Annotated in this window: 114 protein-coding genes and 2 tRNA genes (1 of these 116 only partly in view); 68 read left to right on the top strand and 48 right to left on the bottom strand. The window is 61.3% G+C overall.

Features of this window, described 5'->3' with window-relative positions:
- The 5 genes from ctaD to QTL94_RS25415 all read left to right on the top strand — a co-directional run.
- Positions 1–619 carry the final stretch of a cytochrome c oxidase subunit I gene (gene ctaD, locus QTL94_RS25435; RefSeq protein ID WP_065689728.1) on the top strand. Its footprint begins 1,082 nt before the window's first position, so only the last 619 of its 1,701 coding nucleotides appear in the window; the start codon falls outside the window, past its left edge; it ends in the stop codon at positions 617–619.
- Between the two features lie 68 nt (positions 620–687).
- Positions 688–1,644, top strand: coding sequence for a heme o synthase (locus QTL94_RS25430; RefSeq protein WP_289803445.1), 957 nt, complete (start codon positions 688–690; stop codon positions 1,642–1,644).
- Positions 1,644–1,781 carry a cytochrome c oxidase system small membrane protein gene (locus tag QTL94_RS25425; protein ID WP_502944191.1) on the top strand — a complete coding sequence of 46 codons (138 nt, stop codon included), beginning with the start codon at positions 1,644–1,646 and terminating at the stop codon, positions 1,779–1,781. Before QTL94_RS25430 ends, QTL94_RS25425 begins: the two co-directional genes overlap by 1 nt.
- A gap of 1 nt (position 1,782) precedes the next feature.
- Positions 1,783–2,388, top strand: coding sequence for a cytochrome c oxidase assembly protein (locus tag QTL94_RS25420; protein WP_065689730.1), 606 nt, complete (start codon positions 1,783–1,785; stop codon positions 2,386–2,388).
- Between the two features lie 59 nt (positions 2,389–2,447).
- Positions 2,448–3,326 (top strand): cytochrome c oxidase subunit 3, encoded by an 879-nt coding sequence (locus tag QTL94_RS25415; RefSeq protein WP_289803444.1) that lies wholly within the window; start codon positions 2,448–2,450, stop codon positions 3,324–3,326.
- Positions 3,327–3,386: 60 nt separating this feature from the next.
- Here QTL94_RS25415 and QTL94_RS25410 read toward each other — a convergent pair whose 3' ends face one another.
- A complete protein-coding gene (locus QTL94_RS25410; RefSeq protein WP_289803443.1) occupies positions 3,387–4,028 on the bottom strand; it encodes a chloramphenicol phosphotransferase CPT family protein in 642 nt (213 codons plus the stop codon).
- A 130-nt stretch (positions 4,029–4,158) separates the two neighbouring features.
- On the opposite strand from QTL94_RS25410, the gene QTL94_RS25405 reads away from it, so the two are divergent.
- The 6 genes from QTL94_RS25405 (at position 4,159) to QTL94_RS25380 (ending at position 8,877) form a co-directional block, all read left to right on the top strand.
- Entirely contained in the window at positions 4,159–4,542 is a 384-nt protein-coding gene (locus QTL94_RS25405) for a DUF983 domain-containing protein (protein ID WP_289803442.1), read from the top strand.
- Positions 4,535–5,284: an SURF1 family protein gene (locus tag QTL94_RS25400; protein WP_289803441.1), complete on the top strand. Its 750-nt coding sequence runs from the start codon at positions 4,535–4,537 to the stop codon at positions 5,282–5,284. Before QTL94_RS25405 ends, QTL94_RS25400 begins: the two co-directional genes overlap by 8 nt.
- 62 nt (positions 5,285–5,346) lie before the next feature.
- Complete coding sequence (gene ispH, locus QTL94_RS25395; protein WP_289803440.1) at positions 5,347–6,348, top strand: 4-hydroxy-3-methylbut-2-enyl diphosphate reductase; 1,002 nt, start codon at positions 5,347–5,349, stop codon at positions 6,346–6,348.
- Positions 6,349–6,577: 229 nt separating this feature from the next.
- A complete protein-coding gene (locus QTL94_RS25390; protein WP_289803439.1) occupies positions 6,578–7,543 on the top strand; it encodes a homoserine kinase in 966 nt (321 codons plus the stop codon).
- Positions 7,540–7,980 carry a ribonuclease HI gene (rnhA, locus tag QTL94_RS25385; protein ID WP_065689735.1) on the top strand — a complete coding sequence of 147 codons (441 nt, stop codon included), beginning with the start codon at positions 7,540–7,542 and terminating at the stop codon, positions 7,978–7,980. Before QTL94_RS25390 ends, rnhA begins: the two co-directional genes overlap by 4 nt.
- Positions 7,981–8,073: 93 nt before the next feature.
- Complete coding sequence (locus QTL94_RS25380) at positions 8,074–8,877, top strand: endonuclease/exonuclease/phosphatase family protein (protein ID WP_289803438.1); 804 nt, start codon at positions 8,074–8,076, stop codon at positions 8,875–8,877.
- A 4-nt stretch (positions 8,878–8,881) separates the two neighbouring features.
- Here the strand turns inward: QTL94_RS25380 and QTL94_RS25375 are convergent, their stop codons facing one another.
- Positions 8,882–9,823 (bottom strand): AEC family transporter, encoded by a 942-nt coding sequence (locus QTL94_RS25375; protein WP_289803437.1) that lies wholly within the window; start codon positions 9,821–9,823, stop codon positions 8,882–8,884.
- Between the two features lie 96 nt (positions 9,824–9,919).
- Here QTL94_RS25375 and QTL94_RS25370 point away from each other — a divergent pair, with 96 nt between their 5' ends.
- Complete coding sequence (locus tag QTL94_RS25370) at positions 9,920–10,825, top strand: LysR family transcriptional regulator (RefSeq protein WP_289803436.1); 906 nt, start codon at positions 9,920–9,922, stop codon at positions 10,823–10,825.
- 90 nt (positions 10,826–10,915) lie between these two features.
- On the top strand, positions 10,916–11,275 hold the full coding sequence (locus QTL94_RS25365; protein WP_065689739.1) for an antibiotic biosynthesis monooxygenase family protein: 360 nt from the start codon (positions 10,916–10,918) through the stop codon (positions 11,273–11,275).
- Between the two features lie 158 nt (positions 11,276–11,433).
- Here the strand turns inward: QTL94_RS25365 and QTL94_RS25360 are convergent, their stop codons facing one another.
- Positions 11,434–11,754: an ATPase inhibitor subunit zeta gene (locus QTL94_RS25360; protein ID WP_289803435.1), complete on the bottom strand. Its 321-nt coding sequence runs from the start codon at positions 11,752–11,754 to the stop codon at positions 11,434–11,436.
- A 283-nt stretch (positions 11,755–12,037) separates the two neighbouring features.
- Here QTL94_RS25360 and QTL94_RS25355 point away from each other — a divergent pair, with 283 nt between their 5' ends.
- On the top strand, positions 12,038–12,589 hold the full coding sequence (locus tag QTL94_RS25355) for a phosphatase PAP2 family protein (protein WP_065689740.1): 552 nt from the start codon (positions 12,038–12,040) through the stop codon (positions 12,587–12,589).
- Positions 12,590–12,710: 121 nt separating this feature from the next.
- Here the strand turns inward: QTL94_RS25355 and fdhA are convergent, their stop codons facing one another.
- Complete coding sequence (gene fdhA / locus QTL94_RS25350; RefSeq protein ID WP_065690240.1) at positions 12,711–13,901, bottom strand: formaldehyde dehydrogenase, glutathione-independent; 1,191 nt, start codon at positions 13,899–13,901, stop codon at positions 12,711–12,713.
- A 244-nt stretch (positions 13,902–14,145) separates the two neighbouring features.
- Here fdhA and QTL94_RS25345 point away from each other — a divergent pair, with 244 nt between their 5' ends.
- Positions 14,146–14,454 carry a Dabb family protein gene (locus tag QTL94_RS25345; protein WP_065689741.1) on the top strand — a complete coding sequence of 103 codons (309 nt, stop codon included), beginning with the start codon at positions 14,146–14,148 and terminating at the stop codon, positions 14,452–14,454.
- Between the two features lie 13 nt (positions 14,455–14,467).
- Here the strand turns inward: QTL94_RS25345 and QTL94_RS25340 are convergent, their stop codons facing one another.
- The 6 genes from QTL94_RS25340 to QTL94_RS25315 all read right to left on the bottom strand — a co-directional run bounded on the left by QTL94_RS25340 (position 14,468) and on the right by QTL94_RS25315 (position 18,651).
- Positions 14,468–15,367, bottom strand: a complete 900-nt coding sequence (locus tag QTL94_RS25340; protein WP_289803434.1) for a metal ABC transporter solute-binding protein, Zn/Mn family — start codon at positions 15,365–15,367, stop codon at positions 14,468–14,470.
- A 16-nt stretch (positions 15,368–15,383) separates the two neighbouring features.
- Positions 15,384–16,256, bottom strand: a complete 873-nt coding sequence (locus tag QTL94_RS25335) for a metal ABC transporter permease (RefSeq protein WP_289803564.1) — start codon at positions 16,254–16,256, stop codon at positions 15,384–15,386.
- A complete protein-coding gene (locus QTL94_RS25330; RefSeq protein WP_289803433.1) occupies positions 16,256–16,996 on the bottom strand; it encodes a metal ABC transporter ATP-binding protein in 741 nt (246 codons plus the stop codon). Before QTL94_RS25330 ends, QTL94_RS25335 begins: the two co-directional genes overlap by 1 nt.
- Positions 16,993–17,121, bottom strand: coding sequence for a hypothetical protein (locus QTL94_RS25325; protein ID WP_289803432.1), 129 nt, complete (start codon positions 17,119–17,121; stop codon positions 16,993–16,995). The genes QTL94_RS25330 and QTL94_RS25325 overlap by 4 nt, the downstream gene beginning before the upstream one ends.
- Positions 17,122–17,256: 135 nt before the next feature.
- Positions 17,257–17,742, bottom strand: coding sequence for a peroxiredoxin (locus QTL94_RS25320; protein ID WP_289803431.1), 486 nt, complete (start codon positions 17,740–17,742; stop codon positions 17,257–17,259).
- Positions 17,743–17,811: 69 nt separating this feature from the next.
- Positions 17,812–18,651, bottom strand: a complete 840-nt coding sequence (locus tag QTL94_RS25315) for a protein-disulfide reductase DsbD domain-containing protein (protein ID WP_289803430.1) — start codon at positions 18,649–18,651, stop codon at positions 17,812–17,814.
- Positions 18,652–18,792: 141 nt separating this feature from the next.
- On the opposite strand from QTL94_RS25315, the gene QTL94_RS25310 reads away from it, so the two are divergent.
- The 3 genes from QTL94_RS25310 to QTL94_RS25300 all read left to right on the top strand — a co-directional run bounded on the left by QTL94_RS25310 (position 18,793) and on the right by QTL94_RS25300 (position 20,820).
- Positions 18,793–19,398, top strand: a complete 606-nt coding sequence (locus QTL94_RS25310; protein WP_065689746.1) for a YqgE/AlgH family protein — start codon at positions 18,793–18,795, stop codon at positions 19,396–19,398.
- A gap of 79 nt (positions 19,399–19,477) precedes the next feature.
- Positions 19,478–19,669, top strand: coding sequence for a CsbD family protein (locus tag QTL94_RS25305; RefSeq protein ID WP_289803429.1), 192 nt, complete (start codon positions 19,478–19,480; stop codon positions 19,667–19,669).
- A 71-nt stretch (positions 19,670–19,740) separates the two neighbouring features.
- Positions 19,741–20,820, top strand: coding sequence for a zinc-binding metallopeptidase family protein (locus QTL94_RS25300; RefSeq protein WP_289803428.1), 1,080 nt, complete (start codon positions 19,741–19,743; stop codon positions 20,818–20,820).
- 12 nt (positions 20,821–20,832) lie between these two features.
- Here QTL94_RS25300 and QTL94_RS25295 read toward each other — a convergent pair whose 3' ends face one another.
- The 4 genes from QTL94_RS25295 to thrC are packed head-to-tail and all read right to left on the bottom strand — an operon-like array spanning position 20,833 to position 27,111.
- Positions 20,833–23,745, bottom strand: a complete 2,913-nt coding sequence (locus tag QTL94_RS25295) for a sensor domain-containing phosphodiesterase (protein WP_289803427.1) — start codon at positions 23,743–23,745, stop codon at positions 20,833–20,835.
- Positions 23,746–23,755: 10 nt separating this feature from the next.
- Positions 23,756–24,355, bottom strand: coding sequence for a GNAT family N-acetyltransferase (locus QTL94_RS25290; RefSeq protein ID WP_065689750.1), 600 nt, complete (start codon positions 24,353–24,355; stop codon positions 23,756–23,758).
- A 29-nt stretch (positions 24,356–24,384) separates the two neighbouring features.
- Positions 24,385–25,683: a M16 family metallopeptidase gene (locus QTL94_RS25285; RefSeq protein WP_289803426.1), complete on the bottom strand. Its 1,299-nt coding sequence runs from the start codon at positions 25,681–25,683 to the stop codon at positions 24,385–24,387.
- Between the two features lie 27 nt (positions 25,684–25,710).
- Complete coding sequence (gene thrC / locus QTL94_RS25280) at positions 25,711–27,111, bottom strand: threonine synthase (RefSeq protein ID WP_289803563.1); 1,401 nt, start codon at positions 27,109–27,111, stop codon at positions 25,711–25,713.
- 232 nt (positions 27,112–27,343) lie between these two features.
- Between thrC and QTL94_RS25275 the strand changes: the two genes are divergently transcribed.
- Together QTL94_RS25275 and QTL94_RS25270 are read left to right on the top strand one after the other, a co-directional pair.
- Complete coding sequence (locus QTL94_RS25275) at positions 27,344–27,994, top strand: hypothetical protein (RefSeq protein WP_289803562.1); 651 nt, start codon at positions 27,344–27,346, stop codon at positions 27,992–27,994.
- Positions 27,995–28,058: 64 nt separating this feature from the next.
- Complete coding sequence (locus tag QTL94_RS25270) at positions 28,059–28,976, top strand: diacylglycerol/lipid kinase family protein (protein WP_289803425.1); 918 nt, start codon at positions 28,059–28,061, stop codon at positions 28,974–28,976.
- Here QTL94_RS25270 and QTL94_RS25265 read toward each other — a convergent pair whose 3' ends face one another.
- A complete protein-coding gene (locus tag QTL94_RS25265) occupies positions 28,977–29,666 on the bottom strand; it encodes an HAD family hydrolase (protein WP_289803424.1) in 690 nt (229 codons plus the stop codon). It lies immediately after the preceding gene.
- Between the two features lie 181 nt (positions 29,667–29,847).
- On the opposite strand from QTL94_RS25265, the gene QTL94_RS25260 reads away from it, so the two are divergent.
- The 3 genes from QTL94_RS25260 (at position 29,848) to QTL94_RS25250 (ending at position 31,725) form a co-directional block, all read left to right on the top strand.
- Positions 29,848–30,519 carry a GntR family transcriptional regulator gene (locus QTL94_RS25260; protein WP_289803423.1) on the top strand — a complete coding sequence of 224 codons (672 nt, stop codon included), beginning with the start codon at positions 29,848–29,850 and terminating at the stop codon, positions 30,517–30,519.
- 200 nt (positions 30,520–30,719) lie between these two features.
- Positions 30,720–31,298, top strand: coding sequence for a biotin transporter BioY (locus QTL94_RS25255; RefSeq protein ID WP_289803422.1), 579 nt, complete (start codon positions 30,720–30,722; stop codon positions 31,296–31,298).
- 1 nt (position 31,299) lies between these two features.
- Positions 31,300–31,725 (top strand): DUF1284 domain-containing protein, encoded by a 426-nt coding sequence (locus tag QTL94_RS25250; protein ID WP_289803421.1) that lies wholly within the window; start codon positions 31,300–31,302, stop codon positions 31,723–31,725.
- A 7-nt stretch (positions 31,726–31,732) separates the two neighbouring features.
- On the opposite strand, the gene QTL94_RS25245 is transcribed toward QTL94_RS25250, so the two are convergent.
- Both QTL94_RS25245 and QTL94_RS25240 read right to left on the bottom strand, forming a co-directional pair.
- On the bottom strand, positions 31,733–32,974 hold the full coding sequence (locus QTL94_RS25245; protein ID WP_289803420.1) for an SAM-dependent methyltransferase: 1,242 nt from the start codon (positions 32,972–32,974) through the stop codon (positions 31,733–31,735).
- Between the two features lie 218 nt (positions 32,975–33,192).
- Positions 33,193–33,879 (bottom strand): ArsR/SmtB family transcription factor, encoded by a 687-nt coding sequence (locus QTL94_RS25240; RefSeq protein ID WP_289803419.1) that lies wholly within the window; start codon positions 33,877–33,879, stop codon positions 33,193–33,195.
- Positions 33,880–33,968: 89 nt separating this feature from the next.
- Here QTL94_RS25240 and QTL94_RS25235 point away from each other — a divergent pair, with 89 nt between their 5' ends.
- The 5 genes from QTL94_RS25235 (at position 33,969) to QTL94_RS25215 (ending at position 37,150) form a co-directional block, all read left to right on the top strand.
- Entirely contained in the window at positions 33,969–34,298 is a 330-nt protein-coding gene (locus QTL94_RS25235; protein WP_113524270.1) for an NIPSNAP family protein, read from the top strand.
- A complete protein-coding gene (locus QTL94_RS25230; RefSeq protein WP_289803418.1) occupies positions 34,295–34,645 on the top strand; it encodes an antibiotic biosynthesis monooxygenase family protein in 351 nt (116 codons plus the stop codon). The genes QTL94_RS25235 and QTL94_RS25230 overlap by 4 nt, the downstream gene beginning before the upstream one ends.
- Positions 34,646–34,857: 212 nt before the next feature.
- On the top strand, positions 34,858–35,253 hold the full coding sequence (locus QTL94_RS25225) for a YybH family protein (RefSeq protein ID WP_289803417.1): 396 nt from the start codon (positions 34,858–34,860) through the stop codon (positions 35,251–35,253).
- A 175-nt stretch (positions 35,254–35,428) separates the two neighbouring features.
- Positions 35,429–36,559, top strand: coding sequence for a site-specific DNA-methyltransferase (locus QTL94_RS25220; RefSeq protein ID WP_113524267.1), 1,131 nt, complete (start codon positions 35,429–35,431; stop codon positions 36,557–36,559).
- A 177-nt stretch (positions 36,560–36,736) separates the two neighbouring features.
- Positions 36,737–37,150: a DUF6790 family protein gene (locus QTL94_RS25215; protein WP_289803416.1), complete on the top strand. Its 414-nt coding sequence runs from the start codon at positions 36,737–36,739 to the stop codon at positions 37,148–37,150.
- A 373-nt stretch (positions 37,151–37,523) separates the two neighbouring features.
- On the opposite strand, the gene QTL94_RS25210 is transcribed toward QTL94_RS25215, so the two are convergent.
- Genes QTL94_RS25210 through mutY form a run of 3 tightly spaced genes read right to left on the bottom strand, consistent with a single transcriptional unit; the run spans position 37,524 to position 39,595 of the window.
- A complete protein-coding gene (locus tag QTL94_RS25210) occupies positions 37,524–37,889 on the bottom strand; it encodes a nuclear transport factor 2 family protein (protein ID WP_289803415.1) in 366 nt (121 codons plus the stop codon).
- 2 nt (positions 37,890–37,891) lie between these two features.
- Entirely contained in the window at positions 37,892–38,500 is a 609-nt protein-coding gene (locus QTL94_RS25205; protein ID WP_289803414.1) for an HAD family hydrolase, read from the bottom strand.
- 3 nt (positions 38,501–38,503) lie between these two features.
- On the bottom strand, positions 38,504–39,595 hold the full coding sequence (gene mutY / locus QTL94_RS25200) for an A/G-specific adenine glycosylase (protein WP_289803561.1): 1,092 nt from the start codon (positions 39,593–39,595) through the stop codon (positions 38,504–38,506).
- Between the two features lie 97 nt (positions 39,596–39,692).
- Here mutY and QTL94_RS25195 point away from each other — a divergent pair, with 97 nt between their 5' ends.
- The 4 genes from QTL94_RS25195 (at position 39,693) to ppdK (ending at position 47,654) form a co-directional block, all read left to right on the top strand.
- Positions 39,693–40,181 carry a DUF721 domain-containing protein gene (locus tag QTL94_RS25195; protein WP_289803413.1) on the top strand — a complete coding sequence of 163 codons (489 nt, stop codon included), beginning with the start codon at positions 39,693–39,695 and terminating at the stop codon, positions 40,179–40,181.
- A 162-nt stretch (positions 40,182–40,343) separates the two neighbouring features.
- Positions 40,344–41,036, top strand: a complete 693-nt coding sequence (locus QTL94_RS25190) for a DsbA family protein (protein ID WP_065689771.1) — start codon at positions 40,344–40,346, stop codon at positions 41,034–41,036.
- 78 nt (positions 41,037–41,114) lie between these two features.
- Positions 41,115–44,576, top strand: a complete 3,462-nt coding sequence (locus QTL94_RS25185) for a chromosome segregation SMC family protein (protein WP_289803412.1) — start codon at positions 41,115–41,117, stop codon at positions 44,574–44,576.
- A gap of 411 nt (positions 44,577–44,987) precedes the next feature.
- Complete coding sequence (gene ppdK / locus QTL94_RS25180) at positions 44,988–47,654, top strand: pyruvate, phosphate dikinase (protein ID WP_289803411.1); 2,667 nt, start codon at positions 44,988–44,990, stop codon at positions 47,652–47,654.
- Here ppdK and QTL94_RS25175 read toward each other — a convergent pair.
- Positions 47,648–47,929, bottom strand: coding sequence for a hypothetical protein (locus tag QTL94_RS25175; protein WP_065689773.1), 282 nt, complete (start codon positions 47,927–47,929; stop codon positions 47,648–47,650). The two genes, ppdK and QTL94_RS25175, sit on opposite strands and share 7 nt — an antisense overlap.
- Positions 47,930–48,121: 192 nt before the next feature.
- Here QTL94_RS25175 and QTL94_RS25170 point away from each other — a divergent pair, with 192 nt between their 5' ends.
- Positions 48,122–48,367, top strand: a complete 246-nt coding sequence (locus QTL94_RS25170) for a hypothetical protein (protein WP_289803560.1) — start codon at positions 48,122–48,124, stop codon at positions 48,365–48,367.
- Between the two features lies 1 nt (position 48,368).
- On the opposite strand, the gene QTL94_RS25165 is transcribed toward QTL94_RS25170, so the two are convergent.
- On the bottom strand, positions 48,369–48,755 hold the full coding sequence (locus QTL94_RS25165; RefSeq protein WP_065689775.1) for a hypothetical protein: 387 nt from the start codon (positions 48,753–48,755) through the stop codon (positions 48,369–48,371).
- Between the two features lie 220 nt (positions 48,756–48,975).
- Between QTL94_RS25165 and QTL94_RS25160 the strand changes: the two genes are divergently transcribed.
- Complete coding sequence (locus QTL94_RS25160) at positions 48,976–49,881, top strand: DUF1499 domain-containing protein (protein WP_289803410.1); 906 nt, start codon at positions 48,976–48,978, stop codon at positions 49,879–49,881.
- Positions 49,882–49,896: 15 nt separating this feature from the next.
- Here the strand turns inward: QTL94_RS25160 and QTL94_RS25155 are convergent, their stop codons facing one another.
- The 3 genes from QTL94_RS25155 to QTL94_RS25145 are packed head-to-tail and all read right to left on the bottom strand — an operon-like array spanning position 49,897 to position 51,596.
- The gene (locus tag QTL94_RS25155; RefSeq protein WP_289803409.1) at positions 49,897–50,346 is read right to left on the bottom strand and encodes a thiol-disulfide oxidoreductase DCC family protein; all 450 of its coding nucleotides are present in this window, start codon (positions 50,344–50,346) and stop codon (positions 49,897–49,899) included.
- A gap of 3 nt (positions 50,347–50,349) precedes the next feature.
- Positions 50,350–51,267, bottom strand: a complete 918-nt coding sequence (locus tag QTL94_RS25150) for an MBL fold metallo-hydrolase (RefSeq protein ID WP_289803408.1) — start codon at positions 51,265–51,267, stop codon at positions 50,350–50,352.
- A gap of 32 nt (positions 51,268–51,299) precedes the next feature.
- Complete coding sequence (locus QTL94_RS25145; protein WP_289803407.1) at positions 51,300–51,596, bottom strand: cupin domain-containing protein; 297 nt, start codon at positions 51,594–51,596, stop codon at positions 51,300–51,302.
- Between the two features lie 159 nt (positions 51,597–51,755).
- Here QTL94_RS25145 and QTL94_RS25140 point away from each other — a divergent pair.
- A tRNA-Gln gene (locus tag QTL94_RS25140) sits at positions 51,756–51,830 on the top strand.
- 81 nt (positions 51,831–51,911) lie between these two features.
- Here the strand turns inward: QTL94_RS25140 and QTL94_RS25135 are convergent.
- Positions 51,912–53,252, bottom strand: coding sequence for a glycosyltransferase (locus QTL94_RS25135; protein ID WP_289803406.1), 1,341 nt, complete (start codon positions 53,250–53,252; stop codon positions 51,912–51,914).
- 255 nt (positions 53,253–53,507) lie between these two features.
- Positions 53,508–53,915, bottom strand: coding sequence for a hypothetical protein (locus QTL94_RS25130; protein ID WP_289803405.1), 408 nt, complete (start codon positions 53,913–53,915; stop codon positions 53,508–53,510).
- A gap of 268 nt (positions 53,916–54,183) precedes the next feature.
- Between QTL94_RS25130 and QTL94_RS25125 the strand changes: the two genes are divergently transcribed.
- Positions 54,184–54,260: transfer RNA gene (locus tag QTL94_RS25125), tRNA-Pro, on the top strand.
- A 171-nt stretch (positions 54,261–54,431) separates the two neighbouring features.
- Positions 54,432–54,617, top strand: a complete 186-nt coding sequence (locus QTL94_RS25120; protein WP_289803404.1) for a DUF3008 family protein — start codon at positions 54,432–54,434, stop codon at positions 54,615–54,617.
- 256 nt (positions 54,618–54,873) lie between these two features.
- On the opposite strand, the gene QTL94_RS25115 is transcribed toward QTL94_RS25120, so the two are convergent.
- Both QTL94_RS25115 and QTL94_RS25110 read right to left on the bottom strand, forming a co-directional pair.
- Positions 54,874–55,173 (bottom strand): hypothetical protein, encoded by a 300-nt coding sequence (locus QTL94_RS25115; protein WP_289803403.1) that lies wholly within the window; start codon positions 55,171–55,173, stop codon positions 54,874–54,876.
- Between the two features lie 222 nt (positions 55,174–55,395).
- Positions 55,396–56,073: an outer membrane protein gene (locus QTL94_RS25110; protein WP_289803402.1), complete on the bottom strand. Its 678-nt coding sequence runs from the start codon at positions 56,071–56,073 to the stop codon at positions 55,396–55,398.
- 487 nt (positions 56,074–56,560) lie between these two features.
- Between QTL94_RS25110 and QTL94_RS25105 the strand changes: the two genes are divergently transcribed.
- From QTL94_RS25105 to QTL94_RS25090, 4 genes are all read left to right on the top strand, one after another.
- Positions 56,561–57,133 (top strand): BA14K family protein, encoded by a 573-nt coding sequence (locus tag QTL94_RS25105; RefSeq protein ID WP_289803401.1) that lies wholly within the window; start codon positions 56,561–56,563, stop codon positions 57,131–57,133.
- Between the two features lie 172 nt (positions 57,134–57,305).
- Positions 57,306–58,124 carry a bifunctional allantoicase/(S)-ureidoglycine aminohydrolase gene (locus QTL94_RS25100; protein WP_289803400.1) on the top strand — a complete coding sequence of 273 codons (819 nt, stop codon included), beginning with the start codon at positions 57,306–57,308 and terminating at the stop codon, positions 58,122–58,124.
- 172 nt (positions 58,125–58,296) lie between these two features.
- Positions 58,297–59,160 (top strand): beta-1,6-N-acetylglucosaminyltransferase, encoded by an 864-nt coding sequence (locus QTL94_RS25095; protein WP_289803399.1) that lies wholly within the window; start codon positions 58,297–58,299, stop codon positions 59,158–59,160.
- 305 nt (positions 59,161–59,465) lie between these two features.
- Positions 59,466–61,304: an ABC transporter ATP-binding protein gene (locus QTL94_RS25090; protein ID WP_289803398.1), complete on the top strand. Its 1,839-nt coding sequence runs from the start codon at positions 59,466–59,468 to the stop codon at positions 61,302–61,304.
- A 46-nt stretch (positions 61,305–61,350) separates the two neighbouring features.
- Here QTL94_RS25090 and cysN read toward each other — a convergent pair whose 3' ends face one another.
- From cysN to QTL94_RS25075, 3 genes are all read right to left on the bottom strand, one after another.
- Positions 61,351–62,835: a sulfate adenylyltransferase subunit CysN gene (gene cysN / locus QTL94_RS25085; protein ID WP_289803397.1), complete on the bottom strand. Its 1,485-nt coding sequence runs from the start codon at positions 62,833–62,835 to the stop codon at positions 61,351–61,353.
- A 1-nt stretch (position 62,836) separates the two neighbouring features.
- Complete coding sequence (gene cysD, locus QTL94_RS25080; protein ID WP_113524245.1) at positions 62,837–63,790, bottom strand: sulfate adenylyltransferase subunit CysD; 954 nt, start codon at positions 63,788–63,790, stop codon at positions 62,837–62,839.
- A gap of 106 nt (positions 63,791–63,896) precedes the next feature.
- On the bottom strand, positions 63,897–64,640 hold the full coding sequence (locus QTL94_RS25075; RefSeq protein WP_289803396.1) for a phosphoadenylyl-sulfate reductase: 744 nt from the start codon (positions 64,638–64,640) through the stop codon (positions 63,897–63,899).
- A gap of 412 nt (positions 64,641–65,052) precedes the next feature.
- Here QTL94_RS25075 and QTL94_RS25070 point away from each other — a divergent pair, with 412 nt between their 5' ends.
- The 3 genes from QTL94_RS25070 to QTL94_RS25060 all read left to right on the top strand — a co-directional run bounded on the left by QTL94_RS25070 (position 65,053) and on the right by QTL94_RS25060 (position 66,170).
- Positions 65,053–65,499: an RrF2 family transcriptional regulator gene (locus QTL94_RS25070; protein ID WP_065689788.1), complete on the top strand. Its 447-nt coding sequence runs from the start codon at positions 65,053–65,055 to the stop codon at positions 65,497–65,499.
- 96 nt (positions 65,500–65,595) lie between these two features.
- The gene (locus tag QTL94_RS25065; protein WP_065689789.1) at positions 65,596–65,811 is read left to right on the top strand and encodes a ribbon-helix-helix domain-containing protein; all 216 of its coding nucleotides are present in this window, start codon (positions 65,596–65,598) and stop codon (positions 65,809–65,811) included.
- Entirely contained in the window at positions 65,805–66,170 is a 366-nt protein-coding gene (locus tag QTL94_RS25060) for a type II toxin-antitoxin system VapC family toxin (protein WP_065689790.1), read from the top strand. Before QTL94_RS25065 ends, QTL94_RS25060 begins: the two co-directional genes overlap by 7 nt.
- 1 nt (position 66,171) lies before the next feature.
- Here QTL94_RS25060 and QTL94_RS25055 read toward each other — a convergent pair whose 3' ends face one another.
- From QTL94_RS25055 to betI, 5 genes are all read right to left on the bottom strand, one after another.
- Entirely contained in the window at positions 66,172–67,533 is a 1,362-nt protein-coding gene (locus tag QTL94_RS25055; protein ID WP_289803395.1) for a chloride channel protein, read from the bottom strand.
- Positions 67,534–67,655: 122 nt separating this feature from the next.
- Positions 67,656–69,305 (bottom strand): choline dehydrogenase, encoded by a 1,650-nt coding sequence (gene betA / locus QTL94_RS25050; RefSeq protein WP_289803394.1) that lies wholly within the window; start codon positions 69,303–69,305, stop codon positions 67,656–67,658.
- 196 nt (positions 69,306–69,501) lie between these two features.
- Positions 69,502–69,729, bottom strand: a complete 228-nt coding sequence (locus QTL94_RS25045) for a hypothetical protein (RefSeq protein ID WP_289803393.1) — start codon at positions 69,727–69,729, stop codon at positions 69,502–69,504.
- An 11-nt stretch (positions 69,730–69,740) separates the two neighbouring features.
- Complete coding sequence (gene betB, locus QTL94_RS25040) at positions 69,741–71,210, bottom strand: betaine-aldehyde dehydrogenase (protein ID WP_289803392.1); 1,470 nt, start codon at positions 71,208–71,210, stop codon at positions 69,741–69,743.
- On the bottom strand, positions 71,207–71,806 hold the full coding sequence (gene betI, locus QTL94_RS25035; protein ID WP_065689794.1) for a transcriptional regulator BetI: 600 nt from the start codon (positions 71,804–71,806) through the stop codon (positions 71,207–71,209). Before betI ends, betB begins: the two co-directional genes overlap by 4 nt.
- 138 nt (positions 71,807–71,944) lie before the next feature.
- Between betI and QTL94_RS25030 the strand changes: the two genes are divergently transcribed.
- The 4 genes from QTL94_RS25030 (at position 71,945) to QTL94_RS25015 (ending at position 75,940) form a co-directional block, all read left to right on the top strand.
- The gene (locus QTL94_RS25030) at positions 71,945–72,493 is read left to right on the top strand and encodes an HdeD family acid-resistance protein (protein ID WP_065689795.1); all 549 of its coding nucleotides are present in this window, start codon (positions 71,945–71,947) and stop codon (positions 72,491–72,493) included.
- 188 nt (positions 72,494–72,681) lie between these two features.
- A complete protein-coding gene (locus QTL94_RS25025; RefSeq protein WP_065689796.1) occupies positions 72,682–72,915 on the top strand; it encodes a ribbon-helix-helix domain-containing protein in 234 nt (77 codons plus the stop codon).
- 148 nt (positions 72,916–73,063) lie between these two features.
- The gene (locus QTL94_RS25020) at positions 73,064–74,869 is read left to right on the top strand and encodes a GGDEF domain-containing protein (protein ID WP_289803391.1); all 1,806 of its coding nucleotides are present in this window, start codon (positions 73,064–73,066) and stop codon (positions 74,867–74,869) included.
- A 75-nt stretch (positions 74,870–74,944) separates the two neighbouring features.
- Entirely contained in the window at positions 74,945–75,940 is a 996-nt protein-coding gene (locus tag QTL94_RS25015) for an NAD(P)H-quinone oxidoreductase (protein WP_289803390.1), read from the top strand.
- Here QTL94_RS25015 and QTL94_RS25010 read toward each other — a convergent pair.
- On the bottom strand, positions 75,924–77,339 hold the full coding sequence (locus tag QTL94_RS25010; RefSeq protein ID WP_289803389.1) for an MFS transporter: 1,416 nt from the start codon (positions 77,337–77,339) through the stop codon (positions 75,924–75,926). The genes QTL94_RS25015 and QTL94_RS25010 overlap by 17 nt on opposite strands.
- A gap of 103 nt (positions 77,340–77,442) precedes the next feature.
- Between QTL94_RS25010 and QTL94_RS25005 the strand changes: the two genes are divergently transcribed.
- Positions 77,443–78,063, top strand: a complete 621-nt coding sequence (locus tag QTL94_RS25005) for a helix-turn-helix transcriptional regulator (RefSeq protein ID WP_289803388.1) — start codon at positions 77,443–77,445, stop codon at positions 78,061–78,063.
- Here QTL94_RS25005 and QTL94_RS25000 read toward each other — a convergent pair.
- Positions 78,060–79,274 carry an MFS transporter gene (locus QTL94_RS25000; protein ID WP_289803387.1) on the bottom strand — a complete coding sequence of 405 codons (1,215 nt, stop codon included), beginning with the start codon at positions 79,272–79,274 and terminating at the stop codon, positions 78,060–78,062. The two genes, QTL94_RS25005 and QTL94_RS25000, sit on opposite strands and share 4 nt — an antisense overlap.
- Positions 79,275–79,474: 200 nt before the next feature.
- Here QTL94_RS25000 and QTL94_RS24995 point away from each other — a divergent pair, with 200 nt between their 5' ends.
- Together QTL94_RS24995 and QTL94_RS24990 are read left to right on the top strand one after the other, a co-directional pair.
- Positions 79,475–80,482: an asparaginase gene (locus tag QTL94_RS24995; protein WP_289803386.1), complete on the top strand. Its 1,008-nt coding sequence runs from the start codon at positions 79,475–79,477 to the stop codon at positions 80,480–80,482.
- A 140-nt stretch (positions 80,483–80,622) separates the two neighbouring features.
- The gene (locus tag QTL94_RS24990; RefSeq protein ID WP_289803385.1) at positions 80,623–81,372 is read left to right on the top strand and encodes a hypothetical protein; all 750 of its coding nucleotides are present in this window, start codon (positions 80,623–80,625) and stop codon (positions 81,370–81,372) included.
- Here QTL94_RS24990 and QTL94_RS24985 read toward each other — a convergent pair.
- Positions 81,347–82,102 (bottom strand): DeoR/GlpR family DNA-binding transcription regulator, encoded by a 756-nt coding sequence (locus QTL94_RS24985; protein WP_289803384.1) that lies wholly within the window; start codon positions 82,100–82,102, stop codon positions 81,347–81,349. The genes QTL94_RS24990 and QTL94_RS24985 overlap by 26 nt on opposite strands.
- Positions 82,103–82,220: 118 nt before the next feature.
- Here QTL94_RS24985 and QTL94_RS24980 point away from each other — a divergent pair, with 118 nt between their 5' ends.
- Both QTL94_RS24980 and QTL94_RS24975 read left to right on the top strand, forming a co-directional pair.
- Positions 82,221–82,586, top strand: coding sequence for a DUF4406 domain-containing protein (locus QTL94_RS24980; protein WP_289803383.1), 366 nt, complete (start codon positions 82,221–82,223; stop codon positions 82,584–82,586).
- 88 nt (positions 82,587–82,674) lie between these two features.
- Complete coding sequence (locus tag QTL94_RS24975; RefSeq protein ID WP_289803382.1) at positions 82,675–83,295, top strand: glutathione S-transferase family protein; 621 nt, start codon at positions 82,675–82,677, stop codon at positions 83,293–83,295.
- On the opposite strand, the gene QTL94_RS24970 is transcribed toward QTL94_RS24975, so the two are convergent.
- Positions 83,292–83,657, bottom strand: a complete 366-nt coding sequence (locus QTL94_RS24970) for an MmcQ/YjbR family DNA-binding protein (RefSeq protein WP_065689806.1) — start codon at positions 83,655–83,657, stop codon at positions 83,292–83,294. The two genes, QTL94_RS24975 and QTL94_RS24970, sit on opposite strands and share 4 nt — an antisense overlap.
- 355 nt (positions 83,658–84,012) lie before the next feature.
- On the opposite strand from QTL94_RS24970, the gene QTL94_RS24965 reads away from it, so the two are divergent.
- The gene (locus QTL94_RS24965) at positions 84,013–84,909 is read left to right on the top strand and encodes a LysR substrate-binding domain-containing protein (protein ID WP_289803381.1); all 897 of its coding nucleotides are present in this window, start codon (positions 84,013–84,015) and stop codon (positions 84,907–84,909) included.
- Here the strand turns inward: QTL94_RS24965 and QTL94_RS24960 are convergent, their stop codons facing one another.
- Together QTL94_RS24960 and QTL94_RS24955 are read right to left on the bottom strand one after the other, a co-directional pair.
- Positions 84,910–85,569 carry a glutathione S-transferase family protein gene (locus tag QTL94_RS24960; RefSeq protein ID WP_065689808.1) on the bottom strand — a complete coding sequence of 220 codons (660 nt, stop codon included), beginning with the start codon at positions 85,567–85,569 and terminating at the stop codon, positions 84,910–84,912.
- Positions 85,570–85,704: 135 nt separating this feature from the next.
- Positions 85,705–87,081 carry a TIGR03808 family TAT-translocated repetitive protein gene (locus QTL94_RS24955; RefSeq protein WP_289803380.1) on the bottom strand — a complete coding sequence of 459 codons (1,377 nt, stop codon included), beginning with the start codon at positions 87,079–87,081 and terminating at the stop codon, positions 85,705–85,707.
- A 188-nt stretch (positions 87,082–87,269) separates the two neighbouring features.
- Between QTL94_RS24955 and QTL94_RS24950 the strand changes: the two genes are divergently transcribed.
- The 5 genes from QTL94_RS24950 to QTL94_RS24930 all read left to right on the top strand — a co-directional run bounded on the left by QTL94_RS24950 (position 87,270) and on the right by QTL94_RS24930 (position 93,064).
- Positions 87,270–88,280 carry a ligase-associated DNA damage response exonuclease gene (locus QTL94_RS24950; RefSeq protein WP_289803379.1) on the top strand — a complete coding sequence of 337 codons (1,011 nt, stop codon included), beginning with the start codon at positions 87,270–87,272 and terminating at the stop codon, positions 88,278–88,280.
- A 277-nt stretch (positions 88,281–88,557) separates the two neighbouring features.
- Positions 88,558–90,183, top strand: a complete 1,626-nt coding sequence (locus tag QTL94_RS24945; RefSeq protein WP_289803378.1) for a cisplatin damage response ATP-dependent DNA ligase — start codon at positions 88,558–88,560, stop codon at positions 90,181–90,183.
- A gap of 118 nt (positions 90,184–90,301) precedes the next feature.
- Positions 90,302–91,225, top strand: coding sequence for an alpha/beta hydrolase family protein (locus tag QTL94_RS24940; protein WP_289803377.1), 924 nt, complete (start codon positions 90,302–90,304; stop codon positions 91,223–91,225).
- A 106-nt stretch (positions 91,226–91,331) separates the two neighbouring features.
- Positions 91,332–92,168, top strand: coding sequence for a L,D-transpeptidase (locus tag QTL94_RS24935; protein ID WP_289803376.1), 837 nt, complete (start codon positions 91,332–91,334; stop codon positions 92,166–92,168).
- Positions 92,169–92,338: 170 nt separating this feature from the next.
- Entirely contained in the window at positions 92,339–93,064 is a 726-nt protein-coding gene (locus QTL94_RS24930; protein WP_065689812.1) for a L,D-transpeptidase, read from the top strand.
- Positions 93,065–93,106: 42 nt separating this feature from the next.
- Here the strand turns inward: QTL94_RS24930 and QTL94_RS24925 are convergent, their stop codons facing one another.
- Positions 93,107–93,817 (bottom strand): DUF1194 domain-containing protein, encoded by a 711-nt coding sequence (locus QTL94_RS24925; protein ID WP_289803375.1) that lies wholly within the window; start codon positions 93,815–93,817, stop codon positions 93,107–93,109.
- 114 nt (positions 93,818–93,931) lie between these two features.
- On the opposite strand from QTL94_RS24925, the gene QTL94_RS24920 reads away from it, so the two are divergent.
- Both QTL94_RS24920 and QTL94_RS24915 read left to right on the top strand, forming a co-directional pair.
- The gene (locus QTL94_RS24920; protein ID WP_289803374.1) at positions 93,932–95,854 is read left to right on the top strand and encodes a BTAD domain-containing putative transcriptional regulator; all 1,923 of its coding nucleotides are present in this window, start codon (positions 93,932–93,934) and stop codon (positions 95,852–95,854) included.
- Positions 95,855–95,883: 29 nt separating this feature from the next.
- Positions 95,884–96,810, top strand: coding sequence for a cation diffusion facilitator family transporter (locus QTL94_RS24915; RefSeq protein ID WP_289803373.1), 927 nt, complete (start codon positions 95,884–95,886; stop codon positions 96,808–96,810).
- Positions 96,811–96,864: 54 nt separating this feature from the next.
- Here QTL94_RS24915 and QTL94_RS24910 read toward each other — a convergent pair whose 3' ends face one another.
- The gene (locus tag QTL94_RS24910; RefSeq protein WP_354666077.1) at positions 96,865–97,080 is read right to left on the bottom strand and encodes a DUF1127 domain-containing protein; all 216 of its coding nucleotides are present in this window, start codon (positions 97,078–97,080) and stop codon (positions 96,865–96,867) included.
- Positions 97,081–97,174: 94 nt separating this feature from the next.
- Here QTL94_RS24910 and QTL94_RS24905 point away from each other — a divergent pair, with 94 nt between their 5' ends.
- Entirely contained in the window at positions 97,175–98,050 is an 876-nt protein-coding gene (locus tag QTL94_RS24905; protein ID WP_289803372.1) for a LysR family transcriptional regulator, read from the top strand.
- A gap of 26 nt (positions 98,051–98,076) precedes the next feature.
- Here the strand turns inward: QTL94_RS24905 and QTL94_RS24900 are convergent, their stop codons facing one another.
- On the bottom strand, positions 98,077–98,553 hold the full coding sequence (locus tag QTL94_RS24900) for a MarR family winged helix-turn-helix transcriptional regulator (RefSeq protein ID WP_289803371.1): 477 nt from the start codon (positions 98,551–98,553) through the stop codon (positions 98,077–98,079).
- A gap of 115 nt (positions 98,554–98,668) precedes the next feature.
- On the opposite strand from QTL94_RS24900, the gene QTL94_RS24895 reads away from it, so the two are divergent.
- The 3 genes from QTL94_RS24895 (at position 98,669) to QTL94_RS24885 (ending at position 100,294) form a co-directional block, all read left to right on the top strand.
- The gene (locus tag QTL94_RS24895) at positions 98,669–99,091 is read left to right on the top strand and encodes an organic hydroperoxide resistance protein (RefSeq protein WP_065689817.1); all 423 of its coding nucleotides are present in this window, start codon (positions 98,669–98,671) and stop codon (positions 99,089–99,091) included.
- Positions 99,092–99,195: 104 nt separating this feature from the next.
- Positions 99,196–99,579, top strand: coding sequence for an MbcA/ParS/Xre antitoxin family protein (locus QTL94_RS24890; RefSeq protein WP_113523291.1), 384 nt, complete (start codon positions 99,196–99,198; stop codon positions 99,577–99,579).
- Positions 99,539–100,294, top strand: a complete 756-nt coding sequence (locus QTL94_RS24885) for an RES family NAD+ phosphorylase (RefSeq protein WP_289803370.1) — start codon at positions 99,539–99,541, stop codon at positions 100,292–100,294. The genes QTL94_RS24890 and QTL94_RS24885 overlap by 41 nt, the downstream gene beginning before the upstream one ends.
- A gap of 39 nt (positions 100,295–100,333) precedes the next feature.
- Here QTL94_RS24885 and QTL94_RS24880 read toward each other — a convergent pair whose 3' ends face one another.
- Both QTL94_RS24880 and QTL94_RS24875 read right to left on the bottom strand, forming a co-directional pair.
- A complete protein-coding gene (locus tag QTL94_RS24880) occupies positions 100,334–100,969 on the bottom strand; it encodes a hypothetical protein (protein ID WP_289803369.1) in 636 nt (211 codons plus the stop codon).
- 306 nt (positions 100,970–101,275) lie between these two features.
- Positions 101,276–101,722 (bottom strand): MarR family winged helix-turn-helix transcriptional regulator, encoded by a 447-nt coding sequence (locus tag QTL94_RS24875; RefSeq protein WP_289803368.1) that lies wholly within the window; start codon positions 101,720–101,722, stop codon positions 101,276–101,278.
- A gap of 84 nt (positions 101,723–101,806) precedes the next feature.
- On the opposite strand from QTL94_RS24875, the gene QTL94_RS24870 reads away from it, so the two are divergent.
- From QTL94_RS24870 to QTL94_RS24860, 3 genes are all read left to right on the top strand, one after another.
- On the top strand, positions 101,807–102,535 hold the full coding sequence (locus QTL94_RS24870) for a DUF899 domain-containing protein (RefSeq protein ID WP_289803367.1): 729 nt from the start codon (positions 101,807–101,809) through the stop codon (positions 102,533–102,535).
- Between the two features lie 127 nt (positions 102,536–102,662).
- On the top strand, positions 102,663–103,442 hold the full coding sequence (locus QTL94_RS24865) for a VOC family protein (protein WP_289803366.1): 780 nt from the start codon (positions 102,663–102,665) through the stop codon (positions 103,440–103,442).
- 357 nt (positions 103,443–103,799) lie between these two features.
- A partial coding sequence (locus QTL94_RS24860) for a VCBS domain-containing protein (RefSeq protein WP_289803365.1) occupies positions 103,800–110,582 on the top strand: 6,783 nt, incomplete at its 3' end.

Raw genomic sequence — 110,582 nt, 5'->3', positions numbered from 1 at the left:
GATGGTCATCGCCGTTCCGACGGGCGTGAAGATCTTCTCCTGGATCGCGACAATGTGGGGTGGCTCGATCAGCTTCCGCACGCCGATGATCTGGGCGATTGGCTTCATCTTCCTGTTCACCGTTGGCGGCGTCACGGGCGTTCAGCTCGCAAACGCCGGCCTCGACCGCTCGCTGCATGACACCTACTACGTCGTGGCTCACTTCCACTACGTTCTGTCGCTCGGCGCCGTGTTCGCCATCTTCGCCGGCTGGTACTACTGGTTCCCGAAGATGACCGGCTACATGTACAACGAGTTCCTGGGCAAGCTGCATTTCTGGGTCATGTTCATCGGCGTCAACCTGGTGTTCTTCCCGCAGCACTTCCTCGGCCTCGCAGGCATGCCGCGTCGCTACATCGACTATCCGGATGCGTTTGCTGGCTGGAACTACGTTTCCTCCGTCGGCTCCTACATCTCGGCTTTCGGCGTGTTGATCTTCCTGGTTTGCGTTTTCGAAGCCTTGGCTAAGAAGCGCGTTGCAGGTGACAATCCCTGGGGCCAGGGCGCCACGACGCTCGAATGGCAGCTGTCTTCGCCGCCGCCATACCACCAGTGGGAGCAGCTCCCGCGCATCAAGTAAGATGCGAGAAATTGCGACCGCCGCATGTTAGAATGCGGCGGTCGCCTTCAAGTTTGCAGGACGAGATAATGACAGTAATCGGCAATCGCAAAGCTCTTGCGCACGACAGCGACTTACGCCTGTCGGAAGCAAGCGCGCGCGATTATTTCGAGCTTCTGAAGCCACGCGTGATGTCGCTTGTGGTCTTCACGGCATTTGCAGGCCTGGTGGTAGCACCCGGTCACATCAATCCGGTTATCGGCCTGATCGCTATTCTCTGCATCGCCGTCGGCGCCGGCGCCTCTGGTGCGCTCAACATGTGGTACGATGCCGACATCGACGCCATCATGACCCGCACGGCCAAGCGTCCGATCCCCGCTGGCCGCATCGCACCGGGCGAAGCGCTTGCCTTCGGCCTAGTTCTTTCCTGTTTCGCCGTCACGATCCTCGGGCTCGCCGTCAATTGGCTCGCAGCCTCGATCCTCGCTTTCACGATCTTCTTTTATGCCGTGATCTACACGATGTGGCTGAAGCGCTCGACGCCGCAGAACATCGTCATCGGCGGCGCTGCCGGCGCCTTTCCTCCGATGATCGGCTGGGCCTGCGTCACCGGTACCGTCACCATCGAAAGCATCGTCCTCTTCATGATCATCTTCCTCTGGACGCCGGCGCATTTCTGGGCGCTCGCGCTCTTCAAGATGGGTGACTACGAAGCGGTTGGCGTGCCCATGCTGCCGAACGTATCGGGCGAACGCACCACGAAGAACCAGATCGTCGTCTATGCTGTCCTGACAGCCATCTGCGGCGTGCTGCCGACCGTTCTCGGCTTTGCAAGCATCGGCTATGGCCTCGTCGCTGCCGCCCTTGGCGCCATCTTCATCTACTGTTCCACCGCCGTCTGGCGGATGCCGGATGGCGATGAGAAGATGGTGCCCGCGAAAAAGCTCTTTGCTTTCTCGATCTTCTACCTGTTCGCCATTTTCTCCGCGCTGATGTTCGACCGGCTGGCAGCCGTGTTGGTGTCGCACACGGGAGGTTTCCTTTGATCGATACTGTCAAGCTTACGGACGCGCAGCGCAAGTCGCGCCGCAACCGCAATGTCGCGTTGGGATTGGTGCTCGCCGGTCTCGTCGTGCTGTTCTATGCGATCACCATCGTGAAGTTTACGTCGGGGCACATGTAAGATGAGCGAGACGCAGCGCACTCCAGGAAAGCCGCGCAATAATGGCGCTGTCGTTTTCATGTGCCTGGCCTTCGTGGTCGGCATGGGTGCTGCGAGCTATGCCGCTGTTCCGCTCTATCGCATCTTCTGCCAGGTCACCGGCTATAACGGCACGACCCAGCGCGTCGAGCAGGCGTCCAACGTCGTGCTGGACCGCACGATGCGCGTCACCTTCGACGCCAATGTCGCGCCCGGCCTGGAGTGGGAATTCAAGCCGGTGGAGCGTGAGGTCAACCCGCGCATCGGCGAAACCATCCAGGTCAACTTCGTTGCGGTGAACAAGTCCGACAAGCCAGCCTATGGCCAGGCCGTCTTCAACGTGACGCCGGGCGAGGCGGGTGCCTATTTCAACAAGGTGCAGTGCTTCTGCTTCAACGAGACAGTGTTGAAGCCTGGGGAGAAGCTTGAAATGCCGGTCGTGTTCTACATCGACCCGGATATTACCAAGGCCGTTGAATCGAAGGACATTCATACGGTTACCTTGTCCTATACGTTCTATCCGAAAGAGGGTCCGAAGCCTGTTGCTTCGAACGAGGGTGGAACGGTGACGCTTGAAAAGAAACTTTGATTGAGGGTTCGTTTCCGGCTAAGCCGGGACGAAGAGGAAGAGATCCGGGGATAGCTTAGATGGCCGAAGCGCATCAGAAAAACCACGACTACCACATTATTGATCCAAGCCCGTGGCCGCTGCTGGCCTCGATCGGCGCCTTCATCATGGCGTTCGGCGGCGTGGGCCTCATGCGCTACGTCAACGGCGGTTCGCTGCACATCTTCGGCATCGAATGGGCCCATCCGTGGCTGTTCTTCATCGGTCTCGCACTGGTGCTCTACGTCATGTTCGGCTGGTGGTCGGATACCGTGAAGGAAGCACACGAGGGCGCGCATACCCGCGTTGTCTCGCTGCATCTGCGCTACGGCATGATCATGTTCATCGCTTCGGAAGTGATGTTCTTCGTTGCCTGGTTCTGGGCCTACTTCGATGCAAGCCTCTATCCGCATGAAGCCATCCAGGCATCGCGCCTTGCCTTCACCGGTGGTCAGTGGCCGCCGAAGGGCATCGAGGTTCTCGATCCTTGGCACCTGCCGATCTACAACACCGTGATCCTGCTCCTGTCGGGCACGACGGTCACCTGGGCGCACCATGCGCTGCTGCACAACGATCGCAAGGGCCTCATCCAGGGTCTGACCCTGACGGTTCTGCTCGGCCTTCTGTTCTCGAGCGTCCAGGCCTACGAATACGCGCACGCTCCGTTCGCGTTCAAGAACTCGATCTACGGCGCGACCTTCTTCATGGCGACCGGCTTCCATGGTTTCCACGTTCTGGTCGGTACGATCTTCCTGGTCGTCTGCCTGATCCGCGCGCTCCGCGGCGACTTCACGCCGAAGCAGCACTTCGGTTTCGAAGCGGCAGCCTGGTACTGGCACTTCGTTGACGTGGTCTGGCTGTTCCTGTTCTTCAGCATCTACGTCTGGGGCGGCTGGGGTGCGCCGCTGGCAGCGGGCTGACGAAAACAGCATCGAATTGAAAAGGCGGGTGCCACGGCACCCGCCTTTTTCTTTGCCTCGTTACCGGGCCTCGGCGATCCGCTCGAAGGCCGATGGCACGGGAATGCCGAGGTCGAGTTGATGTCGGATCGCCTCTGCGCATTCCGCCGGTGTCAGGACGGAGGTGTCGACCTCCAGATCGTAGATACCAGGGATATGCGCCTTCTCTTGCCAAAGCTGGACAGGCGCTGGAATGGCGCCGTTGCCGTCCGCTTTTACATAGAGGGCTTCGCGGCCGGGAACCACGATCTCGCGACGTTGCATGATGACCTCGATCGGACATTTCACACCGACGAAAAGCACCGGAAAACCTTCGAGCCGCCGCGCACAATCCACCAGAATCCCCAGCGGCTGCGAGTAGGCGTCATGATGGCCGAGATCGGCAACGACGTTGAGGCCGAGCCCCGCATGGATGGCGATCGACTCATAGAGCGCCGCATAGAGGAACGGCACAATTTCCTCGAGATCCGGACGCTCGCCTCCCGGCCGCAGCCCGATGCCCGGCAGGTAGCGTTCCGGCGTCATGCCGTTGTAGGTATCGACGCCGAGGTTCATCCACGGGCCTTCGAATTGCTCCTGGATCGCCTTGGCAATCGAGGATTTCCCGCTACGCGGTGCACCGTTCAGGATGATGATCTGTCCGGCCGAGCTGTCATTGGTCATCAGTTTTCTTCTTCTGTTTGGCGCGAATCAGTGAGGCGAAAGCGCGCAGGCATTTCCTTTCGTTCTGCGAATACTTTATGGGTGAGTTAAGGCGGGTTCCCGGTGAACCACAGCTGATTGGAAGGATAGCATGAACGAAGACGATGCGCATTTCCCACCGGTCGATCCCGTGAAAACTGGCATCAGGGGCTGCTGCCCGCGCTGCGGCCAGGGGAAGCTTTTCGACGGCCTGCTGTCGCTGAAGCCGCGCTGTGCGGCTTGTGGTCTGGATTTTGATTTCGCGGATGCTGGCGATGGCCCGGCGGTCTTCGTCATCCTGATCGTCGGCTTCATCGTCATCGGCTCGGTGCTCTGGCTGGAGGTGAACTATGCGCCGCCGATCTGGCTGCACATCCTTCTCTTCGCGCCGCTGACCATCATCCTGTCGTTGATCTCCCTGCGCTGGTGCAAGGGCATTCTCATCGCCATGCAATACCGCCACAATGCCCGCGAAGGACGCCTTTCCCGTGACTGACATTCAAAGCCCGGCGCCGCGCCGCAAGCTGCCGATCTTCACCGGCGCTGCGGTGCTGGTCGCATTCGCCATCCTGGTCTCGCTCGGCACCTGGCAGGTCGAGCGCCTGCAGTGGAAAGAAAAGCTGCTGGCCGATATTGCCGAGCGCCGTGCCGCTGCACCCGTCCCGCTGGACGCCATCGAGGCGATGGCGGCGAAAGGCGAAGATATCGAGTATCGCCAGATGATGGCGAGCGGCGTCTACGACAACAGTCGCGAACGCCACTTCTTTGCCACCTGGCGCGGCCAGACGGGCTACTACATCTACACGCCGCTGCAGCTCGCCGACGGGCGCTATCTGTTCGTGAACCGAGGCTTCGTTCCTTACGACAACAAGGAACCGGAGATGCGCATGCAGGGCCAGCTGACGGATCAGCAGACCGTCAACGGCCTCGCGCGGGCCAAGCTTCCAGGCAAGCCGTCCTGGGTGGTGCCTGACAACGACATCGCCAAGAACATCTTCTACTGGAAAGACCTCGACGTGATGGCGTCGAGCGTCGGCCTCGACACGGCGAGCGTCGTGCCCTTCTTCATCGATGCGGACGATACGCCCAATCCCAAGGGCCTGCCGATCGGCGGCGTGACCGAGATCGATCTTCCGAACAATCACCTGCAATATGCCTTCACCTGGTACGGGCTTGCCGCCACGCTGGTGGTGATCGTCGTGGTTGCGCGGTTCCGCAAGCAGGGGGCAGCGCAATAGTATCGCTTCAATTCTCGCCTATATTGGGTTAGAGAGCGCTATCTTCACACACCGGAACAGACATGAATATTGCGGCCAAACCTCCCTTGATGATCAGGCTTTGCGGGCCGCGCGGCTTCTGCGCCGGCGTCGACCGCGCCATCCAGATCGTCGTGCTGGCGTTGAAGTCCTATGGCGCACCGGTTTATGTCCGCCATGAGATCGTCCATAACCGCTATGTCGTGGAAGGTCTGGAAGCCAAGGGTGCCGTCTTCGTCGAGGAACTCAACGAGATCCCCGAAGAGCATCGCGCCCAGCCGGTTGTCTTCTCCGCTCATGGCGTGCCGAAGTCGGTTCCCGAAGACGCCAGCGCCCGCAATCTCTTCTATCTCGACGCCACATGCCCACTGGTCTCCAAGGTGCACAAGCAGGCGATGCGACACAACAAGCTCGGTCGCCACGTGGTCCTGATCGGCCACGCCGGCCATCCGGAGGTGATCGGCACGATGGGGCAGCTGCCGGAAGGCTCGGTTTCGCTGATCGAGACGATCGAGGATGCGGACGTCTATGTGCCTGCTGATCCCGACAATCTCGGCTATGTCACGCAGACCACGCTTTCGGTGGATGACACCGCCGGCGTCATCGCCCGTCTGCAGGAGCGTTTTCCCAATCTGACCGCGCCCTCTGCCGATTCGATCTGCTACGCCACGACCAACCGCCAGGAGGTCGTGAAGCAGGCCGCGCCCGGCTGCGATCTCTTCATCATCGTCGGGGCGCCGAATTCCTCGAATTCGAGACGTCTGGTCGAAGTGGCGCTCAGGGCAGGGGCGACGAAGTCGCTGCTCGTTCAGCGCGCTTCCGAATTGAACTGGGACGAGATCGGCCCGATCTCGACACTCGGCCTCTCTGCCGGTGCTTCGGCGCCGGAAGTGATTGTCAACGAGATCATCGAAGCTTTCCGCAGCCGCTTTGACGCGAAGGTGGAACTTGCTGAAACCGTTCAGGAAAACGAGCATTTCCTCGTCAACCGCGAACTGCGCAATATCGAACTGACAACGGCCGACATGGCATTCGTGAACGGCTGACGGCGGATGGCTGGCGGGCGTGGGGAATACCCCCTCTGTCCTGCCGGACATCTCCCCCACAAGGGGGGAGATAGCAAGCGGTGTACTTCTCGGTCCGTCGCGACCGTATTTGTTTGGGGAAGACGATGCTCCTATCCGTTCTCCCCCCTTGTGGGGGAGATGCCCGGCAGGGCAGAGGGGGTGTCATCTCCGCGCCTGTATTTTTTTGAACCCAGATTGAGAGCCCGCCTTGGCAGTCTACACCGATATTTCAGAAGACGATTTGAAGTGGTTCCTGACGGAGTACGAGACAGGCACGCTGCTGTCCTACAAGGGCATTGCCGAGGGCGTCGAGAACTCGAACTTCCTGCTGCATACCAGCAAGGACCCGTTGATCCTCACGCTTTACGAGAAGCGCGTCGAGAAGAACGATCTGCCCTTCTTCCTCGGGCTGATGCAGCATCTGGCCGCCGGCGGCCTGTCCTGCCCATTGCCGCTGCCGCGCAAGGACGGCGAATTGCTCGGCACCCTGTCGGGCCGCCCCGCCGCGCTGATCTCCTTCCTCGAAGGCATGTGGCTGCGCAAGCCTGAAGCCAAGCATTGCCGCGAGGTCGGCAAGGCGCTGGCACAAATGCACGTCGCCGGTGAAGGCTTCGAGCTCAAGCGGCCGAACGCGCTCTCCGTCGATGGTTGGAAGGTGCTCTGGGACAAGTCCGAAGCGCGCGCCGACGAGGTGGAAAAGGGCCTGCAGAACGAGGTCCGCACCGAGCTCGATTTCCTCGCCGCTCACTGGCCGAAGGATCTCCCCTCGGGCGTCATCCACGCCGACCTCTTCCCCGACAACGTCTTCTTCCTCGGCGACGACCTGTCTGGCCTGATCGATTTCTATTTTGCCTGCAACGACCTGCTGGCCTACGACGTCTCGATCATTCTGAACGCCTGGTGCTTCGAGAAGGATGGCGCCTACAACATCACCAAGGGCATGGCGATGCTTGAGGGGTACCAGAGCGTGCGCCCGCTGAGCGAAGCAGAACTTGCGGCGCTGCCGATCCTGGCGCGCGGCTCGGCGCTGCGGTTCTTCCTGACCCGGCTTTACGACTGGCTGACGACGCCGGAGGGCGCGATGGTCACCAAGAAGGATCCGCTCGAATATCTGCGCAAGCTGCGCTTCCACCGGCAGATAGAAAACGCTGCCGAATACGGGCTCTCCGCATGAAGCACGTCGATATTTACACTGACGGCGCCTGCTCCGGAAATCCCGGCCCCGGCGGCTGGGGCGCAGTGCTGCGCTATGGCGAGGTCGAGAAGGAACTCTGCGGCGGCGAGGCTGAAACCACCAACAACCGCATGGAGCTGCTTGCCGCCATTTCGGCGCTGACGGCACTGAAGAGCGCCTGTGAGGTCGACCTCCACACCGACAGCAAATACGTCATGGACGGCATCTCCAAGTGGATCTTCGGCTGGAAGAAGAACGGCTGGAAGACCGCCGACAAAAAGCCGGTGAAGAACGGCGAACTCTGGCAGGCGCTCGACGCCGCCAACCAGCGCCACAAGGTCACATGGCACTGGGTGAAGGGCCACGCCGGGCACCCGGAAAACGAGCGGGCCGACGAGCTTGCCCGCAAGGGCATGGAGCCGTTCAAGAAGCGGTAGAGCGGCGGCTCAACCCGCGTAAAAACAGCCACATGAGGCGCTTTCCTGCATCGATCCGGCAGGCGCTTGAATCAACGCTTGAGGAGAGCTGCGGTGCGTGTGATCTCGTTGAACGCCTGGGGCGGCAAGCTCCATGAGCCGCTGATCCGCTATCTTCGCGATGCCAATCCTGATGTTCTCTGCCTGCAGGAAGTGACCCGCTCGGTCGGCGTCGCCTCCGACTGGCTGGAGTATCGAGACGGCAGCCACATCCTGCCGCAGCGCGCCAATCTCTTCGACGAGATCAAGGCGATCCTTCCCGATCACGACGCCGTCTTCGCGCCGACGGCGCGCGGCACGCTCTTCGACGGTGAGACGCTGGTCTGGTCCGAATTCGGCCTCGCGACCTTCGTACTCAACCGCTATCCGGTCATCGGCCGCGCGATGGATTTTGTCCACGGCGATTTTTCCGCTGACGGCTACGGCGAGCATCCGCGCCCGCGCAATGCTGATTGCATCAGGCTCTTCGACTACGCCAGTAACAGGCCCATCACCATCGCTCAGCTGCACGGCCTGCGCGACCTCGCCGGCAAGGGCGACACACCGGCCCGCCACGCCCAGGCGCAGTCGCTGGTTTCGCTGATCCGTCGCCTTTGGCGCACCGGCGAACGGCTCGTCGTCTGCGGCGATCTCAACCTCCTGCCCGATAGCGCGACCTTCACGGCGCTGGCCGAACTCGGCCTCACCGATCTGGTCACCTCCCGAGGCCATACCGATACCCGGACCTCGCACTACACCAAGGAGGGCCGCTACGCCGACTACATGCTGGTGACGCCGGATGTTGATGTGGCGATCTTCGACCCGGTCGCACAGCCCGAGGTGTCCGATCACCGCGCGCTACTGTTGGAGATCGAATAGGGCATCACTGCCCGGCAATGGCGAGATAGGCAGAGATCGTCGCGATCGACAGCACCGTCGAGGCAAGCACGACGCGCCCCGTCAGGCTCGCTTCCCGGCCATAGAATTCCGCCAGCATGAAAGGCCCGGTGCCGGTCGGCAGCGCCGCAAGCAGGACGGCGGTGTGCACGGCAACCGGCGGCAGCTTGAGCAGCGGACCGGCGATGATCCAGGTCACGGCGGGTTGCGCGATCAACTTGAGCCCGACGAGGATGCCTGTCGTCGCCGCCCGTTCGGTGGCAGCCCCCGCCTTCGATCCGGCCAGGAACAGGCCGAGTGCGATCAGCGCGCAGGGCGACGCCGCACCACCGAGAAGCTTCAGGAAGGAATGCATCGGCGCCGGTAGCGGCACGCCGGAGAGCATGAACAGCGCGCCGATAACAGGCGCGATCAGCAACGGGTTCTTGGCCAGCGAGACGAAGGTCTTCGTCGCGATATCCCGCCGCCGCGTCTCCGATTGCAGGCCGCCTTCGATCAGCACGATCGCGACCGCGAAGAGCACGCAGACTGTCAGGATCGTCGAGATCAGCGTCGGCGCCATGCCGGAATCGCCGACCAGCGACAGCACCAGCGGAAAACCGACGAAGCCCGTGTTGGCATAGCTGGCATTGAGGCTGTCGATCGCCGCATCGGCCAGCTGCCGTCCCTTGGCCATCCGCCACCACAGCGTCGCACCGAAGATGATGGCGCAGCCCGACGTAAACGCCAGGATGAAGCCGGGCTGCCAGATCTGCCCAACCTTGGCATTGGCCATGATGTCAAAGAGCAGGGCAGGCAGCGCCAGATAGACCACCAGCCGGTTCACCTCCCGCGTCGCGTTCGGGCCGAGCGCGCCTGATTTCCGCGCAATCCATCCGGTCAGGATCAGGGCGAAGATCGGCAGGACGATCAGGAGATTGGTCAGCATGGGAGGCACTCGGATTGCAAAGACCATTGTCTACCGCCTGACATCAAGATAATCCAATGTCAGTTTGGTGGCTGATTGATGCTGTGGAGGTATTGAATGGATACGCGCCACATGCGCTATTTCGTGGCGCTCGCCGAGACGCTGCACTTCGGCCACGCCGCCGCGCGCATGAACATGAGCCAGCCGCCCTTCAGCCGCCAGATCGCCGCGATCGAGCGGACCCTCGGCGCCCGGCTGTTCGAACGCAACTCCCGCAACGTCGCGCTGACGGCGGCGGGCAAGCATTTCCTCGAAGAGTGCCGCGCGGTGCTCGCCCATTTCGACGCTGCCTGCCGCGACGTGCAGCTGGTGGCATCAGGTGCAAAGGGCGAACTGAAGCTCGGCTTCATGATGAACGCCGCCTACAGCGTCGTGCCGTCCCTGGTGCGAATGTACTCGGAGACACGGCCCGAAGTGCGCCTCGTGCTCGAGGAGCGCATACCGACCGATATCGAGGAAATGCTGATCGAAGGCCGCCTCGACGCTGCCGTCACCTTCGGCGGCAGTCCCGCGCCGCACCTGCGCACCGCGCTTCTCGCCCGCGATCGCCTGCGCCTGATCCTGCCGGATCATCATCCCCTGGCGCGGGTCGACCAGGCCGAGCCTAAGCATCTGGAAGGCGAACGACTGATCGCCGCGCCCGCAAGCGTCACGCCGACGCTGCGCGATGCCATCAGAAACTACTGCGTGGCCGCAGGCGTCGTCCCGCATTTCGCGCTCGAACCGCGCCTGCAGCACACCATCATCCGGCTTGTCGCCGAAGGCCTCGGCATCGCGCTGATCCCGCAATCACTGTGTACGGACCTTGCCGAGGGACTGGTGTCCAGACCAATCGCAAACGCCCCTGAATTCGACATCGTGCTCTGCGCCTCCGCTACCTCGAACAATCCGGCGGTTCCGCAGCTGTTCGAGGTCGCGAAGTCGCTCCATGGCTCTCTGACTCACCCGGATGGCCGCGACTAGGAGCAGGGGCTTCCTTTTCCGACCGGGAGCCCTCGTGGACATTCCCCAACGCCAATGGCAGTTTGAAAATGCACCATTGGAGAATTGGACATGATCATTCGCTCATGGCGGGCCGTTGCCGGGTCAGAGGCGGTCCTCGAAGCCTATGCACATCATCTGAAGACGACCACCTTCGTGGAGATGGCGGAGTTGCCGGGACATCTTGGTGCAACGCTCGCCCGCAAGGTGAAGGGCCACGACAATGAACTCGTCGTTGTCAGCCTCTGGGAAGACATGGAATCCGCGGCGCACTTCATCAAGGGTGAGTTCGATGACGCCGTCGTGAAGCCGAGCACGCAGAAACTGCTGAAGTCCTTCGATCTCAAGGTGGAGTTTTTTGAGACTCTGGTGTCGACAGGCGTGATCGCGGGACATGATTATCAGCCGTCGGCGGACAGCTTTATCGGCTGAGCGGAGAAGTGACGTGGCATCGACGCTCGGTCGCCTCGCGCCAATTGCTCGTCGTTGGGCCCCCACGGCGCCAGCTCGTTAGCGTCGGAAAACCACGGTGAGAATGGTCGAATAGGCGATGTTCTCCGCACATCATAGCAAGAGCCTCGTGCGCTGGCCTATTTCATCAGAGTACGGGCGATCTGCACGACGGCTACATCGCTGGCGTCCGCCCCTTTCGTCGGCTTCCCAGCCTGCAGCCAGGACGCAGTCATGACTTCCTGGACCTCTTCGTCGCACGGAGGGATGCCGGCTTCATGGAAGTCTCGACGGATCGTCGCCAGGATGTCGTTGCGGTCAACATCGAGTGCATCCCTTGCGAGCCCATCAGAATAGGCCTTTGCCTCTTCTCGACTGAATCCCATCTTGTCCGCGGCCCACATGCCGACCAGCTTATTGCGCCGGACCATTCTCATTGCATCTGTGCGCATCCCAGCCATCGAAATCTCCCGCATTGGCCTTGAAGTAGGTTAGCACAAATCTCAGGCGGGATTTCTGTCAATCGCTCTCGGACCAAACGTTTCGCTCGCGCCCATCCTGAGGGTTCACCAATTACACCGGCAGCCCACCGCCGGGCGATGCCGCCGCCCCCCAAACCGCTAGGCGCCTTGCCGCGTTGCGGTCAGCGCCTTTCGGTATGCCCTCTCATGCGAGAGGGAAGTTCAGGACCCTGTCAGAAAGCTCAGGCACACCGGCCGCTCGAAAGCAGCAATGAGGCCAATGATGTACGAGTTCGACGCGGCGGTAACCCACGCTATCAACGGTCTCTCGAACCGGAACCAGTTTGCCGACCTTGCGATGGTCTACGTTTCAATGATCGGGGTTCCGATCCTTGTCCTGCTTGTGGCCGTACAATGGTGGCGCCGGGACGATCGCAGCCATGTCAGACATGTGCTCGTTGCGTCCGGCCTGTCGTTTCTTCTCGGCCTTGCGATCAACCAACTCATACTGCTCGTCGTGCACAGGATCCGACCCTACGATGCGGGTGTCACGCATCTGCTGATTGCGCCCAGCGCCGATCCGTCCTTTCCCTCCGACCACGCGACGGCAGCATTCGCGATAGCCGCGGCCCTCCTGTTCCATGACATGCGCAAACTGGGAGCGGCGTTTTTCGTGGCGGCGCTTGTGGTTGCCGTATCCCGCGTCTTCATCGGCACGCATTATGTCGGGGACGTTGTCGGCGGCGCGCTGACGGGTTTTGCCGCAGCGGCTATCGTTCGGTTGATCTACCGCGAAGATACGGCGCTGGATCGAGCGGTGGTGAGGATTCTCTAGCGCCCGTCTTGCCAGGCTCCGGCGCCTCATCTGCAAAGTGCCCGATGGGCACTGTTTCTCCAGCGAAATTTGCTTGGCTGGAGGAGCGGCTGTGTGACAGCCGCTCCAAGCCCTAACGACTTCAAGCGGCCTTCGCGACATCCCCGTGCGGGTCGAGCACGAATTTCGTCGCCGCCCCGTGGTCGAAGCTCTCGTAGCCCTGCACGGCTTCTTCGAGCGGGATCACCTTGGCGTTGACGATGTCGGCGATCGGCAGGCGGTCGTGGAGGATCGCCTGCATCAGCTGTCTGTTGTACTTCAGCACCGGTGTCTGGCCGGTATGGAAGGATTGGGCCTTCGCCCAGCCGAGCCCGAAGCGCAGCGACAGGTTGCCGGTCTTGGCCGCACTGTCGACGGCGCCTGGGTCCTCGGTAACGTAGAGGCCGGGAATGCCGATCGAGCCCGCCGCACGGGTGATGTCCATCATCTGGTTCAAGACGATCGCCGGCTGCTCGCCGCCCGAATGGCCGCGTGCCTCGAAGCCGACGGCGTCGATCGCGCTGTCCACCTCGTTGCTGCCGGTCACCTGCGCGATCATGTCGCCCAGCCGGTCGCTCTTCGACAGATCGATCGGCTCGAAGCCGACCTTGGCGGCATGTGCCAGGCGATCCTTGTTGAAGTCGCCGATCATCACCACGGCGGCACCCAGGATACGGGCGGAAGCGGCCGCCGCAAGCCCGACCGGACCGGCGCCGGCGACATAAACCGTCGAGCCGACACCGACGCCCGCACGCACCGCGCCGTGGAAGCCGGTCGGCAGGATGTCTGAGAGCATCGTGAGGTCGCGGATCTTCTCCATCGCCCGGTCACGGTCCGGGAATTTCAGGAGGTTGAAGTCGGCATAGGGGATGGTGACGTAGCGGGCCTGGCCGCCAATCCAGCCACCCATGTCGACATAGCCATAGGCGCCGCCGGCGCGCGACGGGTTGACGGTCAGGCACACACCGGTGTCCTGTGACTTGCAGCAGCGGCAGCGACCGCAGGCGACGTTGAACGGCACCGAGACGATATCGCCGACCTCGAGCATCTCGACATCGATGCCCTTTTCGATGATCTGGCCGGTGATCTCGTGGCCGAGAACCAGCCCCGGCATCGCCGTGGTACGGCCGCGCACCATGTGCTGGTCCGATCCGCAGATATTGGTCGAGATCACCTTCAGGATAACGCCATGCTCTATGCGGCGCCCATCGGGTGCTTCGAGCTTCGGATCATCGATGTCATGGATTTCGACAACGCCGGGCCGCATATAGACGACGCCACGGTTCTTGCTCATTTTCATCTCCTCCGTTGAAAATGCTGCAGGGTTGCGCATGGCTCCTCTTCCTTGCGCAACATAGGGCAGAGCTTAGAGCAGAACAGGCGTGGCGTTGTTCCGTTTACGACGGTTACCGCATTTGAAATGGCCACCCCGAAGAAACGCTTGGGCGAGCCGCGCATCGCGCAGGAGATGCCTTCGTGGGTTGTCCTGTTATGTTTTCTCTCTATTGTGCCGACGATATCATTCGGGAGGTCACCATATGATTCTGCACTGCGTGCTGATGCGGCTGAAGGCCGCGATGTCGGGCGAAGAGAAGCAATCCTTGTTCGAATCGATCGTCGCGCTGAAGCAGTTGATCCCCGGCATCCTCGACATCAAGCATGGCCCGAATGTTTCGCCGGAGGGCCTGCACGCAGGGTTCGTCGATGGCTTCACGGTCACCTTCGAAAGCCCGGAAGCGCGCGATGTCTATCTTGTTCACCCCGAACACGTCGCCGTCGGCGAGCGCATAGTCTCGTCGACGGACGGCGGGCTGGGCGGGCTGATCGTATTCGATCTGCAGGTCTAGCCTTCGCGGGCGATCACATCGTCTTTGCCATCGCGGCGGCGATCTGGTCGACGTTGTAGCGGAACATCTTCTCGTAGGTCGGCGCCGGTCCCTTCGGTGCCGACAGTGACTCGACGTAGAGTTCGCCGCCCGGTTCCGCGCCCGTCGCCTTGGCGATCTGCTTCACGAGACGCGGATCGTTGGAGTTCTCGAAGAAGTACGTCTTCACGTGCTCCGCCTTGATCTGCTCGATCAGCCTGGCGACGTCGGCCGCCGACGCTTCGCTTTCGGTCGATACGCCGAGCGGGGCGAGAAAGCCGACATTATACTCCCGGCCGAAATAGCCGAAGGCATCGTGGCTCGTCAGCACCTTCCGGCGATCGTCAGGTATGGTGTCGAATTTCGAATGCGCATAGGCATCCAGCGCATCGAGCGTCTTGCCGTAGGCCGCGGCGTTGGCCTTGAACGCGGCGGCATCAGCCGGATCGGCCGCCGACAGCGCCTTCTCTATATTGGCAACCCAGACCTTGACGTTGACAGGGCTGTTCCACACGTGCGGGTCGGTTACCGTTTGCCCGTCCTCTTCCATGGTGCGGGTATTGATGCCGTCCGATACCATGATCGGCTGACCCTTGTAGCCCGAGGCGCTGATCAACCGGTCCATCCAGCCTTCCAGCCTCTCGCCACTGACAAAGGCGACTTTCGCTGCCTTGAGGTTCCTGGCATCGGCGGGCGACGGCTCGAACTCGTGGGGGTCGCCGTTCGGACCGACGAGGCTCGTGACCTTCACATGCTCGCCGCCGACCTGGCTGACGACATCGGCAAGCACGGTGAACGACGCGACCACCTTCAAGGTTTCGGCCGAGGCCGGTCTGGCCGAAAGGCTCATCAAGAGAGGAAGCGTAGCGGAAAGAAGCAGTCTGTGGGACATCATGAAAGTCTCCTGGATGTCAGCCCGTCAGATGCGGGCGGGGAAAATAGCGCCGGAGAATGCCCGACGGTGCGAAAACGATGGAAAGCCCGTAGAGTAGCGCCGCAGTCACGATCACCGTCGGCCCTGAGGCGAGCTCGAGGTGATAGGAGGCGATGAGGCCGAGGTAACCTGATGCGGTGGCACTTGCGGCGGCAACGACCATCATCGATGCCAGGCTGCGCGCCCAGAGCTGGGCTATAGCTGCCGGCAGCATCATCAGGCCCACGGCCATCAGCGTGCCAAGCGCCTGGAAGCTGGCGACGAGATTGAGGACGACGAGCAGCAGGAAGAGCAGGTGATAGACCGAGCCGCGGGCGCCGATCGCCCGAAGGAAGCTCGGATCGAAGCATTCGACAACCAATGGCCGGTAGATGACCGCGAGCACGATGAGCGTCAGCGTCGTGATGGCGCCGATCTGAAAGAGGGCAGGGTTGTCGATCGCCAGAATTGTGCCGAAGAGAACATGCAGCAGGTCAATGTTCGACCCGCGCAGCGACACGATCAGCACGCCGAGCGCCAGCGAAGCGAGATAGAAGCTGGCGAAGCTTGCATCCTCCTGCAGCACCGTCGCGCGGCTGACGGCGCCCGACAGGAGCGCCACCGCGACCCCGGCGATCAGCCCGCCCAAGCCCATTGCCGTCAGAGACAACGATCCGGCGACGAGGTAGCCGATGGCGGCACCCGGCAGGATGGCGTGGCTCATCGCATCGCCGACCAGGCTCATCCTTCGCAGCATCAGAAACACGCCGATCGGGCCGGATCCGAGCCCCAGGCACAGGCAGGCGACGAGCGCACGGCGCATGAAGCCGTATTCGATAAAGGGCGAAAAAAGCAGATCGTGAAGCGTCATCATGCGGCCGGCTCGCAGATGTCCGCGTCGGCATCCCAGCGTTCCGCCATGGCGCGCGCTTTCAGCAGGTTTTGCGCCGACATCACCTCCGCGGTCGGCCCCCACGCGATCGACTCGCGGGCAAGCAGCAGGGACTGCGGAAAATGGGCGCGGATCTGCTCGAAATCATGAAGTACGGCAATCACCGTCCGGCGTTCGCCATGCCATCGTGCGATGATATCGAGCAGGTCACGCGTGGTTCGCGCGTCGATCGCGGTGAACGGCTCGTCGAGAAGGATCACCTTGGCATCCTGCAGCAACAGCCGGGCAAACAGAACGCGCTGCAACTGGCCGGCCGACAGCGAGCCGATCTGCCGGCTCTCGAAGCCCTCCAGGCCGACAGTAGACATGGCTTGCAAAGCGTTCGTCATCTCGCCTTTGCCGACGCGCCCGAACGCGCCGCTTTGCCGCCAGGCGCCGATCAAGACCGTTTCGATCACGGAGATCGGGAAGCGGCGGTCGATATCGGCCGCCTGGGGAAGATAGCCGAATTCGTTGCGCCGCAGGCCGTGTTCGATTGTCCCGGCGGCGGGCTGAAGCTCCCCTGCGATCGCCTTCAGCAGCGTTGACTTGCCGGCGCCGTTGGGGCCGGCGATGGCAGTCAGGCTGCCCGCCGTGATCGTACCCGAGATATGATGGACGGCCGGGTGCCTGTTGTAAGCGATGGTGACGTCGTCAAACCGGATCACGTCGGAGCTCATGGCAGCCGCGCGGCCCAGCTGATCGCTCCCCAGAGCATTCCGACCAGCAGAAGCACGCCGAGGACGCGCGTGGCGGCGGAATAGCCGATCAGTCTCGTCCTGATATCCAACCGTGTCTCGCTCATTGATACCTCGTTAATGTAATAACATTACGTGTTATGTTATAACGAATGCGGCAAAATAGTGGCGAAACGCGAAGGGCATAAAAACAAAAAAAGCGGCCGAGGCGGCCGCTTTCGCTGGTCAATCAGGACGGGCGATCAGAGCTGCTCGAGCATCGTCGCGGCGCCGGAAACCGTGGCCTGGCCGGGGTTCTCCTCGACGTTCAGCGACTTTACGACGCCATCCTCGACAAGCATCGAATAGCGCTTCGACCGCACGCCGAGACCGCCGCCGGAAAGATCTGCATCCAGCCCGAGCGCCTTGGTGAAGGAGGCATCCCAATCGGGGAGGAAATGGATCTTGCCCAATCCGCCGGTCGATTGTGCCCAGGCGCCCATGACATGCCAGTCATTGACTGCGACGACGGCAATTTCGTCAACGCCCTTGGCGAGAATGGTATCGCGGTTTTCGAGATAGCCGGGCAGGTGATTGAGGGTGCAGGTCGGCGTAAAGGCGCCGGGCACGGCGAAGAGCACGACACGCTTGCCCTTGAACAGGCTTTCCGTGGTCGTCTCGACCGGGCCGTCCGCCGTCTTTTCCTTGAACGTTGCCGCGGGAAGTTTGTCGCCGATTGCGATTGTCATGGCACTCTCCTGGTCTTGGCTGTAGGGCGGCCGTAGCCGCGCGATTGGTCGGTGGACTATAGAAATGGCTTAGTCAAAGGCAAGTGGCGTTTCGATTGCGCGGGCGCCATCGATCACCATGACGCTCCAGCTCCTTCCGTGAATATCGTAGTTCTTGGGCAGCTTGCCGATGGCGACCGTCGTGGTGAAATCCCTGTTGTCGCGCTTGCCGTCCAGCTGTTTGGTGAAGACGTACCCGCTGGGGCCGGCCACGATCACATCCGGAACGCGGCTGCCGCCTTCAGGCAGGGTCACGGAAAGGCTCAACTCCTTTCGATCGGCAGAAAGCGCATGCGCCGTGACCTGGAAATCCGGGGAAGGGGCCTCCGGCAGGCGTGCTGCTGCCGCGCTCAAGATCTGTTCCTCCTCCGGGCGTGAGCGCGCGGCTGGCGAAAGCTCCAGCGTCAGTTCGGCCTGGAATGGCACGCAGATATCCTTGCAGATGCCGATGAAAGCGTTCGCCTTGATTTCCTTTGGCGTCCCGCCCGTGGCCGACAGTTCGAGCGGAAAGGTCAGCGGTGCGTCGTAGGCGACTTCGTCGACACGTCCGTCAGCGATGTGTTTCGGGATCGGGTAAAGCATGCGGTCGAGCGTCACACCACCGTCCGAGGCGATTGTCACCTGCGGCGGAATGCCGTTGTTTCCGGGCTCCCGCCAATAGGTGATCCAGCCGGGTTTCGGCTCGATTTGCAGCCCTGCCCGGATCTTTCCATCGACATCCGGCGGCAAGGCCACCAGTCGCATCCGCCCGCCCTCGTTGTCGGCCCAGGCGGACATCTCCGCCCGCACGGGAGAAATGACGGACAAACATATGCCGGCCGAAACGACAGCGCGCTGCAATAGTTTAGGAAAGCGGGAAATAATGATCATGGAACAAAGGTTTATTGAAAACCCGGAAGTTCGGCCAGAAGACCGGGCCAATTTATTTTTCATTTTCAGTTGATTGATCTGTGAGATTGGCACATGTTTCATGTGTCGGGGCCTCGTGCGGTCTGGCAGCAGGAGGTACGGATGTCCTTGTCAACGCTGAAAAACGGACGTGAACGCGGCTTCTTCGATGGTCAGTTCCTGATTGCCATGCCAGGGATGGCGGACAGCAATTTTTCCCGAACCGTCATCTACATTTGTGCCCACTCGGATGCGGGCGCCATGGGCTTTGTCATCAACAGGCCCCAGGATCTCACCTTTACCGATGTTCTTCTGCACCTGGAAATGATCAAGGACGAAGAGGCGATCATGCTGCCTCCGCATTCCCGCGATCTGTTGATCCAGACGGGTGGTCCAGTCGAAAGCGGCCGCGGCTTCGTGCTCCATTCGGACGATTATCTCTGCGAGTCCAGTATCCCGGTCAGTGATGATATCTGCATGACCGCGACGCTGGATATCATTCGCGCCATCTCGAAGGGCGCCGGCCCCAAGCGAGCAACCATGCTGCTTGGTTATGCCGGCTGGGGCGCTGGTCAGCTGGAGGCCGAGGTCGGCAACAATGGCTGGCTGAACTGCCCGGCCAACGAAGAATTGATCTTCGATCGCAATCTTGACGACAAATATGAGCGCGCGCTCGCGGGCATGGGCGTCACGGCCGCGATGCTGTCGACCGAAGCCGGTCACGCATAATTCTATCCGGAACGATTTGGCTATCATGGCGTTTCCATCTGGCAGGCGGGCATAAAGCGCGCCAACAAGGAGACACAAGATGGGTAGCACCACCGACAAGATTTCCGGTAAGACGAACGAAATCGCCGGCAAGGCGAAGCAGACGATCGGAAAGGCTTCCGGCGATAACTCCCTTCGAGCCGAAGGCACGGCTCAGGAAGCAAAGGGCAAGGCCCAGGTTGCGACCGGCAAGGTCAAGGATAAGCTGAAGAATGCTGTAGACCGGCTCTGATCTGCCGATCTCGTTTTTCGAAGTGGCCCGTTGCGTTTTTGCGCAGCGGGTTTTTCTGATGGAGGCGCGCGGTGAGGCTCTTTGTATGTGACAACTGCGACCAGGTTGTTCATTTCGACAATCGCCAATGCGTGAGGTGCGGCTATCGCCTCGGCTTCCTGCCAAATGGTCTGCGGATGCATGCCGTCCAGCAGCAGGACGGAGATCTCTGGCAATACGTAGCCCAACCGGACCTCGTGCGGTTCTGCGCCAACGCTGGCCTCGATATCTGCAACTGGCTCGTCGAGGATGGCGAGGCTGGTGGCTACTGTGTCGCCTGCCGACATAACCGGCTCGTGCCCAACTCTGAGACGCAGGATGGCGTCGACCGCTGGCGTCGCATCAGTCAGGCCCAACGACATCTCTTTTACTCGCTCTTGCGTTGGCGGCTGCCGCATCCGGATCGCATGCAAGATCCCGCTGGCGGCCTTGTTTTCGACTTCCTCGAAGATGTCGTCCAGCCCGACGGTAGTGTGGTCCCGGCGATGACGGGACACGAGGAAGGCCTGATCGCAATTCGCGCCGCCGAGGCCGACGATCTCACGCGTGAACAGGCGCGGACCTCGATGAACGAGCCATACCGAACACTGCTCGGCCATTTTCGCCACGAGACCGGCCATTTCATCTGGAACCGGCTCGTGCGCGACAGGAACAGTTTCGATGGGTTCCGGGCCGTTTTTGGCGATGAGCGTCAGGATTACAACGCGGCCCTTGAGCAGCACTACGAAAATGGTGCGCGCCTCGGCTGGCAGGATAGCTTCGTCAGTGCCTACGCCAGCGCCCACCCCTGGGAAGATTTTGCGGAGTGTTTTGCGCACTATCTCCACATCGTCGACACCTTGGAGACGGCGCGCGCCTTCGGCATCGCGATCGCGCCCCGCGGCCATGAGGAGATGGCGGCCGAGGTGGATTTCGACCCCTATCGAGCCGCAAGCGCCGCTCAGCTTGTCGACGAGTGGGTGCCGCTCAGCGTTGCGATCAACTCGATACAGCGCAGCATGGGGCAGCCCGATTCCTATCCATTCGTGCTGTCCTCGCCCGTGGTCGCCAAGCTTGAATACATGCATCAGCTGATAGCAGGGGCCGCTACGCCGCGACAGGCCGCGGCATAGCTCGATGTTCTCTTAGGCGCGTCTCGTCAGCGGGAAGCGCTCTTTCAGCAGGCGCAGCACCGATTCCGAGGCCATTGGCGGTCCGAAAAGATAGCTCTGCCCATAGGTGCAACCCATCTTCGCCAGCTCGATTGCGTCCTCGTTGGACTCAATACCTTCGGCCACCACCTTCATCTCGAGCTCTCGTGCCATCGAGATGACGGAGCGAAGCACGGTTGCCTTCTTGTCGCTGCCGTCGCGCACCAGAGTCTTGTCGAGCTTGATCGTGTCGAACGGGAAGCGGGTGAGATAGGCAAGCGAGGAGTAGCCGGTGCCGAAATCGTCCAGCGCCAGTCCGAGGCCGGCGCCGCGTAGCTTTTCCAGAACGAGACGGGCTTGTTCCGGGTTTTCCATGACCATGGATTCCGTCAGCTCGAGCTTGAGGCGCGACGGCTCGCAATGCGTCTTTGCAAGGACCGAGCGAACGTCTTCGTAAAGTGAATTGTTCAGCAGCTGCGCACTGGACAGGTTGATCGAGACGAAGATCGGCAATTCGCCGGTCTGGCTTTCCCAGCTCATCAGGTCGTTCGTTGCCTGTTCCAGCGCGAAGATGCCGAGCGTGTTGATGATGTCGGACGCTTCCGCGATCGGAATGAATTCCGAAGGCGGAATGCTGCCGCGCTTGGGATGCTCCCACCGCATCAGCGCTTCGAAACCGGCGATCTCCACATCCTCCAGCCCGGCGATCGGCTGGTACACCATGGAGAGTTCCTTGCGCTCGATTGCCCGGCGCAGGTCGGTTTCGAGCTGCAGCCGATCGGCGCCGAAGTCGCGGAAGGCAGGTTGGAACGGCTCGACGCGGTTGCCGCCGGCGCGCTTGGCGCGGTACATGGCAAGCTCCGCATCGCTCAGCATTCCGGACGCGCTTTCCTGCTGGTCGACAAAGGAGGTGAGGCCGATGGATGCCGTCAGGATGATCTCGCGGTTGGCGAAGTTGATCGGCACCATGATCGCCTTGCTGATGGCATCGGCAAAATCGGCGACCTTGGCCGGGTCTCGCTCCGAAACCAGGATGAGACCGAACTGATCGCCAGCAAGCCGCGCCAACGTATCTTGCGGCTTCAGCAGCCGCCGCAGCCGGCGCGTCAGCGCGATCAGGATGTTGTCGCCCGCGGCGATCCCCAGCGTATCGTTCACGAGCTTATAGCGGTCGATATCGATGACCATCACCGTCGGGCGAAACGCGTCGCCGCTCGGCGCCAGGGTCAGGACGCCCTGCAGGCGGTCGAGGAACAGTTGCCGGTTCGGAAGGCCGGTCAGATTGTCGTGCAGCGCGTCCTGCAGCAGGCGTTCGACGGAATTCTTCTGTTCCGTCACGTCAACGATCGTGCCGACGCAACGGATGATCTCGCCATTGGAACCGAGCACGGGCCGCGCGCGGATCAGCAGCCAGTGGAAGTGGCCGTCTTCGGCGCGAATTCGGAACTCGTGATTGAGGCGCCCGCGGCGATGCTCCAGCAGCACATCGAGCGTTGCCCGGAAGCGGTCGCGATCGTCGGGATGCAGACGCGGCAGCCAGTTGCGGGCCGCCCCGTGCATGGCACCGGCGGGGAGGCCAAGCTTCACCGAAACATCGGGGATCGTGACGACACGGTCGCGCGCTACGTCCCAGTCCCAGACCGTGTCGCCGGAGCCTGTCAGAGCCAGCGACTGCCGCTCGAGATCGGAGAACAGTCCTTGCTGGAACGCGCCGCCCGCAAAGGCGTGCTGCATCACGGTAAAGCCGATCAGGAGCACGATAAGAACCAGGCCGCCACCCAGCGCCGGCTGGATGATGTCGTTGTCGAGTCGGCCGGTAATCGTCAGCCAGGCCCCGAATATCCAGACGAGGATGAGCGCCCAGGCCGGCACCAGGAGAATTGCGCGATCATATCGGTTGAGGCCGAGATAGACGATCAGCAGCAGCCCGACCGTCGCGGTCAGGGCAAAGGAGAGGCGGGCCACGCCTGCCGCAATGGCAGGATCGTAGATCGCGACGCCGAAGAGCAGCGCGAGGCCAAGTACCCAGGCAAGCGTCAGGTAGCCGAGATGCGTGTGCCAGCGATTGAGGTTGAGATAGGTGAACAGGAAGATGACGAAGCTAGACGCCAGCGCGACTTCCGTACAGGCGCGCCATATTCGTTGGTCGGACGAAGCGATGCTGACGAGCTTGCCGAGAAAGCCGAAGTCGACGCAGATGTAGCCGAGTACAGCCCAGGCGAGGGCTGCCGTCGCGGGCAGCATCGAGGTGCCCTTCACCACGAACAGGATCGTCAGGAACACCGCGAGCAAGCCTGCGATACCGAGAACGATGCCGCGATAGAGCGTAAAGGCGTTGATCGTGTCCTTGTAGGCATCCGGCTCCCACAGATAGATCTGCGGCAGTTCGGGGCTTGTCAGCTCGGCAACGAAGGTGATGACGGCGCCCGGGTTGAGCGTGATGCGGAAGACGTCGGCTTCATCGCTCGGTTGCCGGTCCAGCGCGAAGCCTTCGCTCGGCGTGATCGCGATGATGCGCTGCGAGCCGAGATCCGGCCAGAAAAGCTTGGAGTTCACCAGTCGGAAGTGGGGCGCCACGATGACGCGCTCGAGCTGTTCGTCGGAGACGTTGGCGAGCGCAAAGACCGCCCAGTCGCCCTGGTGGTTGTCCGAGCTGGCACGTACCTCAATACGGCGCCGAATACCATCGGCGCCTGCCGCGGTGGAGACCTGGAAGGCCTCACCCTGGTTGGCATAGATTTCGGTGGTGGCGGTGAGATCGAGAGCCGTGTCGTCGCGGGAAATCTTTACCGGTTCGGCGGCCTCCACGGCACCTGCCATGAGGGCCAAGGCTGACAGCATAAGCGCTGCGATCACCGCGATCACTCGTCCGGCCGGTGATGAGGGCAGCATACGTTTTTTCGTCATCGGCTGTCGGTTATCCTGCCTTATCGGCGTCGGTGGCCAAAAGTGAGAACATCACATGGTCATGCCACTGACCGTTGATCTTCAAGTATCCGCGCAGATAGCCCTCCCGCTTAAACCCGGCTTTCTCAAGCAGGCGGATGCTCCGAGCGTTGTCTGGAATACAGGCTGCTTCGATGCGGTGCAACTCAAGCGCTGCGAAGATGTAGGGTATAACCAGCCGAAGTGCGGCGAACATATGACCCTGGCCCGCATGAGCCTCGCCCATCCAGTAACCGATCATGCAGCTTTGTGCGGCGCCGCGCCTGATATAGCCGATGGTAATGCCGCCCAGCAGCGTCATCGTGTCCTTGCGAAACAGGAAGAGGGGGATCGCCTGCCCGGAGGCATATTCCTGTTTGCCGCGAATGACGCGGGCGCGATAGGCGCCCTCCGTCAATTCGTCGCGTCTCCAGGTCGGCTCCCAGGGCTCCAGAAACTGCCGGCTTGCCGCCCGCAGCTTGTGCCACTGGTTGAAGTCCTGGTAACGCGGCAGGCGCAGCACATAGTGCTCGTTCTCAAGCTCGACTGCTTCCGGCTGCCGCGACAGGAACCGAAAAACCGATTTTGGCATCGATCACTCCCGGCAGGAACTACGTCGGTTCAGAGGCTCGCCTGTTTGCTTTGCGCGGCGGGAGCCGACAGGGAGGCGGCGATGTCCTCCATCGGAGCCAGATGCTCGAGCGGGCCGATTGCCGAAAGGGTCGGTACGGTGTCGAAAAACAGGCGTCCGGCAAGATCGGTGAGCCGGTCCACGGTGATGCCTTCCAGCCGTTCCATCATCTCCGGATTGGAGATCGGGCGGCCGTAGAGCATCATCTGGCGGGCGATCTGGCCGGCGCGCGCCGCGGGGCTTTCCTGGCCCATCAGCAGCTGGGCTCGGATCTGGGCGCGGGCGCGTTCGATTTCCTTGTTCTCGATCTTGGCCGACGACTTGTGCAGTTCGTCGATGATGACGGGAACAAGCTCCGGCAGGTTTTCGCCACCGGTCGCCGCGTGGATCCCGAAGATGCCGGTATCCGAGAAGCCCCAATGGAAGGCGTAGATCGAGTAGCACAGGCCGCGAATCTCGCGCACTTCCTGGAACAGGCGGGACGACATGCCGCCGCCCAGGATGTTGGCGAGAATCTGCGAACAGTAGAAATCCCGGGCGTGGTAGGCCTTGCCCTCGAAGCCGAGCAGGATCTGTGCATCCATCAGGTCGCGCGTCTCGCGGATGTTGCCGCCGATATACTTGGCGGGCTCCATCACCGGCGTTGCGCTTGGCGTCGTCGGCAGAGATGCGAACCGATCCTCGACCATGCGAACGAATTCATCGTGCTGGACCGCGCCCGTCGCAACGACGAACATCCGATCGGTGGTGTAGTTGCGGCCGAGATAGCCGCGGATTTGCTGCGGTGTGAAGGAAACGACCGTCTGCGGCGTGCCGAGAATGGCGCGGCCGAGCGTCTGGTCGCGATATGCGGTTTCGGAGAACTTGTCGAAGACGACATCGTCGGGCGTGTCGTTTGCCGCGTTGATCTCCTGCAGGATGACCTGCTTCTCGCGCTCGAGCTCTTCTTCGTCGAATGCGGATTCGGTCAGGATGTCGGCCAGGATGTCGACGGCGAGCGGAACGTGATCCTTGAGGACGCGAGCGTAGTAGGAGGTGGTCTCGGTAGAGGTTGCGGCGTTTACTTCGCCGCCGACGTCTTCGATCTCTTCTGCGATTTCGCGCGCGCTGCGGCGTGCTGTTCCCTTGAAGGCCATGTGTTCGAGCAGGTGGGCAATACCGTGCTCATCTGTGGTCTCATTGCGCGAACCTGATTTGATCCACACTCCCAGCGCAACACTTTCCAGGTGTTGCATGGTCTGTGTGACTACTGTCAGCCCGGATTTGAGCCGGGTGCACTCAACTGTCATTGGCTATCTTTCTGCGCCTGCCGTCTCTTAGGACCGGGTCTTCGTGCCGATGAAGGTTTCAACGGCTTTCAGCTCGGGCTTGACGATCTGGTAGCGCTCCTCCTTGTCCATCAAATCAGCAAGCCACGTCGGAAGCGCGGGGTCAATACCGGATGCAGATTTTACGGCTGCGGGGAATTTCGCCGGATGCGCGGTGGCGAGCGTCACCATGGGTGCGTTCGGCCTTTCGTTCTTTTCGGCTACGAAAACACCGATCGCCGAATGCGGATCGAGCAGGTAGCCGGTCTCGGCCAAGGTCTTCTTGATGGTCTGCGCCACCTGCTTTTCGCTGGCGCGTCCGGCGCGGAAGCCCTTCTTGATGAAGGCAAGCGCTTCCGGCGCGATCTCGAAGCCATTCGACTGCTTCAGGCTGTCCATGGCAGCACGAACCTTGGAGGCATCGCGGTCGTAGGCTTCAAACAGCAGGCGTTCGAAGTTTGAGGAGATCTGGATATCCATCGACGGCGAGGTCGTCGCCTTGACGTCCTTCATCTCGTAGCGGCCGGTCTTCAGCGTGCGGGCAAGGATGTCGTTCTCGTTGGTGGCGACCACCAGCTTGTCGATCGGCAGGCCCATGCGCTTGGCGCAGTAGCCGGCGAAGATATCGCCGAAGTTGCCGGTGGGTACGGTAAACGAAATCTTGCGGTCCGGGCCGCCGAGCGCGATCGCGGTGGTGAAGTAGTAGACGATCTGGGCCATGATGCGCGCCCAGTTGATCGAGTTGACGCCGGAAAGCTTGACCTTGTCGCGGAATGCGACGTCGTTGAACATCGCCTTCACGAGGTTCTGGCAATCGTCGAAATTGCCTTCGACGGCGAGCGCATGGACATTCGACGCGGTCGATGTCGTCATCTGGCGCTGCTGTACCGGCGAGACCTTGCCGTGCGGGAAGAGAATGAAGATGTCGGTGCGCTCGCGGCCGGCGAAGGCGTCGATCGCCGCGCCACCGGTGTCACCAGACGTTGCGCCGACGATCGTGGCGCGCTCGCCGCGCTTCTCCAGAGCATAGTCCATCAGCCGTGCGAGCAGCTGCATCGCCACGTCCTTGAACGCCAGCGTGGTGCCGTGGAAGAGCTCCATCACGAAGCTGTTCGGGCCGGTCTGCACCAGCGGCGCGATCGCCGGATGGCGGAAGGTGCCATAGGCCTCTTCGATCATGGCGCGGAACGTTTCGTCAGGAATTTCGCCATTGGTAAAGGGCGACAGGATGGTGAAGGCGATATCCTGATAGCTTTTGCCGCGAAGCGCCCGGATCTCCTTCTTGGAGAACTGCGGCCATTCGCGTGGCACATAGAGCCCGCCGTCGCGCGCCAGGCCTGCCAGCAATGCATCGCAGAAACCGAGCGAAGGGGCTTCACCGCGGGTCGAGATATAGTCCACTGTCGTCATCCTTGATGTGCCGGCCGGGAAAATTCCGGGAGTGAGGGAAGCCATGTCTCGTGGCGCATCCGGCTTGCGATGTCGCCCATCGCCGCTTGCGGTCCCGAAATGTGCATCAAAACAGTGCGTACCCAATCGATTTTTGTTTGCGCCGCTGATATAGACCATCGCAAACTGTCACGAAAGGCCCCGTCCGCAAGTCGTTGGGCCTCCCAAAAAACTTTCTGAAAAGGGTGGAATAATCGTGCTTCGCAAGGTCTCGCGTCTCATCGTTTCTGCATCGGTCGCCGCTATTTTGGTCAGCTGCAATTCGCTCGGCGTCGGCGGCGGGGACAGCGCGACCTCGACATCGACGCAGTCCGGGGGAAATGCGCAGATCATGCCGATGGCGCCTGCAAACCCCTCTTCGAACGATCCATCCATCGGTACCGCAAAGACGGCAACCGGCAATACCGCGCCGGTCGTGCAGGGCGCATGCCCTCAGATCTTCATGAAGGATGCCGAGGCGGTGTTCCGGAGCTATGCAGGCGGTGCGAAGACGGGTGACGCGCAGAAGCTGGCCTATCAGGCTTCGATCGGCGACTACACGCGCCAGTGCACGCTCAGCGAGACGAACCTCAACATGACCGTCGTCGCGCAATTGCGCGTTCTTGCTGGCCCGGCCGGCAAGGCGGGCACTGTGACGCTGCCGATCCGCATCACCGTGCTCGACGGCGAAGATGTGCTCTATTCGGAAGTCACGAATTTCCCGGCGCAGGTTTCTGCCGACGCGGCCACCCAGGTCCTGTTCCGCAAGGATGGCGTCAAGATGCCGGTCGGTTCGGGCTCGCTCGTGCGCGTCAACATCGGTTTCGACCAGGGCGCGCCGAAGGGCACCAAGAAGAAGAAATAAGCCAGGATCTTCCTTGTCTCACTGACGTCACCGTGGTCTCGGCCGGGCCGGGGGGAATTGCTGCGTGAAAATCGGATTGGTTTTGAATCCCGCCTCCGGACGGAATGGACGACGATCGTTCTGGCCGACACTGCGGCGTGCAATCGAAAAGCAGGGCGCAGATGTAAGCGTCCGGGAAACCCGCGGCCTCGGCGATGCGGAGCGGTTCGCGCGCGAACTGGCTGTGGAGACCGACTTGGTCGTGGCGGTTGGTGGCGATGGAACGATTGGAGAAGTGGCCGGTGGTGTTCTGAAATCCGGCCGTCCCGATGTTGCCTTCTCCTTCATCGCAACCGGGACCGGCTGTGACTTCGCACGCAACTTTGCGATCTCCCGAGATCCGGCCGCAATCGCCGAGCGTTTGACGTCGGCCACCGTGCGGCTGATCGATGCGGGGTTGCTGACGTGCGATGAGGGGAATGGAGAGACGGTCACGCGTCACTTCGCCAATATCGCCAGCTTCGGCGTGTCAGGCCAGATCGTCCGCGCGGTCAATGCCGCGCGCAAGGGCAGACGCCTTCCCGCTGCAATGATCTTCTTTTGCCATAGCGTGCTGCAGATCCTGCGCTATCGACCCTGCAACATTCGCCTCCGGCTTGATGGGGAGGATGTCTATGAAGGGCCGATTACGGCGGTCGCCGTTGCCAATGGCGGTTGGTTTGGCGGCGGCATGAACGTCGCGCCCGCCGCGGACGTTGCCGATGGTTTCTTTGATGTCGTGGTGATGCGCGGCGCGCCGCGCCTGAAGGTCGTGACGTTGATGAACAGCATATACAGCGGCGCTCATCTCAAGAACCCGCTGGTCAGCGTTCATCGCGCGAAGCTTGTCGAAGCCTGGCAAATCGGCAGCGAGGTTGCGTTGATCGACAGCGACGGCGAAGCGCCGGGCAGGCTCCCGGCGCGCTTCGAGGTTCTTCCAGGCGCGCTGTCGCTCAAGCTCTGATTAGAGAGCGCCTTCCCATTCGGCGAGCGCTGCAACGACGCCGGGGAGATCGATCATGCGCGAGATCACGGTTTCAGCGCCTGCTTCCGTCAGCTTGTCGGCATGGGCCGGATAGGTGTGCGACGCGCCGGTAAAGCCGATCACGCGCATGCCGGCGGCACGCGCCGCATGAACGCCGTGAACGGAATCTTCGACCACGACGGCGCGGTTGGTGGGCACGCCCATCTGCTTGGCGCCATGCAGGAAGATATCGGGCTTCGGCTTGACGCGATCCGCGCCGAGATCCTTTGCCGAGAAGATGTTCGGTGCAAAAAGCCGCCCGAGGCCGACTTTGCCGAGCATCATGTCGAGACGTGCGCTGCTGGAGTTGGAGCAGATGCAGCGCTTGAGGTCCAGTCGGGCCAGCGCCGCTTCGACGCCCGCGATCGCCTGAACTTCCTTCTCGAGACGCATGTCGAGAAGCTTCTCGGATTTGTCGAGCAGCGATGCGGAAATCGGGATGCTCGCTTCGCGCTCGACCTGCAGTAGAATGTTCTGCCAGGTCATGCCGGCGAAACGCTCGCCCATTTCCTCGATGCTGATCGGGTAGCCCGCTTGGGTCAGAAGTGTGGACTCAACGTCCGCAGCAATGATTTCGGAATCGACCAGAACGCCGTCGCAGTCGAAGATGATGAGGTCGAAGCCGTCCATATACTCACGCCTTGTTTGGGATGATGCCGCTTTACACGATGCGCCGCCGAACCTCAACCGATTGAGCGGCATGGCTGGATTGCGCGACACGGGCGGCTCTGTCTCCTTGCCGCCGCAATTGTCTCGAGGGCGCGTTCCGTCTAGCCTCGACAAGCCGATTCAGGGCCTCTAAGGGATTGATATGGGTAAGGAACCTGAAGATACAATCGCCAGCCGCATCAGCCGTGTTCTCGCCGACCGTATCGTCCGCGGGGATCTGGCTGCCGGGGCGCGGCTGCGTCAGGATCATATCGCGGAGGAATTCGGCACCAGCCATGTGCCTGTCCGCGAAGCCTTTCGCCGGCTGGAAGCCCAGGGGCTGGCGATCAGCGAGCCGCGCCGCGGCGTGCGGGTAGCGTCGTTCGACCTCAAGGAAGTCCGTGAAGTGGCAGAGATGCGAGCCGCGCTTGAGGTGCTCGCCCTTCGTCACGCGGCTCCGCATCTGACGCCGGCCATTCTCGATGCGGCCGAAGATGCCGCGCGCGAAGGCGATGCTGCGGCCGATGTCCATGCCTGGGAGGAGGCCAATCGGCGCTTCCACCGCCTTATCCTGGCGCCCTGCAACATGAGGCGCCTGCTGGCCTCCATTGATGATCTGCATGCGGCAAGTGCCCGCTTTCTGTTTTCTGCCTGGCGTTCAGGCTGGGAAAAGCGCACGGATCACGACCATCGCGCCATCCTGCTTGCGCTGCGCGAGGGGCGCTCGGACGAGGCTGCGGCGATTCTCGAGCGACACGTTCAGTGGATTGGGCGTGCGCCGCAGAGTGCTCAATCGGGCAAGACAGTCCGCGAAGCGTTCGCGATCGTCGGTTGATGTCGAAATTATAGATAATTTTCAAAAAGAAGTTTTACGAGATATAACAACGGGTTGTTGTCCTGTTCGTGTTGCCTTTGTTTGCCTTCTTTGGTGCGGGAGCGATTTGCTTAATCGCTCCCGCTTGCGTTTGGCGCCATTCTCTCTCATAAAAATAGATGGAAGTTGATAATTATCTATAATTTTGGAAGGAGAGTTGCATGTCCCTGTTTGAGCCGTCGACCCGTCTGGATTTCGACCCGCTGCGCCTGTCGGCGCGTCCGCTTGCCGTCAAGTCGGCGTTCGTGCTGGCCGGGACGCTGATCCTCGCGCTCGCATCGCAGATCTCGGTGCCGATGGTGCCGGTTCCGATCACCATGCAGACCTTTGCCCTGACCATGATCGGCGCGCTCTATGGCTGGAGGCTTGGCGGCCTCACCGTGCTGGCATGGCTGGCCGAGGCGATGGTCGGCTTTCCGGTTCTTGCCAACGGCGCCGGTGGCCTTGCCCCCTTCATGGGGCCGACGGCAGGCTATCTCGTCTCGTTCCCGATCATTGCGGCTCTTGCCGGTTGGCTTGCCGCACGCGGATGGACCGGCGACCGGATCGTGCTGAGCTTCAGCGCCCACCTCGCGGCCAATATCCTGTGCCTTGCGATCGGCGGCTTGTGGCTCGCCTATCTGCTGGGGATGGAGAAGGCCTGGTTGTTCGGTGTCGCGCCGTTCATTCTCGGCGCCGTGCTGAAATCGGCCCTTGCCGCCGCAGCACTCAAGGCTGTCCGCGTCTATACCGGCCGCTGAGGTGACGGTTCGGCTAAGGACCCACCACCTGCTCTGCATGCTGACGTTCATCGGTGAAGGCTATACGCCTGCCTTCACCGAGAACTACCGGCGCATCGCGGATCGGCTCTCGGCCGGCGAGGACATCGAAATCGTCGCCGGCCCTGACGACATCTGCGCGCCGCTGTTATCGGGCGGTGCCCCGCATTGCCTCAATGCCAGCGTCGTCATGCGCGACGAGGCAGCTGCGGAGGCTGTCGGTCGTTTGCTTGGCATGCCGGTCGGCGAGGGCACGCGGCTGACGCCAGATGGTTCGACGCTCGCAAGGCTGCGCCGCAACTTCGCATTCGGCACGATCCGCCGCGCCTGCGAGGATTGCGAGTGGGCCGAACTCTGCGGACATGTTGCGAACAACGGCTTCAAGGATGTCTTGATCGTCGCGCGGTAACCGGGCCTCACACAGGCAAACTGAGCTTTTTCTCTGCTTCCAGATAGAGGCGCTGTTTGTCGGTGACGTAGTCCCGGACAATAGGGGCTGCGTCGCGTGCGCGTGACAGCTGCATGTGGAAGACCAACTGGCTGCCCGTTCTGAACATCATCTCGGCGCTGATCAGATAGAATTCCCACATGCGCGCGAAGCGTTCGTCATAGAGCGCGATGACCTTGTCGCGGTTCTTCTCGAAACGTTCGCCCCAGTGAGCAAGCGTCGTCGCATAGTGAACACGCAGGAATTCGAGATCCGTAACCCAGAGGCTGTTCTGCTCGACGACGGAAAAGACCTCGGAGAGGGCAGGTGAATAGGCGCCGGGGAAAATATACTTCCGCAGCCACGCGCTCGCCATCCCTGGCGGGCTCATGTGTCCGATCGAATGCAGCACCGCGAGGCCGTCATCCGGCATCAGAGCGTTCAGCTTCTTGAAGAATTCATCGTAATGCTGGACGCCGACATGTTCGAACATGCCGACGGAAACGATCCGATCGAACGGCCCTTGTACGTCGCGGTAGTCCTTGAGTTCGAACCGCACGCGGTCGGCAAGTCCAGCCTCCTGCGCGCGCTGCGAGGCCAGCGCCTGTTGCTCCTTGGAGAGCGTCACGCCGACAACCTCCACATCTTCCATCGCGGCAAGATAGAGGGCAAGGTCGCCCCAGCCGCAACCGATATCCAGGACCTTCATTCCCGGCTTGAGCCCAAGCTTGCTGGCGAGAAGCCGCAGCTTGTTGCGCTGTGCCTGTTCCAGCGTCTCGCCGGGCTCCCTGAAATAGGCGCAGGAGTAGAGCATGTTCTGATCGAGAAACAGTTTGTAGAACTCGTTGCCGAGATCGTAGTGGTGGGCGACATTCTGCTGTGCCTCACCCTTGCGGTTCGATTGCTGGCGCTTGCGGAAGCGCATCTTGATCGCGCGCAGCACCTTCTGGATCGGGTAGGAACCGAGCGACAGGCGATTGATCGAAAAGAGCGTCAGGAAGTCGCGAAGCGTCGAGCCCTCCTCGAAGCGCATCGTCCCGTCCATATACGCTTCGCCCGCAGCAAGCTCGGCATTGAATACCAGTGTCCGGTAAAGCTTCTTGTCGGTCAGGCGCATCGTGACATGCGGCCCCGGCGACCCTTCGAATACATGGCGTTTTCCGTCGGCATCGATGACGGTCAGGCGGCCTTTGCGTATGAACGACTTCATCATGTGGGACAGTGGAAACATCAACACCCCTATTGCTCATGCCGAATCCGACGCGCTCATACTCAGCCCATCGATCGGAATTTGCAATGTGTGCTGGAACGCGTCCGGTTTGCCCGCTGAGCGGGTGCTGCCGATCGTGGATTCCCGGTAAGCGCGGCAAGTCTGGCGACGGCCAGGGGAAGAGGTCTGCCTCGTTTTTGCGTCATTGATCCGGCGTCGTCCGCGCCGGGGAAGGAGGTTCAGGCCTCGACCGGAAAGAGCGACAGGAACTGTCGCTCTCCCTCCGGCGAAAAGATCACCGAGCGGCTGCCTGCCGTTCGCCGCGCCCATCCCTTCTCGAAGAAGTTCGCAAGCAACGCCTTGCCGAGGCTGCCCGCCAGATGCGCTCGCCGCTCGCTCCAGTCGAGGCAGGAGCGGCACAACGGCCTCCGTGACGACTTGAGATCGTGCACATCGATGCCGATGCATTTCAACGTGCTTTCACCGGCGTCGGTCAGCGCCAGGCCATCGCCAACGGCGTCGATCGCTCCCCTGGCCACGAGGCTGTCTAGCATCCTCACACCATAGTCGCCCGCAAGGTGATCGTAGCAGATCCGAGCCTTGCGAAGCGCCGGTTCCTTCGGGCCGGGCCTGTGCCGCAACTGCCCGCGCCCCGCGGCAAACCCCATGATGCTCTCGAGCAGCTTGCCGACGCTCTCATCCGCAAGCGTGAAATAGCGGTGTCGTCCCTGCTTGCGCTGCGCCAGCAGGTGGCCGGCTTCGAGTTTCGCCAGATGCGTGCTCGCCGTCTGCACGGTGATGCCGCCAACGGCCGCAAGTTCCGTTGCCGTCAGCGCCTTGCCGCCCATCAGCGCGGTCAGCATGTTCGCGCGAGCGGGATCGCCGATGAGCGCACCGATCTGCGCAATGTCGGGGCCTTCCTTCATACTTCGCCCTTCCTCCATACTTCGATCGTAACCGAAGCATCGCTGCCGGGCAACATGCGAAAAAGGTCTCACAGCACAAGGAGACGACCATGATTACCTGCTTCATCCGCTATGAGATCGATCCGTTCAAGAAGGATCGCTTCGAGGAATATTCGCGCAATTGGGGGGAGGCGATACCGCGCAACGGCGCCGATCTGATCGGCTACTTCGCCCCGCACGAAGGCTCGGCAACGACCGCCTACGGGGTCTACAACATCGAAAGCCTCGCTGCCTACGAGGCCTACCGCGCAAGGCTCGCCGCCGATCCGTTGGGCCGGGAGAACTACGAACTCGCCAGGCGCGAGCGTTTCATCCTCAAGGAAGACCGTATCTTCCTGAAGAACGTGTCCCTCCCTCACGCAAAGCTGGTGCTGCCATGATCGCGGTCATCTTCGAGGTTCTGCCCTATCTGGGAGAACGCCACACCTATCTCGATCTCGCCGGTGAACTGCGGGCGGAACTGGAAAAGATCGATGGCTTCATCTCCATCGAGCGCTTCGAGAGCCTCACCGTCCGCGGCAAGCTGTTGTCGCTGTCCTTCTGGCGCGACGAGGACGCCGTGAAGGAGTGGCGCAATCTGGAGGCCCACCGCGCCGCCCAGTCCGCCGGCCGCAACGGCATCTTCGCGGACTATCGCTTGCGGATCGGCCATATCGTTCGCGACTATGGCATGAAGGAGAGAGAGCAGGCGCCCGATGACAGCCGGCTGGTGCATGATCCGGTGTAGCGCGTCGACGGTGGCCTTTCCGGTGGACAAGTTGCACCTGCGATTTATAACGGCTTCTATGGAAAGCCTGTCCGCATTCGCTTCGCTGATTATTATCGCCGTCCAATCGACGGTGGGTTAGCGCGCGTCCGGATTTCCGAACTGCAACCCGCCCATGGAGGCGGGTTTTTCATGTCTGTCTCCTGGGATCACTACCGACAAAGGAGACACCCATGTCATCACATCCGCTCAAGGCGCTGATCGAGGCGGCCGACCGTGCCATCGGCGCGGAGGATTTCGACGCACTCATGGAATTCTATGCCGAGGATGCCACGCTCGTCGTCAAGCCGGGCCTGATCGCATCCGGCAAGGAGCAAATCCGCCGCGCCTTCGTCGCCATTGCCGACTACTTCGATCACAGCATCGTTGTCACGCAGGGCGATATGCAGGTCATCGAGGGCGCCGACACCGCGCTGGTCATCATGGAAACGGTGCTCCAGACCAGCGGCAAGGGGGGTTCGCCGTCGTCAGTGACGCGCCGCGCGACCTACGTCTTCAGGCGAGACGCCGACGGAAAGTGGCTCTGCGTGATTGATAATTCCTACGGCACCGACCTGCTGAATTCCTGAACGAGTGCGCCATGAACGGCAACCCCTGCGGTCGTCGTTCATGGCGATGCGAGCCATTTCAAATAGACAAACAGCATTTTTTTCCCGAAATCGATCAGCAATTCAGGCTTTGGTAACCAAGATGGGTAACCATAACAGACAGTAAAAAGCGTAATGTGTATGAGCGAGTTTCAAGATGGCGTCAGTATTTCCGCTTGCCGATCTCAAGGCCTCCGCAAAGCCGGGTTCCTGGATCGACACGATCATCAAGGGCGATTGCGTTGCTGCCCTTGAAGCCCTGCCAAACCACTCCGTAGACGTTATTTTCGCTGATCCGCCGTACAACCTGCAGCTCGGCGGCAACCTGCATCGTCCCGATCAGTCGCTTGTCGACGCCGTCGATGACGAATGGGATCAGTTCGCATCCTTCGAAGCATACGACGCCTTTACCCGCGCCTGGCTGCTCGCCTGCCGTCGCGTCCTGAAGCCGACAGGCACGCTCTGGGTGATCGGCTCCTATCACAACATCTTCCGCGTCGGCGCCACGCTGCAGGACCTGAACTTCTGGATCCTCAACGACATCGTCTGGCGCAAGACCAATCCGATGCCGAACTTCAAGGGCCGTCGCTTCCAGAACGCGCATGAGACGATGATCTGGGCGAGCCCGAACGCCAAGGCCAAGGGCTACACCTTCAACTACGACGCCATGAAGGCGGCAAACGACGACGTACAGATGCGCTCCGACTGGCTGTTCCCGATCTGCAGCGGCGGCGAACGCCTGAAGGGCGACGACGGCAAGAAGGTGCATCCGACGCAGAAGCCGGAAGCGCTGCTTGCCCGCGTGATCATGGCCTCCTCGAAGCCCGGCGACATCATCCTCGATCCGTTCTTCGGGTCGGGCACGACGGGCGCCGTCGCCAAGCGTCTTGGCCGCCACTTCGTCGGCATCGAGCGCGAGCAGGATTACATCGACGCGGCAGCCGCTCGTATCGAAGCGGTCGAGCCGCTCGGCAAGGCTGAACTCACCGTTATGACCGGCAAGAAGCAGGAAGTCCGTGTGGCTTTCAATGTGCTGGTCGAAAGCGGCCTGATCAAGCCCGGCCAGGTGCTGACCGATGCGCGCCGTCGTTACAGCGCGATTGTTCGTGCCGACGGCACGGTCGCCTCCGGCGGCGAGGCCGGCTCCATTCATCGCCTTGGGGCAAAGGTCCAGGGCCTTGATGCATGCAACGGATGGACATTCTGGCACTTCGATGATGGGCAATCCCTGCGCCCGATCGATGAGTTGCGGTCCGTTATCCGCAGTGATCTGGCAAAGGCAGAATGAGCCGAGCTCAAACCAGATCGAGTTTGCCTTCTTCCGGTTTTTGTACCTCCAGTTGCGGAAGAAGGTAGAAAACGCCCGGGATCAGCCCCGGGCGTTTTCATTTTTGGCCCTTGCGAAATCGACGTTCCCTGCCATGAAGTAGCAGCTGCTGCTTGAAACCGGGCGAGGGGGACCGCCATGTATCTCGCAATCCTTCTGCTTTTGATGCTTGTTCTACCGGTCGTATCGATAGTTGCGGAAGCCACGATGGCGAACGCCGATCTCGTTTTCCTGATCGGCAAATGGTTTGTCTTCTGGGCTGTCGGTCTACGCCTGCTGCTGGCAGGCGTCAGGCAGGTTACCAAGCCGTCCTTTACCGCCGCGACCATCTTCGGCGTCACCGACACCAAGGCCTTCCCACTCGTGCAGGAAATCGGATTCGGAAACCTGTCGATCGGCCTCCTTGCGATGGCAAGCATGCTTGTCAGGGAATGGATCACCCCTGCGGCCCTGGTGGGCTGCCTCTTTTTCGGCTTGGCCGGCGTGAAGCACCTGCTCAATCCTGAGCGCAGCCGAACGGAGAGCATTCCCGAACGGAGAGCATTCCGATGATCTCGGACCTCTGGATCGCAGCGGTGCTTGCCGTCTACCTCTTCGCCACCGCTGCGGGTTTGCAGAGGCCGTTAGTATAAAGAGACGCTCCTTGAGCGCCTCTTTGTCAGCTTCATGTCTGGACACCGGTGCCGTAGCGCCGCCGCTTCCGCTGTTAATGCCAGAAAAACAGGATCAGCAGGATCAGCGGAATCGGAACGCCTATAAGCCAAAGCAAGATACCTCTACCCATCGTAACCTCCCGTCAGCCAGGCTGACTTGTCTGTTGTTGATACGGGCCGTCATTTGCGCCGCTGCTATCAAAACAGCCGAGAATACTGATTGTTCCTGATGCGATGAGAGATTTGCGGGCTCTCATCGCCGGAGTTGGGTCCTAAAAGGTTTGGTAATCCGTCACTTCGACGTTGGCGATACGGCCGTCCTCGTTGAAGGTGATCGTCTCCTCACCCTCGCGGACCAGCGGCTTGCCGGTCTTGCTGTGTGTGGCGCGGACCGACCAGACGGCGCGCCCGGCGCTGGGGCTCACGCGCTCGACCAGCGTGTTGAATGCCGTCTGGTCGGGGTAGTCATCAAAGTATTTGCGGAAAGCGACCATGATCTCGTCGCGGCCGGAAAGGCTGCCGACACCGTTGGACGTGTAGGTCGCATTTTCCGCGAAGTAGTCCTCGATCATCGCGTAATCGAGCCTGTTGATGGCATCGTGAAACAGCGTGACTTCCTTGATTGGATCGAAAGCCATCCTCAAACCCTCACGCCGCGGGCGATGAGATCGGCGCGCAGCTGGTCGGCGCCCGTAAACAGCACGGCATCCCAACCGGCCGCCTTCGCACCCTCGACGTTGGGCAGGGAGTCGTCGATGAAGATCGTCGCTGCGGGGGTGAGCCCGAAGCTGTTTGCGTGGGTTTCATAGATGGCGATGTCAGGCTTTATGAGACCAACGTCGCCAGACACGGTGACGCCACGCGGCTTCGTCAGGAAGGGGAAGCGGACCTGCGCCTCGCGGAATGTGTCGGAGGCAAAGTTGGTCAGCATCGTCACGTCCTGACCGTCGGCAATCAGACCTTCCATGATCGCGACGCTGTCGTCGTAGGAATGCGACACCATCTCGTGCCAGTGCTTGCGGAATGCCCGGATATGCTCCTCGCGGGTGGGATGTGCCTCGATCAGCAGTGCTTCCGCATCCGCCCAGGTCCGCCCGCGGTCCTGCTCCACATTCCAGTCGTGCGTGCAGACATTGTCGAAGAACCACTTGCGCTCGGCCTCATCTGGAATGAGACGGCTGAACGGAATATTCGGATCGTAATGAATAAGGACTTTTCCGATATCGAAAACGATATGATCAATAGACATCTATCATTCCTTGGAGAGTGTGAACGCGAGGGGAATAGCCGTTGTGATCGCTTTTTTCATGACCGTCGGCAGCGCTTGCGATTCAAGATTTGTAACCGGTTCCCACCAACCGTTATCCGTTTGAATCTGTGCAGGGATTGCGACGCGGTAGATTGAAAGCCGTAATTCGAAATGGGTGAACACGTGGGTGACCGTCCCGCATGCCTCCCAGGCAGCCGGGAAGGGGGCGGCATCCGCCGAAGTCTCGCCGTCCTGTCGCGCGGTCCAGCCCGTTGTCGGTATCTCGGTCATCCCGCCCAGGAGGCCGCTTTCGATCCGCCGCCGCAACAGGATCTCGCCGTCCGCCGTGACCGCTGCGAACGCTGCGCCGTATCGAACCGGCTTGTCCTTCTTGGCCGCCTTGACGGGAAAATGCTCCGGATCATGCAGCCGCAGCGCCTCGCATGATCCGTTGAACGGACAGAGCGCGCAGGCCGGACGCTTGGGCGTACAGATGGTCGCGCCGAGGTCCATCATCGCCTGCGCGAAATCACCCGGGCGATCAGACGGCGTCAACAGCGCCACCTTCTGCTTCATCAGCGGTTTGGACGCCGGCAGCGGTGTCGCGATAGCGTAGAGGCGGGAAATGACGCGCTCGACGTTTCCGTCCATGACGGCGGCGCGGCGATTGAAGGCAATGGCGGCAACGGCAGCTGCTGTATAATCGCCAATTCCAGGAAGCGATTTCAACCCATCCTCCGTGTCGGGAAAGATGCCATCATGGTCTCTTGCCACGGCTTCGGCACATTTCTTCAGGTTGCGGGCGCGGGCGTAGTATCCGAGCCCGGCCCAGGCAGCCATCACGTCTTCGCTCGGCGCTTCGGCAAGGTCGTGCACCGTCGGCCAGCGCGCCAGGAAGTTGGCGAAATACGGCTTGACCGCTGGCACCGTCGTCTGCTGCAGCATCACTTCGGATAGCCACACGCGATAGGGATCGGCCTTGATGCCGCGCGCCGCCATCGGCGGCGAGACGCGCCACGGCAGGTCGCGGTGGTGGCGGTCATACCAGTCTAGAAGGGGCTTTGCGGCAGGCGCGTCTAGGGTCGTTGAGGTCATCATTTGCCGTGCTGTGGGGAAGTGCCCTATACTTGGCGAAGCAATGCCGCCCGATCAAGGCAGCGGCGCTAAACAGCGGCGGCATATGAAGGTTTCGATGAGTTATCCACGCAAAGGTGAAAAACAGATCTCCGAACTGGCCAACGGCCTGATCGACCCCGTGCTCGCCAAGCGCGCCGGCATCAACACCGCGCTGCTTGGCTCATGGGACGAGATCGCCGGCGAGGATTTCGCAGATTGCACCCGGCCGGAGAAAATCGCCTGGGCGAGAGGCAGTGACGACGGCAGCTTTCGTCCCGGCGTTCTGACAATCGCCTGCGAAGGCGCCCGCGCGCTTTTCCTCACTCATGCCCAGGGTGAGCTCATCCAGCGCATCAACAGCTTCTTCGGCTTTTCCGCCGTGCATCAGATCCGCATCGTCCAGAAACCGGTCTCGCAGGCGACGAAGCGCTTTCGCCCGCCGCCGCCGCTGAAAGGCGAGGCGGCGAGACGGCTTGAGGACATGATGGAGGGGATTGAAGGCGACAAGCTGCGCGAAGCGGTAAAGCGTCTCGGCACAGCAGTGCTCGGAAAAAAGGGACGTTAGTGCACGGGAAGTATTGCAGTTCGTCAATTCTGTCCGAGATTTAATCCAGTCGTCCCATCAAGGTCACAATTCTTTGAAGAAAGTTGGTGAAGCGAGCCTTGTTCGCGGCTTCGCGCCGTTATATCGCACTGACAGCCGCCACTCTCATCTATGGGGAACTTGATGCCAATGTCCGAAATGCAACTGACGAAACGCCAGCTTCTGGGCGGCGTGGCTGCCGCGACGGCGAGCCTGGCGGTGTTCAGCACCGCGCATGCTGCTGCCGAAGTGCCGCAGCCCGATGGCGACGTTGATATGGCTGCCGTGCTGAAGCCGGGCGGTCTGCCGGAAATGGCGCTGGGCAAAGAAGACGCCAAGGTGACCATCGTCGAATACATGTCGATGACCTGCCCGCACTGCGCGCATTTCCACACGACGACCTTCGACGAAATCAAGAAGAAGTACGTCGACACCGGCAAGGTGCGCTTCATCATTCGCGAATTCCCTTTCGACCCGCGCGCCGCCGCTGCTTTCATGCTTGCGCGCTGCAACCCGTCGAAGCCGGAAGATCTGAGCACCGCCGAGCAGTATTTTCCAATGGTCGCCATGCTGTTCAAGCAGCAGCAGACCTGGGCTGCCGCCGACGATGGCCGTGGCGCACTCCTCCAGATGTCGAAACTCGCTGGATTTACTGAGGATAGCTTCACGAAGTGCTTGACGAACCAGAAGCTGCTGGATGAAGTGAACGCGACGCGGGAACGGGGTTCCAAGGAATTCGGCGTCAACGCCACGCCGACCTTCCTCATCAACGGGAAGCGCTACTCTGGAGACATGACGGTTGACACCATGTCGGCCCTTATCGACAGCCTGCTCTGAGCTGAGCCGTTTCCAATGGACGGGCGACGGCGGAAGCCGTGCGCCCGTTTTTTGTTGCGCCCTCCATGAGGCGACCGCATGAAGTTCAACAAGCTTCGCGTCGTCGGCTTCAAGTCCTTCGTCGAGCCCACCGAATTCATCATCGAGCGCGGACTGACCGGCGTCGTCGGCCCGAACGGCTGTGGCAAGTCGAACCTTGTCGAAGCGCTCCGCTGGGTCATGGGCGAAAACTCTTACAAGAACATGCGCGCGTCCGGCATGGACGACGTCATCTTCTCGGGGTCCGGTAATCGCCCGGCCCGCAACACGGCCGAAGTCGCCCTCTATCTCGACAATGCCGAGCGTACCGCGCCGGCCGCCTTCAACGATAGCGACGAGATCCAGGTCACCCGCCGCATCGAGCGCGAGCAGGGCTCGATCTATCGCATCAACGGCAAGGAAAGCCGCGCCAAGGATGTGCAGCTGCTGTTTGCCGATGCATCCACCGGTGCCCGCTCGCCGTCCATGGTGGGGCAGGGCCGCATCGGCGAGCTGATCTCCGCCAAACCGCAGGCCCGCCGCCAGCTGCTCGAAGAGGCAGCCGGCATCTCCGGCCTGCATTCGCGCCGCCATGAGGCTGAGTTGCGGCTCCGCGCCGCCGAGACCAACCTCGAGCGCCTCGATGACGTGACCTCGCAGCTCGAAAGCCAGATCGAAAGCCTGAAGCGCCAGGCGCGTCAGGCCAACCGTTTCAAGACGCTGTCCGCCGATATTCGCGCGCGCGAAGCGATGCTCCTGCATATCCGCTGGGTACAGGCCAAGGAGGCCGAGGCCGAGGCCGACAGCGCGCTCAACCAAGCCACCTCGATCGTTGCCGAAAAGGCGCAGATCCAGATGGAAGCGGCAAAGACACAAGGGATCGCCAGCCTCAAGCTTCCGGAATTGCGCGAGGACGAGGCACGGGCCGCGGCGGCGTTGCAGCGCCTGCAGATCGCCAAGACGCAGCTGGAAGAAGACGCGAACCGCATCCTGCGCCGCCGCGATGAGCTGACGCGCCGGCTTGCCCAGCTTGGCGAGGACATCCGCCGCGAGGAACGGCTCGTGGCCGACAATGCGGCGATCCTGGCGAAGCTCGACGCCGAAGAGGCCGAAATCACCGAGATTCTGGCTGACTCTGGCCGCTATGCCGAAGAAACGCGCGAGGCTTTCGAAGAGGCAGCGATCAAGCTTGCCGACAGCGAGCGCGTCTTCACGGCGCTGACCGCGGAGCGCGCAGAAGCTGCCGCCGGGCGCAACCAGCTCGAACGCGCCATCCGAGACCTCGCGGACCGCAAGATGCGTCTCGAGCGCCAGATGGATGAAGCGGGCCGGGAGCTGTCCGCTGTCGCGGAAAAGATCGCTACCCTGCCGGATCCGGATGAAAAGCGCGCGATCGTCGAGGCCGGCGAGGGCGCCCTTGCTGAGGCGGAAGCCGGTATCCAGGCGGTTGAACAGGCGCTCGCGTCGGCCCGCCAGACGGAATTACTGTCGCGCCCGCCGGTCGATCAGGCGCGGTCTAAATTGAACGCCGTCGAGACCGAAGCCCGCACGATTTCGCGGATGCTGGCGGCGGGAGCCGCTGCAGGCGAGTTCGCGCCGGTTGCCGAAGATCTGCGGGTGGATCGTGGCTTTGAAACGGCGCTCGGCGCCGCGCTGGGCGATGATCTGGAATCGCCGCTCGATCCGAAGGCGCCTGCGCATTGGTCTGGGAACGGCGATGGCTCGGCTGATCCTGTATTGCCGGACGGGGCTACGCCGCTCCTCAACCACGTTCGCGCCCCTGCGGCCCTGACCCGCCGCTTGAAGCAGATCGGCCTGATTGCCGATGCGGATGGCCCGAAGCTGATGCCTGCCCTCAAGCCCGGCCAGCGGTTGGTGACGAAAGAGGGTGCTGTCTATCGCTGGGACGGTCACGTCACCGGCGCGGATGCGCCGAATGCCGCCGCCTTGCGGCTTGCGCAGAAGAACCGTCTGGCCGAGCTGGAAAGCGAAGCAGCGCTTGCCCGCGATGTGCTCGTCGAAGCAGAGGAGCAGCTTGCCGCCGCCGCCGAGGCGATCCGTGGCGAGGAGCGTCGCCTGGCCGATGCGCGCGACGTCAGCCGCCTGTCGGCGCGACAGCTTGCGGAAGCGCGCGAGGCGCTCGCCGCCGCCGAACGCGCCTCGGGTGACCTGATCCGTCGGCGTGATGTTGTCGCCGAGGCCGTAAGCCAGCTGCAGTCCCAGCTGGAGGATATCTCCGTTCAGGAGGAAAACGCCCGCATCGAGCTGGAAGATGCGCCCGACCTGACCGGTATCGACGACCGACTGCGCTTGCAGCAGGCCGAAGTCGCGACCGATCGTGGCGCCCTTGCCGAAGCGCGCGCTCGCCACGAAAGTCTGAACCGCGAAAACGAAGCGCGCCAGCGCCGCCTCCTTGCCATCGCCCAGGAGCGCGACACCTGGCGCCAGCGCGCAGCCAGTGCCGAAGACCATATCTCGACGCTTCGCGATCGAGAGGAAGAGACACGGGAAGAAGCAGCCGAGCTGGAAATGGCGCCCGATGAGTTCGACGACAAGCGCCGCGCGCTTCTCAACGAACTGCAGAAGGCCGACGACGCCCGCCGCCGCGCAGCGGATGTGCTTGCCGAAGCCGAACTCGTGCAGCGTGATGCCGATCATAGGGCGGCGACCGCGCTGTCGGAACTCGCCGAAAGCCGCGAGCGCCGCGGCCGCGCCGAAGAGCGTCTCGTCTCCGCGCGCGAAAAGCGGCAGGAAGGCGAAGCGCGCATTCGCGAGGCGTTGAACGTCGCGCCGCACGAGGCCCTGCGCCTGGCCGGTCTGGAGGCCATGCAGGCGGTTCCCGACCCGCGCGAGGTGGAGCGCGAGCTGGAGCGCCTGAAGATGGAGCGCGAGCGTCTCGGCGCCGTCAACCTGCGCGCCGAGGAAGAGCAGAAGGAACTCAGCGAAAAGCTCGAGGCGCTGATCAAGGAACGTGACGATGTGATCGACGCAATCCGCAAGCTGCGCGGCGCCATCCAGAGCCTCAATCGCGAAGGGCGTGAGCGTCTGATCGCCGCATTCGATGTGGTGAACGGCCAGTTCCAGCGCCTTTTCACCCATCTTTTCGGCGGCGGTACGGCCGAGCTACAGCTGATCGAATCCGATGATCCGCTGGAGGCAGGCCTGGAAATCCTGGCCCGCCCGCCCGGCAAGAAGCCGCAGACGATGACGCTGCTTTCGGGCGGCGAGCAGGCGCTGACGGCCATGGCGCTGATTTTTGCGGTGTTTCTCACCAATCCGGCGCCGATCTGCGTTCTCGACGAAGTGGACGCCCCGCTCGACGACCACAACGTCGAGCGCTATTGCAACCTGATGGACGAAATGGCGGCCTCGACCGAGACGCGCTTCGTCATCATCACGCACAATCCCATCACTATGGCGCGCATGAACAGGCTGTTCGGCGTGACGATGGCGGAGCAGGGCGTATCCCAGCTCGTATCGGTCGATCTGCAGACCGCGGAGCAGCTGCGCGAGATCGCCTGAGCCTTTCGGGAGAAAACCCCAAAAAAAGTCAGATGCAGCAGGCATTCTCACCCAATAGTGTGATGTCTTCCTACCAATCTTGTATTAGAGATTACTGCATGCACCGACCAAGATACCGGCTCACAAGCCAGCACGTATCGCGGTATGAATGTGCAGCACGGGAAATGCGGCTCTCCGCGCCCCGCTGGCACATCTAGGAACCCCCCGTCCGGTTTTCCTGGCTGGACGGAAATAAGGCTTTGCGGGACTTTGTTGCAGTCCCGCAAAGCTTTATTGTTCTCTCGCTCTCTCCGACAAATCGACGCACATTTGAGCCAATTTTGTGCGCTGCAACATTTCGGCCGTATTTGTCGATTTTCATTTGAGCACCAACGGATTAAGTTGTTTTCTGATTTGGTGTTCGGGGGGAAGATGACCAAGTGGGTCTACACATTCGGCGACGGTAAGGCGGAGGGGCGTGCCGTCGATCGCGAGCGACTCGGAGGTAAGGGGGCGAACCTTGCCGAGATGTGCAGCCTTGGCCTGCCTGTTCCCCCTGGCCTGACCATCATCGCCGACGCCTGCGCTGCCTATTACAAGGACGGGCGGCGGATTGCCGAAGCGCTCAAGGAGCAGGTCCGCGTTGGCATTGCGGGCATCGAAGCCATAACAGGGCGGCGCTTCGGCGCCGGCCAGAAGCCCTTGCTGCTGTCGGTCCGTTCCGGCGCGCGGGTATCGATGCCCGGAATGATGGATACCGTTTTGAACCTCGGCCTGAACGACGATACGGTTCAGGCGCTTGGCCACGATGCTGGCGATGCGCGCTTTGCCTGGGACAGCTATCGCCGCTTCATCCAGATGTATGCCGATGTCGTCATGGGGCTGGACAACGATGTCTTTGAGGAAATCCTCGAAGATGAGAAAGCCCGTCTCGGCCATGAATTCGATACGGAATTGAGCGCCGCCGAGTGGCAGCACGTCGTCGCGCTCTACAAGGGCATCATAGAAGAGGAATTGGGCGAAGAATTTCCCCAGGATCCGGAGATCCAGCTTTGGGGCGCCGTTGGCGCCGTCTTTTCCAGCTGGATGAGCGCGCGGGCTGTAACCTATCGTCACCTGCACAATATCCCCGAGATGTGGGGAACGGCGGTCAACATCCAGGCGATGGTTTTCGGCAATCTCGGCAACGCGTCCGCGACCGGTGTCGCTTTTACCCGCAACCCGTCGACCGGCGAAAAGACACTCTATGGCGAATTCCTTGTGAACGCGCAGGGCGAGGATGTCGTTGCCGGTATCCGCACGCCACAGAGCATCACCGAAGACGGGCGCATCAGCTCTGGTTCCGACCGGCCGTCGATGGAAAAGCTGATGCCGGAGGCGTTCAAAGAATTGTCGCGCATCTGCGGCCAGCTGGAATCCCATTACCGCGACATGCAGGATATCGAGTTCACCATCGAGCGCGGAAAGCTCTGGATGCTGCAGACGCGCGCCGGCAAGCGCTCGACCCGCGCCGCGATGAAGATCGCCGTCGACATGGTGGATGAGAAGGTGATCAGCGAGGCTGAAGCCGTTCTGCGCATCGAGCCCTCGTCGCTCGACCAGTTGCTGCATCCGACGATCGATCCGCGGGTGGCGCGCGAAGTGATCGGCACGGGTTTGCCGGCCTCGCCGGGTGCGGCGACAGGCGAAATCGTGTTCACGGCAGAGGAAGCGGTGGCTGCATCGGAGGAAGGCCGCAAGGTCATCCTGCTCAGGGTCGAGACAAGCCCCGAGGATATTCATGGCATGCATGCCGCCGAAGGCATCCTCACCACCCGTGGCGGTATGACCAGTCACGCGGCCGTGGTCGCTCGCGGCATGGGGATCCCTTGTGTCGTCGGCGCCGGCACAATGCGTATCGATGCCCGCAACGAGCGCGTGATCGGCGTCGGCGTGACGCTCAAGAAAGGCGATGTCATCACCATCGACGGCTCGGCCGGGCAGGTTCTCAAGGGCGAAGTGCAGATGGTGCAGCCGGAGCTTTCCGGTGATTTCGGGCGCATCATGCGGTGGGCCGATGGGGCGCGCCGGATGACCGTGCGCACGAATGCCGATACGCCGGCGGATGCACGCGCTGCCCGCTCGTTCGGCGCCGAAGGCATTGGCCTCTGCCGCACCGAGCATATGTTCTTCGAAGGCGAGCGCATCCATGTCATGCGCGAAATGATCCTGGCCGAGGACGAGAAGGGGCGCCGCGCCGCGCTGGACCAACTGTTGCCGATCCAGCGGCTCGATTTCACCGGTCTCTTCAACGTCATGCACGGATTGCCGGTCACGATCCGCTTGCTCGATCCGCCGTTGCACGAGTTCCTGCCGAATACCGATGAGGAAATCGCCGATGTCGCCGCGGCCATGGGCATGGAGCCTGCGGCGTTACGCCAGCGTGTCGATGCCCTGCACGAATTCAATCCCATGCTGGGTCATCGAGGCTGCCGTCTTGCCATCTCCTATCCGGAGATCGTCGAGATGCAGGCGCGCGCGATCTTCGAAGCTGCTGTCGCTGCCGCCCACGAGACGGGCGCGGCCGTGGTCCCCGAAATCATGGTGCCGCTTGTCGGCCTTCGCTCCGAGCTCGACTACGTCAAGGATCGCATCGATGCGATTGCCCGGGATGTCATGACGGAAGCGGGCATGCGTATCGACTACCTGGTTGGTACGATGATCGAGCTGCCGCGCGCGGCTTTGCGCGCCCACGTCATCGCCGAAGCGGCCGAGTTCTTCTCCTTCGGAACGAACGATCTGACGCAGACGACGTTTGGCATCTCACGTGACGATGCCTCGTCATTCATCCCGACCTATCAGCGCAAGGGCATTATCGAGCACGACCCCTTCATCTCGCTGGATTTCGACGGGGTCGGCGAATTGATCCGCATCGCGGCCGAGCGTGGCAGGCGCACGCGCAACGATATGAAGCTCGGCATCTGCGGCGAACATGGCGGCGATCCGGCATCGATCCACTTCTGCGAAGAGATTGGGCTCGACTATGTGTCGTGCTCGCCGTTCCGCGTACCGATCGCGAGGCTGGCGGCCGCGCAGGCTGTGTTGCGCAACAATCAGTGATGATGGCGATAGTAGTACGGCCCGCCATAATAAGGGCCGCCGATACCGTAGGACATATCCATCATCACCATGTCGCTATTGTAGCGGGCCTGCGCGCGGCGATCGAGGTCGATCCGCTGTAGGCATGCGGCAAAGCCGTCCGTGCCGCGCTTGAAGCCGTAGCTCATGCACTGCCGTTCGTCGGCGGCGCGCCGTTCCTCTGGCGTCATCGTCTGGCAGGCAGCCAAGCCGATTGCCGTCGTGGCAAGGGCGAAAAAGAGGGTGAGCTTGCGCATTGTCATGTCTTCGAAGTTGTGAATCCGTGGAATTTAGATGAAGCCATCCGGTTGCGCTCGTCAACCGCCAAAGACGGGGCCCGTTTCGACCGCGTGGTTTCACCTAAAACGCTGCACACAAAGCTTGGTTCCTGCTTTCACCTCGGGCCGATCGCCTGTAAGAAGGCTGCTTCGCACGAGTGGAAGGCATGCATGGCATTACGTGATCGATTCTCGAAAAAGCTGACCTGCCCGCAATGCGGCAACAGCGGTTTTGCCGAAGCGTCGGAAATCGACGACCCCAAGCGCAAGCATCCGGGCTTCACCGTCGATCATCTGCCGCGCGGCCTGTTCATCCAGCGCCCGTCGAACCACCAGGAAACCTGCGTGATAAAATGCGAATGCGGGCGCAAGTTCCCGTTCCGGAGCCTGGCAGAGGCCGCGGCCGGCCGCGATTGAATCAGAACCGCTCGAGAACGGTGATGAACGCCTCGGCGAATTGAACGAGGTTTCCGCTTTCCGGCGGGGGCGCCTCGATACGGATTTCCGTTCCATTCTGATCGAGCACGGCAAGAACGATCCGCGTCCCTGCCTCGGCTGAGGGGATGCGCAGAACGGCAATTCTCTTGCAATTGTCCATCAGCCCGTCGGCCGGAAGGTCGAAGAGAAATTCGCCGCCGGCCCGGGTGGACGCAACCCGCACAGCTTCGCAGAAGTCCGCATCGCCGTTGTAGGTCTCGAGCGAAAGTTCAAGCTCGAGAAGTTCCATCGGCAAGAAAGCGTCGCCGGGATCGATAGGGCCTAGCATCGGCGCCTGCGTGTCCGCTGCGAGCTCTGGTGCAATCATTGCTCTTCTCCTGTTTGTCCTGCCAAGCGGAGGTCGCCACACTGCGACAGATAGGGAATATCAGAAAATGCTCAAGCATGCCATCGTCGTCTTCGCCGTGGATTGCGGGCGCTCTTTCGAGACAACCGTTTCAATTTAAGCGAATCTTGCACTAAACAGAGTCATGGGCGATTTGCGTGTTCATGCGGGACGCGCCGCTTGCGAGTAACCGGTAAGTTTGATGGCAATCCGTTTCGACCGCCCCGTTTCCAGTGCCGCCCGCTTTTCGCGGCGCTTCGGGGCATTTGCGCTGGTACTTTGCCTGGCAGGCCTGGTCGGCCATCGTTTTGTCGGCCTTGCGACGCCTTATCTCGTACTGGTTCTGCTTGTCTCGGCCGGTCTGGCGCTGCTGGCAACGTTCCTGGCCTTTACCGGGCTGCGAAGCCTGTGGCTGACAGGAGCCGAAGGCGGGCAGGATGCCATGAAGGCGCTGATCTTCGCGGCGCTGCCCCTGGTGCTTGGTGGGCTTGCGCTTGAACGCTATTTCGCGCTGCCGGCAATCTACGATGTCTCGACCGATCTGGTGTCCGAGCCCGAGTGGCTGAAGCCGCCCAAGGCCGATCAGATCTGGCTGCCGCGTCCCGATATCACCGCTGACGATCGCGAAAAGCAACTCGAGGCCTATCCGGAACTCACCGGACGCCGCTATGACGGCGCCATCGATCGCGTGCTCGAGGCCGTGAAAAAGGTTGCCAAGCAAAGCGGCATCAGGATCACCCACGCCGAGGGTGACAGCGAACCGTCGCGGGATCCTGAGGACAAGCCGGTCAAGCCGCAGGCGGAGGACGGCGCCGTGGCCGACGCGCCGGAGGCCGTGCCCGTGCCGACGCCACGTCCCTATGACGACGACGTTGCCCAGCTCATCCGCCGCGCCAACGGCGTGACCTTGCAGGGTGAAACACGAACCCTCGTCCTTGGCCTCCGCTTCGACGTCATCATCCGTCTGCGCGAGGAGGCAGAGACCACCTTCGTCGATGTTCGCGTTGCCTCCCGTTACGGCCCGTATGATCTCGGCTTCAGCGCAGACATTGCGGAGAACTACCTGAAGGCGCTCGATTCCGAACTGCTCGGCATCGCGGGCAGCTAGCCAAGCGGCTCAGGGCTATCCAAGGAACCGGTTCCGCTGCTCGAGCGTCGGCACGAAGCAGCTCGCGCGTCGTCCTGCAATGCGTAGCCGGTTGCGCGCCACGAATTCATAAAGGCTGTCGCGCAGCTTGCGCGGCAGGAGGCGAAAGATCCGCACAGCAGACCAGGGACTGCCGAGCCCGGCAATCATCCGGATCGATCCGTCCGACTTGAAGAACGCCTGACCGTTTTCGATCAGGATATTGGTTTCATAGTCGCGGTCATCCAGCCCGTAGTGGCGGTAAAGCGCGGCACCCAGCGGCGACTGTGCTGCCAGGAAGCGATACCGCCCGGCCTTGTCATGCTTGAGCGCGAATTGAACCCAAGCCGAGCAGAATACGCATTCCCCGTCGAAGACGATCAGTGGGTTGTCGTCCGCAAACGCCGGAACGGCGGCATCCTCGCGATAGCTGTAATCGGCAGCCATGGGTTACCTCCGGGCCATCGGTCGGTATCGACCGAGCAGGTGAGGGGGACCGTCGGTCGTGACTTCGCCGCGCTCGATCAGGTCCTCGATATGGGCAAGCACGGAGAGGGCAGCGGCACCATGCAGGCGGGGGTCGGTATCCCGGTAGATCACCTTCACCATGTCGGGAATGGAGCTATCGCCCGCGCGGATACGCCCGAGCACGGCGCGTTCGCGCATGCGCCGATGGGTCTTGAGCGCGCGCATGAATGACACCGGTTTCTTGACCGGGCCGCCATGCCCCGGAAGCAGCAGGCGATCATGCCGCTCGATAAGCTTGTCGAGGGACTTCATATAATCCGTCATCGAGCCATCCGGCGGAGCGACAATCGAGGTTGCCCAGGCCATGACGTGATCGGCGCAAAACAGGACGCCGGTTCCAGCCAGCGCGAAAGCCGTGTGGTTTGCCGTGTGCCCGGGCGTGTGAACAGCCGTCAGGTGCCAGCCATCGCCGTCGATGGTCTCGCCGTCGTCGATTGCGAGATCCGGCCGAAAATCGATGTCGGAACTTTCAGCGAAAGGATTGATCTCGCCTTCATGCAGCAGGCGTGCCGCCCGATGCGGTCCTTCCGCGACGATCCGGGCTCCGGTGGCAGCCTGGAGGCGCCTGGCCAGCGGCGAGTGGTCCCGATGCGTATGGCTGACGAGAATATGGGTGACCTCGCGCCCCTCGAGCGCCGCTAGCAACGCCTGAAAATGGTCGTCGTCCTCCGGTCCGGGATCGATCACCGCGACCGACCGGTCACCGACGATGTAGCTGTTCGTCCCGTGAAAGGTGAAGGGGCTGGGATTGTTGGCTGTGATGCGCTGGACATGCGGGGCGACGGCCACGGGCTGCCCGTAGGCGGGTTCGAAGGCAAAGTTGAATTCCGGGTTCGCCATGTCGCGTCCATGTGGCCGTGAGGTCGCAATACTTATTTGTATTCGATCTCGATGAAGGACATGGGTGCGTCGCCAGCATTGACGACATTGTGTTCCATGCCGGCATCGCGCCGGTAGGCGGCGCCTTTCGCGATGTCCACCCTGCGGCTGCCGTCCTTTTCCTCGAGCAGGAACTGACAATCCGTCATCGGCACGACGACATAGCCCATTCCATGCGAGTGGACGCCGGTATCGGCGCCCGGCTCGAAATCCCACCGCGTTATCCGCACCACCGCGTCGTCGAGCAGGATGGTCGCAAGGGCAGGCGGGCGGGCGCGGTATTGGCTCATCGTCACTCCGGGGTGTGCAGTCACTGTCCGAACACCTAACATGGCGACGAAGAAAGCGCACAGAAATATGCCGCGCTCGAAACTTAATGATTGTGACCGCAAGCGAGCTTTGCTAATCAGGCGTCGATTTGGCAAGCGGCCTTCGCTGCCAAGCTCTGTTGGGGCGTCGCCAAGCGGTAAGGCACCGGTTTTTGGTACCGGCATTCCCAGGTTCGAATCCTGGCGCCCCAGCCACCTAAATCCAGCTGCATCTTGATGGCCCAGCTTCACTCAGCCGAGACTTATCGACGGCCGTCGATAGCATCAATGTTGTTGCTATTGTTCGCCGTTGGTCGCTGGTGCGTCGTTCAAGACATATTCCATCAGCCAAGCCTGTCGTCTTTCCATCCAGATCTGCTGCGTATTGGCCTTCGCGAAGGCCACTGCCTTGCGCGTCTGTTCCATCAGCGCGGTTCTATCTGCGTCGAGTGCGACGAAGGCATCTGCGAGTTTCTCCGGTGACGGCCAGGCGGCGGTGGTTACCGCGCCGCTCATCTCCGCGAGATCTTTGAAATAGTCGAGATCGAACGCCACGATCGGCAATCCCCTCGCCATGGAATCGAAGGCCGAGCGAGGCGTATCCTCCACCAACGGGCACGCGACAGAGGCATGAAAATTCGCCAGCAGGCGAAACAGTGGCTCACCGTATTTTACGGCCGGGGTGAAGCTCACAGCCTCCGATAGTCCTGCATCGTCCACCTGCCGGCGAAGTGAAGAGAGCTCTGGACCATCCCCTATGATCGTCAACCGGATGTCTTTGCCTTTGGTACGCGCCAAACGGATGGCCTCAATGGCGAGGTTTATGCCTTTGTAAGACACCAGTCGGCCAAAGTAGGTGAGCTGCAGCGGCTGGGTCCTGTCGGAAAGCCACGACAGGCGCTGGTTCAACTCGTCTTCGGAAAAAACCTGTTCCGCAGCGTGCGCTGTATCAAGGAAATTCTTCACATGAGGCCGGCCGCCGCCAAAATCGCGCACGAGCTGGGGGCCCTTCAGGAGCACAAGTTTTGACAGTCTGACCCCCAGCCAGACCTGAAACCGCCGTAGAGGATCGTGCACCAGCCGATTGGTGAGATAGCTTTTTCGGCTCCACATCCCGAGTTGCCGGAACCGCAGGCTGTTGTGCCGGAAATCAATATCGACGACGAACAATATGGGCTTCTTGCGGAGCCACGCGATGACATTCACCAACAGTAGCATCGGTCGCCACGTGTCGTGAGACAACCCCGAATGAACGACGACCGCTTCGCCGAAGGTTCGGTTGAGAACGCCCACCAGTCGAGGCACATGCCGGAGCCAGAACTCCTTGGCGGATGCACTGGCCGGATATGTGGGCACCATCACAATTCCTTCATCGGCAGTGATGATGCCAAGCGAGGGGCTACTATCGAAATCTTCCCGGCTGAGTTCTGGTGCAACCAATACGACTTTGTCAGCATGGTTGCCGAGTTGCGACTTGAGCTCTCTAAGGTGATGGGAAAAGGCGCCTTCGATCGCAAAAGAGCTGTCGGAGAGCCGGTAGGCGGGGGCCGGAACTGCGATGACATAGGCGTTGGACGACGTGCTGCCGCCTGCCGAAGCTACTTCAATCGAAGTTTCTTTAGACGTTGGAGCGTTCATGGACCAAGCGATTTTGACTGAAATGATGCTAGCGTGCGTGATCCGAATTAGAATTGGAAGCTGTTAATAAGGAGGTCTCCTACCTCCTTCGAGGCCGCTATTTCGTCGCTGCAGGCGATCGCTCAGTACTGCACGCGAAAGCTTAGCTCGCCGTGCGTCAGCGATTGGGCAGTGGCTGGTACGGCGACGCCCGGGCATTGGCCTAAATGAAAAAAGGCGACCTCAGGCCGCCTTTTGTCGTCAGGTGCTTTTGGCTTACGACTGCGCCGGCGCAAGGAACTCGGCGCAATAGGATGGGCCGTTGACACCAGGGACGTCGCCGGAAACGCGGATGGTGCGGATCGTGTAGTCCGCATTCGTCGTGATTTCCGCCTGGCAGCGAAGGTACTGCTTGCGGGCCGGGGAGATCTGCTTGCCGCGCTTGCCGTCGGCGCCATCGGCATACTTCGCCGGAACCGTAACCGTCTTGTAGCCGCCCTTCCAAGTGTAGACGTTACCGTTGCCCGTGTCGGCATCGGTGAGAGGCGGGCCAAAGGCGGCAAAGAATTTGCCGGCCGACTGGCCAACCCAGCGGCTGGAGATCGGATCGGCGGCAGTCGGAATGGTCGTGCAGCCGGCCAGCGCAATAGTAAGCCCGGCCGCGGCAAAGGTGCGGAGTTTCATCATATCGTCCCTGAAATGGCGCGCATCCAATGCGGGAATCACTGTCTGCGCAGCGGTTCTGCGTGTCCCGATCAGGCCTTTAGCGCGTAACCCGGCAAAAGAAAATCGGCTCCTGTTCGCAAATGCAAAATTTGCCCGGGGTGTGGCTTTTTGCTCCACCTCAAGCGCACTTCGGCGCCTGTCATGGCAGCGTAAAAAAATGCGCCCGCTTTTGAATTTTGGTGCTTGCGCAATAAGATGGGCCGGTCTATGAAGGCGCCGCTGGTCACGGAGTGTAGCGCAGTCTGGTAGCGCACCACGTTCGGGACGTGGGGGTCGAGTGTTCGAATCACTCCACTCCGACCAGTCTGACCACTTGATGTGGTCCAATTATTTCCCGAACCTCTGAAAAATCTGCTCTTACCTTACGCGGGTAGCCGTTCGCAGCTGCGTGCACGCGGGCTGGGGAATTTGCCGCTCGTCGCGGCGGAACATCGACAAGGCTGTAGAGTTGACTGGAAAAGAGGAGATAGTCCCATGCCAGCCAAGTCCAAAGCCCAGCAAAAAGCAGCCGGTGCAGCGCTTTCCGCCAAGCGCGGCGAGACCCCCAAAAGCAAGCTGAAGGGTGCGTCTCGAGAAATGGTCGATTCCATGACCGAAAAGCAGCTGGAAGATTTCGCCTCTACCAAGAGGAAGGGTAAGCCCGAGCACGTGTCTCACTGACACCCGAAACGCCGAAGCTGTCGCAGAACGATGAGCGAGCCTTGACCGCGGTCGACGGCTCGCTTGAATTATTGCGAGTGCCCGCATGGCAACTCAGAGTGCCAGATTGAGAACACAGCAGCTGCTGCGATTCGGGAAGGTGGCCCGAACAACGTATGTTCAGGTCGATGTGGCACCTTTCATGCGACGATGTGGCAGTGCGGGATGCCAGCGAAAGAGGGGCGCCTCGAATGTGTCCGAAGCGCCCGCATAGATTTTAGCGGTAGCAGACTCGGGTCGATCGCGTGACCCAGCGATTAGCGTGTTCGCTGTAATATCGCTTGTTCTGTGTTCTGCAGGATGCCTTGTGCCGCGGGTATTGCTCACGATAGTAGCGAGGATATGCTGGCTCATAATATCTGCGATAGGCCGGCCGGTAGCGCGGATAATCGCCGTAGTATCCGTCATGATACCCGGGGCTTCCGAATTGAAAATAGACGCCGTCTGCAAGGCTGGGAGCAGCGGTGGCGGTCAGCGAAGCAAGCGCAACGATTGCGCCGATAAGAAGCTTTTTCATTGTCATCTCCATCAGTTAGACAACTGCATGGATCCGAAAATGTTCCAGTTGGCCTGAATTGGCGATGAAGCCTATGTTCATGTTTCAGTCACGTCGCGCCCGGAGATTTGGGCGCCAGACGAGATGTTCCGAGCGCGCGCAAATGGCGGTTTCGGCAGGCGCGACCGGCAAGGAAAAGCCCCGCCGAAATGACGGGGCTTGCAGCGCGAGAGCGTAGCGGACTTAGAACTTGAAGCTGACGCCGAGCCGAAGCTCATTGGTGCTCAGATCGGTATCGATACCGACAGGCGCACCGGCAATGGTGTTGGTCTTGCTGCCGAAGTCCGTGTAGCGGTATTCGAAGCGACCGATAATGTTGTCGGTGACAGCGTACTCGACACCGGCACCGACGGTGTACCCGACAAAGGTGTCACTGAATTTTTGGCTGAGGCCCGGCACCACGATTGATGTGTCGACATCCGCGATGGCAACGCCACCCGCGACATAGGGCAGGAAGCGGTCGACGGCGTAGCCGACGCGGGCGCGAAAGGCCGCTGTCCAGTTGACATCAACCTGGCCGTCTACCCCTGTAAACGCAACACCCGGTACCGTGAATGCGGACCGGTCGTCCGCGCTGCTGGCCGATATGTCACTCTCCAGGCCGATGACGAAGGAATTTGGCGCCTGGAAATTGTAGCCGATGTAGGCGCCGCCGAGCCAGCCGTCCGGATCCGGATTGCTCTGCGCAAAGCCGCCGAAGTCTATCTTCGAATCGCCCCAGGCGTGACCGGCATCCAGACCCACATAGCCGCCGCTCCAGTCGAACGCCGATTTCGCTGCCGTGTCGGCGGTGAGATCCGCGGACAGTGCCGACCCAGCAGTGGCGGCAACGATGGCAATGGCGGATAAGAACGTCTTCATTTCAATTCTCCCAACACTCATAAACACTGAAGCAACCGGCAATCCTATTCTCCGCGACTCAGTTGAGTTTCACGTCGTATGGTTGCATCAATCTCTCCGCTATCGCGTGTCACGGCGCCAAGCAATAGCAGCGGTTGGAGTCCGTCACAGTTTCCGGGCCTCGTGGTTTGGACGGCACACTTAGAATTGAGGGGTGGGAGGTTCGGCTTTGGTGGCGACCGCGATGCGTCACGGCACGATCACGATTTCACAATAATCATTGATGTTTTTCCGCCGAAAAGGATCGAGGCACTGGCGCCGTCGAAGTCTGGAAGCTGATGCATTCGGGACTTCCGGTCTGCTGTCCAAGTAGCTCGTCGTACAGTGAGAGTAGCTCGCCGACGCGCCGACACGGGATCTTGTGGTCTCGATGAGAATATGTTGATACCACCACTGGTTTTGGAAATCATGTTGTCCATATTCTCTGCATCAACATTGGAGGTCTTGAATGAGGAAATTGGCGATTGTCGCTGTGGCGGTGTTGACGGCGGTGGGAAATTCCCTGCCGGCAGCTGCTTTTCCCGTGCCTGAAGCCGTTGCCGTCCGCGCGATGACGGATGGGGACGTGCAGCAGGTGCGCACCTGCAGTGGCCCGCACTGCAAACCGGCAAAACGACCTCCGCATGCCGGCAAACCCAATCGCCCGCCGCCGCATCACGCAAACCGGCCGAGCCGGCCTCCGCCACACAATTCGCATCGCCCGAGCAGGCCGCCGCCGCACAACTCGCACAGGCCACGGCCACCGCAGAACGGCTGGTACAACGGGCATCGTGGCTACAGGGACTATCGGTATGGCTATCGTCGCGGCAACGATGGGTGGTGGTATCCGCTGGCTGCCTTCGGGACCGGCCTGATCATCGGTGGCGCGGTCGCTAGTCAGCCCAGCTATACCCAGCCCAGCTACTCGTATGGCAGTGCGCATGTGCAGTGGTGCTACAACCGCTACAAGACCTACCGCGAATACGACAACACCTATGCGCCGAGCGTCGGCGTTCGGGCCCAGTGCGTATCGCCTTATTGAGACGGCGTTAGCGACGAAGAGAAGAAGCCCCGCCCGCGTGCGGGGTTTCTTTTTTTGAGCTGTCCCCTCTGCCTGCCGAACGGGAAAAGGAGTCTTGCCAATCTAGATGTTGCCTGCCGCATATCCGGCGCCTAAAGCTGGTAGGCAATTCCGTCTCATGAAAAGTGGATCGATGAGCAGCAACTTCTATTCCAACTTGGGTGGCCTGCCGCCGCAGACCGAACTTTTGTCCAGCAAGGCTGTCTTTACGACAGCCTACGCGGTCATCCCCCGCACGGTGATGACGGATATTGTCACCAGCTTTTTGCCGCACTGGACGGGCACCCGGGCCTGGGTGATCTCGCGCCCGATGACCGGTTTTTCCGAGACGTTCTCGCAGTACATCATGGAAGTGCAGCCGGGCGGCGGCAGCGATCGGCCGGAGCCTGAAAAGCGGGCCGAAGGCGTGCTCTTCGTGGTCGACGGCGAGATGACGGTCGAGTTTGAAGGTGCCACGCACCCGATGCGCCCCGGTTCATTCGCCTTCCTGCCGGCAGGCTCGAAATGGACGCTGCGGAACAAGAGCGGGGCGCCCGTGAAGTTTCACTGGATCCGCAAGGCGTTCCAGGAGGTCGAAGGGCTGGAGCCGCCACCCGCGCTCTTCACGCATGAAGAGCAGAATCCGCCGCAGTCCATGCCGGATACCAATGATGCATGGGCGACGACCCGCTTCATCGATCCCGCCGATCTTCGCTACGACATGCACGTCACCATCGTCACCCTGGAGCCCGGCGGCGTGATCCCGTTCATGGAAACCCACGTCATGGAGCATGGCCTCTATGTGCTGGAAGGCAAGGCGGTCTATCGCCTGAACTCCGATTGGGTGGAGGTCGAAGCCGGCGACTTCATGTGGCTGCGCGCCTTCTGCCCGCAGGCCTGCTACGCTGGTGGTCCCGGCCGTTTCCGCTACCTGCTCTACAAGGATGTCAACCGTCACATGTCGCTCTGGTAGTGCCCACGGCGAGGTCTTGAATCTGCGCAGCACCGCGCGGAGCAGGCCTTTGTTAGGGCTGCGCGGCCCATGTGCTCCAAAGGAACAGGGAGGCTACGACTTTTTCTCCTGTTGTGACCGGCGGTCTCAATCCGGAGAATAGAAGGGGTGTCATCTTTCCCTGGAGGGCCTCGTGATCGTTGCCTACCTGCTTTTGGTGCATGCGAATTTGAAGCAAGTGACACGACTCATCTCGGCGCTTCCCGAGGAGTCGCCTGTCTTTATTCATGTCGACACGAACGCAGGCCGGTTCTACGAAGAATTGCAGGAGGCGATGAAGCGTAGGGCGAAAACCTATTTCGTACCTCGCTTCCGCAGTCGATGGGCCAGTCCGGGCATATCGCGCGCAACGTTTTCGTTGATCAATGCAGCGATCGAAAGTGGCGTCGAATTTGACTATGCGACTTTGCTGTCCGGCGCGGATTATCCTATCAAGTCCAATGAACAGATAGCGGATTTCCTTGCGCGCGCGAAAGGAAACGAGTTCATCGAGAGCTTTGCTATGGAAAAGCCGAACCGGTGGACCGAGATGGGTGGCCTCTATAAGGCACCGGACAGGGCGCTTCGATATCACCTCCGCATTCGTGGCCGCGTTTACAACACGCCGATAACGCGGAGCATGCCCTACGGCCTCGTTGCTTACGGTGGCAGCCAGTGGTGGACGCTAACCAGAGCCGCGCTCGAATACATCGACGTATTCCATCAGAAGAGCCCCAAGTTCGATCGTTTTCTGCACGGCACGTTCATTCCCGATGAATTCGTTGTCCAGACCATACTGAGCAATTCGCCGTTCGCCGGCAGGATCGTGGGCGATGACCTGAGGTTTGCGATCTGGGACAGGCCGGTTCCTCCATATCCCGCGACATTGAAGTGTGCGGATATTCCCGAACTGCTGGCATCAACTAAGCTGTTTGCTAGGAAATTCAGCGACAGCGTCGATTCCGATGTGCTTGATCACCTCGATGCGGCCATTGGCAACAAGGTCGTTGCTGCCTGAGATCACGAGAACCGCTGGCTGGTCGGCAATGCCTGCTGTGAAACGAGGCGCCAGCTCGATGCGCTGGAAGGCAAGCCGATCCGTCGTAGGAACTCAACCGGCTCGTCGAAGCAGGCATCTCATCAGCACGGAACGCCCACTGTTGCCCGCAAATGACATCCTTCGCCTTTCTCCCGTTTCAATATTGAGAAGGCGGCACTTGTCTGCGATGCTCAGGTTTCTATTGCTGAAGCTCCGGGAGACCAACATGAAAACGATCCTGTCCAACCAGAAAGGAAACATCCACCACAAGGACATGTCGCTTCATGATTTCTCGGTTCTCGCGTGCAAGGAAAAGCACGCCACGCCATAAACCCTCTCTTCGGTTCCTCCAGACCCGCCAGACCGACGCCGACCGCGAACGCCGGCGCTCGCGCTGGCGCAAGTTTCTCTCCTATTATCGGCCGCACCTGCCTTTGCTGCTGGCGGACCTGTTTTGCGCAATCCTCGTTGCCGGCACCGCAATCGCTTTGCCGCTGTGCGCCAACTACGTCACGCGCTATCTCCTGACGCTTACCGACACGCCGCAGGCCCTCAATGAGATCCTAGTCATCGGGGCTGCCATGCTCGTGATCCTCGCGGTCCAGAGCGTCGCCATCTTCTTTGTCGACTATCAGGGGCATGTGATGGGTGCCCGGATCGAGGCCGCGGTACGCCAGGAGCTCTTCGAGCACTGCCAGAAGCTCTCGTTCAGCTTCCACGATACACAGCGCACCGGTCAGTTGATGAGCCGTATCACCAACGATTCACTGTGGTTGGGCGAGCTTTTCCATCATGGCCCCGAAGACCTCTCCATTGCCGTGCTCAAATACGGCGGCGCCATGATCGTGCTCCTCTATATCGATCCGCTCTTGGCCGGTATCATCCTTCTGCTCACGCCGCTGGCGATCGCCTATGCGTTGCACTTCAATCGACGCATGAACCGAGCACTCGACGCCAGCAAGCAGCATATTGCCGCTGTTAACGAGCGTGTCGAGGATGCTCTGGCGGGCATTCGTGTGGTCCAGTCCTTTGCCAACGAGGGGAGGGAGAAGGAGCGTTTCGCCGATCTGAACCAGGGTTTTGTCAGAAGCCGAGCGGACGGCTACCGCAGCGAAGCCTGGTTCTCGGTCGGCACGGAGACCTTCGCGCAGCTCATCACCATCCTTGTCATCATCGTCGGGGCTATCCGTATCCTGACGGCCGACCTCACCGTTGCCGATCTCCTGACCTTCCTGCTTTGCGTGGCGGTGCTGGTCGATCCAGTGAGGCGGCTGGCCAACTTCGTGCGGCTTTGGCAGGAAGGCTACACCGGTTTCGTCAGGGCCATGGAGATACTGGAGATCTCGCCCGATATCATGGATCGGCCCGAGGCCCAGCCGTTGTCCGTTCCAAACGGCGAAATCCGCTTCTCCGGGGTCACGTTCGGCTATGCGGATGATGGCGCCACCGTGCTCGACGACGTTTGCGTGACCATTGCACCGGGTCAATTCGTGGCCTTGGTCGGGCCTTCAGGTGTAGGAAAGAGTACGCTTTGCGCACTGATCCCACGGTTCTACGACATCCAGGCCGGGTCAATCCGGATCGATGGCGTCGATGTTCGCGACGTGACGCTGGCGTCGTTGCGCCGCCAGATCGGTGTCGTCCAGCAGGATGTCTATCTGTTTGCGGGCACGATAGCAGAAAACCTGCGCTACGGACGACCGGATGCAACCGATGCCGAAGTGGTGGCCGCTGCGCGTGCCGCGAACGCCCATGATTTCATCATGGCGCTGCCAAACGGATACGCTACCGATATCGGTCAGCGCGGTGTGAAGCTGTCAGGCGGCCAGCGCCAGCGTCTCACGATCGCGCGCGTTTTTCTCAAGGACCCGGCAATCCTGATCTTCGATGAGGCAACCAGTGCGCTGGACAACGAGAGTGAACGCGCGGTGCAGCGCGCGCTGCTGACCGTGGCAGAGGGGAGGACTACGTTAGTGATAGCCCATCGTCTCTCCACCGTTCGCCATGCCGACCGCATTCTGGTCCTGACGGGCGATGGCATCGTCGAGCACGGCACCCATGACGATCTTATGGCGAATGATGGGGTCTATGCCAATCTGCATCGGGTGCAGGCAAGCATGTAGAAATCGTGGCCCGCTCGATAGGAGCGGGCCACGATTAGACATATCGTCAGATATCGCTTGCGGCGTTCGACCAGAGGTCGGCGGCCTGCGCGGCCGTCATGCGGCGCACTTCCGCCTCGTCACGGCGCTTGGCGAAGAGCTCGCTTGCCATGATCTGGTCGGCAAGATCCGCCGGCAGCGACAGGATCACGCGGGCATCGCCGCCGTGAATGCCGCCGAGCTCCGAGCGCTTGCCCGTCACCATGCCGCCGGCCACCGTGTTGTTGGTCTCGGGATCGATCAGGATGAAGGCGCCCGAGGAGCGGTTCTGCTCGTAAGGGTCGAAGATCGCCGCTTCGTCGAAGGAGAGATGCACCTTGCCGATGGCGTTCATGTAGAGCGTCTCGGCCGAGGTCCATGTTCCGGTCTTCAGCTGCAGCTGCGCGACAGGCTGCACCTGAACGCGCTGTCGGCGGCTGCCGCTCTTCAGCCAGTAGCGCTTGCCTGCCTCGATGCCCTCGGGCTGCAGCGCGACGATCTGCGCGTCGAAGGAGAGACCCACCTGCGGCTGGCTGTCGATCGAAACGATCATGTCGCCGCGCGCCACGTCCACCTGGCGGTCGAGCACCAGCGTGATCGCGTCTCCGGCGACGGCGGCGTTGCGCACGAGGTCGAAGGTGACGATCTTGGAAACGTTGGCGACCATGCCCGACGGCAGGATCATGACGCTGTCGCCCGGCTTCACCGAACCGCCGGCAACCGTGCCCTGATAGCCACGAAAGCTCTCGCCCGGGCGCGACACGCGCTGGACGGAAAGGCGGAAGCCGACCGTTTGCGACGAGCGCACGGTGGCAAGCTCCAGCGTCTCGACAAGCGTCGGCCCGGCATACCACGGCATGGAGGCTTCGCCGGAATAAACGACGTTCTCGCCCTTCAGCGCCGACATCGGGATGGCGGTGATCTGCTTGACGCCCAGCGACAGCGCGAATTCGCGGAACTCGTGAACGATCTTCTCGAAACCGGCGCGATCGTAGTTTGTGAGGTCGATCTTGTTGACCGCAAGCACGAACTGCTTGATGCCGAGCAGCGAGGCGATCGTCGCGTGACGGCGCGTCTGCTCGAGAATGCCGGCGCGGGCATCGACCAAGAGGATGGCGAGGTCAGCGGTGGATGCGCCGGTCGCCATGTTGCGGGTGTATTGCTCGTGGCCGGGGGTGTCGGCAACGATGAACGAGCGCTTGTCCGTCGCGAAATAGCGATAGGCGACGTCGATGGTGATGCCCTGTTCGCGCTCGGCCTGCAGGCCGTCGAGAAGCAGCGCGAAGTCGGGCAGGCCGAGGTCGTTCTGCTTGCCGGTCGAATCCCGGCGCAGCGTCGCGGCCTGGTCTTCCTTGACTGCCTTGGTATCCCAGAGCAGGCGACCGATCAGCGTGGACTTTCCGTCATCGACGCTGCCGCAGGTGATGAGGCGCAACGGTCGCGTGTCGCGCACGGCCTGGGCGGGCTCGGCGGCGGGGGCGGCGATGGCGCTTGCTGTTGCTGCTGCAGTCATCTCAGAAATATCCTTCACGCTTCTTTTTCTCCATGGAGCCGGACTGGTCGCGGTCGATGGCGCGGCCCTGGCGTTCGGAGACAGTGGCAATTTCAAGTTCGGCGATAATGTCGTCCATCGTCGTGGCGGTGGACTTGATCGCGCCCGTCAACGGGAAGCAGCCGAGCGTGCGGAAGCGGATGAAGTCTTCCTGCTTGGTTTCGCCGGGCAGCAGTTCCAGGCGCGGATCGGAGGCCGAGATCATCATGCCGTCGCGCTCGACGTAGGGGCGCTTGGCGGCGAAGTAGAGCGGCACGATCGGAATGTTTTCCGCCTGGATGTAGCGCCAGATGTCGACCTCGGTCCAGTTCGACAGCGGGAAGGCGCGCACGCTCTCGCCGCTGCGGATCTGGCCGTTATAGATGTTCCAGAGCTCGGGGCGCTGGTTGCGCGGATCCCAGCGGTGGTCGGGGGTGCGGAAGGAATAGATGCGCTCCTTGGCGCGGGATGCTTCCTCGTCGCGCCGCGCGCCGCCGAAGGCCGCGTCGAACTTGCCGGCGTCGAGCGCGTTGCGCAGCGCTTCCGTCTTCATGATGTCGGTGTAACGCGCCGAGCCATAGGTGAACGGCGTGATGTTTTCGGCCGCACCGCGCGGATTGATATGCTCGATCAGGTCGAGATCATAGTCCTTCACGATTTTGTCGCGGAAGGTGATCATCTCCGCGAACTTCCAGCCGGTGTTGACGTGCAACAGCGGGAAGGGGACGCGGCCGGGATAGAAGGCCTTGCGCGCCAGATGCAGCAGCACGGAGCTATCCTTGCCGATCGAGTAGAGCATCACGGGACGCTCGAACTCGGCCGCCACTTCGCGGAAAATATGGATGGATTCGTTTTCGAGCGCCTTCAGATGCGGATCGAGCGGTGGCTTGGTGCTCTGCGGATTGCTGAGTTCCGTATCCGGACGGGTATCGGGCATGTCTTACTCCAGACTTCGGTCGTTCCAGGCCGGATAGCCGGAACGCAATTTCGCTTGATCTTCGGGGAGCGGCGACGACAGCCGCGCTTCGGTCCCGAACTTCGGGTTACTGTCGGGCGGGGATTGCCGAGGCCTCTTCGGCAACATGCAGACCGCATTCGCGCTTCTCGTCCTGCTCCCACCACCAGCGGCCGGCCCGTTCGGGCTCGCCCGGCTTGATGGCCCGGGTGCAGGGTTCGCAGCCGATCGAGGGATAGCCGCGCGCATGCAGCGGATTGATCGGCACGCTGTTGTCGGCAACGTAGGCCTTGATCACGTCGATATCCCAGTCGGCCAGCGGGTTGACCTTCAGGAGATGGCGTTCCGCGTCATACTCGGCAAACGGCGTATCGGCGCGGTTGGTGGACTGGCCACGGCGCAGGCCGGTGATCCAGATCGTCGCCCCTGCCAGGGCTCGCGCAAGCGGCTTCAGCTTGCGCACGCCACAACAGGCATGTCTGGCTTCGACGCTTTCATAGAAACCGTTCAGCCCGTATTTGGCCGCATAGGCGTCGATATCGGCCTGTTCCGGCTCATAGCGGTTGATGTGTATGTCGTACTGCTTTTCCGTCTCGTCGACCAGGTTGAGCGTTTCGGGGAAAAGGCGGCCAGTCTGCAGCGTCACCACGTCGATCGGCAGGCGATGGTTGCCGATTTCCGCCGTGATCACCTGGTCCTCGATGCCGAGAGAGGTTGTGAAGACCACGCGCCCGCCAAGACCCGATACGAACGACAGGCGTTCGGCCAGGCTAAGGGTAGCAAGTTTCGCGTTCAGCGTTTCCGCTTCTTCGATTGTATGGGCAACAGTCATGGGAATCCTGTCCTTGATGTTGGCCGGAGTATCGCAGGTCAGGAAGGGATCGGACAGAAACGGGCATTTCGAATGCGGGCGCGAAAGGAGCAAATATCTCTCCCCGGCCGCTGCAATGCAGAAAAGCAGCCGCGCCGACGATGGAAATCGTCTGCGCGCCTCAATGTCTATTGATTTAGTAGAGTTACACGTTGCCTGTCAACCGGAAATGTGAATTGATGGCGCGGCAGCCAAATTTTAGCGTAGGGTCATATTCATTGGCCGAGGGCAAAAAACAAGGCCAAAAAACCTTATGTCTCAGGCGTTTCGCTTCTCTGTTCAAATTCCGTTCATGCTGGAAGTGCAATAGAGACATGGTCAGTATTTCGGTGGGTCGGGAATCGGTCTGCCCTGTGTGTGTCGACGGTCCAGAATGATTACGCAGAAAGCCAAATACGCGCTGAGAGCGCTCACCGTGCTGGCCCAGGCCGACAATGGCGAGCCTGTGATGATTTCCGATATCGCGGCGCAGCAAAAGATACCGAAGAAGTTTCTCGAGCAGATCCTGCTGGACCTCAAGCATCAGGGTATCGTGGTCAGTCGCCGCGGCAAGCAGGGCGGTTATCTACTCCTGAAACCTGCCGACATGATCACATTCGGCGAAGTGCTTCGCATCATCGACGGCCCGATCGCGCCGCTTCCCTGCCTGTCGATCACCGCCTATCGCAAATGCGATGATTGCGACGGCGAGCAGAACTGCGAAATCCGCCACGTCTTCGCCAAGGTCGCCGACGCCACCCGCAAGGTGCTTTTCTCCACGACCATCGCCGACGCGGTGGCCCCCGCCAAGGTCGCCCAGGTGACGAGGATGCTGGCTTAGAGCCGCCCACAGTCATCGGCTCCATCCGAGCCACTGAATTGTATTCATGCGATATGTGATATACATTGATGATATCATATATCGGAGTGCATGGTAGTGAGGACGCTTGTTGATATCGGCGACGATCATCTGAAGGCGCTGGACGAAATCGCCGCGACGAAAAACGTGTCGCGTGCCTCTCTCATTCGCGAGGCGGTCAGCGCATTCCTCGAACATAGCTCGATCGACGAACGAAGCCAGGCATTTGGGCTTTGGGGGAAGCGGAAGATCGACGGTCTCGCGTATCAGGAGGAGATCAGGGGCGAATGGTGAAGCCGCTGTTCGATACCAATATCCTCATCGATTACCTCAATGCTGTCCCACAAGCCGCTCAGGAGTTTGATCGGTACGACACGGCGGCTATCAGCATTATCACGTGGATGGAAGTGTTGGCAGGCGCCAGACCGGATGTCGCGGATGCCACGCGTCGTTTCTTGGCAGGCTTCCAGATCATTTCGCTGGAAGCCTCCGTTGCGGAGAGGGCCGTCGAGATCAGGCAGGAATATAGGATCAAACTGCCGGATGCCATTATCTGGGCAACCGCCGACACGAACTCGATGCTGCTCGTGACGCGCAACAGCAAGGGTTTCCCGACGGACACGCCGGGTGTGCGCATACCTTATGCGCTCTAGGCTAGCCCGTCGCTTCCTCGGCGTTTGCCTTGTGCTCTGCTGCCCGTCGCGCGCGGATCGTTGCGGCGATGAATACGCGCGACAGGCCGTGATAGAGCGGTTCGCGCGACAGGATGCGTGACGTGATGTAGCCGATCATCGACACCGCCATGATCGGGATCACGGCCTGATGGTCGCCGGTCATTTCGAGAATGATCACGAACGCCGTCATCGGCGCCTGCACGACGCCGGCAAAATAGCCCGCCATGCCGAGAATTGCCGCCAGCGCAATGCTGCTGCCGATCAGTGTGCCGACCGTGCTGCCGAAACCGGCGCCGACGGCAAGCGACGGCGCGAAGATCCCGCCCGGTATGCCCGAGATCATCGACAGGAAACTGGCAAGAAGTTTTTCCAGGAAGAAGAACAGCGGCAGGGCCTGTCCCTCGACAGCGCCCCTGGCCTGCTCGTAGCCGGTGCCGAACGTCGTTCCGCCCGAACCGATGCCGATGACGGCAATGGCGAAGCCGCAGGCGCTGGCGAGAAGGAGCATGCGTTTCAGCGGCTGCGGTTGCGCCCAGCGCCGGACGCGCTGGCCCACATGCAGTGCAAAGCCGCTGAACCCGGCGCCGAGCGCTCCGCCACCCACGCCGCAGATCAGCACAAGCCCCCAATCCGCAAGCTGCATCGGCGCGATCGAGGTCGAGCCGAAATAATTGTAGCTGCCGGAAAGGCCGAGTGCCGCCAGGCCCGACAGGATGACGGCCGTCAGGACGAGTCCGTTCGACCTGGATTCGTAGGTGCGGCTCATTTCCTCGATGGCAAAGACGATGCCGGCGAGAGGTGTGTTGAAGGCCGCCGCGATGCCTGCCGCCGAGCCTGCGAGGATCAGTCCGCGCGCCTGCGCCATTCCCCCGAAGCGCGCCACGGCAAGCATGATCGAGGCTCCGACCTGCACCGTCGGGCCTTCGCGCCCGATCGATGCGCCGGAGAACAGGCCGAGCACTGTCAGCAGGATCTTGCCGAAGGCAATCCTCAGCGAAAGCAGCCGGGAGCGGTCCGCCTCGTCGTGCAGGTGCCGCGCCGCGATCGCCTGGGGTATGCCGCTCCCCTGCGAATTCGGAAACAGCGTCGCCGCAAGATAGGCCGAAAGGGCAAACCCCAGAGGCGTAATGAGCAGCGGCAGCAGGAATGCCCATTCGCCTGATGTGGTCACGCTGAAAAACGCCTTCTGCGCGAGGTCCGCGAGCTTGGCGAAGCCGACGCTGATCAACCCGATCGCCAACGCTCCGCACCAGAACACCAGTCTCGGGCGCCAGAGCGAAAACGAGCCCCAAAAGACGCGTGAGCGGCGGAGCAGTTTGGATTTGCGGTAGGATGGGAGCATGAACTGATAGACCGATGAGGCAACCAAAATCTGGTCGGAATGCTTGCGTCAGCAAAGCCTTATCGGCCTGTAAGGGAGGAGACGCAAGGTCCTAGTTGACCAAACGGCAGTTTCCCTAGCCCCTACCGGTCACTCAGCTCCCAGCGCGGATTGATCCACGGCTCCTGGTTGGAGCGCGGCAATGGCTGCTTGCCGAGGATGTGATCGGCGGCTTTCTCGCCGGTCATGATCGAAGGGCCGTTGAGATTGCCATAGGTGACATGCGGGAAGATCGATGAATCGGCGACGCGCAAGCCATCCACGCCGATCACCCGTGTCTCGGGGTCGACGACGGCCATGGGATCGTCTTTCGCGCCCATCTTGCAGGTGCCGCAGGGGTGATAGGCGCTCTCCAGATGCTCGCGCAGGAAGGCGTCGATCTGGTCATCGGTCTGCACCCCTTCGCCCGGTTGGATTTCCGGTCCGCGGTAGTGGTCGAATGCCTGTTGGCCGAAGATCTCGCGGGTGAGGCGCACGCAGTGGCGGAATTTCTCCCAGTCCTCCGGGTGGCTCATATAGTTGAAGCGGATGAGCGGATCGGCTTTCGGATCCGAGGATCGCAGCGTGACGTTGCCGCGCGATTTCGACAGATTGTAGCCGACATGCACCTGGAAGCCGTGGCTCTTGGCCGCCGCCTTGCCGTCGTAGCTGATCGCGACCGGCAGGAAATGGTACTGGATATCGGGTTGCTTCACGCCCGGGGCCGAGCGCAGGAAGGCGCAGGCCTCGAACTGGTTGGAGGTGCCGAGCCCGGACTTTGTGAACATCCATTGCGCGCCGGCGACACCCTGCCAAAACCACGGCAGCCACGAATAGAGCGAAACCGGCTTGGTACTGACCTGCTGGAAATAAAACTCCATGTGGTCCTGCAGATTGGCGCCGACCCCCGGTCGATCGGCCTTGACCTCGATCCCCATGTCGTTGAGGTGCGCGCCCGGACCGATGCCCGATAGCATGAGCAGCTTCGGCGAGTTGAAGGATGAGGCCGAAACGATCACCTCGCGGTTCGCCCTGACGACCTCGATCTTGCCGCCGCGCTCGATCTCGACGCCGGTTGCCCGGCCGTTCTCGATCACCACCTTCTGCGCGTGGCCATAGACGACCTCCACGTTCGGTCGCTTCAGCGCCGGCTTCAGATAGGCGCTGGCCGCCGACCATCGCCGGCCCTGAAAGATGGTCTGCTCCATCAGCCCGAAGCCTTCCTGCTTCGAGCCGTTATAGTCCTCGGTCGCCTCGAAACCGGCCTGCTTGCCGGCCTCGATGAAGGCGTGGAAGAGGGGGTTCTTGACGCCGCCGCGCTGCACATGCAGGGGGCCGTCGGTGCCGCGCCATCCCTCTTCGCCGCCGTGGCTATGCTCCATCCGCTTGAAATAGGGGAGAACATCGGCATAGGCCCAGCCATTGGCCCCGAGCTCTTCCCAGCGATTGTAGTCTTCCGCATGGCCGCGCACATAGACCATGCCGTTGATCGACGACGAGCCGCCGATCACCTTGCCACGCGGCGCGGTGATGCGCCGGTTGTTGAGATTGGGTTCCGGCTCCGAGAGGTAGCCCCAATTGTAGCGCTTCATGCTCATCGGCCAGGCAAGTGCCGCCGGCATCTGGATGAACGGCCCGAAATCGGAACCGCCAGCCTCGATGACGATAACAGTATTCTTGCCGTCCTCCGACAGCCGGTAGGCAAGAGCCGAACCGGCCGAGCCGGAGCCAACGATAACGAAATCTGCCTGCATTACATGGCTCTCCAAGAGTCAACCGCTTGGTTTGTCACAACGAGCGGACGAAGGTATGTTGCAACCAGATTGAACTGATCTGGGCAGGGGGCTTGAAGTGGGCGACCAGAAGACGCGCGAGGAGCGATCGCCACCGCGCGACAAAAAGCTGTCACTCGATAGAGATGGTCGGAACGACTACGGGGAAAACAGCAAGTCATCGCGAAAGAGCATCCCCCTGTTCAAGGCCCAGTCTAATCGGCGCGGCCGCCACGGCGCGAAGATCGCGGTTGAAGCTATGGCCGCCGACGACGCTGCCTGTGATCGCAGGCTTGCGCTTGCCGATCTCAAGGCGTTGAAGCCAGCCAAGAGAAAATCCCCCGATACACCCCTCCGCGAGATCCTTGAGCGGCAAGGAAAGCGGCCAAGCCGGTAGCGGTCTCATAGCTTTGCCCCTCAATAAGGTGCCTGCACCGGCCCCATGCCGACATAGACCGTCTTCAGTTCCGAATAGTGCTCGAGCGCGGCGAGCGAATTCTCGCGCCCGAAGCCGGATTGCTTCGAGCCGCCGAAGGGGATTTCCACCGGGCAGAGGTTGTAGGTGTTGATCCAAAGCGTGCCTGCTTCCAGCTGGTCGACCACGCGGTGCGCGCGGGTCATGTCGGCGGTGAATACGCCGCCGGAGAGGCCGAATTCGGTGGCATTCGCGCGGGCGATCACATCCGCCTCGTCATCGAAGTCGAGCACGCACATGACGGGCCCGAAGATTTCCTCGCGCGCGATCGTCATGTCGTCGGTGACGTCGGCAAACACGGTCGGCTGCACATAGTAGCCTTCGCCGGAGACATTGTTCGGAATGCCGCCACCGGTGACCAGCGTCGCTCCCTCGGCTTTGCCCTTCTCGATGTAGTCAAGCACCTTGCCGCGCTGCGCCCAGGAGACCATCGGCCCGAGCTGGGTCGCCTCGTCCATCGGGTCGCCGATGGTGATCGCCTCCGTGCGCGCCTTCAGCCGCTTCAGGAATTCACCCTTGATGGCCTTGTGGACGAAGACGCGGGTGCCGTTCGAGCAGACCTGACCGGTCGAGTAGAAATTGCCGAGCATGGCGCCTCCGATGGCGCTGTCGATATTGGCATCGTCGAACACGATCAGGGGCGACTTGCCGCCGAGCTCCATAGTGACATGCTTGAGGCTGCCGGCGGCGGCGGCCGCGACCTTGCGGCCTGTCGGCACGGAGCCGGTGAGCGACACCTTGGCGACATCGGGATGATTGACCAGTAGCGGGCCGGTGGTGCGGTCACCCTGGATGACATTGTAGAGGCCCTTCGGCAGCCCCGCTTCATGCAGGATCTCGGCGATGGCAAGCGCCCCAAGAGGCGTGTTTTCCGAAGGCTTGAAGACCATGGCGTTGCCGGCGGCGAGCGCCGGTGCGCCCTTCCAGCAGGCGATCTGCTGCGGGTAGTTCCAGGCGCCGATGCCGACGCAGACGCCGAGTGGCACCCGCTTGGTATAGGCGAAATCGCCACCGAGAGGGATGTAGGATCCATTGAGACCGGCCGCGATCACACCACCGAAGAACTCGAAGCTGTCGGCACCCGAAGTCGGGTCGGCGACGATCGTTTCCTGGATCGGCTTGCCCGTATCGAGCGTCTCAAGTTCGGAGAGTTCACGGTTACGCTCGCGGATGATGTCGGCGGCTCGCTTCAGGATGCGACCGCGCGCCGTCGGGCTCATGGCTGCCCATTCCGGCTGCGCGCGCTTGGCCGCGGTGATCGCCTTCTCGACGATGGCAGGCGTTGCCGCGTGGAGCCTCGCAATGACCTCGCCGGTTGCCGGATAGAGGCTTTCGATGATGCTGCCTGCTTCGTCTTCGACATATTCGCCATCGATGAAGTGCGACGCCTTCGGTTGGGCTCTGAGGGTCATTGGTTCGGTCCTTTCGGAAAGGCGGCGAGCGCCGAATTGATGTAGTCCTCGGTCAGCGAGATCGACGCCTCGATACTGATCGGCGCAGATTTCAGACTTTGGCGGATATAGAGCCCGTCGATCATCGCGGCCGCGCCCTCTGCGATGCGTTCTGCGGCATCGGCGGGTCCGAGCGCCTTCAGGCTGGCAAGCAGGTTGGAGCGCAAGCGCCTGGCATAGATGACCAGGAAGCGGCGCGTTTCTTCCGAGCGCTGCGCTTCGGCGTAGAAGGCGAGCCAAGCGGCAATGGTCTGCGGCGCGAATTGGTCGGCCTGGAAGCTCACGCGGATCACGGCCGAAAGCTTCTCGCGTGGCGTATGCGCCGCCTTGAGTGCTGCCACGGCATCGTCGCGCAATTGCTTCAGCAGAAAGCGCACGGTCTCGATCAGCAATTGCTCCTTGCTGCCGAAATAATGATGCGCAAGGGCAGGGGAGACGCCTGCCTGCCGGGCGATTTCGGACATGGTGACGCTCAGCGAGCCGTGATCGCCGATCACGCGCAATGCTGCATCTACAAGCGCCTTTCGGCGCACGGGTTCCATTCCAAGTTTCGGCATGAAGTCGCTCCAGATCGATGCATCTTAATTTTGATTGACTGATCAATCAATAAAAATACCGTCGGGTTTTCCGACTTTTATCCCTTTTCATCTATCTTGCTTGTGGCATATTTTCCCTTACCAACCGGGAGGTGCATGATGACCGATGTTTCGAATGGAATGCCCTTTTCGTCCCTGCGGTCGAAATGGATCTGGTTCGTGGTGCTGGGCGTGCTTCTGCTGGCCTGCGGTATCATCGCCGCCGGGAATGTCGCGATGGCGACCGTGGTGTCGGTCTTCTATGTCGGCATCCTCATGCTTTCGGGCGGCGTCATCTATCTTATTCACGCGTTTCAGGTGCGCAGTTGGGAGCAGGTACTGTTCTGGGCATTGAGTGGTGTGCTCTATGTGCTCGCCGGCGTTTTCGCCTTGATGAACCCCATTCTGGCATCGGCGGCCCTGACGCTCTTCCTGTCGATAGCGCTTCTCATCGCCGGCATTTTCCGCGTCTTCATCGGCTGGCGCATGCGCCCGCTGAAGGGGTGGGGCTGGGTGCTGGCAAGCGGTCTCATCACCGCGCTGGCTGGCGTCGTGATCTACCTCGGATGGCCCGCGAACAGCCTTCGGATCCTCGGCCTTTTCCTCGCCTGCGACCTTCTCATTCAGGGCTGGTCGATGCTCGCCTTCGGCCTTGCGATCCGCCGCTGACTTATGCCCGCAATCCACAGGCTCGTCTCACGGATTGTTTCTTTTTTGACAAGCATGTGAGCGGCGTCTAAAATTAAAGACCTGAAGGCAGCCGCGGAAACGGCGGTGTCCGTGGCATCTGCCTGAAGCTGATTGAGAATCCCCCGACTGGGCAGTCTTCTGTCCGACGAGGTAAAGGGAGGAATGTCATGCCTATGGTCACCGTTTCCATCTCCCCGTTGCAGGCGGCGGACATTCGTGCAGCAGTTGACGATGGTAGCTATGCATCGAGCAGCGAAGTGGTGCGTGAAGCATTACGCCTGTGGGATGCCGCCAGGAAGACGAGCGATGTTCTTCCCCACGACGACTATGCGCACGGCGAAGGCAAGTGCGTTGCGGACATGTTTGCCGATCACGAAGCAGCCCATCGCCGCTCCGCCTGATCCCAAATTTTTGGTCCATACGACACGGCCGCGTTGCGCTGATGCGGCCTACGCACCTTTCACAAAAGTTTCACATTGGTGAAAGCGTTCGTTGACTCTTCTCCAGCAAGGTCCCCGCATAAAATAATAAGTCATTGTGGAGATCGGCATGTCTTTGGCTGCCGCCGTCGAACCGGCTCTTGTTCGTCGCTTTGCCAGCGATCAGATTGTAACGCTTGCCAAGCTTGTCGTCGAAAATGCCTTTCAGCCGATCGTGGAGGCGGGGACCGGTGTCGCGTTCGGTTACGAGTCGCTCATGCGCGGGCAGGAGCGCCTGGGCTTCAATTCGCCGCTCGAGATTCTGGACGAAGCCCACAGGCACGATCAGCTGCTGCAGCTGGAGCAGATGGTCGCGAGCCGCGCGCTGGCGAAATTCGCGGCGCTTCCCAACTTTGCCAATGCCACCCTGTTCCTCAATCTCGACGTTCGCCTCATACCCCATGGCGAACGGCTGGTCGAAAATCTGCTGCAGCACCTGAAGCTCGCCAATATCCCGCCATCATCGATCTGCTTCGAGTTCTCCGAGCGCTTCGACAACACCAGTGTTCCCGAGTTCGAAGCGCTCGTCTCGCTGTTGCGCAGGCGTGGCTTCAAGCTGGCGATCGACGATTTCGGCGTCGGTCACGGCGAAATGAAGCTGCTGTGCGACCATCCGGTCGACTATCTGAAGATCGACCGCTTCTTCATCGCCGACATGGACAGCAATCCACGCAAGCGTCACCTGCTGAAGAACATCGTCCATATCGCCCACGTGCTCGGCACGCGCGTGATTGCGGAAGGCATCGAGACCGAGGCCGAGTTCATTGCCTGCCGCGAATACGGCGTCGATCTCGTGCAGGGCTGGTTCATTTCCCGGCCGACGACGCACCTTACCGAGCTGCAGCCATCCTTTCCCCACCTTCAGGACCTCGGCAAGAGCAAGCGAAACACGCAGTCGCTCGATGAAATCCTGATCCGCAAGCAGATCGAGATGCTGCCGACAGTCTACGAGAACGATACGATCGACAGTGTCTTCGAACTGTTCCGCCGCAATCCGCACCAGGCCTATTTCCCCGTCCTCAATGCGAACGGCGAGCCGCGCGGCATTCTCCACGAGCGCCACCTCAAGGAATATATCTACCAGCCGTTCGGGCGCGATCTGCTGAAGAATAAGGTCTATGAGCGTACGATCTCGCACTTCGTCGAAATGGCGCCGATCGTCGGCCTGGATTCGGATGCCGAGCAGCTGATGGCGATCTTCGCCAACATGGAAGGCAGCAACTGCCTGCTTCTGACGGAAAACATGCGCTATGCCGGCGTTGTGTCCGCCGCCTCGCTCATCAAGGTCATGAACGAGAAGAAGCTCAAGACCGCGCAGGACCAGAACCCGCTGACCGGTCTTCCCGGCAATCACGCGATCCGCGACTTCATGCGTGAATCCAGTCGCGACGGGGATGAGACGCGCCACTTCTGCTATTGCGACTTCGACAACTTCAAGCCGTTCAACGATGCCTACGGCTTCCATCTCGGCGATCACGCGATCTCGCTGTTTGCTGCCTTGATGCGGCGCTACTTCTTTGCCGAGCGCCACTTTCTCGGTCACGTCGGCGGCGATGACTTCTTCATCGGCGTGCACGGCTGGACGAGGGAGGAACTCACGGAAATCCTCGATCGCCTAATCAGCGATTTCCACGACGATGTACTCGATCTCTATTCCGACCTTGACCGCGCCGCCGGTCGGATTCGCGGCCATGACCGCGCTGGCACCGAGGCATTCTTTCCGCTGATGCGCTGCTCGATCGGCGTGCTGGAACTGCCGGAAGGACTGGTGCTCGACGATATCAATCGCGTCAGTGCCGCCATTGCCCATATCAAGGCGGAAGCAAAGGAAAGCGCCGAAGGATTGGTCTTCCATCTGCTAGGCGAGGCGAATTGACGCCTCTGGCAAATCCGGCCTTCTCAACCTCCTGAAGCTGAACTATCTCATGATTCAGAATGAGGAGTCGGGATCATGTCGTTGCCTGCGCAAATGCGCTTTGTCGCTCTGCCGAGCTTTGGCCCGCCGGAGGCCATGAACATTGTCACCGGGCCGCTGCCCGTCGCAGGTGAGGGGCAGATCCTGGTTCGCACCGAGGCAATCGGCATCAATCGCCCCGACGTTGCCCAGCGCCAGGGCACATATCCGCCGCCAAAGGACGCAAGCCCGATCCTGGGTCTCGAGCTCGCCGGCGAAGTGGTGGCGATCGGACCCGGCGTCAGCAGCTATGCCATTGGCGACAAGGTCTGCGGTCTTGCGAATGGCGGAGCCTATGCCGAATATTGCGTGCTGCCCGCTGGCCAGGCTTTGCGCTATCCGAAGGGCTATGACGCGGTAAAGGCCGCAGCGCTTCCCGAGAATTACTTCACGGTCTGGGCCAACATGTTCCAGATGGCCGGATTGACCGAGGGTGAAAAGGTTCTGATCCACGGCGGCACCAGCGGCATTGGCACCACCGCGATCCAGCTAGCGCGAGCATTCGGCGCCGAGGTCTATGCGACGGCCGGCACCACCGAAAAATGCGACGCCTGCGTGAAGCTCGGCGCCAAGCGCGCGATCAACTACAAGCGCGAGAATTTCGCCGAGGTGATCAAGGCCGAAACCGGACACGGCGTCGATATCATCCTCGACATGATCGGCGCGGCCTATCTCGAGAAGAACCTTGCTTCGCTCGCTAGGGATGGCTGCCTTTCCATCATCGCCTTTCTTGGCGGCGCCGTGGCGGAGAAGGTCAATCTCGGGCCGATCATGACCAAGCGTCTGACGGTGACCGGCTCGACGCTGCGCCCGCGCACGGCAGAAGAGAAGCGCGCCATCCGCGACGATCTCCTGTCGCAGGTCTGGCCGCTTCTCGACTCTGGCAAGCTCGCGCCCGTCATCTACAAGACCTTTGCCTTCGACGATGTCGTCGAGGCTCACAAGCTGATGGAAACCAGCAGCCATATCGGCAAGATCATGCTGCGTCTTTGAGTGTCATCGACGCAGCGATCGTGATCAGGCCGGGTAGCGCCATGATGATGTAGAGCCAGTGGGCGGCGGACATGCTGCCCGCGATGCCACCGGGATCAAGGAGGCCGGTGCTGTTGGCGATGACGCCGGCAATGGCCGCGCCGAAGGCGCTGCCGAGTGACTGTACGGTGGAAATCGCCGCCGAAGCCTTGTCCTGCTCGGCGCTGTCGACCAGCCGCAGAACCTTCGTAACCAGATGCGCCCATCCAAGGCCCACGCCAAAGCCCATCATGAACATGCCGACAACGGCCGGCCCGAGGAGCGATAGCTCGGTCGCCTGATTGTCTCTGGCGAGAAAGATCGTCAGCGAAGCGACCGCAACGGTTTCGACCACGCAGCCGATCACGATGGCTTTGCTGGCGCGCTTGCCCGAGAGCGTGCCGCTGAAGAAGGCGGCAAACGTCCAGCCGAGCGCCACGAGTGCGGTCAGGTAGCCGGAGATCAGCGGCGTGACGGCATGCAGGACCTGCAGGAAGTAGGGAATGTAGATGTCGCTCGTCAGCACCAGCAGCAGCAGAAACATGGTGAGATAGACGCGGGCGACGGGCTTGGAGAGCGTAAACGCCCCCGAGGGTAACAGGCGATTGGCGCTGCGGCGCTCAAGCACGATCATCGTCACGATGGCAATGACCGAGGCACCGACCAGCATCGCCTTGGATTGGGTCTCGTCGATGGTGCCGGCAAGGCTGACCAAGAGCACGGCAGCCAGCAGAAGGCCGATCTGCAGGATGGGGGTCTTGCCGTGCGCCCGGTCATCATCGGCAGGCGGCAATAGCCAGGGAGCAAGCGCCGCCATCAGCACGCCGAGCGGCACGATCAGCAGGAATGCATGGCGCCAGGCGCTGCCCTCGGAAAACAATCCGCCCAGCGTCGGGCCGAGAAGAGTCGATACGCCCCAGATGGCGGCGTAGAGCGTCGAGGCCTTGCGCCATAGCGGTTCGGGGTAGGCGAAGCGGATGAAGGCATAGGCAAGGCCGGCAAGCACGCCCGCGCCGAACCCCTGAACCGCACGACCGGCGAGGACGACCGCCATCGCGGGCGCCGCGGCGCAGATCAGGCTGCCGGCGCCGAACACCAGCGCGCCGGCCACATAGACGCTGCGCAGGCCGGTGCCCCGCGGCCGCATTGCCACGAAGATCGAGCCGAGGACGGCTGCGGCAACGTAGAGCGTGGTCATCCATGAAAGCAGCGAGAGGCCGCCGATATCCCGCACGATCGACGGCGCGATGGTTGCCGTGATGTACGTCTCGACCGCGTAGAGCGTGACGCCACCACCCAGCATCAGCGTGGCAGGCAGGAGGGGTCGGGAGAAAAGACGAAAAACCGACGGCTTGTCGGGTGCGATTTCGATGCAGGTCATTGCGTATGCCTTGGTGTTTCCGGGGAATTTTCTTTTTGCAAGTTATTGCTTGGAAAAATTGCACGAGCATGTTATTAAAGCAAGTAGAAACTTGGAAAAATAAATGCGCCAGTCGCCTGCCAGCAGAATCCTATTGCTGATCAAGACGGAAGGGCCACAGCTTGCCTCCGCCATTGGCGCTACGCTGGGCATTTCGTCGGAGGCCGCGCGCCAGCAGCTCACCCGTATGGCGGAAGAGGGGCTGGTGGAAGCCATCAGCGAGACCGCGCCAGGCCGAGGACGGCCGCCGCAGCTGTGGCATCTGACCGCTGCCGGAAACAACACCTTCCCGGATGGCCATGCCGAACTCACCAGCAGCCTTCTGACGACACTGGTCGCTCAACTGGGGCAACCCGCTCTTGATGCGATCATCGCCGCGCGCGAGACGGAAACGCTGACGCGTTATAGCGAAGAGATCCGCGCGCCGGATCTCCCGAGCCGCGTGCAGCAGCTTGCGGCGGTTCGTACCGGCGAAGGCTACATGGCCGATAGCTGGCAGGACGCTGACGGATCGCTGCTGCTCGTGGAAAACCATTGCCCGATCTGTGCCGCAGCGACCGCCTGCGCCGGCTTTTGCCGCTCGGAACTCGATGTGTTTCGCACAGTTCTCGACGCGAAGGTGGAGCGCGAGGAGCATATCTTGCATGGCGCGCGCCGCTGCGCCTATCGAATCAACCCGCTCTAGGCGTGTTGCCCGGCCGGCTGCCGACCGCGCTCGATGAAGAGCAGCAGGCAGACGGAGGCGACGCCGACTCCCGCCGAAACCAGCGCCGTGCCGGAGTAATCGGTGAACGCGGTACCTGCCGCGAAAATGGACGCGCTTACGCCATTGGCGATGAAGGTGTTGACCGAGATCAGCGAACTGCCGAGGCCGGGGCGATCGGCGATCAGATCCTGCATGTAGGTGATCGGAACGCTCAGGATCGCCGCTGCGCCGCAGGCGTTGATGAGCACGAGCGAATAGATCTGCCATGGCGCCCAGACAAAGCCGAGCAGCGTCAAATACAGGCAATAGATCGCCGCCCCCACGGCGAGCACGTGAACGCTGCGAAACCGCCGTTGCAATGCGCCCCACATCATCATGAACGGCATTTCCAGAAAAGCGACGAGCCCGGCCATGAAGCCGACATCGACCACCGTTCCGCCCGCTCCATGGGTGATGACGAGCGGCGAGACCACGCTGTTCACGCGCTGCAACCCCAGCAGCAGTGCCATCATGCCGACCCGCACCGCGACATGGGGCGAAAACACCCTGCCGAGCGACGAGAAGAAGCCGATATGCTGCGTCGCTGGTCCCTCGCGCCTTGGAGCCGGCTTTGCAAGAAACAGGTATAGGCAAAAGCAGGTCAGGCTTGCTATGCCGGCAACGCCATAGGCCGGCATCATCGATTGCGAGTGCATCAGGTAGAGGCCGATCAGCCCCGGCGCCAGCGCCCAGGAGCCGGAAAACAGGGCCCGTACGGTAGAGGTGATGGCGGCGCCTCTTCCACGGTCCATCGTGTTCGTCGTTGCGCGGATGCTGGCGAACAGGATCGAATAGGTCGAGTTGCTGATCGGGATGAAGACCAGCATGGCGATCATGAAGACGGCGGTCGTGCGGAACTCGTAGATCATTCCGAAGCCGAGCATGCCGCTGACGGAAAGTGCCAGAACCAGCGGCCGGCGGTCGCTCAACTTGTCCGACCAGATGCCGAGCGTCAGGCTGGTGGCGACGTTGACCAGCGCCGCAAGAAAGATCAAGCCGGAATAGGAGCGGTCCGACATGCCGAGTTCGTTGATGCCGATGATCGATTGATACGGCATCGTGGAGGCATAGGTGAAGGCTAGCGCAATGAGCGTCAGCGTTGGAATGCGAATACGGACGTCGCGGACGATAGAAGAAAAGGCAGATGGCATGGCGTGGTTCCCGATGTCCAAGCTTTAGACTGAGGCGGCCAGCTTGCCCAACCAGAGTTTTTGATAGAGCACGTCAAATGCTGTGATGAATGGTCGCGCCACGTGCCGGCGGCTCGTCGCAGCGATTGTCGAAATGCCGTTTGCATTGTCGATGCGATTGGCTATGCCTGAGCACCGTCCAATCAATCCGGATTCTTCCCATGACCAATCCCGTTACCGTCGAAGTCACCCGTGGCGCTCTCGTGGAGAGCCGGCATCGCGGGGCGATTGTTGCCGTCGATGGTGATGGAAAGGTGGTCTTTTCAGTTGGCGATATCGACGCGGGCGTGTTTCCGCGTTCCGCCTGCAAGGCCATGCAGGCTCTGCCGTTGATCGAAAGCGGTGCCGCGGACGCCTACGGCTTCGGCAACAAGGAACTGGCGCTCGCCTGCTCCTCGCACAATGGCGAAGACGAGCATGTCGCCCTTGCCGCCGCGATGCTGGCGCGGGCCGGTCGGGACGTGGAGACCCTGGAGTGCGGCGCGCACTGGTCCTCCAGCCAGCGGGTGCTGATCCATCAGGCGCGCATCATGGAGAAGCCGACGGCACTTCATAACAACTGCTCGGGCAAGCATGCCGGCTTCGTCTGTGCCTGCTGCCATAAGGACATCGATCCCAAGGGTTACGTCGGCTACGATCATCCGCTGCAGCAGGAGATACGCGCAACGATGCAAAGCCTGACGGGCGCCGTGCTTGGGCACGACAATTGCGGCACCGACGGCTGCTCGATCCCGACTTACGCGGTGCCGTTGCGTGGCCTCGCTCATGGCTTCGCGCGCATGACAACCGGGGTGGGCCTCGAACTACTTCGCGCCAAGGCCTCGCGGCGCCTGCTGGAAGCTTGCATGGCCGAGCCCTTCTACGTGGCGGGGACCGGCCGGGCGTGCACGGCGTTGATGCAGATCGCGCCGGGCAGGATCTTTGCAAAGACCGGTGCCGAAGGGGTGTTCTGCGCAGCGGTGCCGGAGCAGGGGATTGCGATCGCGCTCAAGTGCGATGACGGACATTCTCGCGCCGCCGAAGCGATGGTCGCGGCCACACTCAGCCGATTCTTCGTGAAGGATGAACCCGTCCGGGCCGCCCTTGTGGCCATGGCGACGGTGAGTATGCACAATTGGAACGGCATCCACGTGGGCGACATTCGCGCGGTGGATGCGCTGACAGTGTAAAGCGTTTCGGAACGGAACACCCGACCGGCGCAAAGCAGAAACAACTAATGTATGCGAAACTACAGCCCGCGAGAACGGATGCGGTTTCGCAGGTTTAAGCTACTCTTGGCTATGTACATCGAACGCCATGAGGGCAGGATATGTTTGCAGGCCGCTATCTTTGGTGGATGCTGATCGCAATCGCGGTCTTCCTGTTCTTTACGATGTGTTTCGACTACGTGACGTGGGCGACGGTCGCGTCGTCGGGTTGCGCGCGTGTCGCCGGCTCCTGCGGACCGATCATCCTCACCATGTCCGGCTCGATGAAACCATCAGGCGTCTATCTCACGGGCGGCATTATTCTCGTCGTGACCTTCGCCCGCATTCACTACATTTCTCTCAGCTGGATCTGGGTGCCGATCATGGCCATCTGGTTCGTCGCGTCGGCGCCGTTCCCGCTGTTGCTTGCCAACGGCTGGACGGGCCAGCTGAAGGCCGAGGCGGTGCTCGAGGGGCTCCCCGTTGCCTTCCTTTTCCTCGTGACCTTCTGCCTTTATCTCAGCCTTGCCTTCGAGGAGAGCGGTGCGCGGCCACTCGGGTCATGGCGCCCGTTGCGCGTGGCAATAGGTTTGTCTGCCGGCTACGGCGCGCTGTATGCTTTCGCCCAAGCCCCGGCCTTTGCCAGAATTCCAGGGCGCCTGCTGGGCGATCCTGCGCTGGCGGCAGCGATCGCCGCTTTCCAGCCGCATCTCCGCGATGTGCTGACGCTCGGCCGTGAAAGTGAAGCGCTGGCATTCCTTGCGCTTGGCTTGTTCGTGCTTGGCCTTGCCGCGAGCCTGTTGCCGCAGAACTTGGAGGAGCTGAAGGCGCGTCTTGCAGCACCCTTCATGCTTCGAGGATCGCGGCATTGAGATCGCGATAGGGCGCTAGCTGCGCTTCCTTCACTTCGGACGGAACGATCAGGCCGGATACACCAGAGACAGGCAGAATCTGGCAGGCTGAAACGCGATCGAGCTTGTCTTCCGTGAGCAGCACATAGGTATCGGCGGCGCAGCCTGAGATATGCCGCTTGATCGCCGCCTCCTCGAAATCGCCGGTCGTAAGCCCATGTACCGGATGGGCGGCCGTCACGCCGAGGAAGAAGATGTCAGGGCGAAGCTGCGAGATCGCAGCCATCGCCACAGCTCCCGTTGCCACCATGGAATGCTTGTAGAGCCGTCCGCCGATCAGGACCACTTCGGCGGTCGGATGGTGCTCCAGGTCCGTCGCAATCGTCGGGCTGTGCGTGACGATGGTGAAGGCGAAGCTGCGCGGCAGGTGCCGCACCATCTCTGCCGTTGTCGTGCCGCCGTCGAGAAAGATCATCTGGCCCGGCTTGATCAAGCCCGCCGCCTTGACGCCAAGCCGCTGCTTGCCCTCCAGCGATACGTCCTTGCGCGTCGAAAAATCCGGCAGCTCTGGCGAGATCGGCGTTGCGCCGCCGTGAACCCGCTTCAGCAGGCCCTCCGCGGCCATTTCCCGCAGGTCCCGCCGGATGGTGTCTTCCGACAGCGAAAGGCTCTCGGCGACTTGCTTGGCAATGACCTGGCCGTCACGGCGCAGAATGTCGAGGATCAGGGATTTGCGTTGCGAGGTCAGCATCGGGCTCACGAAGTTGAATGAATGATCACGAGTTTGCACGAAAAGATTCGACAATCAAGAAATTTCATGCATTTTCGCGCAATCCCGTGCATGACGCCGGGAATGAAGGAGATGAACGATGTTGATTTTGATTGCAGGCCCCTACCGTTCGGGAACCGGTGACGATCCGGCCAAGATGGCGGCCAATCTGAAGCGTCTGGAAGCGCCGTCGCACGCCCTGTTTCGCGCGGGCCATGTGCCGATGATCGGCGAGTGGGTCGCCTTGCCGGTGTGGCATGCCGCCGGCGGCCAGGTGGTCGGCGACGAGCTCTACGAGCAGATTTTTCACCCCGTTGCGGGGCGCTTGCTTCAGCTTTGCGAGGGCGTGCTACGTCTGGAAGGCGACTCCAAGGGCGCTGATAACGATGTTCGCATCGCCCGGGAGCGTGGCATTCCGGTCTGGCACCGGCTCGAGGACGTGCCTGGCTGCGCCGAGGCGGCGTGATTGTCGAGGCCGGTTTTCCGGCCTCGCTTCCCCACTTTTGCATTCGCGCGTCAGCGTTATATGCTTCCCGAAAAAGAGGGATTCGATCATGCTGACATTGTATTTCTCACCGGGTAGTTGTTCGCTGGCAAGCCTGATTGCCCTGGAGGAATCCGGCCTTCGCTTCGAGGCGAAGCGGGTCAATTTCGGCGAGGCCGAGCAGCGTTCTCCCGAGTACCTGGCGATCAATCCCAAGGGGCGCGTGCCCGCGCTGGTAACCGAGCGCGGTATCATCACCGAGACGCCCGCGATCCTGGCCTACGTCGCCGCCCTGGCGCCGGAGGCAAAGCTTGCTCCGCTCTACGATCCTTTCGAATTTGCCCGCCTGCAGTCCTTCAACAACTACCTCTGCTCAACCGTGCATGTGAACCACGCGCATGGCCGCCGCGCCAGCCGCTGGGCGGACGAGCCGGTGGCCATCGAAGCGATGAAGGCTAAGGTCTCTGAAACGATGGCCGACAGTTTTACGCTGATCGAGGAAAAGATGCTGGCGGGACCATGGGTGATGGGCGATCACTATTCCGTCGCTGATGGCTATCTCTACGTGATGACGGGATGGCTGCGTGGTGACGGCGTCGATCCGGCGCAATTCCCCAACATATCGGACCACCATGCCCGCATGATCCATCGTCCGGCGGTCCAGCGAGCATTGGCGCGTGAGCGCGCCTAATCCCGGAGCTGGGAACGAAAGGCGGATGCGAGCTTCTTCGGTGCACGAAAAAGCCAGGCGTTGATCAGCCTTTCCTTCAGTTCCGCGTCCCCGATCGCGGCGATGCGGACCGGCAGGTGCGGCCACCCAATGTAATGCGGCGTCTGATAGTAGATCTCCGGTGCCATCTCGATCAGCCACTCCTTGTCGTCGATGGGAACCGACAGGACGATTGTGTCGCCGTTCTTCACGGCTACGAACGACTTTCCTCCGACCTTGAGCGCTGGATTGCCATAGGATCTGCTTTCCTCGATGCCCGGCAGGCCGGCTTCCGCAACAAGTCGCAACAGTCGGCTGACGATGGCATCGACACTGTCCTGCATGTTCCACCCGATCTCCGTGTCGGGTGATACTAGCAGATCCTGCCCATCAAGCGCATCTATCGCTCAGTCGCGGCTCAAACTGGCGGGCGCGCGGTTGCGGCGAGAATGGTAGGTCGGCGAGTTCCGTCAGGGACATGCGGGCGACATCGGGATGCGTAAGCGGATCCTTCGCCGGGTTGGCGACGTAAGGTGTCTCAACGGTTTCAGAACTTAAGAAAAACTTCAACAGATCTATCATCTGCCTCACCCTCGCTGGTGCTGTGGGCATGCACGGTTGGCGTATAGGTAGGGACTATCATCGGCGCAGATGCGGAATTCAATTGAGATTAATCAGAGATCGCTTTAGAAAAACTATATGAAGAATCTGAATTCCGTTCACCTGAATGGATTGCGCGCGCTCGAGGCGGTTGGGCGGCTAGGGTCGTTGCAGGCCGCCGGCGACGAGTTGGGCGTGTCGATCGGTGCCGTCAGCCAGCAGGTGATCAAGGCGGAAGCTCAGCTTCAGCAGGTCATCTTCGAGCGCACGCCGAAGGGGATGGTGGCGACCGAGACCGGCGCACGGCTGCTCGCAATCCTGACGGAGGGCTTTCAACGCCTGTCACAGGCCGTCGCCTCGGTACAGCGCAGGGACGACAGCATCCTGACGATCTCGGTGGCGCCGGTTTTTGCGGCGCGCTGGTTGGTCTACAGGCTCGACCGCTTCGCAGAACGCCATCCCGACGTCAACTTGCGCATGGACGCGACCACCCGGCTTGTCGATCCCGCACTTTGCGACGTCGATATCGGCATCCGTGTGGGAGAAGGTCATTGGCCGGGCGTGAATGCCGATCTGCTACTGGCGCAGGAGGTCTTTCCGGTCTGCTCGCCGGCGATGGCCGCAAGGCTGAGCCAGCCGGCCGATCTCCTGGCCTTGCCAGCTATCATCGACGGACACGCGATGTTTGGCTGGGAGGTCTGGATGCGCGAAGCGGGGTTGCCCGGCGCAACGCTCGAAACGCGCCACGTCTTTAATGATGCGTCGCTATGCCTGGATGCGGCGATCGCCGGGCAGGGCGTCATGCTGGCGTGGCAGACGCTTGCCGGCTATGCGCTTGAACAGGGGCAGCTGGTCGCGCCTTTCGCGATCCGTGCCAAGACCGGCTTCGGCCATTATTTCATCACGGCCGAAGGCGCGCGCGAACCCAAGAAGGTGCGGGACTTCAAGGCCTGGATCCGCGAGGAGATGACCAGCACCTTGAAGCTCTTTCCCTGATCAGATCGGCTCCTGCGAGCGCGTCGCCTGCATGGCGATATAGGCCGGGCGGGCCTGGCAGCGCTTGATCCAGGCATCGACCTTCGGATGGGCCGCAAACAGTGCCTGCTCGGTTTGCGCATAGCGCAGCACCTCGGCAAGGTTCAGATCGGCAGCGGTAAAGCGGTTGCCGACGAGGTAGTCCGTGGTCGCGAGGTGCTTTTCCAGCACCGCGAACTGCCGCTTCAACGAACGGGTCGAGACAGCGATCGTCGCCTTGCCCTCGTCGGTGCTTTCCTTCTCGTTGTCGTAGGTCGTCACGATCTTGATCGTTTGCGGCTCGACCTCCGTCGCCGCCCACAGCGTCCACATCGTCAGCAAACCGTCTTCCTCGACGGTTTTGCCAGCAAACTCACCGCCATGCTTGCGCGCGAGGTAGAGAGTGATGGCCAATGACTCGTGCATCACGAGGTCGCCATCCTTTATGCTCGGGATCATCGACATCGGATTGATCGCCACGAATTCGGGCGACAGCGTGTTGATCGGTGCATCCGCGGCCAGCGGATTATCGATCCGCCTTGCCTGCAGCACCGGCACCGACGTGAACTCCAGTCCAAGCTCTTTTGCCATCCAGTAGACGCGCGAGGCGCGCGAACGATAAACGCCGTAGATCGTAAGCATGTCAGAGATCCCCTTGCTTGATATGCAGGGAAACTAGAACCCACATAGCCGCAGCGGAAGTGTCCTGCCCTGATTGATCAATGAAAGGTTTTGATACATCCGCCAACGCGAGGCGCGTTGATGAGGCATGCGTGGTCACGAGATCCGATTGCGCTCGACGGTGAGCTGCGGGTAGGGGTTCTGTCCGTTCGCCGCCAGTTCGTCGGACATCTTCTTGTCCCAGGCAAAGCCGACGACTGCGCCGCCAGCCGTTTCCTGAAACACGTTGTCGGTAATGACGGCAGTTCCCGCACCGTCTGCGACCGACACCACGCAGCCGACCCCGGCCTTGCGGATGATGTTGCCGTTGACGACGAGATTGCGCAGGTAAGGCCCCCAGCCGAGCTGCATGCCCCAGCGCGGCGCATTCTCGATGACATTCCCCGAAATGAGCGTGTCGGCCTCCGCCGCAATCCCGACACCGAAGCCGAGCTCGTGTTCGTAGGGTCCCTTCAGGGTGAGGTTGCGCACCACGTTGTCGGTCACGCTCGCGAGCCTGCCGCCCTTGTCGAAGTTGGCGATCGAGATGCCGTTGGCGGCACCGTCGATCATGTTGCCCGAGACGACGGCGCCCTGGAATTCGAACTCGACGTAGAGCGCCGTTTCGCCGGAGCGCAGGCACTGGTTGGCATTGATCTGGATGTTGGAGGCGGAGTTGGCACGGATGGCGCTGAACGCGCAGTCGGAGACATGGTTGTTCGTGACCGTGACGTTATCGGCGCGGAAGATGTTGATGCCGTTGCCGTTCTGTCCCGTTCCGCCGTCGTTGGCCCGGATCCGGTAGACACGGTTGTTGCTGACGATGCTGTCGTCATCCGCCTTCTTCCAGCGGTGAATGAGGATGCCGCCGTTGCCGCAGTCGAAGACTTCATTGCCGGTGACGGAAAGCCCGGTGGACTCGACCGCATAGATCCCGGATTGCCCGGCGCCCGATATCCTGCTGCGCTCGATCCTCCCGCCGCAGCGCTCAAGCTGCAGCGCGTGCTTGCGGCTGCCGATGATCTCGCAATTGTCGATCAACACCTCGTCGATGCCGGAGAATTGCACCAGCGCGCCGGCATAGTCGCCAAGCCAGCGGTTCTGGCCATCGATCACGATGTTGGAGAGTTCGATGCGCTTGACGTTCTCGGCCGAAAACAGGTGCCCGTCGCCGGTGTAGACGATCCGCGATGCTCCGGGGACACCGGTGATGCGGGTGTTGTCCGGCAGTGTCAGGTTGGAGACCTTGTAGGTGCCGGGCGGCAGGAACACCGGCACGTTCGACTGCGACGCCTCGTCGATCATCTTTTGCAGGCTGGTGCTCTTGCGGTCGCCGCTGGCGGGCAGGGTCTTGTAGCGGATAGCATCAATCGACCCGCGCAGGTCAGCCTGTTGCGTCGCCGCAAAGGCGGCAGGCGCCGACAGCGCCGCGGCCGCAAGGGCTGCAAGACGAAGGAGTTCGCGGCGGGACGGTGTCGAAAGAGGCTGGTTCATGCGGATAGTCATGCAGGAAGCATGCCGCGACATCTGTATCATTTCGGGTCACCGCGGCGGCGTGAAGCAACGACTTTTAAATCAAGGCGTGAGCGGCGATCTCCCGTCGCGACACTGCAGTCGGCGCCGCTTGGCACCAGCAGGAATTGCGCTGGTCGTTCCGGCTTTTGCCGCTATCTTAACGCCTGATGAGACCTGATGCGTTGCTTTATCCCGCACCCGAGGGGCTTTATTGCCCGGCCGGACAATTCTATGTCGATCCCGTACGTCCGGTTGAGCGGGCATTGATCACGCACGGCCATTCGGACCATGCCCGATCGGGCCATGCCAATGTGCTCGCCACCCGCCAGACGCTCGATATCATGCGCATCCGCTACGGCGATGGATTCTGTGGAAGCGAGCAGGCTGCTGCCCTTGGCGAGGTGATGACGGTGAATGGCGTCACTGTGAGCTTCCATCCCGCGGGGCATGTGCTTGGCTCCGCGCAGATCGCCATCGAGAAGGACGGCACGCGGATCGTCGTCTCGGGCGATTACAAGCGCCGCCCAGACCCGACCTGCGCGGCCTATGAGCCGGTCGCCTGCGACGTCTTCATCACGGAAGCGACCTTCGGGCTGCCGGTCTTTCATCATCCGGATCCGGCCGGTGAGATGGCGAAGCTCTACGCCTCGTTGCGGCAGTTTCCCGAGCGGACGCATCTGATCGGTGCCTACGCGCTCGGCAAGGCGCAGAGAGTGATACGGCTGTTGCGCGGTACCGGCTATGACCAGCCGATCTACATTCACGGCGCCATGGAAAAGCTTTGCGACTACTATGTCAGCCAGGGCATCGACCTTGGCGAGTTGCGGCCGGCCACGATCGAAACCAGCGACAAGGCCATGTTCAATGGCGCCATCGTCGTCGGCCCGTCGTCGGCCTTCTCCGACCGCTGGGCGAGGCGTTTCAACGAGCCGCTGCCGGCCTTCGCCTCTGGCTGGATGATGGTTCGCCAACGCGCCAAGCAGCAGGGGGTGGAACTACCGCTGGTCATTTCAGATCATTGCGATTGGCCGGAACTCACGGAAACCATATCGGAATTGCGCCCCGGGGAGGTCTGGGTCACGCACGGTCGCGAGGAGGCGTTGGTGCGCTGGTGCGAGTTGCAGGGCATCAAGGCCAAGCCGCTGCACCTCGTCGGCTACGAGGACGAGGGCGATTGATGGCATCTTTCATCCTTGAGAACCCCTCCCCAACCCCTCTCCACAAGGGGGAGGGGCTTGCGCGCACCGCCGCCGCCCGAGGAACACCCGAGAGGGGACCAAGGGGCGGCGGGCGAAGCAGAAGCAACACAAGCCGGACGGTTCTCGCCTTCCCGCAGTGGCTCCCACGAGTTAGCTCCTCCCCCTTGTGGGGAGGGGTTGGGGAGGGGCCTTTATCGCGACTCCACAACGCTCTTTTCTTCTTCTCCTCGCAGGCGAGAAGGCAAGGAGACTGCCGATGAAGGCTTTCGCCGATCTCCTCGATCGCCTCGTGCTGACCCCGAGCCGCAACGGCAAGCTCAAGCTGCTGGCCGATTATTTCAGGAATACGCCTGACCCCGATCGTGGCTACGCTCTCGCTGCCATTGCCGGCACGCTGGAGGTGCGCAACGTCAAGCCGGCCATGCTGCGCGAGCTCGTGCTGGAACGGATGGACGAGGTGCTCTTTCGCTACTCGTACGACTATGTCGGCGATCTTGCCGAAACCATCTCGCTTGTCTGGGACAATGAGAAGGACATCGAGCGCTCGGCGCTTGGTCAGCCGCGCCTCGGCGATGTCGTCGTGCAGATGAACTCGCTCGGCCGCACCGAGGTTCGCAGCTTCGTGCGCGACTTGCTGGATCGCCTTGATCCTTCGGGACGCTTCGCCTTTATCAAGCTTGCGACCGGTGCGCTGCGTATAGGGGTGTCGGCGCGCCTGGCAAAACAGGCGCTGGCGGATCTCGGTGGCAGGGACGTGACGGAGATCGAAACCCTGTGGCACGGCCTGGCGCCTCCCTACGAAAGTCTCTTTGCCTGGCTCGAGGGGCGCGGCGGCAAGCCGGTGCTGGCGACGCCTGCCATCTTTCACTCCGTGATGCTGGCAAATCCTGTTGGAGAGGGGGATCTGGCCAATCTCGATCCGGGGGACTATGCCGCCGAGTGGAAGTGGGACGGTATTCGCGTGCAGCTGTCGCGCTCGGGCGAAACGCGCAAGATCTACTCCCGCTCCGGTGACGACATCACGACGGCCTTTCCCGATATCGTCGACGCGATCACCTTCAACGGCGTCATGGATGGCGAGTTGCTGGTCGGCGGCACGGCGCGCTCGAACAGTCCGACGAGAACATTTTCAGACCTGCAGCAGCGACTGAACCGAAAGACGGTTGCGGGCAGGATGCTCGAAGACTATCCGGCCTTTATCCGCGCCTACGACCTGCTGTTCGACGGCGACGAGGATGTGCGGGGCCGCACATATCTCGAACGACGCGAGCGTCTTTCGGAGATCGTCGAGGTGGCGCCGCACGACCGCTTCGACCTCTCTTCGCTGGTGGACTTCACCTCGTGGGACGAGCTGGACCGGTTGCGCTCCTCGCCACCCGATCCCGTCATCGAAGGGGTGATGATCAAGCGTCGCGACAGCGTCTATCAGGCGGGCCGATTGAAAGGGCCATGGTTCAAATGGAAGCGCAACCCCTACAACGTCGACTGCGTCCTGATGTATGCCCAGCGCGGCCACGGCAAACGCTCAAGCTACTATTCTGATTTCACCTTCGGGGTCTGGACCGAAACGCCGGACGGCGAACAGCTGGTTCCAGTCGGCAAGGCCTATTTCGGCTTTACCGACGCTGAACTCGAGATTCTCGACAAGTTCGTCCGCAACAACACCACCGAGCGCTTTGGTCCCGTCCGCGCCGTGCGTGCAGACAAGGACTTTGGTTTCGTCGTGGAGGTGGCCTTCGACGGCATCAATCGCTCGAATCGGCACAAGTCCGGCGTGGCCATGCGCTTCCCGCGAATCTCCCGATTGCGACAGGACAAGCCTCCCGCCGAGGCGGATCGCCTCCAAACTCTCATCGCAATGATCGATGCAACAACGGAATGACGGTTTTTCCCTGACGCAAAATGACGCAGGCAACCGATCCTCAACACAATGTGTGTTGGCGAAGCCGCATGCCGGGTGCAATTTTCCCGTTGGACGCGGGGAAAGACGGAATAGCGACATGACAAAAGACAACGATAAGACCTTTCTTCGCCAACGTCGCCTGCTGCTCGCAGGCATGGCCGGTGCGCTCGTTCTGCCGCGCGTGGCCGATGCGTTCGATGTACCCGCCGAGCCTCGCCTGATTACCCGCGACTACGCCAAGGTCCGCAAGCATTTCCACACCAAGCTGCTGCAGAAGGGCCCGGCTCCAGACAGGTACGAGCCGCTCGACGCGCCTGTCGGTGCCGACAAGATCTTCTACCGCTCCGGCTATGGCGGCGAACTCGAACTGATCGCCTGGGTCTCGAAATACAAGCGCGAGAGCAAGCCGAAGCCAGCCGTTCTCTTCCTGCATGGCGGCAACGCCATGGGGCGCGGGCATTGGAACCTGATGGATCCCTATGTCGATGCCGGCTATGTCGTGATGATGCCGACCATGCGCGGCGAAAATGGGCAGATGGGCAATTTCTCCGGCTTCTATGACGAAGTGGATGATGTGCTCTCCGCCGCCGACCGTCTGGCGCATCTTCCTGGCGTCGACGCCAATCGTCTTTTCATTGCCGGCCACAGCATCGGCGGAACGCTGACGATGCTTGCCTCGATGAGCACCGAGAAGTTCCGGGCGGCCGCGCCGATATCGGGCAATCCCGACGCCTTTCGCTTCTTCAATCGCTACCCGCAGGACATTCGTTTCGACGACGAAAACAGCCACGAGTTCGAGGTGCGCACCGCGCTTTGCTACGCGCAGAGCTTCAAATGCCCGGTCCGCGTCGTCCATGGCACCGACGAGTCGCATTTCAATGACCGCGCGGGGCTGCTCGCCAGTCGCGCGCGTAGCGCAGGCGTGCGGATCGAAACGGATACGGTGACAGGCAACCACACCTCGGCGCTGCCGGCCGAGATCGCGCAGAGCATCCGCTTCTTCCACGGCGTCGCCGCGTAGTCGTCTCGGCTGGTGGCGATGCCGCCATGCCACCAGCTTCGCGCCAGCCGCGTTTGCCATTCTCGTGCTAGCTATACGTGTCGCTGTCATCGATGAGGGTGGTTTTATGAATGGTCTCAGCCGGGTGTCGTCCATTGCCGGGCTTGCTGTCGCAGCTCTGTGCCTGAGCGGCTGCAACATCCTTATTCCGGATACCGGCGCCACCGATCCCGCCCGTTTCGTGCAGGAGACCTCGCCGGTCTTCTACCAGCCGCCCGGCGTCGATCCCATGCGCGTCAAGCCGATCGATGCGCCGGTGCCGCAGCGCCCCGGCGTCCCGGCAACGATCTATAACCAGACCTATGGCATCCCGGGTGCGAACACGAGCAGGACCTACGGCCTGCCGGTGAGCAACCCCGTCAACGCCGCCCTTTACGGCCAGGTACGCGACACCGATTTCACCCTGCCGGCTATTCCGATCAGCCGCATCGATCCGCAATATCTGCGGCAGGAGGTCGATTATCCGACCAAGGAAAAGCCGGGTACGATCGTCGTCGACACGCGCACCAAGCACCTCTATTTCATCGAGCCCAACGGCAAGGCAATGCGATACGGTGTCGGCCTCGGCCGCGAAGGCTATGCATGGTCGGGACGTGGCGTCATTCAGTGGAAGGCGAAATGGCCGCGCTGGACGCCCCCGGATGAAATGGTCGAGCGTCAGCCCGATATCCGCTCCTTCTCTGCTGCCAACGGCGGCATGAACCCCGGTCTCGGAAATCCGCTCGGCGCGCGGGCCCTGTATATCTTCAAGGATGGCCAGGATACGCTCTACCGCATCCACGGAACACCGGACTGGCAGTCGGTCGGAAAGTCGACGTCGTCGGGTTGCGTGCGCATGCTGAACCAGGATGTGGTAGACCTTTACGATCGGGTTCCGGCCAAGGCGGAGATCGTTGTGATGTAGCCGTGCCACAGGGGACGTGAGAACGTTCACTGAACAGCGGACACGTCTTCGTGAGGTTATGGTTTATTCAGTACAACGGGATAATTTCAATTCTGTCGTCACCGGCGTTGAACAACCCTCCAGGGAACGGCGTTCGTCGTTCCCGCGCTAAAGGAAACCAGACCCGCGTTATGAGCTTTGAAAAAACTATCTCCCGTCGCAGCTTCCTGTCCCTGTCGGCCCTGACCGCGGCGTCGGCGCTGGCAGGCTGCGCCTCCTCTTCGGGCAGCAGCGGGCCGATCGGCCAGCCGATCTCCTTCCCCAATCCGGTTCGCGCCTTCCAGACGACACCGGCACCCACCGACGCCGAACTGGCCGTGATGTACGGTCCCATCGAGGACGGCGGCTTTTTGATTCCCGCTGTTCCCTATCAGCAGATCGATCCGCGCTTCTATCGCCAGCAGGTAATAGACCCGACCGGCGAGGCACCCGGCACCATCGTTGTCGATACGCCTTCGCGCTTCCTCTATCTCGTCCAGCCCGGCGGCACGGCCATGCGCTATGGTGTCGGTATCGGTCGCGAGGGCTTTGCCTGGCAGGGCTCCGGCGTCATCCAGTGGCGTCAGAGATGGCCTCGCTGGAAGCCGCCGAACGAGATGGTTGCCCGCCAGCCGGAGCTCGTCAAATACTCGATCGAGAACGGCGGCATGGAACCGGGCCTGAAAAACCCGCTCGGCGCCCGCGCGCTCTACATCTTCTCCGGTGGGGAAGACACGCTCTACCGCCTGCACGGCAATCCAGACTGGCGGTCGATCGGCAAGGCTGTATCGTCCGGCTGCGTGCGCCTGCTGAACCAGGACATCATCGATCTTTACGACCGCGTGCCGAACAAGGCGCCGATCGTGGTGAAGCAGTAATCTTCGAAATGGCCTCTTCCCGGGTACGGGAAGGGGCGTCCATCACGGGTGCTGGGCGACCTGGACCTCAGTGGATGGCGACAGCTCCCGGATCAGCTTTCGTCGGATTGCCTCGGCATAATCCGCAAGACTCCTGACCTCCATGACAAAAGCGTCATCGCCCAGGATCACCCGCGTTTCGTAATAGCCGCGAAGATCAGGCTCCTCGTCGGAAATCACCAAGCCGTTGACGATCGTCCCCATCGCTGTCGCCCGCTGGCGCGCATCATAAAGCGATGGCGTCTTTCTGCGTTTCGGCGCGACCGTTTCCTTGCCGTCGCCCGAGACATTGATGATCGTCTTGATGGCGCAGAAGCTGGGATCGGACAACAGATCGAGCGCCGACCAAATGCCGTTGCCGATGTCCGTATTGCCGAACACCGTGCGGTGGTTGGCCTCGATGGCAAGCGCGAATGGTTCCGCACCGACGCCGTCGGTTATCGAGAACCAGTCAAGTTTCTGGGTCGAGAACTCCCCATCCCCCCAGAAGACCGCCGACACGCGGACAGAACCGGCGTCTTTCAATGCCTTGAGCACGCCATCGTCCCGGAAGGCGTCGGCAATGGCGAATTTCTGAAACGCATATTCCTCATCCGTGATGCTGCCGGATCCGTCGACGGCAAGCACGAGGGCGATGTCGGCGCAGGCCGAGGATTGCGACGCGGCCATCGTGAAAAACAATGCCGCAGCCGGCCAGATCAGCTTCCTGAACATCCGCATCCCTCCCGTCCTCGCACCCCGCTGAAAATCACTATGACAAGGGCTCGCTTTCCTGCTGTTATATGAGCGTTATAGTAAATGCTAAATTAGAAATTGCACGGGGAAGCGATGCGGTTCACGCTGCGCCTGCATGGTCAATTCCAGCTTCTCTCCCCCGCGGGCGAGAATATTGTGATCGCGTCGCGCAAGCATCAGGCGCTGATCGCGATGCTCGCGCTCTCGAACGGGAAGCCGATTTCACGTTCGAAGCTCGCAGGCCTGCTGTGGGCCGAACGCACGGAGGAGCATGCCCGCAACAGCCTTCGCCAGGCATTCTTCACCATCCGCCATGCGGTCGATGGCCATGGCGTTTCGCCCTTTGTTTTCGACAGTGCATCGGGCTGGGCAAGGCGCGATGCTGTTGCGACCGACATCCACACGCTCGTCGAAAGCGCCGGCGCCGGACGTCTGCCGTCAGCGCTCGATGCATTCGACGGAGAGTTTCTGGAGGGACTGGTGTTCCACGACGAAACACTGGAGGCATGGCTGGTGATCGAGCGGAGCCGGCACCACAACTTGCTGGTCGATTGCCTGGCAGGCCTCGCGGACAAGCTGGAGAGGGCCGGTGACGTCGAGCAGGCTTGTCTTGCCGCACGATGCCTCCTGCGGCGCGATCCCTATCATGAGCCGTCCCATCGGACGATCCTGCGCTATCATCAGACGCGCGGTGAACGCGCCCGTGCCATCAAGCACTATGAGAGCCTGAAGGCACTGCTGGATGCCAATCTTGGTGTCGCTCCGGATCAGGAAACGCAGCAGCTGATCGATCGAATTCGCGAGCCACGGCCGCTGCCGCCGGAAGTGGCCAACGGCAAACCGCGGATTGCGATCCTACCCATCAGAAGCCTCTCTCACGATCGCGATGACAAGCTCACCGCCGAGACATTGACCCGCAAGCTGATCGGCGAACTCGGCCTGTTTTCTCCGCTTTCGGTAATTGCCGCCGCGACGATGCTGGCGCTGGACGCCCGCCATGAGACGGTCGAGGATATCGGCCAGCGGGTCGGCGCCGACTATGTCCTGGAGACCGCGGTTCAGGGGCAGGGCGAGACAGGATGGGCGCTGGCGCAGTTGATCTCCGTACAAAGCGGCACGCAGATATGGAGCCGCAAATACACGGGAGAAAATCTGGAATCTGCTGCCGGCCAGGACCGGCTCGTGCGCAAGATCAGCGGCAATCTCTATCACATCCTGATGCGACACGCGGCGGCCAGTTCGGCCATGGAGCCGGAGGGCGGCATCGGCACCGAGAAGCTCTACCTGCAGGTTTTCCACCACGTTGAGCGGCCGACGTTGAAAGGCATGATCCGCGCCCGACGGCTCTGCGAACGCCTTCTGGCGATCGATCCCAACCACGTGCTCGTACGCGAAAGCCTTGCCTGGATAAATTTCCATTCCTGCTTCAACGGCTGGCTCGATGATCCTGATCGCGGTTTCAGGGAGGCGCACGAAATCGTGCTGGCAGGCTTGGCGCTGGATGATCACGAACCTTACCTGCTGAGCGCCTTTGGCCTTGCCGAAACCTACCTCGGAAACGCCCGTGCCGGTCTCGATGCACTGAGGAGGGCGGTGGACCTCAATCCCAACGATGCGGAGTTTCACACCTGGCTTGGCATCGGCCTGACTTTTTCCGGGGCAATCGACGAGGCGCATCTGGCGTTCGACCAGGCCGATCAGGTCAGCCCCGACTATCATCCGATCTTCTTGTTTCGGGCCGATGCCCACTATACCTCCGGCAACTACGAGGATGCGATCACCTGCCTTGACCGGTTCCTGACCGTGCTGCCCGAATATAACTGGGGACGCCTGCTGAGAGGGGCGTGCTATCAGGCACTGGACAGTGCGGCGATGGCGCGACGCGACGTGGCGCATGTCCGGGCAAACGCGCTGCTGCTCAACGGTCGATATCTCGACCAGTTGCTGCAAGCCCGCACCGCATCCTTCCGGCAAGGTTTGTGGCAGAAGCTGGAGGCCGCGGGTTTTCCCGGGTGAAATGAAATCCTGCGGAATCGGGGAATGACATGCAGAACGAGCAGGGTGTCCTTCGGATCTCCATCATTGCGACCGTGCTGGTAGCGGGTTTCGGGATCGCCTTCGGTATCCTGTCGCGATCGTCGTCGATAACATTCGACGGCGTCTATGCGCTGGCGGATGCCGGAATGACCGTATTGGCACTGTCCGTTTCCTCGCTGATCGCGAAATCGGCCCAGAACGATGCGCTATCCAGGCGGCTCGGCAACCGCTTTACGATGGGCTTCTGGCATCTCGAACCGATGGTCCTCGGCATGCAAGGCACGCTGCTCTTTGCTGTCGCAATCTATGCGCTGATCAATGCGATCATCAGCATATTGAACGGTGGGCATCATCTCGAATTCGGCTTTGCCATTGTCTATGCGGTCGTCACCCTTGTCGCCTGCGTGGCGATGGCGGCCTTCGGAACGCGCGCAAATCGCCGGCTGCAGTCGGACTTCGTGGCGCTCGACGTTCGCTCGTGGATCATGTCGGGCGGAATTACCGTAGCACTCCTGTTGGCCTTTTTGATCGGCTATGCGGCCGATCAGGCCGGGCACGAATGGCTGTCTCCCTATATCGATCCCGTGGCGCTGGCGATCGTCAGCCTCGTCATCATTCCGATGCCGATCGGAACCATGCGGCAGGCGCTGGCGGACGTGCTGCTGATCGCTCCCGCCGATCTCAAGGCGCATGTCGATCAGGTCGCCGGCGACGTGGTGTCGAGGTTGGGGTTTCTCTCCTACCGTGCCTACGTCGCGAAGGTAGGGCGGGCGATACAGGTGGAGCTCTACTTCATCGCGCCGCAGAACTGGCCCGCCAAGAGCCTGGAGGAGTGGGACCACATTCGTGACGAGATCGGCGAGGCGATCGGAGGCGAGAGCAGCGATCGCTGGTTGACAATCGCCTTTACCACCGATCCCGAATGGGCCGAGTAGTCGACCTGGCTTCAGCCAGTATTCGGCGTCGGTGATCCATAGCGCAACGCTGCGTCATCCCCAGAAGGCAGACTTCGCAGCTTCCTTCCTAGCTTCCGAAGGGGAGAGGCCGATATCGTCCAGCTGGTCGCGCGTGAGTTCCGAGAGTATGGCGCGGCTGCGGCGTTTCTCGGTGATGTTCGCAATCATGTTGAGTACCCGGCGGATGCTCTTCAGAAGCATTTCAAGCCGGCTCGCGTCCCTCTCGTCGGCTGCCGTTTCCATTGTCATGTCTTCAGTCTCCATCGCCTTTTCCCGACAATGCGCTGGAAGTCTGCCTTAATGAAGCTTATGGATCTTATGCAAAGTATAAGGGAAAATTTGTATGGCGTTCGGCTTCGACCAGCTTCAGACCTTTATTCATGTCGCCGATCTGGGAAGCTTCACGGCAGCCGCCGACAAGGCGGGCGTGACGCAACCTGCCGTGAGCCTCCAGATCAAGCTGCTGGAGCAGCGGCTCGGCGTCCGCCTGATCGAGCGGGTCGGCAGACGTGCGCAGCCGACTGTGGCAGGCATGGATTTCCTGGTTTACGCGCGGCGGATCATGCAGGAACTGGCTTCTGCGGAGGAGGCCATGACGCCGCACAAGAGCGGCCAGACCGGCCGCGTGCGCATCGGCAGCGGCGGAACCGCCTCGGCCCATCTGCTGCCCATGGCAATCAAGATGGCCAAGGCCCGAATGCCTGGATTGGAGATCATTGTCCGCATCGGCAATACCGACGAAGTGCTGCGCGATCTGGAAGCGAATACCCTCGATCTCGCGGTGGTGACGCTGCCGGCTTCAGGACGATCGTTTGAGATCGAGGAATTCTGCGATGACGAACTCGTGGCGGTGGCGTCGCATGGTTCATCGTTTCCCGAGGGTGGGCCGGATGCGTCCTTCGTCAACGAGCAGATGCTGTTGCTATACGACGGAGGCAATACGCGGCGGAGCATCGATGAATGGATGGGCTCTGCCGGTCTCGTGGCGAGGCCGGCCATGGAGTTCGGCAGTGTCGAGGCGATCAAGGAACTGGTGGCAGCAGGGCTTGGCTGGTCGATCCTGCCTGCCATGGCCCTGAAGCGCGACCGTGCAGGTTTCCTCGAAATTTCGCCGGTTAATCCGCCGCTCGTGCGCAAGCTCGGCATGGTCATCCGCCGCGACAAGCATCTGAGCCGGGGGCTGCGCGAGATGATGAAGGCACTCCGCGAGGTCGGCTGAGGCAGGCAACGCGCGCGAGGGCTCACCTACACCGCGGAGGTGAGGTTTGCCCGCAGGCCCTGCAGCATTTCGCGGATCGTCACCATTTCATCGAGCGTGCACCCTGCTGCTTGGCCGATCGAGGCCATGATGGTGTCGACGTCGCCTCTCATCGCATCGCCCTTGGCGGTCAGCGAGACAATGACCTGCCGTTCGTCCCTCGGATCGCGCGTCCGTGTAATGAGACCGTTCTGCTCGAGACGTTTCAGCAGGGGCGAGAGCGTCCCTGAATCGAGATCCAGCTGCTCGCCGATGATCTTGACCGGCAACTCCGATTTCTCCCACAGCACCAGCATCACCAGATATTGAGGGTAGGTGAGGCCGACCTTGTCGAGGATCGGCTTGTAGGCGCGCGTGAAGGCATGTGCCGTCGAATAGACCGCGAAGCAGAGCTGCCGTTCGAGCCGTTTTTCCTCTTCGGGAATTTCCATTGTCTTAGCCGTCTGCGTTTTCATTGCCGTCATTCCTTACACCTGCATTCTCCGCCTTTCGGTTTCTGAATGCAATTTGCAAAATTAACTTGCGCACAATTTAATTGTGCATTATACAAAATCCAACCCCAACGCAAAGGAGACTGACATGCCTATCCTCTACACGACCAAAGCTTCCGCCACCGGTGGCCGCGCAGGCCGCGCCGTTTCCGAAAACGGCGTTCTCGATGTCACGCTGACGGTTCCGAAGGAACTCGGCGGCGACGGCGCCACCGGCACCAACCCCGAACAACTCTTTGCAGCCGGTTACTCGGCATGTTTCCTCGGTGCGCTGAAATTTGTCGCCGCCAAGGAAAAGGTCAAGATTCCTGAAGACACCACCGTCAGCGCCACCGTCGGCATCGGCCCGCGCGAAGATGGCGGCGGCTTCGGCATCGAGGTTGCCCTGACCGTCAACATCCCTGGTCTCGACAAGCCGACCGCCGAAAAGCTCGCCGCGGCCGCCCACATCGTCTGCCCCTATAGCCACGCCATGCGCACATCGACCGAAGTTCCGGTCACCGTCGCCTGAGACACAATCCCATAGGCTGAAGAAAAAGAGCGCCGCGCAGATGCGTGGCGCTCTTTTCATGTGAAATAAAATCGCTATATTCTTTCCAGTGAAAGGATGTGGTTATGGTCGTCGCAAATCAGAGCGCCGGTGCGCGCCCCTCGGAAGCCGCCGTCATTACCAAGGCGGCCGTCAATGCTGCAGATCGTCTCGGCATCAGCGCCCGTACGCTGTCTGCGGTTCTCGGCCTGTCGGAAGCGACCGTCTCGCGGATGAAGCGGCAGGATTACCTTCTCGATCGCGGTTCCAAATCCTTCGAACTTGCCATTCTTCTCGTTCGCCTCTTCCGCTCGCTCGATGCGATCGTCGGCGGCGACGAAGCCGTGGCCCGGCAATGGCTGCGAAACGCAAACACGGCCTTTGGCGCCACGCCGCTTGAAAAGATCGTCAGTATCTCAGGATTGACCGATGTCATTGCCTATCTGGACGCCCGCCGCGCTATCGTCTGAGCTGCGCGCCGCTTCCGGGCGTTTCTGGCGGCTGGTGGAGGCGCAGCACCAGATCTCGACGTTGAAGATCGTCGATACGCTCGAGGAGCAGGCGCTCCTCGAAACACTCCTTGAGGAAAGCAAGCCGGCGCTGCCGCCCGAATGCATCGGGCTCGACTACCTGCTGGCCACCCCCTTCCGCTACGGCGCGGTCTATCCGCACGGTTCGCGTTTTCGCCGGGCAGGGCGCACGCTCGGCGTCTTCTACGCCTCGGAGAAGGTCGAAACGGCGCTGGCGGAGATGGCATTCTATCGCCTGTTGTTCTTTGCCGATTCACCGGCGACGCCGCTTCCCGCCAATGCCGCCGAATACACCGCCTTTGCCGCGTCGATCGAAGCGAGTGCCGCTCTCGACCTGACCCTCCCGCCGCTGGATCAGGACCGCGCCGTCTGGACCAACCTTCTGCGCTACGAGCCCTGCCAGTCGCTGGCCGACTCCGCGCGCGAGGCTGGCTGCCAGGCAATTCTCTATGAATCCGTCCGGGATCCGCAGCACGGCAGGAACATCGCGCTGCTGACCGCGGCCGCCTTTGCCGCGCGCGAACCGGTCGAGCGCCAGACTTGGCGCATTCGACTGTCGGCAGCCGGTGTGCAGGCGCTGTGCGATTTCCCGAAGATCAGGATCGGCTTCGCACGCGCGGATTTTGCAGACGATCTACGCATCGTGTCCGGCTAGGGTGCCCCAGCAGCGCGCCATCAAGCGGCAATCCAAGCGCTAACCGCAGCTAAATTGGAGACCCAGACGCGGTTCGACGGAGGTTCCTGCGGCAACGAACCTGAGTTCGTTGCCTCGTCCCTCGCTTGTCGCTACCAGCCCGAACTTTCCAAGGTATCTAAGGCCGGCATAGTATCTTGAGGGGGGTGGAGAGCTTGGCACAGCGCCGCCAGGTTTGTTTGCCGGGACGTATTCGAAAAGGCGTGGCGCTCCGGGATCGATATCTTCGTCAGCGGCGTCTGCTCCAAAGAACGACAGGCGTCGCGCAAGTGGAGTCCGTTTGGGAATATTGCCCTTGTCACAAGGGGTGGAATAAACGCCTTCTCCAGGCTGAAAGAAGTGCAATCGGTAGCCAGTTCCGAAGTAGTACGTGTCTCCGTCGTCGCTGACGTAGACCACCATTCCCGAATTGTAAGGCTTCTTCCAAATTTCAATCCACTCGCTGGATTGCGTTGGCCAAAATGCGCCGAATTTTCTAAGTGTCAGCCGCTCTTTCATACCCAGACCCCATGCCATGCTGTAGGTCAGTTCGTAACCGACAGGCTCAAGCCGGACTGTGATCGAGCGCGACATCGCCACATGCCAAACAGTATAGGCGAAGCAGATTATCCCTATGATAAGAAAAATACGCCGCATCGTCTCTCCTGGAGTTGATCAGTTGGCACAATCTTGGTCGTAATCTGCCGCTTGTGTACTTGCTGATATTGACCGTCGAACGGCCGCAATCGGCGGCGATTTCCAGAATTTGCAGACGTGCACGAAGAGTGCTCCCCTCCGTTTGTTCCGGCGGCAATAGAACATGAGGTGGCACCGCCCAACATCAATGAACCCTGGATGTGGTTAATACCTGTGCGAGCGGAATGGATCTTCCATCAATCGCCTCTGTCCTCCTAACGGCTGCTCCAGCAGGCCGTTTCAGATTTAAGCCTGACGAAGCACTGTCTAGGCAAGGGCCAGCAGGTCATGCCGCAGCCTGTGGCCGTTGCCGTCGGGCAGGGCGTCTTCGAGCGCCTTGTGGGTGCTCTCCCAGATCGGTACGGCCACAGCCAGCACGGCCTTGCCCTCCGCCGTCAGGCTGAGAAGCCGTCCACGCCGATCTCTCGGATTGGTCTTGATGTCGACCCAACCCTTGCGCTGCAGCGGTTTCAAGGCAGCGGTCAGTGTCGTCTGGTCCATGGCGAGCAGCTTGGCGACCGGCCCCATCGGTGGCGGTTCTGGCCGGTTGAGTGACATCATCAGCGAGAACTGGCCATTGGTCAGGCCGACAGGCCGCAACGCCTCATCGAAAAGGCGCGCCAGCGCCCGCGCTGCCCGCTGAGCATGCAGGCACAGGCAGGTGTCGCGTACCAGAAGGGTGGTTGCAAAGGGAATCTCGACCGCGTTTGACATGCTAAATTTCTATTGATATCAATATATATAGTCAAGGAAAAGGAGAATGGACCATCCCGGTCGCGCCGGAGGAGGGCGCAAGCGATGCAGAACCAGGTCGTTTCCCGTGAAGAATGGCTCGAAGCCCGCCGGGCGTTGCTTCTCAAGGAGAAGGAGGCAACCCACCTCAGAGACGAGGTCAACGCCGAGCGCATGGCTTTGCCCTGGGTGAAGGTCGACAAGGACTACGCCTTCGATACCCCGGCAGGCAGGAAGAGCCTGTCTGATCTGTTCGATGGTCGCAGCCAGCTGCTGGTCTACCATTTCATGCTCGGGCCGGAATGGAAGGCAGGCTGTCCCGGCTGTTCCTTCCTCTCCGATCACGTCGACGGCACGCTACCGCATCTCAACAATCACGACGTCACCTGGGTTGCCGTGTCGCGCGCACCTCTCGAGCGGATTGAAGCCTACAAGAAGCGGATGGGCTGGCAATTTCCCTGGGCGTCGTCCTTCGGTTCCGACTTCAATTACGACTATCACGTCTCGTTCACCCCTGAGGATCTCGCGAGAGACAAGGTCGTCTACAATTTTACGGCCATCGAGCCGGCCAATGCCAACGACGAGCTGCCCGGCATGAGCGCCTTCTACAAGAACGAGAAGGGCGAGGTGTTCCACACCTATTCGAGTTATGCCCGAGGCTTGGAGGAAATGGTCGGGACGTTGATGATCCTCGACCGCGCGCCCAAAGGCCGCAACGAGGAGGGGACAATGGATTTCATCAAGCGCCACGACGAGTACGCGCCGGCGCAACAGGCGTCATCGCACTGCCACTGAGTGATGTGACGATGTTGCCGCCTTGCCATTTCAACGCCGTGGCGCATTTGGCAGGGATGGGCGGCCGGCCACCGGCTGCCTCAGACTGATCGAGAACTGAACGCATGGGCGTGAAAGGGAGATCACGATGTCCGCAACGCATGGAAAGTTCATCTGGTGTGAATTGATGACACCGGACACAGGTGCCGCCGTGGATTTCTACGGCAAGGTCGTCGGCTGGACGACAACGGAAATGAGCGTACCGGGTATGCCGCCGTATACGATCTTCGAGGCAAACGGTGTCGGCGTGGCTGGGCTGATGGAGTTTCCCGCCGAGCTGGAAGGCAAGGGCATTCCGCCGAACTGGACCGGCTACGTGGCGGTCGATGACGTCGACCAGTCGGCAAAGGATTTCGCCGCAAACGGCGGCTCCGTGCGCCGCCCTCCGGAAGACATTCCGACCGTTGGGCGTTTCGCGGTGGTGGCCGATCCGCATGGCGCGGTCATCTGCATCATGACGCCTGCGCCGATGGACAACCCGCCGCCGGAAGCGCCAATGGGGTCCCCCGGCCAAGTCGGTTGGCACGAGCTTTATGCCGGCAACGGCGAAGAAGCGTTCGCGTTCTATTCGAAGCTATTCGGCTGGACCAAGGACCACGACTTCGACATGGGCGCCATGGGCGTCTACCACATCTTCGCCGAACATGGCACGCAGGCCGGCGGCATCATGACGAAGCCACCGACGGTGCCGATGCCCGCCTGGTGCTATTATTTCAACGTTCCGGCCATCGATTCCGCGATCGATCGCGTCAAGACAGGGGGCGGCACCGTGCTGAACGGCCCCATGGAGGTGCCCGGCGGCAGCTGGATCATTCAGGCATCGGACCCGCAGGGCGCGTTTTTCTGTCTCGTGGCTCCAAAACGCTAGCGCCCGACCCGGCGCACTCGTTAACGGTTGAGGGACGCCGACAGAGGCGTCCCGACTCACTGCATCAGCCGGTATTGCGCATCGATGCGGATTGCCTTTTCCCCATCTATTCGTTGCAAAAACAGGGGCGAATCGCCTTCGCGCAACTTCTCGTTCAAACGGGCGAGAAAGCCGTATTGCATTCATTTTATTAGAATTTTAGCGTTCTTTTTGGTGGTTTGGTTGCCAATGCGGTTAACCGTTCCTGAATATTTTTGGGTGGGTGCATAACCGGCTATATCGGCGGGGTTTCGGGCATATTGCATTTAAAACACCGGCGTAATTGATTGGCCCCAGTTTCACTTTGGGGTATTTTGTATGTCTATCGAAGATCAGCGCATTTCGGCAGTTGACGGTGAACATGTCTCGAACGAGGTCATTTCCGGTATTCATGACGATGCAGCGCTTCAGGCTTCCGCCGCTCAGGGCGTAGAGGTCGCGCAGGCAGACGACGGCCAGCAGGCAGGCAAGACGGATCGCGTTCCGGCCGCTCCCGAGGCTCAAGCCGCCGCACATGCCACCGAAGTGGTTCCGGATCAGAATAACATCGCCCACCTGCCGGCCGGCGCGTCGATCGACGATATCCGGGTCGAAGGACACAACCTCGTTCTCGTTCAGGCTGACGGCACGGAAATCGTCATCGTCAACGGTGCGCTCCACGTTCCGACCTTCCTGCTCGGCGAAGTCGAGCTGCCGCAGCAGGCCGTGATCGCGGCGCTCGAGCAGAGCAAGATCAACGTTGCGGCCGGTCCGGATGGTTCCTATTCCGCCAGCTCCTCGCCATCGAGCTCCGGCGCGCAGTTCCAGGACGGCATTAACCCCGGCGCCCGCACGCCGATCGATATGGCGCGCCTTCTCGCCGACACGCAGCAGCCTGACAACACGCCCGGTGGAGACCGCGAGTTGTTCAACGGCGTGCCCCATATTACCTCGACCACCCTGCTCACAATCACGGAAACGGAAGGCAGCGAAGGCGGCTTCGATCCGCAGACCGTCAGGGGCAGGTTCGGCTTCGATGCCGGCTCGGATCGCGGCGTCATCACCAGCATCAAGCTTGCCGATTCGCTCGATATGGCCGAGGGAACGCAGAACGGCAGCCACCTCGATCTGAAGTCGGATGGCCAAAACGTCGTCATCACTGTCAACGGCCTGACGATCACGGGTACCGCCGGCGGCATTCCGGTGTTCCTCCTCACCGTTACCAATCCCACGACCGGTGCCTTCACCTTCACGCAGCTCGGACCGCTCGATCATCCTGACAAGGGAGACACCGGCGCGGATGACGTACTGCGTCTGCAGTTCAGCTACACGGTCACGGACAAGAGCGGCGACAAGGTAACCGGCATCGGCTCGATCGATATTCTCGACGATGGCCCGAGCCTCGGCGAAGGCGTTGGCCCTTCGGCCGTAAGCGAAGCCGCGATTCATAATGAGGGCGGCGCGAGCACGACCTCCGGCCTTGGCGTCGATTGGGGCGCTGACAACGGCGAACACCGCGATCTGAAGTTCGGTGACATCCAGGAGCAGCTGAGCGGCCTGTCTCACCACGATGTACCACTCACCTACCAAGTGACCGATGGCGGCCACACGCTGACTGCTTATGCAGGTGAGACCCCGGTTTTCATCGTCACGTTGGACCCGCAGGCATCCAACGGCTCGTACACCTTCACGCTTCTTCAAAGCATCGATCACATCGGCGAATCGAATGACAAGCAGGTCGATCTGACCTTCAATTTTGCCGCCAGCGATGCTGACGGCGACACCGTCACCGGTTCGTTCACCGTCATCGTCAACGATGACACGCCGACGATCGATGCCACACCGCAGGCCGTAAACCTGCTGTCCAACGGCGACTTCTCCGGCGGCGACACCAGCTGGACGCAGCATTCCGACTGGGGCGGCCCGCAGGGCGGCTCGGCAACGGGCGGTATCGGCTGGCACATCGAAGGTACGAACGACCCGGTTCAGCTGGAGCGCGTCGAGAGCGGCTATCGCGGCATCTCCTCTACGAACGGCAACCCGATGGTCGATCTCGGCGCCTCGCCGGGCGAGACCACCATCTCGCAGGACATCAGCGGCCTGACGAAGGGTCAGCAGCTGACCCTGACGTTCGAAATCGGTTCGCCGGAGCCGAATTCGGCAGGTCTCCAAGTCTATTGGAATGGCGCGCTCGTCGGCACCTACTCGCCGGATGACGGTCAGGTGATGGACAAGATCACGATCACCGGCCTGACGTCGTCGGGCGGGGTCGACACGCTGACCTTCAAGGAAATCGGCAGCGATGCCAACGGCCATGCCATTGATAACACCGGTACCTACCTCGCAAACGTCAGCCTGACGGAGACGGGCGCCAGCGACGTGCCGGTCTTTACCGCCACGGCTGGCGAAGACAGCGAACACTTCTCCTTCCATTTCACCGAAGGCAGCGACTTCTCCTTCGGCGCCGATGGTGCAGGAAGCGTTACGCTGGGTTCCGCGACCGTAGCGACGGCCGGCGGCATCGCCCTCACGCTGGATTCGAAGCTTTATCACTACGATAGTGAGGCCGGCGCGATCATCATCAATCAGGGATCGTTCGAATCGCTGAATGCCGGCGAAATCGCGACGGTTACCATTCCGGTGACGGTCACCGACAGCGATGGCGACAGCACGACGACCGTCTACCAGATCCAGATCATCGGCGCCAACGACGTCGCTTCGATCAGCGGCGACGCTGCAGGGGCCGTTGTCGAGGATGGCGTTCAGCAGGCAAGCGGCACGCTGTTGGTAAAGGACGTCGATCACGGCGAGGCGCACTTCCAGAGCCCGTCTTCGCTCGATGGCGCTTACGGCAAGTTTACCTTCGATACGACCAGCGGCCAGTGGACCTACACGCTGAACAATGCTCTTGCTCAGTCACTGGGCGGGACGGACGTCGTTCAGGAAACCCTGACGGTCAAGTCCGCCGACGGCACTGCCTCGCAGACGATCACGGTGACGGTCACCGGCACCAACGACGTACCTGTGATTTCGGGCACCGCGACGGGCTCGGTCAAGGAAGACGTCGAGATCAACGTTCAGCAGCATACGCTGAACACCAGCGGTGCTCTGACCATCGTCGATGTCGATGCCGGCGAGAGCCAGTTCCAGGTGCAGTCGAACACGAAGGGGGCCTATGGCACCTTCAGCATCGACAGCAAGGGCAACTGGACCTACACCGCCGACAATGACCAGGATGCGATCCAGCAGCTTGGTGCGAACAAGTCGCTCACCGAGACCTTCACCGTTACCTCCGCCGACGGCACTGCCACGCAGGTGATTACCGTCACGATCAACGGCACCAACGACGTGCCCGTGATTTCGGGCGCCACGACAGGTTCGGTCCAGGAAGACGTCAATGTCAGCGCCCAGCACACGCTTGTCGCGACCGGTGCTCTGGGCATCACCGACGTTGATACCGGCGAAAGCCAGTTCAAGGCGCAGACGAACACCAAGGGCAGCTACGGCAGCTTCAGCATCGACAGCAACGGAAACTGGACCTACACGGCCAACAACGACCTAGATGCGATCCAGAAGCTCGGCGCGGACAAGTCGCTGACCGAGACGTTCAAGGTCACGTCCGCAGACGGCTCCGCCACGCAGACGATCACCGTCACGATCAACGGCACCAACGACGTACCTTCCATCTCCGGCGACAAGACCGGCTGGGTCAAGGAAGACAACGTCGGCTTCTTTCAGCATACGCTTGTTGCCAAGGGTGATCTCGATATCAACGACCGCGACACTGGCGAGAGCCAGTTCAAGGCACAGTCGAACACGAAGGGTGCCTACGGCAGCTTCAGCATCGACAGCAACGGCAAGTGGACCTACACGGCCAACAACGACCAGGATGCGATCCAGCAGCTCGGCGCGAACGATACGCTGACCGAGACGTTCAAGGTTACGTCAGCCGACGGCACTGCCTCGCAGACGATCACCGTGACGATCTACGGTACCAACGATGTACCCTTTATCTCCGGCGACAAGTGGGGTTGGGTCCAGGAAGACGTCAAGGTCAGCGGTCAGAACACGCTCGTTGCCAAGGGCGACCTCGATATCTTCGATCGCGATACCGGCGAAAGCCAGTTCCAGACGCAGACGAACACGAAGGGCAGCTACGGCACTTTCAGCATCGACAGCAACGGCAACTGGACCTACACGGCCAACAACGACCAGAAGGCGATCCAGCAGCTTGGCGCGTATGACACGCTGACGGAGACGTTCAAGGTCACCTCCGCTGACGGCTCTGCAACGCAGACCATCACGGTGACGATCGTCGGCACCAACGACGTGCCTGTGATCTCGGGTGCGACGACGGGTTCGGTTCAGGAGGACGTCGGCGTCATCGGCCAGAACCTTGTTGCTAAGGGCATTCTTGGCATTGTCGATGTCGATGCCGGCGAGAGCCAGTTCAAGGCGCAGACGAATACGAAGGGCGTATACGGCAGCTTCAGCATCGACAGCAACGGCAACTGGACCTACACGGCCAACAACGGTCAGACAGCGATCCAGCAGCTTGGCGCGAAAGACACGCTGACCGAGACCTTCAAGGTCACGTCGGCTGACGGCACCGCCAGCCAGACGATTACCGTAACGATCAAGGGCACCAACGACGTGCCTGCGATCTCCGGCGACAAGACCGGTTGGGTCCAGGAAGACTTCAAGGTCAGCGGCCAGCACACGCTTGTCGCGAAGGGTGACCTCGATATCAGCGATCGTGACACCGGCGAGAGCCAGTTCAAGGCACAGACGAACACGAAGGGCAGCTACGGCAGCTTCAGCATCGACAGCAACGGCAACTGGACCTACACGGCCGACAACGACCAGAAGGCGATCCAGGAGCTCGGCGCGAGCAAGTCGCTGACGGAGACCTTCACGGTTACCTCCGCCGACGGCTCCGCCACGCAGACGGTCACCGTGACGATCTACGGCACCAACGACGTGCCAGTCATTTCCGGCGCGACGACTGGTTCGGTCCAGGAAGACGTCGGCGTCATCGGCCAGAACCTCGTTGCTAAGGGCATTCTTGGTATCGTCGATGTCGACGCCGGCGAGAGCCAGTTCAAGGCGCAGACGAACACGAAGGGCAGCTACGGCAGCTTCAGCATCGACAGCAACGGTAACTGGACCTACACGGCCGACAACAGCCAGAGCGCGATCCAGAAGCTCGGCGCCGACAAGTCGCTGACGGAGACGTTCAAGGTCACCTCCGCCGACGGCTCCGCGAGCCAGACGATCACTGTCACGATCAAGGGCACCAACGACCTACCTGTCATCTCCGGCGACAAGACGGGTTCCGTCCAGGAAGACGTCAACGTTAGCAACCAGCACACGCTTGTCGCGAAGGGTGACCTCGATATCAGCGATCGCGACACTGGCGAGAGCCAATTCCAGGCACAGACGAACACGAAGGGCAGCTACGGCACCTTCAGCATCGACAGCAACGGCAACTGGACCTACACGGCCGACAACGATCAGGCTGCGATCCAGCAGCTGGGCGCGAAAGACACGCTGACGGAGAAGTTCACGGTCACAACCGCGGATGGCACGACCACGCAGGTCACCGTAACGATCAACGGCACCAACGATGCACCTGTGATCACCTCGAATGGTGGCGCCGATACGGTCAGTCTGACGATCGCGGAGAATTCCTCCATTGTGACCGCGGTGACCGCAACCGACGTGGACGGTCCGACCAAGACCTACAGCCTCAGCGGCGCCGATGCCACGCTGTTCAACATCGACGCTTCGGGCAACCTCACCTTCAAGAATGCGCCGAACTTCGAAGCGCCGGCCGACGCTAATCATGACAACGTCTATAGCGTTGTCGTGAAGGTTTCCGACGGGTCGCTGAGTGACTCGCAGACGATCAATGTGAAGGTCACCGACGTCAGCGAGGCACCCACTGCCGCCAACGACCAGGCGAGCGTGATCGAGAACAAGTCTGTCGTCGGCACCAATGTGCTGGCCAACGATACCGACCCGGATGCCGGCGACAAGCTCGTCGTCAGCGGCATCAAGGGCGCGAACGGCACGACCGCTGCCGTCGATGCGGCCGGCACGACCAGCCACGGCCAGTATGGCGACCTCGTAATCAAGGCGGACGGCAGCTACAGCTACACCGCCAACGGAATTGCCGCGCAGCTGCTGACCAAGGGCCAGCAGGTCGATGACGTCTTCTCCTACACGATCAAGGATACTTCGGGCGAAGTCTCGACCGCGACGATCACCATCCATGTGACCGGCGACAACAATATCCCGCTGGTTGGTGTGATCTCCGCTATCAACAACGTCGACGAACTGGCCGACGCCAGCGCGCAGGCCGTCCATGTGACCGGTCAGCTGATGGTGGCCGATTTCGATATCGGCGATGTCGAAACGGCATCCGTCACGGGTGCGACCGCGGTCTGGTCCGGCGGCACGCTCGATCCTGCGCTGCTTTCGGCGCTGACCAACAATGCAGCGCTGACCTTCGGATCTGCGCCGGTATCGAACGGTCTCTCGTTCATCGACTGGAAGTACGAGCCGGGTGCGCAGAACCTCGATTTCCTGGCAAAGGGCCAGACGCTTACCGTCACCTATATGGTGCAGGTGAGCGACGGCACGTCCGCGACACCGACGGCCATCACCGTCGTCATCCACGGCACCAATGATGCGCCTGTTGCTCCGCCGGTGACGCTTGACGCGATTGCCGAAGACAGCGGTGCGCATCTGATCACCCAGGCTCAGCTTCTGGCTGGCGCGACGGATGTCGATGGCGACAAGCTTTCGGTCAGCGGCGTTTCGGCTTCGTCGGGCACGCTGGTCGACAACCACGACGGCACCTGGACTTTCACGCCGGCTGCCAACGACGACACGTCCGTCAGCTTCAGCTACACGGTGTCCGACGGCACGACGACGGTTGCCGGCAGTGCAACGCTCGACATCACGCCGGTCAATGATGCGCCTGTTGCTCCGCCGGTGACGCTTGAGGCGATTGCCGAAGACAGCGGTGCGCATCTGATCACCCAGGCTCAGCTTCTGGCTGGTGCGACGGATGTCGATGGCGACAAGCTTTCGGTCAGCGGCGTTTCGGCTTCGTCT

It is taken from the genome of Rhizobium sp. S96 (assembly GCF_030382195.1).
Taxonomy (GTDB): Bacteria; Pseudomonadota; Alphaproteobacteria; order Rhizobiales; family Rhizobiaceae; genus Rhizobium.
This window is presented reverse-complemented; position numbering and strand designations above follow the sequence as displayed.

What these genes read in the sequence shown, in the direction of transcription:
- QTL94_RS25430 (WP_289803445.1), top strand. Translation starts at nt 688, where the DNA reads ATGACAGTAATCGGCAATCGCAAAGCTCTTGCGCACGACAGCGACTTA.
- QTL94_RS25420 (WP_065689730.1), top strand. Translation starts at nt 1,783, where the DNA reads ATGAGCGAGACGCAGCGCACTCCAGGAAAGCCGCGCAATAATGGCGCT.
- QTL94_RS25415 (WP_289803444.1), top strand. Translation starts at nt 2,448, where the DNA reads ATGGCCGAAGCGCATCAGAAAAACCACGACTACCACATTATTGATCCA.
- QTL94_RS25410 (WP_289803443.1), bottom strand. Translation starts at nt 4,028, where the DNA reads ATGACCAATGACAGCTCGGCCGGACAGATCATCATCCTGAACGGTGCA.
- QTL94_RS25405 (WP_289803442.1), top strand. Translation starts at nt 4,159, where the DNA reads ATGAACGAAGACGATGCGCATTTCCCACCGGTCGATCCCGTGAAAACT.
- ispH (WP_289803440.1), top strand. Translation starts at nt 5,347, where the DNA reads ATGAATATTGCGGCCAAACCTCCCTTGATGATCAGGCTTTGCGGGCCG.
- rnhA (WP_065689735.1), top strand. Translation starts at nt 7,540, where the DNA reads ATGAAGCACGTCGATATTTACACTGACGGCGCCTGCTCCGGAAATCCC.
- QTL94_RS25375 (WP_289803437.1), bottom strand. Translation starts at nt 9,823, where the DNA reads ATGCTGACCAATCTCCTGATCGTCCTGCCGATCTTCGCCCTGATCCTG.
- QTL94_RS25370 (WP_289803436.1), top strand. Translation starts at nt 9,920, where the DNA reads ATGGATACGCGCCACATGCGCTATTTCGTGGCGCTCGCCGAGACGCTG.
- QTL94_RS25365 (WP_065689739.1), top strand. Translation starts at nt 10,916, where the DNA reads ATGATCATTCGCTCATGGCGGGCCGTTGCCGGGTCAGAGGCGGTCCTC.
- QTL94_RS25360 (WP_289803435.1), bottom strand. Translation starts at nt 11,754, where the DNA reads ATGGCTGGGATGCGCACAGATGCAATGAGAATGGTCCGGCGCAATAAG.
- QTL94_RS25355 (WP_065689740.1), top strand. Translation starts at nt 12,038, where the DNA reads ATGTACGAGTTCGACGCGGCGGTAACCCACGCTATCAACGGTCTCTCG.
- fdhA (WP_065690240.1), bottom strand. Translation starts at nt 13,901, where the DNA reads ATGAGCAAGAACCGTGGCGTCGTCTATATGCGGCCCGGCGTTGTCGAA.
- QTL94_RS25345 (WP_065689741.1), top strand. Translation starts at nt 14,146, where the DNA reads ATGATTCTGCACTGCGTGCTGATGCGGCTGAAGGCCGCGATGTCGGGC.
- QTL94_RS25340 (WP_289803434.1), bottom strand. Translation starts at nt 15,367, where the DNA reads ATGATGTCCCACAGACTGCTTCTTTCCGCTACGCTTCCTCTCTTGATG.
- QTL94_RS25335 (WP_289803564.1), bottom strand. Translation starts at nt 16,256, where the DNA reads ATGACGCTTCACGATCTGCTTTTTTCGCCCTTTATCGAATACGGCTTC.
- QTL94_RS25330 (WP_289803433.1), bottom strand. Translation starts at nt 16,996, where the DNA reads ATGAGCTCCGACGTGATCCGGTTTGACGACGTCACCATCGCTTACAAC.
- QTL94_RS25325 (WP_289803432.1), bottom strand. Translation starts at nt 17,121, where the DNA reads ATGAGCGAGACACGGTTGGATATCAGGACGAGACTGATCGGCTATTCC.
- QTL94_RS25320 (WP_289803431.1), bottom strand. Translation starts at nt 17,742, where the DNA reads ATGACAATCGCAATCGGCGACAAACTTCCCGCGGCAACGTTCAAGGAA.
- QTL94_RS25315 (WP_289803430.1), bottom strand. Translation starts at nt 18,651, where the DNA reads ATGATCATTATTTCCCGCTTTCCTAAACTATTGCAGCGCGCTGTCGTT.
- QTL94_RS25310 (WP_065689746.1), top strand. Translation starts at nt 18,793, where the DNA reads ATGTCCTTGTCAACGCTGAAAAACGGACGTGAACGCGGCTTCTTCGAT.
- QTL94_RS25305 (WP_289803429.1), top strand. Translation starts at nt 19,478, where the DNA reads ATGGGTAGCACCACCGACAAGATTTCCGGTAAGACGAACGAAATCGCC.
- QTL94_RS25295 (WP_289803427.1), bottom strand. Translation starts at nt 23,745, where the DNA reads ATGACGAAAAAACGTATGCTGCCCTCATCACCGGCCGGACGAGTGATC.
- QTL94_RS25290 (WP_065689750.1), bottom strand. Translation starts at nt 24,355, where the DNA reads ATGCCAAAATCGGTTTTTCGGTTCCTGTCGCGGCAGCCGGAAGCAGTC.
- QTL94_RS25285 (WP_289803426.1), bottom strand. Translation starts at nt 25,683, where the DNA reads ATGACAGTTGAGTGCACCCGGCTCAAATCCGGGCTGACAGTAGTCACA.
- thrC (WP_289803563.1), bottom strand. Translation starts at nt 27,111, where the DNA reads ATGACGACAGTGGACTATATCTCGACCCGCGGTGAAGCCCCTTCGCTC.
- QTL94_RS25265 (WP_289803424.1), bottom strand. Translation starts at nt 29,666, where the DNA reads ATGGACGGCTTCGACCTCATCATCTTCGACTGCGACGGCGTTCTGGTC.
- QTL94_RS25260 (WP_289803423.1), top strand. Translation starts at nt 29,848, where the DNA reads ATGGGTAAGGAACCTGAAGATACAATCGCCAGCCGCATCAGCCGTGTT.
- QTL94_RS25255 (WP_289803422.1), top strand. Translation starts at nt 30,720, where the DNA reads ATGTCCCTGTTTGAGCCGTCGACCCGTCTGGATTTCGACCCGCTGCGC.
- QTL94_RS25245 (WP_289803420.1), bottom strand. Translation starts at nt 32,974, where the DNA reads ATGTTTCCACTGTCCCACATGATGAAGTCGTTCATACGCAAAGGCCGC.
- QTL94_RS25240 (WP_289803419.1), bottom strand. Translation starts at nt 33,879, where the DNA reads ATGAAGGAAGGCCCCGACATTGCGCAGATCGGTGCGCTCATCGGCGAT.
- QTL94_RS25235 (WP_113524270.1), top strand. Translation starts at nt 33,969, where the DNA reads ATGATTACCTGCTTCATCCGCTATGAGATCGATCCGTTCAAGAAGGAT.
- QTL94_RS25230 (WP_289803418.1), top strand. Translation starts at nt 34,295, where the DNA reads ATGATCGCGGTCATCTTCGAGGTTCTGCCCTATCTGGGAGAACGCCAC.
- QTL94_RS25225 (WP_289803417.1), top strand. Translation starts at nt 34,858, where the DNA reads ATGTCATCACATCCGCTCAAGGCGCTGATCGAGGCGGCCGACCGTGCC.
- QTL94_RS25220 (WP_113524267.1), top strand. Translation starts at nt 35,429, where the DNA reads ATGGCGTCAGTATTTCCGCTTGCCGATCTCAAGGCCTCCGCAAAGCCG.
- QTL94_RS25215 (WP_289803416.1), top strand. Translation starts at nt 36,737, where the DNA reads ATGTATCTCGCAATCCTTCTGCTTTTGATGCTTGTTCTACCGGTCGTA.
- QTL94_RS25210 (WP_289803415.1), bottom strand. Translation starts at nt 37,889, where the DNA reads ATGGCTTTCGATCCAATCAAGGAAGTCACGCTGTTTCACGATGCCATC.
- QTL94_RS25205 (WP_289803414.1), bottom strand. Translation starts at nt 38,500, where the DNA reads ATGTCTATTGATCATATCGTTTTCGATATCGGAAAAGTCCTTATTCAT.
- mutY (WP_289803561.1), bottom strand. Translation starts at nt 39,595, where the DNA reads ATGACCTCAACGACCCTAGACGCGCCTGCCGCAAAGCCCCTTCTAGAC.
- QTL94_RS25195 (WP_289803413.1), top strand. Translation starts at nt 39,693, where the DNA reads ATGAGTTATCCACGCAAAGGTGAAAAACAGATCTCCGAACTGGCCAAC.
- QTL94_RS25190 (WP_065689771.1), top strand. Translation starts at nt 40,344, where the DNA reads ATGCCAATGTCCGAAATGCAACTGACGAAACGCCAGCTTCTGGGCGGC.
- QTL94_RS25185 (WP_289803412.1), top strand. Translation starts at nt 41,115, where the DNA reads ATGAAGTTCAACAAGCTTCGCGTCGTCGGCTTCAAGTCCTTCGTCGAG.
- ppdK (WP_289803411.1), top strand. Translation starts at nt 44,988, where the DNA reads ATGACCAAGTGGGTCTACACATTCGGCGACGGTAAGGCGGAGGGGCGT.
- QTL94_RS25175 (WP_065689773.1), bottom strand. Translation starts at nt 47,929, where the DNA reads ATGCGCAAGCTCACCCTCTTTTTCGCCCTTGCCACGACGGCAATCGGC.
- QTL94_RS25170 (WP_289803560.1), top strand. Translation starts at nt 48,122, where the DNA reads ATGGCATTACGTGATCGATTCTCGAAAAAGCTGACCTGCCCGCAATGC.
- QTL94_RS25165 (WP_065689775.1), bottom strand. Translation starts at nt 48,755, where the DNA reads ATGATTGCACCAGAGCTCGCAGCGGACACGCAGGCGCCGATGCTAGGC.
- QTL94_RS25160 (WP_289803410.1), top strand. Translation starts at nt 48,976, where the DNA reads ATGGCAATCCGTTTCGACCGCCCCGTTTCCAGTGCCGCCCGCTTTTCG.
- QTL94_RS25155 (WP_289803409.1), bottom strand. Translation starts at nt 50,346, where the DNA reads ATGGCTGCCGATTACAGCTATCGCGAGGATGCCGCCGTTCCGGCGTTT.
- QTL94_RS25150 (WP_289803408.1), bottom strand. Translation starts at nt 51,267, where the DNA reads ATGGCGAACCCGGAATTCAACTTTGCCTTCGAACCCGCCTACGGGCAG.
- QTL94_RS25145 (WP_289803407.1), bottom strand. Translation starts at nt 51,596, where the DNA reads ATGAGCCAATACCGCGCCCGCCCGCCTGCCCTTGCGACCATCCTGCTC.
- QTL94_RS25135 (WP_289803406.1), bottom strand. Translation starts at nt 53,252, where the DNA reads ATGAACGCTCCAACGTCTAAAGAAACTTCGATTGAAGTAGCTTCGGCA.
- QTL94_RS25130 (WP_289803405.1), bottom strand. Translation starts at nt 53,915, where the DNA reads ATGAAACTCCGCACCTTTGCCGCGGCCGGGCTTACTATTGCGCTGGCC.
- QTL94_RS25120 (WP_289803404.1), top strand. Translation starts at nt 54,432, where the DNA reads ATGCCAGCCAAGTCCAAAGCCCAGCAAAAAGCAGCCGGTGCAGCGCTT.
- QTL94_RS25115 (WP_289803403.1), bottom strand. Translation starts at nt 55,173, where the DNA reads ATGAAAAAGCTTCTTATCGGCGCAATCGTTGCGCTTGCTTCGCTGACC.
- QTL94_RS25110 (WP_289803402.1), bottom strand. Translation starts at nt 56,073, where the DNA reads ATGAAGACGTTCTTATCCGCCATTGCCATCGTTGCCGCCACTGCTGGG.
- QTL94_RS25105 (WP_289803401.1), top strand. Translation starts at nt 56,561, where the DNA reads ATGAGGAAATTGGCGATTGTCGCTGTGGCGGTGTTGACGGCGGTGGGA.
- QTL94_RS25100 (WP_289803400.1), top strand. Translation starts at nt 57,306, where the DNA reads ATGAGCAGCAACTTCTATTCCAACTTGGGTGGCCTGCCGCCGCAGACC.
- QTL94_RS25090 (WP_289803398.1), top strand. Translation starts at nt 59,466, where the DNA reads ATGATTTCTCGGTTCTCGCGTGCAAGGAAAAGCACGCCACGCCATAAA.
- cysN (WP_289803397.1), bottom strand. Translation starts at nt 62,835, where the DNA reads ATGACTGCAGCAGCAACAGCAAGCGCCATCGCCGCCCCCGCCGCCGAG.
- cysD (WP_113524245.1), bottom strand. Translation starts at nt 63,790, where the DNA reads ATGCCCGATACCCGTCCGGATACGGAACTCAGCAATCCGCAGAGCACC.
- QTL94_RS25075 (WP_289803396.1), bottom strand. Translation starts at nt 64,640, where the DNA reads ATGACTGTTGCCCATACAATCGAAGAAGCGGAAACGCTGAACGCGAAA.
- QTL94_RS25070 (WP_065689788.1), top strand. Translation starts at nt 65,053, where the DNA reads ATGATTACGCAGAAAGCCAAATACGCGCTGAGAGCGCTCACCGTGCTG.
- QTL94_RS25060 (WP_065689790.1), top strand. Translation starts at nt 65,805, where the DNA reads ATGGTGAAGCCGCTGTTCGATACCAATATCCTCATCGATTACCTCAAT.
- QTL94_RS25055 (WP_289803395.1), bottom strand. Translation starts at nt 67,533, where the DNA reads ATGCTCCCATCCTACCGCAAATCCAAACTGCTCCGCCGCTCACGCGTC.
- betA (WP_289803394.1), bottom strand. Translation starts at nt 69,305, where the DNA reads ATGCAGGCAGATTTCGTTATCGTTGGCTCCGGCTCGGCCGGTTCGGCT.
- QTL94_RS25045 (WP_289803393.1), bottom strand. Translation starts at nt 69,729, where the DNA reads ATGAGACCGCTACCGGCTTGGCCGCTTTCCTTGCCGCTCAAGGATCTC.
- betB (WP_289803392.1), bottom strand. Translation starts at nt 71,210, where the DNA reads ATGACCCTCAGAGCCCAACCGAAGGCGTCGCACTTCATCGATGGCGAA.
- betI (WP_065689794.1), bottom strand. Translation starts at nt 71,806, where the DNA reads ATGCCGAAACTTGGAATGGAACCCGTGCGCCGAAAGGCGCTTGTAGAT.
- QTL94_RS25030 (WP_065689795.1), top strand. Translation starts at nt 71,945, where the DNA reads ATGACCGATGTTTCGAATGGAATGCCCTTTTCGTCCCTGCGGTCGAAA.
- QTL94_RS25025 (WP_065689796.1), top strand. Translation starts at nt 72,682, where the DNA reads ATGCCTATGGTCACCGTTTCCATCTCCCCGTTGCAGGCGGCGGACATT.
- QTL94_RS25020 (WP_289803391.1), top strand. Translation starts at nt 73,064, where the DNA reads ATGTCTTTGGCTGCCGCCGTCGAACCGGCTCTTGTTCGTCGCTTTGCC.
- QTL94_RS25015 (WP_289803390.1), top strand. Translation starts at nt 74,945, where the DNA reads ATGTCGTTGCCTGCGCAAATGCGCTTTGTCGCTCTGCCGAGCTTTGGC.
- QTL94_RS25010 (WP_289803389.1), bottom strand. Translation starts at nt 77,339, where the DNA reads ATGACCTGCATCGAAATCGCACCCGACAAGCCGTCGGTTTTTCGTCTT.
- QTL94_RS25005 (WP_289803388.1), top strand. Translation starts at nt 77,443, where the DNA reads ATGCGCCAGTCGCCTGCCAGCAGAATCCTATTGCTGATCAAGACGGAA.
- QTL94_RS25000 (WP_289803387.1), bottom strand. Translation starts at nt 79,274, where the DNA reads ATGCCATCTGCCTTTTCTTCTATCGTCCGCGACGTCCGTATTCGCATT.
- QTL94_RS24995 (WP_289803386.1), top strand. Translation starts at nt 79,475, where the DNA reads ATGACCAATCCCGTTACCGTCGAAGTCACCCGTGGCGCTCTCGTGGAG.
- QTL94_RS24990 (WP_289803385.1), top strand. Translation starts at nt 80,623, where the DNA reads ATGTTTGCAGGCCGCTATCTTTGGTGGATGCTGATCGCAATCGCGGTC.
- QTL94_RS24985 (WP_289803384.1), bottom strand. Translation starts at nt 82,102, where the DNA reads ATGCTGACCTCGCAACGCAAATCCCTGATCCTCGACATTCTGCGCCGT.
- QTL94_RS24980 (WP_289803383.1), top strand. Translation starts at nt 82,221, where the DNA reads ATGTTGATTTTGATTGCAGGCCCCTACCGTTCGGGAACCGGTGACGAT.
- QTL94_RS24975 (WP_289803382.1), top strand. Translation starts at nt 82,675, where the DNA reads ATGCTGACATTGTATTTCTCACCGGGTAGTTGTTCGCTGGCAAGCCTG.
- QTL94_RS24970 (WP_065689806.1), bottom strand. Translation starts at nt 83,657, where the DNA reads ATGCAGGACAGTGTCGATGCCATCGTCAGCCGACTGTTGCGACTTGTT.
- QTL94_RS24965 (WP_289803381.1), top strand. Translation starts at nt 84,013, where the DNA reads ATGAAGAATCTGAATTCCGTTCACCTGAATGGATTGCGCGCGCTCGAG.
- QTL94_RS24960 (WP_065689808.1), bottom strand. Translation starts at nt 85,569, where the DNA reads ATGCTTACGATCTACGGCGTTTATCGTTCGCGCGCCTCGCGCGTCTAC.
- QTL94_RS24955 (WP_289803380.1), bottom strand. Translation starts at nt 87,081, where the DNA reads ATGAACCAGCCTCTTTCGACACCGTCCCGCCGCGAACTCCTTCGTCTT.
- QTL94_RS24950 (WP_289803379.1), top strand. Translation starts at nt 87,270, where the DNA reads ATGAGACCTGATGCGTTGCTTTATCCCGCACCCGAGGGGCTTTATTGC.
- QTL94_RS24945 (WP_289803378.1), top strand. Translation starts at nt 88,558, where the DNA reads ATGAAGGCTTTCGCCGATCTCCTCGATCGCCTCGTGCTGACCCCGAGC.
- QTL94_RS24940 (WP_289803377.1), top strand. Translation starts at nt 90,302, where the DNA reads ATGACAAAAGACAACGATAAGACCTTTCTTCGCCAACGTCGCCTGCTG.
- QTL94_RS24935 (WP_289803376.1), top strand. Translation starts at nt 91,332, where the DNA reads ATGAATGGTCTCAGCCGGGTGTCGTCCATTGCCGGGCTTGCTGTCGCA.
- QTL94_RS24930 (WP_065689812.1), top strand. Translation starts at nt 92,339, where the DNA reads ATGAGCTTTGAAAAAACTATCTCCCGTCGCAGCTTCCTGTCCCTGTCG.
- QTL94_RS24925 (WP_289803375.1), bottom strand. Translation starts at nt 93,817, where the DNA reads ATGTTCAGGAAGCTGATCTGGCCGGCTGCGGCATTGTTTTTCACGATG.
- QTL94_RS24920 (WP_289803374.1), top strand. Translation starts at nt 93,932, where the DNA reads ATGCGGTTCACGCTGCGCCTGCATGGTCAATTCCAGCTTCTCTCCCCC.
- QTL94_RS24915 (WP_289803373.1), top strand. Translation starts at nt 95,884, where the DNA reads ATGCAGAACGAGCAGGGTGTCCTTCGGATCTCCATCATTGCGACCGTG.
- QTL94_RS24910 (WP_354666077.1), bottom strand. Translation starts at nt 97,080, where the DNA reads ATGACAATGGAAACGGCAGCCGACGAGAGGGACGCGAGCCGGCTTGAA.
- QTL94_RS24905 (WP_289803372.1), top strand. Translation starts at nt 97,175, where the DNA reads ATGGCGTTCGGCTTCGACCAGCTTCAGACCTTTATTCATGTCGCCGAT.
- QTL94_RS24900 (WP_289803371.1), bottom strand. Translation starts at nt 98,553, where the DNA reads ATGACGGCAATGAAAACGCAGACGGCTAAGACAATGGAAATTCCCGAA.
- QTL94_RS24895 (WP_065689817.1), top strand. Translation starts at nt 98,669, where the DNA reads ATGCCTATCCTCTACACGACCAAAGCTTCCGCCACCGGTGGCCGCGCA.
- QTL94_RS24890 (WP_113523291.1), top strand. Translation starts at nt 99,196, where the DNA reads ATGGTCGTCGCAAATCAGAGCGCCGGTGCGCGCCCCTCGGAAGCCGCC.
- QTL94_RS24885 (WP_289803370.1), top strand. Translation starts at nt 99,539, where the DNA reads ATGTCATTGCCTATCTGGACGCCCGCCGCGCTATCGTCTGAGCTGCGC.
- QTL94_RS24880 (WP_289803369.1), bottom strand. Translation starts at nt 100,969, where the DNA reads ATGCGGCGTATTTTTCTTATCATAGGGATAATCTGCTTCGCCTATACT.
- QTL94_RS24875 (WP_289803368.1), bottom strand. Translation starts at nt 101,722, where the DNA reads ATGTCAAACGCGGTCGAGATTCCCTTTGCAACCACCCTTCTGGTACGC.
- QTL94_RS24870 (WP_289803367.1), top strand. Translation starts at nt 101,807, where the DNA reads ATGCAGAACCAGGTCGTTTCCCGTGAAGAATGGCTCGAAGCCCGCCGG.
- QTL94_RS24865 (WP_289803366.1), top strand. Translation starts at nt 102,663, where the DNA reads ATGTCCGCAACGCATGGAAAGTTCATCTGGTGTGAATTGATGACACCG.